Below are 111492 nucleotides of genomic sequence, written 5' to 3'. Positions count from 1 at the left end.
GCGGGCACGTTCACCCAGACGCTCCTGCGCACCGCCGTCGGGGTGCTGGAGATCCGCGACGCCGAGGACGACGGGCAGGACGGGGAGCCCATCGCCGCCAGGCATCTGCGCGAGCGCCCGGCGGTCGCCGAACCGCTGGCCCGGCTGTGGGCCGCGGTCCTGGTCAACCGGCCGCACCGCAAGGCCGCGATGGCCGCGTTCCACCAGGCCGTCTGCGCCTTCGACGAGCGGAGCGAGCGCGACTGCGAGCTGGTCGAACGGCTCTTCGCCGAGCTCGCCAGGGCGTTGTCGGTCCGGGAACGGCGGCTGTTCGTCCTGGATTTCCGTGACCACGTCATGGTCCGCGACAGCGAGCGGGAACGGCTGGCCGTCTTCCTGCGCCTGCTGCACCTTTTCTTCGATGTTCAGGGAGTGAGATGACCTACCCCGTAGTGGAGCAGCGGGAGCTCTACCCGGTCCCCAAGCCCGGCTTCCTCAGGACCGCCCGGCGTTCGATCATGGATCTGCCCACCCCGCTTCCGCACCAGGTGCTCGTGTTCAAGCATGGAGGCTCCTACCAGCGCGGTGACGAGCGGCTCCTGCGCGGCGACGAGCCCTTCGTCGTCGAGGCCAACAGCGTCAGCCTCGTGGACCTCGCCAAGGACCGCGCGGTCGTCGCGGAGATCGGCATCCGGTCGCAGGGCAAGAACGACTTCACCGTCCGTGTCACCTTCGCGTGCACGGTCGTCGATCCCGTCCAGGTCGTGCAGAGCGGGACGGTCCACGTGAGCGGCGCGCTGGCCAACTACCTCAAGAGCAACCAGCGGCTGCTCGGCCTCGGGCTCAAGCACTCGCTCAGCGAGGTCAGCGAGGTGCGGATCCTGGTGTTCGCCGAGGTGAAGTCGGCCACCACCTACTTCCCGCCGATCATCCCCGGCATGGTGGTCGCGTTGTCGAGCGTCGAGGTGCTGACCCCGAGTGCGGTCGCCGAGGCCGAGGCCACCCAGGAGGTGGAGCGGATCAGGGTGCTCGCCAGCCACGACACCCGCAAGGTGCTCCAGGACATCGAACTCGACGAGCAGGCGCACCTCCAGGTCAAGACGCACAACACCAACCGGTTCGAGCACATGCAGCAGGGCAGCGCCCGCGACCACCAGCTCCAGGACGCGGCCAAGATCACCAACTTCATGGAGCAGGGCGGTCGGGCGGCCGACGGGCTGTTCCTGAGCACGCCGAACCTGTCTCCCGAGACGGCCGCTCTATTCGTCCGCGACCGGGCGAACAGCGAGTGGACCGTCGAGCAGCAGGCCAGGCAGGCGATAACCGAGCTGGAGCGGATGCGCGAGCAGCGGGAGCACGAGCTGCGGATCGTCCAGGAGCGTGGCCGGAACGAGGCCATCCGCGCCGCCATCTCGCGGGGCTTGTTCGACCAGACCACCGGTGACGAGCTCCTCAAGACGCTGGAGGAGAACGGCCTGGAGCAGATCGAGCAGGCGCCGGTCGAACCGGCCCACGAGTCGCCCGTCGTCGCCATCGGGTCGGACAACGACCTCCTGATGGAGGAGGACCTGCGTGATTGACGCCCCGGCCCGCCCGATCAACGGCCATCACCGGGTCCCCGAGCGCCGCCGTGCGCGGGTGGTCCCGCTGGGCCGGCTCCTGCGCCGCCTGGTCGGCGTGGATGAGCGGCTGCTCAACGAGGTGCCGCAGGAGCGGGCCCGCTACACCAGCCTCGCCACGATCGTGGTGAGCACGGCGCTCATCGCGGCCTTCTCGCTGTGGAGCGCGGCCTCGCTTCTGCTGCCGGACGTGCCGTGGATCCTGCTCGCCCCGATCGCCCTGGTCTGGGCGGCCATCGTGGCCAACCTCGACCGCTTCCTCATCACCGGCATGCACGGTACGGCAAGCAGAGCCCGATGGGGTGGGTTCGGTGTGCGGCTGCTGATCGCCATCGTCCTGGGGTTGTTCATCGCCGAGCCGCTGACGCTCAAGATCTTCCAGTCGCGCCTCGACCAGGAGATCGCGGCCACCCGCACTGCCGCGCTCGACCACCGGGAGAGCGAGCTGCGCCGGTGCAACCCGCTGGAGGGTCCAGTGCCGGCCGGCTGTGAGGGTGACCTGCTCAACGGGTCGGAGAAGGTGGCTGCCGCCGACGGCACGGTCGGTGACAAGGAGAAGGACGTCGCCGCGCTCACCAGGAAGCTCACCCAGGACCGGCGCGACGTGGCTCGCCTGCGCCGGGACGCACAGCTCGAATGCAACGGCACCGGGGGTGACGGCAGGACCGGGAAGGTCGGCGTGGGACCGAGCTGCCGGCAACTGCGAACCGACCTGGGCAAGCTGGAACGCGCGGTCGACCTGCCCGCCCAGGAGCGCGCCCTGGCGGCGGCTCAGCGCGGCCTCGGCGAGGTCGCCACTGCCAAGGCTCAGGTGCGTACCGAGCGAGCAGCGGAGATCGAGCGTGGCATCGCCGCGAAACTGGCCGAGAAGCGGGCCGAGTCAACGACGATCGGGCTGGCCGAGCGGTGGGAGGCCCTGGGCCGGGTCTCTTCCGAGAGTGGCTTCGTGCTCTTCATGCACTGGCTGCTCCGGATCTTCCTGGTTCTCTTCGACTGCCTGCCGATCATCTCCAAGCTGCTGAACGGCACCACCCGCTACGACGAGCTCGTCACCCGCGAGTTGCAGAGCTCGCTGCGGCGGCACGACGCCGAACTGGCCTTCAACGACCGCAAGGTCGTCGGCGGCTACGAGAACCTGCTGTACGAGGAGGAACAGGCCATCCAGCGCCGCAAGCGCGATGCGGACCTGCGCCAGCGGATCGAGGTCGCCGACCAGGACCGCGAGGCCGAGCGGTTCGCCGCGGGCATCGTTCGGCGGCTGCGGGGAGAATCCGAGCCTCAACCGTAGCGGCGCCACCGCAGCACGTTCGGGTAGGGCAGGTCGAGGCCGGGGGTCTCGGCGGCGGCGGCCTCGGCCACCTCGGGGCTGAACTCGATGCGGAGCACGGCCTCCAGGTCGGCCCGGGTGGCGAAGCTCATCCGCAGGTCGAGCTCCTCGCGGTGCCAGCCCTGCCGGGCCCAGAAGGTCTCGACGCGTTCGGGGGAGTACTGCGGCACGGTCCGGCGGAACCAGCGGCCGAAGGAGCCGCGGGTGGCGTCGAGGTCGATGACGAAGGCGGCGCCGCCGGGCCGCAGCACGCGGGCGAGCTCGGCCAGGCCGGGCTCGCAGCCGGGGCCGAAGAAGTAGGCCCAGCGGGCGACGGCCACGTCCACGGAGCGGTCGGGCAGGGGGAGCGCCTGGGCGGTGGCGGTGTGCACGGTGACGCCGGGCAGGGCGGCGCAGCGGCGGCGGGCGGCGGCGGCCAGGTCGCCGTGCGGCTCGACGCCGATCACCGCACGGGCGTGGACGGCGTAGGCGGGCAGGTGGTAGCCGGTGCCGCAGCCGACGTCGAGGATGGTGGCGCCGTCCCAGCTCCGCAGCTCGCGCAGCCGCCGGTCGGCCACCCCGTCGGGATCGACCGCGCGGTTCTCCGTCTCGTAGACGCCCGGGGTGTTCCAGATGTTCGGACTGGGGATCGCCCCCTTCTGTATGCGTGGCATGGTTCAACGATAGGAGCGAGCGCGGCTTAGGCTGGCAACGTGGCAGACGTCATCCGCGTGCCCAATGCGAAGATCGCATTGTCCACGGCTTCGGTATATCCGGAACGCACTCCCGACGCGTTCGAGCTCGCCGGGCGCCTCGGCTACGACGGCGTCGAGATCATGGTCGGCGCAGACCCGGTGAGCCAGGACATCGACGTCATCGAACGGCTGTCGGACCACTACCAGGTGCCGGTGCTGGCCATCCACGCGCCGTGCCTGATCGTCACGCAGCGCGTGTGGGGTCGCGACCCCTGGGCGAAGCTCGTGCGCGCCCAGCAGGCCGCCGAGCGGCTCGGCGCCTCGACGGTCGTGGTGCACCCGCCGTTCCGGTGGCAGCGCGACTACGCGCGCGACTTCGAGACCGGTCTCGCCCGCATGCGCGACGAGACCGACGTCGTCTTCGCGGTCGAGAACATGTTCCCGCTCAAGGCCAGGGGCAAGCAGGTCGTCCCGTACTCGCCCGACTGGAACCCGATCGACTTCGACTTCCCGAACGTCACGCTCGACCTGTCGCACACCGCGGTGTCCGGCAGCGACGCGATGGAGATGGCGGTCAAGCTCGGCGACCGGCTCGCGCACCTGCACCTCGCTGACGGCAAGGGGGTCACGAACCTGGACGAGCACCTCGTCCCTGGCCGTGGCACCCAGCCGTGCGCGCAGGTCCTGGAGCGGCTGGCCAACACCGGCTTCACCGGCAACGTCGTCCTGGAGATCAACACCCGCAAGGCGGCCAGCCGTACCGAGCGGGTCGACGACCTCGCCGAGGCGCTGGCCTTCGCGCGGCTGCACCTCGCGACGGCCTCATGATCGAACGTGCGCTGGGCCGGGTCTTCGACCGGGTCGCCGACGCCTACGACGCGGCCCGGCCGGGCTATCCGGACGGGCTGTTCGAGGCGCTGACCGAGCTGTCGGGCGTGCGCCTGCCCGGCGCGCTCGTGGTGGACGTGGGCGCGGGCACGGGCATCTCGACCCGCGCCCTGCTGGCGCACGGCGCGCGCGTGGTCGCCCTCGACCCGGGCGCGGGCATGCTGGCCCGGCTGGTCGCGCGCACCGACGACACCGGTACGGCAGGCGCCGTGCTGGCCGACGGCAACGCGCTCCCGCTGCGGGACGGCGTGGCCGACCTGGTGTGTTACGCCCAGTCCTGGCACTGGCTCGACCCCGTCGCCTCGATCGCCGAGGCCCGGCGGGTGCTCCGCCGTACGGGCAGGGTGGCCGCCTGGTGGAACACGCACGACACCGCGCGGGCGGAGTGGCTGGCCGCCTACGAGGCGCGGCTGGCCGAGCTGGCGCCGGAGTACTGGGGCCCGGCGCACCCGGAGTGGCGGGTGCCGTCGATCGCGGCGGTGCTCGACGTCGAGGAGCGCTGGATCCCGTGGACCAGGCTGGTCGGCGTGGAGGAGTTCCTGCTCGACCTGCGCTCGCACTCCTACATGGCCGCGCTGGAGCCCGGCCGGGCCGACGAGCTGGTCGGGCGGCAGCGCGAGCTGCTGCGCGAGGCGGCGACCGACGGCATGTTGTCCGTCCCGGTGCGCGTCTACCTGGCGGTGGGCGCGTGAGCGAGGGCGCCGCCCGGCGGCCGGGGCGCCGGCCGGGTTCGGTGGACACGCGGGGCGAGATCCTGTCCGCGGCCCGCCGGGTGTTCGCGGAGAAGGGGTTCGACAAGGCCACCGTGCGCGGGATCGCCCGGGAGGCGGCGGTGGACCCGGCGCTGGTGCACCACTATTTCGCCTCGAAGGAGGGCATCTTCGCGGCGGCGATGCAGCTCCCGATCAGCCCGGAGGACGTGGTCCCGCACGTGCTGGAGGGGCCGCGGGAGGAGATGGGCGAGCGGCTGGTCCGGCTGATCCTCGGGATCACCTCCGACCCGGAGCGCCGCCAGTCGGTGATCGCGCTGCTGCGCTCGGCGGTTACCAACGACCAGGCCATGGGCATGATCAGGGAGTTCATGACGAACGCCCTGCTGTTCCGTGTCGCCGACACGCTCGGGGTGCCGCGGTTGCGGATGGAGGCGGCCTTCGCGCAGATGTTCGGTCTGGTGATGGGCCGCTATGTTCTGTGCCTGGAGCCGCTGGCGTCCGCGGACGTCGAGGAGCTCGTGGAACTGGTGGCTCCGACGATCCAACGCTACCTTGACCCATAGAGCAATGTTCTAGATGGTAAAGTTACCCGCCAGTAGGAATCCTGGCGGGTACGTGGATGACCGGCCGTCGTACGCTGGCAGCCAACGCAATTCTGTGGGAGGGGCCTCGTGCTCTGGGTAGCGATCGTCGCGCTCGTCATGACCGTCGCGGCGGTGGCCGTCGCCGGTCGCCGTGCGTTGTTCCTCTTCAAGCTGGCCACCTCCGGTCCACCCGCGCCCGAGCGCGTCGAGTACGCCAAGACGCACGTGCCCGAGGAGCTGAAGGCGCAGATCGTCGAGGTGTTCGGGCAGAAGAAGCTGCTCAAGTGGACCGCCTCCGGCGTCGCGCACTTCTTCGTGATGTGGGCCTTCTTCATCCTGCTGACCGTCTACATCGAGGCGTACGGCGGGATCATCCAGGGCGCGATCACCGGCCGGCCCAACTTCCACATCCCGCTGATCGGCCAGTGGTCGGTGCTGGGCTTCCTCCAGGACTTCATCGCGGTCGCCTGCCTCCTCGGCCTGGTCGCCTTCGCGATCATCCGGATCAAGAACTCGCCGAAGACCGAGGGCCGCAAGTCGCGCTTCTTCGGCTCGCACCTGGGCGGTGCCTGGCTCGTCCTGTTCATGATCTTCAACATCATCTGGACGCTCTTCCTGGCCCGCGGCGCCGCCGCGGCCAACGGCAACCTGCCCTACGACGGCGGCGCCTTCGTCTCCCTCGCGCTCGGCGAGGTGCTGCCGGCCAGCGCGCTGCTGGAGGAGATCGCCCTCCTGCTGCACATCGGCTTCATGCTGGTGTTCCTCATCATCGTGGTGAACTCCAAGCACCTGCACATCTTCACCGCGCCGCTCAACGTGCTCTTCGGCCGCCGCCCCGACGGGCTCGGCGCCGCCGAGGAGATGCGGATCGACGGCAAGCTGGTCGACTTCGAGGACGAGGACCTCGACCCGGAGAAGCTGGGCCGCGGCAAGATCCAGGACACCACCTGGAAGGGCTACCTCGACTTCTACTCCTGCACCGAGTGCGGACGTTGTCAGTCGCAGTGCCCCGCCTGGAACACCGACAAGCCGCTGTCGCCGAAGATGCTCATCCTCGACCAGCGCGACCACGCCTTCAAGATCGCCCCCTACCTGCTCCCCGGCGCCGACACCTCGCACGCCGGCCAGGACGTGCTGGCGCTGCTGGAGAAGCCGCTGGTCGGCGAGGACGGCGTCATCCACCCCGACGTGCTGTGGTCCTGCACCAACTGCGGTGCCTGCGTCGAGCAGTGCCCGGTGGACATCGAGCACATCGACCACATCCTCGACATGCGCCGCTACCAGGTCATGGTCGAATCGTCCTTCCCCTCCGAGGCGGGCGTGATGATCAAGAACCTGGAGAACAAGGCCAACCCGTGGGGCATGTCCGAGATGAAGCGGGCCGACTGGATCGAGGAGCTCGACTTCGAGGTCCCGCTGGTGGACGAGAAGCTGCCCGAGGACACCGAGTACCTCTTCTGGGTCGGCTGCGCCGGCGCCCTGGAGGACCGCGCGAAGAAGACCACCAAGGCCGTCGCAGAACTGCTGCACATCGCCGGCGTCAAGTACGCCGTGCTCGGCCCGATGGAGGCCTGCACCGGTGACCCGGCCCGCCGCCTGGGCATGGAGTTCATCTTCAACATGCTCGCCAAGCAGAACATCGAGACGCTGAACGAGGTCGGCGCGAAGAAGATCGTCGCGACCTGCCCGCACTGCTTCAACACCCTGGCCAACGAGTACCCGGCGCTGGGCGGCACCTACGAGGTGGTCCACCACACGCAGTTGCTGGCCAAGCTGGTCGACGAGGGCAAGCTGGTGCCGGTCACGCCGATCGAGGAGAAGATCACCTACCACGACCCGTGCTTCCTCGGCCGCCACAACAAGGTCTACAGCCAGCCCCGCGACATCATGTCGAAGGTGCCCGGCGTCCAGACCCAGGAGATGCACCGCCACAAGGACCGCGGCTTCTGCTGCGGCGCCGGCGGCGCGCGCATGTGGATGGAGGAGCGCATCGGCAAGCGCATCAACACCGAGCGCGTGGACGAGGCGCTGACCACGAATCCCGACACCGTCTCCACGGCCTGCCCGTTCTGTCTCGTGATGCTCGGTGACGCCATCAACGAGAAGAAGAACGGCGGCGAGGCCAAGGAGTCGCTGGAGGTCGTGGACGTGGCCCAGCTCCTCATCCGCTCTGTCAAGTCCTGACAAGGCCGCAGGTCAAGCCCGAAACGTGGCATCCACATAACGGGAAAATCACGGTAACCTCAACGTCGCACAGCTTTCATCGACGGGGAGGGGGCTGCGGATGCGCGTCGTCGTGACGGACGCGGAGGTCACCCTGGCCGACGTCCTCTCGCTGCGACTCGCCATCGACCAGCCCCTCCCCGCCGGAACCAGCCTGGTCCTGCGCCACCGCGCCAGCGGCGTCGAGCGCGAGATCCGGCTGGGACCGCTGGAGACGGCCAGCCTCGCGGTCTCCCTCGCGCCGCTCGGCCTGACCGCCGGGCGGTGGGACGCCTACCTGCGGCACGAGGACCGGCGCACCCGGATCAAGAGCGTCGACCCGGGCTTCTCGCTCGACCACCTCGACGCCTACGCGCTCTGCCGGCGCACGCTGGCCTACCGCTCCTACCGCACCCGCAACGGCTTCCTGGCGTTGAAGATCGACGACGCCTCGCCCGCCGCCGAGGTGCGGGCGGTCTGGTTCCGCGAGGGCCGCTTCGAGGTCACCGGGCTGCTCGCCTACACCGGCCTCGACGACGACGACGCCCGCCACGAGGCCAACCTGGCGCTGCACCGGCGGCAGGCCACCATCCGCACCGCCGCGACCGTGCAGGGCATCCGCTTCCACGCCGCCGTCTCCCTGGTCGACGTGGTCGCCGACGAGCACGGCGTCTGGGAGCCCACCCTGGAGGTCGAGGGGGTGCCCGGCGCGCTGCGGCTCAGCGCGCGCCTCGACGACATCGACGGCAAACGCCGCCGCGTGCACTACCCGGCCGCGCGGGTGGACGGGGTGCCGGTACGGCCCAGCTACACCGCCGACGACGAGCTGCGGATCGAGGTGGGCGGGTGAGGATCACCCTGGTGCTTCCCTCCGCGTACGGCATGCGAGGCGACGTGCGGGCCACGCTCAACCTCGCCGGGGCCCTGGCCGAACGGCACGACGTCGAGGTCATCAGCATCAGGCGGTCCAAGGACAAGCCGTTCTTCCCGGTGGCGGCGAACGTGGAGATGCGGACGCTCATCGACGCCCGGCCGGGTGTCCGGCACGTGTTGCCTCGCGGGCAGGTGCGGACGGAGGTGGCCCTGTGGCGGACGTTGCGGGCGCTCCGGAGTGACATTCTCATCACCACCCGGCCCGCCCTGTCTGTCCAGGCCGCCAGGTACGCGCCGCGTGAGACGCTCCGGATCGCCCGGGAGTGGGGGCGGCCTGCCGTACCGGCTCCGGTGGTGAAGCACTACCCGCGGCTCGACGCGGTCGTGACGGCCGGGGAGTCGGCGCGGGCGGAGTGGGGACGGCTGCTCGGGGAGGGCCCCGCCGTCCACGCCATCCGCGACGCGCTGCCGGTCGCGCCCTGGCCCCGCTCGCGGATGGACAACCGCATCGTCGCCGCCGGCGGGCGGTGGGTGCCGGTGAAGGCCTACGACCGGCTGATCCGCGCCTTCGCCGTCGTCGCCGACAAGCGGCCCGACTGGCGGTTGCGGCTGTACGGCTCGGGGCCGGAGGAGTCGCGGCTGCGGGCGCTGGTCGCCGAGCTCAACCTCCACAACCACGTGTACTTCATGGGCGTGACCTCCGACCTGGCCGGCGAGTTCGCCAAGGCCTCGATCGTGGCCAACACCTCCCGCTCCGAGGACCTGGGCATGACCCTCCTGGAGGCGATGAGCTGCGGGGTCCCGGTCGTCGCCTTCGACGGGGCCCGCGGGCCGGCCGAGTTCGTCGCCACCGGCTACAACGGGGTGCTCGTCCCCGAGGGCGGCAACGAGCCGGAACGGCTCGCGCTGGGGCTGCTGGCGATGATCGACGACGAGCGGCGCAGGCGGTCGCTGGCGGCGGGCGCGATGGAGACGGCCCAGGCCCACACCCCGGTGCAGGTGCGGGAGGAGTGGGAGAAACTCATCGCGGATCTACGCTGAAGTTGCCGGTACCTTGGAGTCATGCATGGGTACAGCGGAGACAAGCAGGCATACCTGACGCGGCTCAGGCGTATCGAGGGCCAGATCCGTGGCCTGCAGCGCATGGTGGAGGACGACTCCTACTGCATCGACGTGCTCACCCAGATCTCCGCTGCCACGCGGGCGCTCCAGGCGGTCGCGCTGGGGCTGCTGGAGGACCACATCTCCCACTGCGTCGCCGACGCCATCAACTCCGGCGGGCCCGAGGCGGACGCGAAGGTGAAGGAGGCCTCGGCGGCGATCGCCAGGCTGGTCCGGTCGTAGGACTGACTAGTTATTCGTGACCCGCTGAGAACCACTGTCCCGGACCCCTGCGGAGCCCGGGACTAGGTCATGTTGATTGGTTCTCATCGGCTTGCCGAAGTCCGCAATCCGAGCGCGTCGTCGAGCTCGTCCAAGGTCAGCCGCCGCTCGCTGATCGCTACGGCGGTGAGCACCTCGGCGTAGAGCGCAATCTCGTCCAACGCGACACGGTCATGGACCCGAGAGTCCAGGTCGTCGTGCCCCACCGCGTCGTCCTTCCTTCCGCAGCCCACACCCTCATCGAGGTTACGGCGGGGGGCCTTGCGGCGACATGGCCCATCGGAGTCATTCCTTTCTGCGCCGCGATACCCCCATCAGGATCATTTCCCGAATCTGAGATCACAATTCGGCGAATGCGCTATTGGTCTGCGTGATAGGGCGATATAGGCGGAGTAAGGGTGAAATAGCGGGATTAGTGGTTTACGTGGGGGTCGTCGCGCTCGTGGACGATCCGCTCGGCCATCGCCGCGGGGCCGGCGAACCGTCCCGGCTCCTCCTCCACCAGGCGGCACCAGGCCAGGGCCGTGGCGTAGGCCGCGCCCAGGATCGCCGCCGCCGTGGCCCGGTCCGGGGGCTCCAGGGCCTCGATCTCGGCCGGGGGTTTCCGGTACGGCGGAGCAGGCCGTACGGTCGCCCCGGTGCCGGACCTTTCGGCGACCCCGCTGCCGGACCTTTCGGTGGTCCCGGTGCCGGACGGCGAGGCGGCCCCGGTGCCGGACGGCGCGGCGGCGGCCCAGCTTCGGCCGGTCGCTCCGCTGTCCTCGGTTCGCGGATCCCACGCCCCGGTCCGCTCATCGGGCTCAGGCTGCCACGCCCCGGTTTGCGCGCCGGCCTGGGGGCCGGTGTGAGGGTGCCATGCGCCGGTCTGTTCGGCGGGCTCGGGATGCCAGGAGCCGGTCGTCGGGTCGCTGACCGGGGCGATCCTGGTGGGGGCGGCCGGGAACGAGGCCGAGCCCCACGCCTGCCCCGAGGGCGCGGGCTTGAGGTGCGCCCGCAGCCGGTGGTCGAGCCAGGCGGGCATCCGGGAGCCCGGATCCGGCAGGTCGGCCAGGAAAGCCGCGGTCAGAGGCAGCGGAGCCGGGGCGAAGGCCAGGGTTTCGGTCAGGTCGTAGAGCGCGTGCCGGAACGCCTCACCGGGGGCCCGCTCGCCCAGCAACGCCCGGTCGAACCGGGCCGGACACCGGGCCAGCCACGCCTGCAGTACCGCATGGTCACCCAGCAGCGCGGCCCGGTCGTCCAGGTCGGGCCGCCGCAGCAGCGGGTCGAGGATCGCCACGAGCGCGTCGGCCCGCGGCAGGAAGCGGGGATCGGCCGCGAGCGCGTGCGCGGTGTCGGCCATGAGCGCGACGAGCCGCAGCGCGGCCCGGTGCTGGTCGGCGCGGACCCGTTCGGCGAAGAGCGTGGCCAGCGAGAGCAGCGGCGTGGCCGGCAGCCACCGCACCCACTCGTCGCCGGGCAGCGGACGGCCGAGGTACTCGCCGAAGATGGTGATGAGCCGCTCGTTGCCGTCGAAGGCGGGCGCGTAGGCGCTCCACATGACGGCCCCCCAGATGGCCGCGACCGTGCCGGGCACGTCGGAGGCGAAGACGTCGGCGAACGCGGTGAGCGGGAAGGTCTCGCACGAGCGGCGGCCGTTGGCGCGCAGCAGGACCCGGATGTGCTCGGTCAGCGCTTCGGGCACGTCGGGCCCGATGAAGCCCTGCACCGAACCGGTGGCGGGCACGCAGTCGGGGCCGCTGGGGATGAGCGGGGGGATCACTGCGAGCGCGGGCTGCGGGACGCGGGTGGCCGGGCAGCCGCGCGGCGGCGGGGCGAGATGCCAGCGGCCGTCGGAAGGGTCCTGGACGTGCCAGCGGCCGTGCGCGCCGTACAGCCAGCGGGCGCCGTCGGGCGTGACCAGGATGCGGGCGGCCAGCGCCTGGGCCTTGGCGGGCACGGACAGCCCCGGCCAGCGCGGGTCGAGGACCATCGCGCGAGCCTCCGCCTCGGCCTCGGCGAAGGGGTCCCAGGCTGGTGCGTGCGGGTCCCTTTGGTCGGGCATGGCGGCAATGGTACGCGGGCGGCGCCTGCCGTACCCGAGGGTGGCGGGGAGCTACGGACGGGACCGCGGGTTACGGACCGGCCCATGGTGCGGGCAGAATGTCCGATATGCGGGTAACGGTGCTGGGAACGGTGGCCATTGTGGGAACGGTCGCCGCCTGCGGCGCCACGCCGGCGGCGCAGGTGACGCCCACGCCCTCCGCGTCGCCGAAGGCGCTGACGCTCGCCGCGGCCACGCCGCCGGACCCGGGCGGCGAGGTGGGATCGGCCTCCGGAGAGTTCGAGAGCCCGGCCGAGATGGCCGTCTGGAACCGGCTCAACCTGACCGAGGGCCACCTGAACCGGCTGTCCACCCTGGAGATCACCGGCGGCCAGCTGAAGCTGGTGCCGAAGACCTCGACCTGGTTCGACGGCTTCCGCGGCCCGCTGGTCTACCAGGAGTTGGCCGGCGACATCGTGCTGCACACGCGGGTCAAGGCGGAGGGGTCGAAGGGCGGGCGGCCCAAGCAGAAGTTCTCCCTCGGCGGCGCGATGCTCCGGGTGCCCGGCTCCGACGCCAAGCCGAACTGGCTGTCGGTGACCGTCGGCACCGGCGACACGCCGGGGCGGGTCGAGGTCAAGGAGACGCTCAACGGCAGCTCCAAGCCGCAGGAACTGCCGGTGAAGGACGGCTGGGTCGAACTCGTGCTGGCCCGCTCGGGGCCGGTCGTGGTCGCCTTCTACAAGGAGGAGGGCGGCGCCTGGAAGGTCGGCCGGCGCTGGCTCCGCCCCGACCTGGCCGAGGTCGAGGTGCTGCAGTGGGGCGTGACCGCCTACACCGACTGGGACAGCCTGGGCACGCTGAAGAAGGACGCCGCCAAGGCCAACACGACGGAGATCAAGGGCAGGCCGGACCTGAAGCTGAGCGTCGACTTCGTCCGGTTCCTGCGCCCGCGGCTGCCCGAGGGCGTGGACGCCATGAACCCCGCCGCGGTGCCGGACGACGTGCTGATCAAAGCGCTGACGCCTGCCGGTGCCTGAGCGCCTTGGCCATGTAGGTGTCGGGGGTCCGCGCGAAGATGGCGCGGTCCTCGTCGGTCAGCTCGCGCACGATCCGGCCCGGCGTGCCGGCGACGAGCACGCCCGCGGGGATTTTCTTTCCCGGTCCGACCAGGGCCCCAGCAGCGACAAGAGTGCCCGCGCCGATGCGCGCGCCGCCCAGCACGATTGCGCCTATGCCGATCAGGGCACCGGTCTCCACATGCGCGCCGTGAACCATGGCCTTGTGGCCGAGGCTGACCCGCGCCTCCAGGACGGCCGGCTGCCCGGCGTCGGCGTGCAGGCAGCAGAGGTCCTGGACGTTGCATTCCTCGCCGACGTCGATGCGTTCGTCGTCGCCCCGGAGAACGGAGCCGTACCAGATGCTTGCGTTACGCCCAATCCTGACATTCCCGACTACGGTAGAACCTGGGGCTATGAACGCCTCGGGGTGAATGTCGGGTACGGCGTCGCCGTCCAATGCTGCGATGTACACCTGGGACATCGTATTTCCTCCCCTGTCTGACCCGTTCCGGTTGCGGAGTCGGTCAGATGGCAGGAAAGTCGTATCCCAGACGTCACCTAGCCACAACCCCCAGTGATCCTCCCGCCTCACGCAATAGGTACTCTCCATGACGAACCAGCACGACATCCTTCCCGAACTCATGCAAGAGGACGCCTTCGAGGTCGCGATCCGCGGCTACAACCGTCGTCAGGTGCATGACCACATGCTTCGTACCCGCAACCAGATCAGGGACCTGGAGGAGCGGCTGGCCAGAGCGATCGACCAGGCCGAGCAGTCGCGCATCGAGCTCGCCGAGGCCCGGCGCCGCATGGTGGAGGCCCCCCAGAGCTACGACGACCTGAGCCCGCGCCTGGCGCAGATCCTCAAGCTCGGCGAGGAGGAGGCGGCGGCCAAGCGCGCCGACGCCGAGACGGAATCGGTCCGGCGCGTCGAGGCGGCCCAGGCCGAGGCCGAGCGGCTGGTCAGCTCCGCCCGCGAGACCGCGGACAAGATCCTCACCTCGGCGCAGGCCGAGGCCGAGCGCCGCGTCAGCGAGGCCACCGAGGCCGCCGAGCGCATGCTCGCCCAGGCCGGCGCCGACGCCGAAGAGACGCTCACCACCGCCAGGGCCGAGGCGGAGGAAGGGGTGCGCGAGGCTCGGGCCGAGTCCGAGCGCATGCTCACCTCGGCGCGGATGGAGGCCGAGCAGCTCGTGGAGAGCGCGCGCAACGAGGCGGACGCGGCGCTGGCCAGTGCGCGGGCGGAGGCGGACAGCACCCTCACCACGGCGCAGCAGCGGGCCAGCGCGCTGGACGAGCACACCGGGCGGCGGGTGGCTTACCTCACCGACACGCACGGGGAGGTTGTGCGGCGGTTGAGTGAGATCAGTGTGGTGCTGGCGGATCTCATGGACAAGGAGGCCATGGCCGGGGAGTTGATCCCTGGGCAGCCGCAGGTTGCGGCGGTTGAGGCGCCTGTGCAGGTGATCATCGCTGAGGTGGAGGACGAGGAGGACGAGGCTACTTTGGATCGGATTCCTCAGTAGTTTTCGCCGACGTTCCTTGGCCGTCGGACAGGGTCATGCCCCACCGCCCGATCTTCTCGCCGCATTGGTTGTGGTGGGCGGGCGGGGGTGGGGACGGCCTGCTTCCGGCCGCATCCACGCGACCGCTTCCCGGTCGTCGGCTCCCGGTCCGTTCCCCGCGGCCCGCTCGTTCCCCGTTCCCCGCTCCCGGCTCGTTCCCCGCGGCCCGCTCGCTTACAGTTCCCCGCTCCCGGCTCGTTCCCCGCGGCCCGCTCGCTCCCCGTTCCCGGCTCGGTCCTCGCGGCCCGCTCGCTCCCAGGTCCCCGCGACTCGATCCTCCGGCTGGCTCGCGTCGCGCGGACGCTCTCGCCCTCCTTCCTTTGGCCCGCCCCTTGCGGCGGGCTTCCTTAAGTCCCCACGGGTCCCCGGTCGGTGAGGCCCGGTCCCGGCAAGGTCACGGGTCCCGGGGAGCGGGTTTCTGCTGGTGGGTGGCAGGGGAGAGGGGGACAAGCGGAAGCACCCGCCCCCGATAGGGTCGGATGCTTCCGCGTGGGAGCCCGGTGCCGGAGCCGCCGAGACGCTGGACCCGGCACCGGGCGACTAGGGGCCTCGCCGTTGAGGCGTATGTGGAGCGGTCCATCAGGGGTCTGCGACCCCGGCCCGCCTTTCCTGGTCGACGAGTTGTTCGCGCAGCCCGTCGGGCTCGTCGGCGTCTATGGTCATGGCACATCCCGCCTCGCGCTGCACTGCGTTGAGCGGGTGGTGCCGGGTGGCCCACCAGCGGCCGGCGTCGCTCCGCCAGATGGTCCAGTGCGGGAACTCCCGGGCGATCTCGGCAAGATGCCTATCTAGGGACATCTCTCACCCTTCCCGGGCCAGCTTCGGGTCGTTCCCTGCCCTCTCTAGGAGACTGCACATCTCTAGAGAGGACAAGATCCGCCAAGGCTAGGTCAACCTACCGCTTGACAGTCAATCTTGATCTATGCGTCAAAGTCGTACTGGAGTACATAAGCCGCCGCATCCAACACCATCTCGTTGAGCTCGACGGGGATTCCTCGGACGGTGTAGGCGGTGCGGAGGACGACGATGACCGGCGTGCCGCCGGGCAGGTCGAGCAGGAGCGACTCGCGCGGCTGGGGCATGCGGGCACGCACCTCCTCGGTGAAGTGCGCGGGCGGCATGCCCAGGTCGCGGAGGCGCGCGTAGGCGCCACCGGGTCCGGTGTCGTCGAGCGTGATCGCAGACCCCTCCACCAGGTCGGCGGGATAGTAGGAAGTGGCGAGCTGGACAGGGCGCGCGTCGACGGAGTACCGCCGCCGCCTGACCCAGACCTCGCGGGTGTCGAGCAGGCTCGCCGTTTCGAGCGATGCGGGTTCGCGGATGACCTCCACCTCGTCCACGGTGAACGGGCGTCCTCTGGTGTCCGCGTCCCAGATGGACTGCCCCTGTCCCCACTGTTCGCGGGACAGGCGGCGGGAGCCGTGTCTACGGATGGGTTTGAACAGGCGCACATAGACCCCCGAGCCTCGTTTGGGTACCGCCAGCCCTTCGTTGATCAGGACGGAGAGCGCCTGCCGGGCCGTGGCGCGGGCGACTCCGTATTCGGACATGAGCGCGTTCTCGCCCGGCAACTTGTCCCCATCGCGTAGCTCGCCGGCCGAGATCCGGGCACGGAGCTGGTCGGCGATGCGACGGTAGATGGGAGGCTCGTGAGGTACCGGGGATTCAGACACGTTCGACCACCCTCTGTCACCAACCGGGTTTGGCGTCTCCAGAGAACTTGCCCCGTCTTGTCCACGATCGCACAGATACGCAGGTTGGTCGCGTGCTTCTTTTGAGTGGATCGTGCCCGTGTGGCGATCTACGGGGGTTGTTGCCGACCGTTACCTTGGAACGATCCCGGCCGCTATTGGCCGCGCCCACCAGCGGCGCGTAACCAGGGCAGCCAGTACGGCTCCCGCCGTATTGATCACCACGTCGTCGATCGACGACAGCCGGCCGAGCCGCAGGCCGTACTGAAGTGTCTCCAAAAGGGCCGACCCGAGGGCGGCCACGAGCGCGACGCGGGCGAGCGAAGCGAAGCGCGGGGAGCGCACGGGGAGCAGGGCGCCGAGCGCGGCCAGGACCAGCAGGTTGCCTCCGACCTGCACGAACACGGTCTGCCACGGAGCGGTGGCGAGCTGGGCGAGGTCGTGGAAGGGGATCAGGCTGAGGCCGCTCGGGCCGGCGGCAGGGGTGAGGATCATCCAGACCCAGGGCACGGTGCCGGCGACGATGCCGACGTCCGCGATCGCCGTCCGGGCCGGGGCGGGGTGTCCGCGGCCGCGCCGGACCCGCGCGATCACGATCATGGCGAGGACGGCCAGCGGAACCGCCAAAGCTCCCGCTGTCACGATATTTCCCCACCTGTGGAAGGTCTCGCTCACCGGACCATGGTGAGGGTACGGGAAGGTGGCTCGCCAGACAGGGTGAGCGAGGGCCTCGTGCAGGTTCCGTGCAGCCCCGGCGACTGCCGGGCGTCAGGTGAGGGAGGCGCGGAGGAAGTCGAGAGCGACCGGCCACACCCGGGCGGCGGCCTCCGGTTGGTGGAAGGCCGGGTCCTGGTGGTTGTGGAAGGCGTGCCCGGCCTCCTCGTCCACGTAGACCGTGACACCGGGCCGTCCCTCGGCCGCCTTCTCCGCCATCCGCACCCGCTCGCGCGGGATGTACGGATCGCTCCCCCCGAAGGCCAGGAAGACCGGGCAGCGGATCTGTTCGAGCAGGTCGAGCTGGTCGGGCACGAGCGAGCCGTAGAAGGCCAGCACGCTGTCCACGGCCACGGTGGCGGCCAGCGTGAAGGCCAGCGAGCCGCCCAGGCAGAAGCCGAGCGTCCCAGCCTTGCCCGTGGTCAGCGGCCGCAGGTGGGCCAGGGCGAGCGCGCAGTCGGTCACCCCTTTGGCGAAGTCGAACCGCGCGGACAGGGCCAGCGAGGCGGCGAGGTTGTCGGGCCCGGGCTCGGGGGCCCAGCCGGGCTGCAGCCGCCAGAACAGGTCGGGGACGGCGACCACGTACCCGCGGCCGGCCAGCTCGGCCGCCACGTCACGGAGGTAGGAGCTCACGCCGAAGATCTCGTGCGGGATGAGGACGCCGGGTCCCGTGCCGCGCTCCGGGAACCACAGGTGCACGTCGAAGGCGCCGTCTCGGGTGGTGACCTGGTCCGTGCGTGTCTGCATGGTGCCAGCATCCCCCGCCGCCCGGCCCGCTTCCAGCACGCGTTTCAGAGCGAGCGGGCCATCGCGCGGGAGACGCCGAGCGCGGCGGTCTTGACCGCGGGAGCCAGCCGGGTGGGGTGGAAGCGGGCCAGCGGCACCGAGACCGACAGCGCGGCCACGACCTCGCCGTCGGTGAAGATCGGCGCGGCGATGCAGGCGCCGCCGAGCTGCGACTCCTCCCGTTCGTAGGCCAGTCCGGCGGCCTGGATCTGCCCGATGGCCTCCTCCAGCCGCTTCGGGTCGACGATCGAGTGCGGGGTGAGCCCGCGCAGCGGCCGGGCCAGGACCTCCTCGATCAGCTCGGGCCCGGAGTAGGCGAGCAGCGCCTTGCCCACCCCGGTGCAGGTCAGCGGCAGCCGGCCGCCGACGCGGGAGGGCAGCGAGAAGGACTCCCGGCCGCGGATCTTCTCGACGTAGACGACGTCGAGCCCGTCGCGGACGCCGAGGTGGATGGTCTCGTGCGTGGCCTCGTACAGGTCGTGCATGAAGGGGAGGGCGGCGTGGCGCAGGTCCCGTTCGAGGGGGACGATGCTACCGAGCTCGAACAGCCGCCGGCCGAGGTAGTAGCCCTCCTCCCGGCGGGTGACGGCGCCGATCTCGATCAGTTCGGTGAGCAGCCGGAAGGTGGTGGTCTTGGGCAGGTGGCAACGTTCGGCGACGTCCATCAGGCGCAACGGCCCCCCGGTGGGGCGGAAGGCGTCGAGGATGAGCCAGGACTTCTCCAGCATGGACAGGTTCCGCGACATGGAACGCATTGTTGTCCATAACCGGGCAAAACCTCTATATCCATATGTATGAGGAGAGACGGTGTTTGAGCAGATAGCCCATTTCATTGGCGGTGAACTGGTCGCCGAGGGCACCCCCTTCCCCGCCTACGACCCGGTGACCGGAAAGCAGATCCGCGAGGTCCACGTGGCGGACCGCGACGTGGTCGACCGCGCGGTCCGCGCGGCCCGCGCGGCGGCTCCGGCCTGGGCGGCGCTGCCGATGGCCGAGCGGGCGGCGTGGATGCGCCGGCTGGCCGACGGCATCGAGGCGCGCTTCGACGACCTGGTCGACGTGGAGATCGCCGACACCGGCAAGCCGGTGGAGCAGACCAGGACGCTCGACATCCCCAGGGGTGCGGCCAACTTCCGGTCCTTCGCCGAGATCGCCGCCCAGCGGCCGTCGAACGCCTTCCACCTGCCCGGCGTGCTGAGCTACACCGTCCACCGTCCGCTCGGCGTGGTCGCCGTGGTCGTCCCGTGGAACCTGCCCTTCCTGCTCATGACCTGGAAGCTGGCCCCCGCGCTGGTCGCCGGGAACACCGTCGTGGTCAAGCCGTCGGAGAACACCCCCGGCAGCGCCGCGCTCCTCGCGGAGATCTGCCGCGAGATCGGCCTGCCGCCCGGTGTGGTCAACATCGTCTACGGGTACGGCGCGACCGGCGGCCACCTGGTCGAGCACCCCGGCATCGACGGGGTGACCTTCACCGGCTCCACCCGCACCGGCTCGACGATCATGCGCGCGGTGGCGGACCGGGTGAAGCCGGTCTCCTTCGAACTCGGCGGCAAGAACGCCGCGCTGGTCTTCGAGGACGCCGACCTGGACAAGGCGGTCGCCGGCACGCTGCGCTCGGTCTTCACCAACGGCGGCCAGGTCTGCCTGTGCACCGAGCGGGTCTACGTGCAGCGCTCGATCTTCGACGAGTTCGCGCGCCGGCTGGCCGCGGGCGCGGGCGAGGTCTACCGGCAGCCCATGATCTCCGCCGAGCACCGCGACAAGGTGCTGTCCTACTTCGACCTGGCGCGCGAGGAGGGCGGCGAGTTCCTGACCGGCGGCGGCGCGGTGGCCGGCGAGTCCGGCTACTACGTCGAGCCGACCATCGTCACCGGCCTGCCGGAGAGCTCCCGCTTCAACACCGAGGAGATCTTCGGCCCGGTCTGCCACCTGCGCCCGTTCGACCCCGAGGACGAGGCGGTCGAGCTGGCCAACAGCAGCCAGTACGGCCTGGCCGCCACGGTGTGGACGACCGGGCTCGGCCGCGCCCACCGGGTGGCCCAGCGCCTGGAGGCCGGCCTGGTCTGGGTGAACACCTGGTACTTGCGCGACCTGCGCACCCCCTTCGGGGGCGTGAAGCTCTCCGGCATCGGCCGCGAGGGCGGAACGCAGTCGCTCGACTTCTACTCCGAGCCCACCACGATCACCATGGAGCTGACATGACCGACACGTGGTCAGAGGCGGTCGACGCCCGCACGGTCGCGGCCGACCGGCTGCGGGAGGCGGCCCGCACCGGCAAGCCCTGCCCGCCGGTGCGTGACCTGATCGGCACGGCCGCCGAGGGGTACGCGGTCCAGGAGCTCAACTCGCGGCGCGCGCTGGAGGAGGGCCGGCGGCTGGTGGGCCGCAAGATCGGGCTGACCAACTTCGCGGTGCAGAAGCAGCTCGGGGTGGACTCGCCGGACTTCGGGCTGCTCTTCGCGGACATGGCCTACCTCGACGGGCTCGCCGTGCCGTACGAGCGGTTCCTGCAGCCGAAGGCGGAGGCCGAGGTGGCTCTGGTGCTCGGCCGGGACCTGGAGGGCGGCCCGTTCACCGTGGCCGACGTGATCGGGGCGGTCGACTTCGTGCTCCCGGCGATCGAGATCGTCGACTCGCGGATCGAGGGCTGGGACATCACCCTGGCCGACACCATCGCCGACAACGCCTCCAGCGGCGCGTTCGTGCTCGGCAACACCCCGGTCGAGCTGCGCGGGCTCGACCTGCGGCTGGCCGGGATGACCATGACCAGGAACGGCCTGGAGGTCTCCACCGGCGCGGGCGCTGCCTGCCTGGGGCACCCGCTGAACGCCGCGGTCTGGCTCGCCGACACCCTCGCGCGCAGCGAGTTCCCGCTGCGCAAGGGCGACATCGTGCTCACCGGCGCGCTCGGCCCGGTCGTGCCGGTCGAGCCCGGCGACGTGTTCGAGGCGGAGATCGACGGCCTGGGCTCGGTGCGGGCGGTGTTCTCCCGATGAAGATCGCGATCATCGGGTCGGGCAACATCGGCACCGACCTGATGTTCAAGGCGCTGCTGTCGAAGCGCGTCGAGGTCGTGGCCATGGCCGGCATCGACCCCGACTCCGACGGCCTGGCGCGAGCCCGCCGGCGCGGCCTGGCGACCACCCACCACGGCGTGGAGGGCCTGGTCGAGCTGGACGGCTTCGGCGAGATCGACGTCGTCCTCGACGCCACCTCCGCCGGCGCCCACCGGCACAACTGGGCGGTGCTCCAGCCGTACGGCAAGCGGGTCATCGACCTGACCCCGGCGGCGATCGGCCCCTACGTCGTCCCGCCGGTCAACCTCGGCGAGCACCTCGACGCCCCCAACCTGAACATGGTGACCTGCGGCGGCCAGGCGACCATCCCGATCGTCGCCGCGGTCGCCTCGGTGGCCCCGGTGCGGTACGCGGAGATCGTCGCCTCGATCGCCTCGAAGTCGGCCGGGCCCGGCACGCGGGCCAACATCGACGAGTTCACCGAGACCACCGCCCGGGCGATCGAGCGGGTGGGCGGCGCCGAGCGCGGCAAGGCGATCATCATCCTCAACCCGGCCGAGCCCCCGCTGATCATGCGGGACACCGTCTACTGCCTGGTCGAGGAGTGCGACGAGGGCGCGGTCAGCGCCGCCGTCGCGGAGATGGTGGCGAAGGTCCAGGAGTACGTGCCGGGCTACCGGCTCAAGCAGGACGTGCAGTTCGCCAGGATCGGCGACGACGAGCCGGTCTGGACGCTGGTCCCCGGCGCCAAGGGCGGGATGAAGGTGAGCGTGTTCCTGGAGGTGGAGGGCGCGGCCCACTACCTGCCCGCCTACGCCGGCAACCTCGACATCATGACCTCCGCCGCCCTGCGCACGGCTGAGAGGCTGGCATGACCACGATCTACGTCCAGGACGTCACGCTGCGGGACGGCATGCACGCCATCCGCCACCGCTACACCGTGGACCAGGCGGCCGAGATCGCCCGCGCGCTCGACGAGGCCGGCGTGGCCGCGATCGAGATCGCGCACGGCGACGGCCTGGCCGGCGGCAGCTTCAACTACGGGCCCGGCGCCCAGACCGACGACGAGTGGATCGAGGCGGTCGCCGGCGCGGTCAAGCGGGCCAAGCTGACGACGCTGCTGCTGCCCGGCATCGGCACCGTCGAGGACCTCAAGCGGGCTGGGGCGCTGGGCGTGCGGTCGGTGCGGATCGCCACCCACTGCACCGAGGCCGACATCTCCGCCCAGCACATCGCCACCGCCCGAGAGCTGGGCATGGACGTGGCGGGCTTCCTGATGATGTCGCACATGACCTCGCCGCAGGAGCTCGCCCGCCAGGCCAAGCTGATGGAGTCCTACGGCGCGCACTGCGTCTACGTCACCGACTCCGGCGGCCGGCTGACCATGGACGGCGTGCGCGATCGCATGCGCGCCTACCGGGACGTGCTGGAGCCGGAGACCGAGCTCGGCATCCACGCCCACCACAATTTGGCGCTCGGCGTGGCCAACTCGGTCGTCGCGGTCGAGAACGGCTGCGTGCGGGTGGACGCCTCGCTGGCCGGCATGGGCGCGGGTGCGGGCAACTGCCCGATCGAGGCGTTCGTGGCGGTGGCCGACCTGATGGGCTGGGAGCACGGCTGCGACCTGTACGCCCTGATGGACGCGGCCGACGACCTGATCAGGCCGCTGCAGGATCGGCCGGTCCGGGTGGACCGCGAGACGCTGACCCTGGGCTACGCGGGCGTGTACTCCAGCTTCCTGCGGCACGCCGAGTCCGCCTCGGCCCGTTACGGCGTCGACACCAGGGCGATCCTGGCCGAGGCCGGGCGGCGGCGTATGGTCGGCGGGCAGGAGGACATGATCGTGGACATCGCCCTGGACCTGAGCTCGGGGGAGCAGTCGTGACAAATCCTGAAACGTCGCTGGCCGAGCGGCTCGACGAGGCCACCCGCACCGCCAAGCCGATCGCCCAGCCCGAGCCCGGCTTCGACGCCTACGCCGTCCAGGACGAGCTGATCGGCCTGCGGCGCAAGCGCGGCGAGCGGCAGACCGGGGTGAAGCTCGGCTTCACCAGCGAGGCCAAGCGCGTCCAGATGGGCGTGCACGACCTCATCCTCGGCCGGCTCACCGACGCCATGGTGATCCCCGACGGCGGCACGGCCGACCTGTCGCGCTACATCCACCCGCGGGTCGAGCCCGAGGTCGTCTACCTGGTCGGCCGCCGGATCGAGTCGGTGGCCGACGCCCTGCTGCCCGGCGCGGTCGCCGCGGTGGCGGCCGGCATCGAGCTGATCGACTCGCGCTACGAGAACTTCCGCTTCTCGCTGGAGTCGGTCGTCGCGGACAACACCTCGGCGGCGGCCTACTGCGTCGGCGCCTGGCGGGCCTACGATCCCGCCCAGTGGAACCTCGGCGTGGTGTTCGCGCTGGACGGGCGGCCCGCGCACGCCGGGTCGACCGGCGCGATCCTCGGCGATCCGCGCCGGGCGATCGTCGAGGCGGCACGGCTGGCCGTACAGGCGGGGCAGGTCATCGAGGAGGGCTCGATCCTGCTGGCCGGCGCGGCCACGGCGGCCGAGCCGCTCAAGCCGGGCACGCACGTGCGGGCCGAAGTCCAGCACCTCGGCTCGGTGTCGCTGAGGGGGGCCTGATGCTGGCCGTACCCAGAGGGCGGTTCCCGCACGTGAAGCGGGCCGGCGACTTCCTGTTCGTCTCCGGCACCAGCTCGCGGCGGCCCGACAACAGCTTCGCCGGGGTCGAGGTGGACGAGCTCGGCACGACCGACCTGGACATCCGGGCGCAGACGCGGGCGGTGATCCAGAACATCGGCGAGATCCTCAAGACCGAGGGGGCCTCGCTCGGCGACCTGGTGCAGGCGACGACGTACCTGGTCAACATGAACGACTTCAAGGGCTACAACGAGGTCTGGGCGGAGTTCTTCGACGAGACCGGGCCGGCTCGCACGACGGTCGCGGTCCACCAGCTCCCGCACCCGCACCTGCTCATCGAGATCCAAGCCATCGCCTGGAGGCCGCAATGACGATCCCGCCGCTCGATTTCACCAAGTGGATCGACGAGCACGCCCACCTGCTCAAGCCGCCGGTGGCCAACAAGATCATCTTCGAGGGCGCCAACGACCTGATCGTCATGGTCGTCGGCGGGCCGAACGCGCGCACCGACTTCCACGTGGACCCCTACGAGGAGCTCTTCTACCAGGTCCGCGGCAACATGCACGTGAACGTCATGACCCCGGACGGGCCGGACACCGTACACATCCGCGAGGGCCAGATGTGGCTGCTCCCGCCCAACCTGCCGCACTCGCCGCAGCGCCCGGAGCCGGGCTCGATCGGCTTCCTGGTGGAGCGGGTCCGGCCGGAGGGCGTGCTGGAGAAGTTCCAGTGGTACTGCCCGGACTGCAACGCGCTGGTGCACGAGGTCGAGCTCCAGGTGCGGGACATCGTCCAGGACCTGCCGCCGGTCTTCGAGGCGTTCTACGCCGATGAGAAGGCCCGCACCTGCGGCGCCTGCGGAGCGGTGCACCCCGGCAAATGATCACCGACATCCACACCCACTACGTGCCCAAGGGCTGGCCCGACCTGGGCTGGCCCGGGGCGCCCCGGCTGCGCGTCGACTCCGAGCGCGAGGCCATGATCCTCGTCAACGACCGGGACTTCCGGAAGATCGGCCACGAGTGCTGGGAAGCCGAGGCCCGGCTGAGCCGGATGGACGCCGACGGCGTCGACCGCCAGGTCGTCTCGCCGACCCCCGTCTTCTTCGGCTACGACCGGTCCCCGGCCGAGGCGGCCCGGGTCGCGAAGGTCTTCAACGACCTGGCCCTGGAGATCTGCGCGCCCAGCGAGCGGCTCATCCCGTTCTGCCAGGTGCCGCTCCAGGACCCGGACCTGGCCTGCGAGGAGCTCGACCGCTGCCGCGAGCAGGGGCACCGGGGCGTGGAGATCGGCAACCACGTGGGCGACCGCGACCTCGATGACGAGGGCGTCGTCCAGTTCCTGCAGCACTGCGCCGAGACCGGCATGCCGGTCTTCGTCCACCCCTGGGACATGCCGACCGGTCCACGGGTCGCACGGTGGATGGCGCAGTGGCTGGTCGGCATGCCCGCCGAGACCCATCTGTCGATCATGGCGATGGTCCTCGGCGGGGTATTCGATCGGGTGCCGCCCTCGCTGCGCATCTGCTTCGCGCACGGGGGCGGTTCCTTCGCCTTCTGGCTCGGCCGTTTCGAGAACGCCTGGCACCGTCGCAACGACGTGATCGGCACCTCCGAGCACCCCCCGTCCCACTACCTCGACCGCTTCAGCGTCGACTCCGTGGTCTTCGACGAGCGCTCGTTGCGCCTGCTCGTCGACGTCCTGGGCGACGAGCACGTGCTGCTGGGCTCCGACTTCCCCTACCCGCTCGGCGAGACGCCAGTGGGACAAGTGGTGCGAAACGCGGGGTTCCTTTCCGGTACGGCACGCGCGAGGATCCTCGGAAACAACGCTGAAGTCTTTCTCGGAGAGCTCCCATGAGATATGCGGTCCTCGCTTTGCTGCTCCTGTCGGCCAGCGCCTGCGGCGGTGGCGCGATGCAGGGCGCGCAGGACGACTCCACGGTCAAGATCGGCGCGATCATCTCGCAGACCGGCGTCTACTCGGCCCTCGGTGACGACATGGAGGCCGCGATGCGCCTCTACCTCACCGAGAAGGGCGACAAGCTGGGCGGCAAGCGGGCCGAGCTGATCACCGCGGACGACGCGGGCAACCCCGAGACCGGCCAGCAGAAGGCCAAGCAGCTCACCCTTGAGAACAAGGTGGACGTGATCACCGGTCTGATCGCCTCGCCGGTCGCGGTGGCGGTGGCCAAGGAGGCCGCCGCCCAGAAGACCCCGGTGGTGATCGCCAACGCCGGCGCCGACGCGCTCGGCGGCCCGGGCGTCTTCCGCGTCTCCTACACGAACTACATGCACGGCTACGCGGCCGGCAAGTACGCCGCCGAGGCCTACGGCAAGGACGGCGCGGTGCTGATGGGCGCCGACTACTCCGCCGGCACCGAGACGCTCAAGGGCTTCGCCGACGGCTTCGCCAAGGCCGGCGGCGCCGCGCCGATCAAGCAGATCCTCACGCCCTTCGGCAAGACCCAGAACTTCCAGCCCTACCTCAGCCAGATCCCGGCCGAGGCGAAGTTCCTCTACGTCTTCTACGCCGGCGGCGAGGCGATCACCTTCGCCAAGAACTTCAAGCAGTTCGGCTACGACCAGAAGGTCAAGCTGCTGACCTGCCAGAACATCACCGACGAGGACGTGCTCCAGGCGATCGGCGCCGACGCCGAGGGCATCACCAGCGTCGGCCTGTACTCCCCGGCCCTGGACAACGCCGAGAACGCCGCCTTCGTCAGCAAGTGGAAGGCCAAGACCGGCAAGAACCCCTCGGTCGTGGCGCTGCAGAGCTGGGACGCCATGCAGCTCATCGACAAGGCCGTGGCGGCCGGCGGCGACCTGTCCGAGGCGCTGGCCAAGGTGGGCGACATCACCAGCCCGCGCGGCACCTTCAAGCTCGACGCCGACAAGCACAACCCGGTCCAGAACTGGTACGCCCGCACCTACGAGGGCGGCGCGAACAAGGTGATCGCCACCATCCCGCCGGACCCCGCCTCGTGAACCTGCTCGTCACCGCGTTCGACGGCATCGCCTTCGGCGCCCTGCTCTTCGTCCTCGCCGTCGGGCTGACGATGATCTTCGGCCTGCTCGACGTGCTCAACCTCGCGCACGGCGCGCTCTACATGGCCGGGGGCTACCTCGCCCTGCTGATCATCGGGGAGGCGCCGGTCTCCCTGGCCGTCTTCATCGGCGTCGCGCTGCTGGCCGTCGTCGCCGGGCTCGTGCTCGGCGGCGGGCTGTCGGCGGCGATCCGGCCGCTGCGCGGACGCGGCCACCTCGACCAGGCGCTGCTCACCATGGGCCTGGCCATCCTGCTCTCGGAGTTCCTGCTGCAGAGCGTCGACCGCGGCTTCCACAGCCTGGCCGCGCCGATCGGGCTCGACGGCAGCATCGCGGGCAGCTACCCGGCCTACCGGGTCGCCGTGATCGTCGCCGGGCTGGCCATCGCCGGCGCCACCTTCTGGGTCTTCGAGAAGACCCGCGCCGGGGCGCTGGTGCGGGCCGCGGTGGACGACCCCGAGATGCTCGCCGCCACCGGCGTCAACGTCAGGCGCGTCCGGCTCGGCGTGGTGCTCGCCGGATGCGCGCTGGCCGTCTTCGCCGGCGTGCTGGGCGGGCCGCTGCTCAACCTGCGCGCCGGGCTCGACACCGAGGTGCTCGTGCTGGCGCTCATCGTCATCGTGGTCGGCGGGCTGGCCTCCATCCGGGGCGCGGCGCTCGGCGCGCTGCTGATCGGGCAGGTGCAGACGCTCGGCGTCGCCCTGGTGCCGGAACTGGCCGCCTACCTGCTGTTCGCCGTCATGGCGGCCGTGCTGCTCTGGCGGCCGGCCGGGCTGTTCGGGAGGACGGCATGAACCCCAGGATCAAGGGCGTCGCCGTCGCCGCCGTGCTGGCGGTCATGGCGGTCATGCCGTACGTGCTGGACCCCTACCGGCTCGACCTGCTCAGCGGCGGGCTGGCCTACGGGCTGATGGCCGCCAGCCTGGCCTTCCTGGTCGGGCACGGCGGGCTGCCCTCGCTCGGGCACGCCGCCTTCCTCGGCGTCGGCGCCTACGCGGCCGGCCTGACCGCCAAGCACCTCACCGCCAACGCGCTCGGGCAACTGCTCGTCGCCATCGCCGCGGGCGTGGTGTTCGCGCTGCTCACCGGCTGGTTCGCGGTGCGCACCAAGGGGTTCTTCTTCCTGATGTTCACCCTGGCGATCGGCGAGATCGCGGTGCAGGCCGCGACCCGCTCCACCCGGGTGACCGGCGGCGACAACGGGCTGTCCGGCATCCCCAAGGCCGAGCTGTTCGGGCTCGACGCGGTCGTGCCGTACGTGGCCGCCTTCTACTGGTGGGCACTGGCCGTCGTGGCGCTCGGCTTCGGCGCGCTGGTGCTGCTGCGCAACAGCCCGCTCGGGCGGGCCGTCGCGGGCGCGCGCGAGAACGAGGCGCGGATGGCCGCGCTCGGCTACCACGTGACCGGCGTACGGCTGGCCGCCGTGGTGATCGCCGGCGCGGTGTGCGCCGCCGGGGGAGCGCTGGTGGAGCAGAAGGACACCTTCGTCGCCCCCACCCACCTGGAGATCGGCGTCTCGGTGCTGCTCCTGGTGATGGTGCTGCTCGGCGGGCGCGACTCGCTGGCCGGGCCGCTGGTCGCGGGCGTGGCGCTGATCGTGCTGCGCGCGGTGACCTCGACCGCGCTCGGCGACAAGTGGCTGCTGGTGGAGGGGGCGCTCTTCGTGATCTGCGTCTACCTGCTCCCCGGCGGCCTGCAAGGACTGTGGAGGCGCCGTGCTCAGGCTGCATGAGGTGACGATGCGCTTCGGCGCGCTCAACGCGGTGGACGGCGTCTCGCTCACCGTGGCCGAAGGCGAGCGCCGGGCGCTCATCGGGCCGAACGGCGCGGGCAAGTCGACGTTGTTCGCGACGATCGCCGGCTCGCTCCGGCCGACCGCCGGGACGATCGAGTTCGCCGGCCGGGACGTCACGAAGCTGCCGGAACACCGCCGGGCCCGGCTGGGCATCGCCAGGACCTTCCAGCACAGCAGCCTGTTCACCGGGCTGACCTGCGAGGAGAACGTGGCGCTCGCGGTGCGGTCACGGCAGGGCGTGGGCACCAGGATCTGGAGCTCGCCGGCCGCGAACCTGCGCACCAAGCAGGAGGCGGCGCGCTTCCTCGACCTCATGGAGCTGCGGGCCGGGACCCTCGCCGGCTCGCTCTCCCACGGCGAGGCCCGACGCCTGGAAGTGGCCATGTCCCTGGCCCGCGACCCCCGCCTGCTGCTGCTCGACGAGCCCGCCGCGGGCATGTCCGCCGCCGAGAGCGCCAAGTTCGCCGAACTGATCCAGGTGCTCGACACCACCCTGCTGATCGTGGAACACGACCTCGACGTGGTCTTCGCCGTCGCCTCGCACGTCACCGTGCTGGCCGCCGGCCAGGTGATCGCCGATGGCGCGCCCGCCGAGATCCGGGCCTCGGAAGAGGTCGAACGGGTCTACCTCGGCACGACGAAGGAGATCTGGTGCTGACCGTCGAAGGGCTCACCGCCGGGTACGGCGAGGCCCAGATCCTGCACGGGGCCTCGATGACCCTCGAACCGGGCAAGGCCGTCGCCGTCCTCGGCCGCAACGGCGTCGGCAAGACCACCTTCGTGCACACCCTGATGGGCCTGGTCAAGCCGCGTTCCGGCAGCATCACGCTGGACGGCGTCGAACTGGCCGGGCTCGACACTCGCCGCATCGCCCGGCACGGCGTGCGCATCGTGCCGCAGGGCCGCCGGGTCTTCCGCTCGCTCACCGTCGAGGAGACGCTGGCCATCTCCCGCAGCCCCGGCGACTGGACGGTCGAGCGGGTCTACGACCTGTTCCCGTCGCTGGCCGCCCGGCGCCGCCACCGGGGCGACCAGCTCTCCGGCGGCGAGCAGGAGATGCTCGCCATCGGCCGCGCCCTGCTCGGCAACCCGCGGCTGCTGCTGCTCGACGAGCCATCCGAAGGGCTCGCCCCCAAGGTCGTGGAGGAGCTCGGCGAGGTGCTGGCCGGGCTCGACGGGCTGTCGGTCGTCATCGTCGAGCAGAACCTCCACCTGGCGGTGGCGGTCGCCGACGAGGTGCGGTGCATGGTCAAGGGCAGCTTCGTCTACCACGCCACCACAGCCGGGTTCCGCAAGGACCCGGCGGCTGCGAAGGAGTATCTGGGTGTTGGATCGTGAGGCCTGCGCCGCGCTGGACGCGGCGGATCCGCTGCGCGACTTCCGCGAGGAGTTCGTGTTGCCCGAGGGGGTCGTCTACCTCGTGGGCAACTCGCTGGGGGCGCTGCCGCGCCGTACCGCCGAGCGGGTGGCCCGCACGGTCGAGCAGGAGTGGGGTGGGCAGCAGGTCGGCGGCTGGAACAGCGCCGGCTGGTACGCCCAGCCGTTGACCACCGGCGACCGGCTGGCCCCGCTGATCGGCGCCGGGCCGGGTCAGGTCGTGGTGGGCAACACCACCTCGATCGCGGTCTACCAGGCGGTCTCCGCTGCGCTGCGGCTGCGCCCGGACCGGCGGGTGATCGTGGTGGACCGTGCCATGTTCCCGACCGACAACTACATGGTCGAGGGCCTGGGCGAGCTGCGCGACTTCTCCGAGGGCCGCTTCGACGACGCCGCGGTGGTGCTGCTGTCGGAGGTGGACTACCGCACCGGCGCCCGCTACGACGTGCCCGAGGTCACCCGCCGGGTGCAGGAGGCGGGCGCGCTCATGGTGTGGGACGTCTGTCACAGCGTCGGCGCGCTCCAGGTAGATGTCTCGGCCGCCGACTTCGCGGTCGGCTGCACGTACAAGTACCTGAACGGCGGGCCGGGCGCCCCGGCCTTCCTCTACGTCAACCCGCGCCACCACGAGCGCGCCGAGAACGTGCTGTCCGGCTGGTACGCGCACGCCGAGCCGTTCGCCTTCGAGCCGCGCTTCCGCGCCGCCGAGGGCATCCGGCGCTTCACCGTCAGCACCCCGCACGTGTTGTCCTTCGCCGCGCTGGAGGCGGCGCTCGACATCTGGGAGCGGGTGGACCTGGCCCAGGTCAGAGCCAAGAGCATGGCCCTGACCTCGCTCTTCGTGGACCTGGTCGGCGACTCGCTGGAGCTCGCCTCGCCGCGTGAGGCCGAGCTGCGGGGCAGCCAGGTGAGCTTCTACCACCCGGACGGCTACCCGGTGATGCGGGCGCTCATCGACCACGGGGTGCACGGCGACTTCCGCGCGCCGGACATCCTGCGCTTCGGCTTCGCGCCGCTGTACACCCGCTACGTGGACGTCTACGACGCCGCGGCCACGCTGGCCGAGGTGCTGGACAAGGAGCTCTGGCGCGACAGCCGCTACGCCCAGCGCCTGGCGGTCACCTGAGCCGGGCGGCCGTCGTGGCCGCGTCCTTCAGGTGCCGGCGGAAGTCCTGGGGCCGGGGCTTGGCGGCGGCCTCGTCGGCGTGGGCGTAGACGAACACCGCGCGGTCGCGGCGGGCCACCACGGCCCGCTGCCCGTGCAGGCTGACCTGGGTGCCCTGGTAGCCCTGCGCGGCGATCTTGAGGCCCTCGTCGCCGACCTGGGCCGGGGTGGCCGTCCAGACCAGGTCGCGTCCCACGCCGCTGCCGTCGTCCACCCGGGCGCAGCGCCGTAGCGCCCGGCGCAGGTCGTCCATCGCGCGCTCGGCGGCCTTGGCGTTCCGGTAGAAGGCGACCTCCTCCAGTTGCGCCGCGGCCGGGCCGTGCAGGACGGCCTTGCGCACCGACGTCCGGCCCTTCGCCCCGAGGCGGGCGTCGGCGCACGGGTTGACCCACTGCGCGCCCCGCGCCTTCCGTGACACCTGCCACTTCTCCCCGCCGTCGAGCTTGATGACCGGCGCGGGCGCATCGGCCCGCTCGTAGATCAGGAACCCGTCCGGTACGGCTGCCGCCAGCGTCGCGGCGGTCAGGACGGTGGCGATCGTGAACCCCATGATGTGCTCCCCGTGGTGCCTGGGTGGTGCCTGGGTGGTGCTGTTCGTTGAGGTCTGACCCCTGGAGCACGGTCAAGGGTTGGCCAGTGTCTGGCACTCGTGGCCTTTCGGATAGCATGCTTCCTGCCCACAAGGCACCTTTTGTTGTTGTTTGCCCGCGTTCCGTGTGGCCTGCACACCCGCGGGTTCCTCGGAGCGCGCCCCCAGCTCTTCCGGGAGACCCCCGCGTGCTCGCTTCACCCGCCCACGTGGCGTTTCGTCGTGGACGTCCGTCATGCTGCTGACCTTCACGGTCACCGCCCTGGTCATGATCATGATCCCGGGGCCGGACGCCGCGCTCATGATGCGCACCTCGATCTCGCACGGCCGTGCCGCCGGACTGCTCACCATGCTGGGCGGCCTGCTCGGACTCGCCCTGCACGCCTCGGCCGCCGCCGTCGGCCTGTCCGCCCTCCTGGCCGCCTCGCCCACCGCCTTCGCCGTGTTGCGCTGGCTCGGCATCGCCTACCTGCTGTGGCTCGGCTTCCAGGGCCTGCGCTCGCGGGGCAAGCTCCCCGCCGAGGCCGCGCCGGACAGGCCGAGGACCGGCCGGCTGGGGTACGTCCGCAACGGGCTGCTGTCGAACCTGCTCAACCCCAAGGTGCTGCTCTTCTTCGTGACCTTCCTGCCGCAGTTCATGGAAGGTGCCTCGGCCGCCCTGCTCTCCGCGATCTTCGCGGGACTCTACGCGGGGTGGTTCGTGCTCTACATCCTGGTGGTGGACCGGCTGGGCGCGCTGCTGCGCACTCCGCGCTGGCAACGCCGGATCGAGCGGATCACCGGCGTGGTCCTGGTCGGCTTCGCCCTCCGCCTGGCCGTGCAGTAGCCGTTCGCCTCCGGGCGGTCAGGGCTGGGCGTCGAGCAGTTTGATCGCGCGTTTCGGGGCGACCTGGCGGTAGCTCTCCTCCACCCAGTCGAGCAGGATCTCGGTGTCGGGGAGCTTGCTCAGGAACGGGACGGTCACCCAGCCGGCCTTGCCCAGGCCGTAGCCGGTCGGGGCGGCGCCCTCCACGGTCAGCGCGTGGCCGTGGGACTCGCTGACCAGCTTGACGGTGAAGCTCGGCGCGTAGCGCTCGTCGGAGCCGTCCATCCCCAGGAAGACGAAGACCTTCTTGCCGACCTTGACGACGGTCTCGCCCCACGGATGATCTTCCCAGGCCTCCGGAAGGCCCAGGGCGAACTCGAGCAGTCGCTCTCTGGCGTCCATGGCTATGGAGGCTATCGAAGGGCACCGACTGTTTCCGGGGCCGACACTCGTCCAGAGTGGGTGGGTATGACGGTCGATGAGCTGATGGGGTTGCTGGCCGCGTGCGAGGACGCCTGGGACGCGCCCGACCGCAGCGGTGACCCGGTGCCTCTGCTGGATCACGGGCTTCAGGTGGCGGCCGTCCTGCGGGAGTGGGCGCCGGACGACCTCAAACTCCAGGTGGCCGGGCTGGTGCACGATCTCGGGCACCTGCTGTGTCCGGGGGACGAGGCGGGGCACGCCGCCGCCGGGGCGCGGGCTGTCGGGCCGTTGCTCGGGCGTCGGGTGGCTGCGCTGGTCGAGCTGCACGTGCCCGCCAAGCGGTACCTCGCGGCGGTCGAACCCGGGCGGGGGTTGTCGCCGGAGAGCGCGCGCACACTCGCCCTCCAGGGTGGGCCGATGTCACCCGCTGAGGCCGCCGCTTTCGCCGCCTCGCCGTACGGCACGGCCGCCGTCACCCTCCGCCGCGCCGACGACCTCGGCAAGGTCATCGGCCTCACCCGCCCCCCACTGGCCGAACTCACCACCTGGCGCCCCACGATCGCCCACCTGGCCGCACGCCCCCACTGATCCCCCAAGGTCCACCTGTGCCCCGACGGGCCTCCCACCGATCCACCAAGGTCCACCTGTGCCCCGACGGGCCTCCCACCGATCCACCAAGGTCCACCTGTGCCCCGGAAGGTCGGTGGGTGGGGCGCGGCCGGGTCACCTGGGTCGGCGAAACTCCGCCAGCCGAGCCTCGATCACCGAACGGATCCGCTCGCGAGCCTCCATCCGAGCCACCCCCGACATCAACAACGAGTCATACTCCGTATCCAAGTGCCGAACCGAAGCCACCACAGCCAGGGTGATCGCGTTCTCGTCCAGCGCCCGCCCGGCGGCGGTGCGCCCCACCCGCCCACTGCCCCGCTGAGCGGCGTGCCGGGCGATGTCGAGGGCTCGGTCCTCAGGACACCCCGGAAACAGCCGAGCGATCTCCCCGGCCATCCGCGCCTGGAACTCCTCGTCCTGCCCCGCCCGCCGCTCCCGGTCCCGGTCGCGGCGGCGGAGCCGTACCTCCTCATCAGCCAGGCACTGCTCCTCGGCCCGAGCCAGCGCACCCTCCTCGACCAGCACCCCGATCCGCCGGTAGAGCTTGCGCCGCCGGTCATACCGGACGACGACGGCCGACAGCCCGCTCTCCTTCTTGGCCCGCCGGCTGAGCGCCGCGTCCCCGGCGGGCAGCAGCACCAGGTGGTCGAGGTCGGCACAGGTGAGGCAGTGCGGCTGCTCGTCCTCCATGACCAGGTAGGGCCCGCTCTCCCGGCACGAGGCACAGGTGAACGGCTGGTCGGGGACGACCGCGACCAGGTCGGGGACCTTGCTGCGGCTGGCGGTGAGCCGTTTGACCTGCGCCTCGCCGAGGTCGGGGGAGAGCCAGTGCACCCGGAAGGGCGCCTGGTCGCCGGAGGCGGTGAAGCGCAGTTCGCGCCGGTCGCGGGCGCCGGACAGGTAGGGGAGCTCGACCGCCCGCAGTCCCTTGGCCTGGGCCCACTCGCGCAGCACCGCCAGCGTGGTCAGCAGCCGCTCCTCGTCCACGGCGGCGAGTTCGGCGAGGGTCGCGGCGCGTCCCTGCCGCCACTGGTCGAGGTGGCGGGTGTGCAGCCAGCGCAGCCCGGCCACGACGTCCACGAAGGCGACCTGCTTGCGGGTGGCGAGGACGATCTCGGCCGCCGAGGCGACGCGTCCGGTCAGATTGGGCCTGCTCACCACCCAAGCTTGCCGCAGCTTCACGCCCCCGCCCACCACAACCCCGATTCACTGCTCGCTCCTGAGGAGCCGGATGAACGCCTTGAGCCCGGTGATCACCTCGTGGTTGTCGGCCATGCCGTTGACCGTCTCGGCGAAGCGCTGGGAGATCCCGTTGACCTTGCGCTCGGCGTCGTGCACCCGGCCCTGGAGGATGGCCAGCTCGGTGCGGAGGTCGTCGTTCTCCCGGCGCAGCCGGTCGAGTTCGTGGCCGTGCTCCTCGACGGCCGCCCGCATGCTCAGCACGTCGTCGCGCGGGAAGGTGACCTCGCGGGTGAGCTCGCCGACCCGGCCGCGCAGGTGGCCGAAGTAGGCGACCGCCGGGCGGAACAGGGTGCTGAGCAGGTAGAACCCGGCGAAGTAGTAGCCCACCTCGCTGCCGGAGAAGAAGCTGATCACGGCGACGACCAGGGCGGACAGCACGTGCCCGCCGATGGCGAAGCGGAGCATCCGCGCGGCGATCCGCCGGGCCTCGGTCTCGTGCCGTTCGGGGACGGCGATGCCGCGCTCGCGGGACTCGCGCATCGCCCCGACGGCCCGGAGCGCGCCGAAGTAGAGGTTCCAGGGCACGATCAGCAAGGTGATCAGCCAGGCGAGGCTGAGGAAGCCGAGGGCGAGCGAGAGCAACGTGGCGAGCGGCACGTCGAGGAAGACCAGCAGCCAGATGGCGAACAGGGCGACGACTACCGTGACCGGAAATATCCAGACCTTCATGACGACGAGCGTTCGCCATGACCCCCGCCCCGCACGAGCGTCCCCGTACTCAGCCCGCCATGAGTAGCGCCCCCGGCTAGGGGTGGCGGCGGAACAACCGCCGGAACCAGGGGGTCCGGGCGGCCTCCGGCTCTTCGGCCCCGTCGAGCGCCGCCAGGGCCTCGGCGGCGGTGGGCCGCAGGCCGGGCGACTCGGCGAGCATGCCGAGCACCACCGGCGGCGGCTCCTCCAGGTAGCGCTGGGCGATCACCCCGGCGGAGTAGACGTCGCACGCCGCCGTCATCAGGTCGGGCCGGTCGCGCGCCTCGGGCGCCACGTACTGCACGTCGAGCACGTTGCCCAGCTCGTGCGCCACGGTGTAGGAGCGCGGACCCGGCTTGGCGTAGTCGAAGCCGGTCAGCAGCGCCCGCCCGGCGTCGGTGACCAGCACGCTGGCCGGGGTGAGCGCGCGGTGCACGACGTGGTGGGCGTGCGCGTGCGCCAGGCCGGCGAGCATGTCGCGCACCACCTCAAGGCCGACCCGGCGGCGCAGGTGCAGCGCCTCGCCGTGCACGTCGTCCAGCACGAGCACGAAGCGGCTCTCGTCGTCGATGGCGAAGAAGTCGCGCGGGCGCACCACGTTGGGGTGGGCCGGGAGGCCGGCCAGCGACTGGTAGGCGTTGGCGATGCGCTGCAGCTCGGCCGTGCGGGAGGCGCTGTCGGCCATCGGGTCGGCCTGGTAGACGCGCAGCAGCACGGTCTGGCTGCCCGGCAGGGTGGCGTTGAAGGCGCGGTACTCGGTGACCTTGGCGTCGCCGCCGAGCTCCTCCTCGACCTCCCAGTGGCCGAACCGGGGGGCCGCGGTGCTGCGCCGTACCATCGCGTTGAGCGCTTCGAGGATGTGCGTGCGGTACGGCGTGGCATCCGGGCTGCAGCCGCGCCGCACGCGCGTCACGTCGCTCAGCACGTCGATTAAGCCCGGCAGGTCGGTGACGTTGGCCCGGTCGCGCCCGTCGTGGTCGATCAGCCGGGCGTCGGGCGAGGTCAGCACGACCAGGCTGTCCACGTAGACCCGTTCGAGGTCGCGGTGCTTGGCGACGAGCAGGCCCTTGAGCGCGCGGGCGGTGCCGCGGAGCTTGGCGGCCGGCGAGCCGTAGGCGGGGCTGCGCGCGGGGAACCACCGCATGCCGGAGGCCTCGATGCGGCCGCGGGTGCCCTTCACGTCGACGACGACCAGCGAGTGCGCGGTCAGCACGAGCAGGTCGACCTCGAAGACGTCGTCGCCGCGTGGCACCTCGACGTTGTGCAGGAGCAACCAGTCGTCGGGCGCGTGGTCCCGCAGGTGGGCGATCACCTTGCGCTCGGCGTCGTTGACCGGCCGTCCGCCCCCGACGATCTGTGCCATGCGGATCATCTTCGCATGCTTTTGATTGACAACATGTTGTCGTTATGACAGTCTATTGTCATGAACACGATCTACCACGCGATTTATGACTCGATGGCCGACTGGGAGACCGGGCACACCACAGCCCACATCCGCAACGGCAACTTCCAGAAGGAGCCCGGCCGCTACGAGATCGTCCACGTCGGCCTGACCCCCGGACCGGTCGTCACCATGGGCGGCCTGCGCGTCACGCCCGACGTGACCGTCGCCGACCTGGTCCCGGAGGACGCGGCGCTGCTGATCCTGCCCGGGGCCGCGCTCTGGGACGAGAGCGCGGAGCTGCAGCCGTTCGCGCTGCTCGCCGGCGGCCTGCTGGCGGCCGGGACGCCGGTCGCCGCCATCTGCGGCGCCGTCGCCGGGCTCGCCCGCGAGGGGGTCCTCGACGGGCGCGACCACACCGCCGCCGCCCTGCCGTACCTGCAGGCCCAGGAGGGGTACGGCGGAGCCGCCCACTACATCGAGGCCGAAGCGGTCACCGGCGGCGAGCTGATCACCGCCGGCCCGACCGCCCCGGTCGACTTCGCCCGCGAGATCTTCGCCAAGCTCGACCTCTACACCCCCGAAGTGCTGGACGCCTGGTACCGCCTGTTCAAGAACAGCGACGCCAGCGCCTTCGAGGTGCTGATGGCGGCGTGAGCGACCAGGCGGACCTGCTGTCGGAGGCGGCGCTCACCGTCTACCGGCTCAACGGCCAGTTCCTCAACCTGGGTGACGCGCTGGCCAGGCCCGCCGAGCTGACCGTGGCCTGGTGGCAGGTGCTGAGCGCGGTCGAGGCCGAGCCCATGTCGGTGGCCGCCATCGCCCGGCTCAGAGGACTGACCCGGCAAGGCGTGCAGCGGACCGCCGACCTGCTGGTGGACAAGGGGCTGGCCGAGTACGCGGTCAATCCCGCCCATCGGCGGGCCAAACTGCTCCGGCCCACGCCGGAGGGGCTGGCGGCCATCGCGCAGATCGAGCCCGGCCTGACCGCCGCGGCCGAACGGGTGATGGCCGTTCTGGGGCCGGGCGGTCTGGAGGAGGTCATCGCGGCCCTCAAGCGGCTGTCGGCCACCCTCGACCGGCTCACTGGGTGAGGGCGCGCGCCAGCCGGTAGGAGTCGCCGTCCTGCCAGACCAGCCACTCGCCCGCGGCGTAGGCCCGGCCGGGCAGCTCGACGCTCCGGCCGGTGACCGGGTCGTGCACCACCGACTTCCAGCCGACCTCCAGCTCCAGCGCGGTGTAGGCGATCAGCCGGTCGCCCATGGTCAGCTTGGCCTGCGGCACGGTGGTCTGCTGGACGGTGACCGGAGTGGCGGTCGGCAGCTTCACCGGCACCGTCGTGGGCGTCCAGGTGTCGCGCGGGGCCGTGCGCAGCGTCCGGTCCACGACCCAGGCGAACGTGCTGCCGTTGGCCGCGGCCAGCCAGTCCTTGCCGGGATCGGCCATCGTCACCGGGGGGACGCCCTCGGGCAGGGGCCGTTCGGCGACCTCCCGGCCGGACTCCACGTCGACCTGGCGGACCACCCGGTCGTTCGACTCCTCGGCGACGAACAGGTCGGGGTAGGCGAAGGCGACCGCGTGCCCGGAGGAGAAGCGGCCCTGCCCGGACACCGTGGTGCCCTTCGCGCAGCCCTTGGCCGTCCACGGCTGCCGCATCGGGTCGTTGGCGGCCACCCAGCCGTGGCTCACCCAGAACGGTCCGGCCGGGTCGTAGCCCTGCGGGGACGGGTCGCTGGTCGCGCCGCTGGCGTCCTGGCAGGACAGCGGGTAGGCCGACGAGGCCCCGGCCCACAGGCGCAGGCCGCCTTCGCCCGTGCCCAGCACCTGGGCCGCGGCGTCCGTGACCGGCTGCAGCTCCTGGGTGTGGGGGCCGGCGGCCCAGACCTTCTTGTCCTGGTCGGTACGGCCGAGCACGCTGCCGTCCTCGCCGATGACCTCGGGGAAGAAGGTGGTGCCCTCGGGGGTGCGGGGCGGGAGGGCGATCGAGCCCGGCAGGTCCACGAGGTCGGCGATGCCCCCTGCGGAGGCGGCCACCGTGGTCCTTCCGGGGTCGGACGCCTGCCGTACGGTCAGGGGGATCGCCACCGCGAGGGCCAGCACGCAGGCGCCGGCGGCGACGGCGCGGCGGCGGCGCCTGCGGGTGACGACGCCCGCGTGCACGCGCCCGGCCAGACCGGCGGGCGGCCTCGCCTCGCCCGGCCCGGCCAGCACCTCGCCGAGCCGCGTCTCCAGGTCATCCATGGGGGCCTCCTGCTCTCTTGTCGTCTCGGGCGCTCGTGAAACGTGGGCTGCTCATGTGGGCTGGCGCTTCAGGTCGGCGCGGAGGCGGGCCAGGGCGCGGGAGGCCTGGCTCTTGACCGTCCCCCTGCTGCAGCCGAGCAGGTGGGCGATCTCCTCCTCGCTGCGTTCCTCCACGTACCGCAGGACCAGGACGGCCCGCATCCGCGGCGGCAACTCCGCGATCCGCGCCGCCAGCCCCGCGTCGGAGTCGACCCGGGCCAGCGCCCGGTCCTCCGCCGCCGACTCGGGCAGATCGGCGGTGGCCAGCTCACGCCGGCCGCGCCGCCAGCGGTTGGTCATGAGCCGCAGCATCGTGGTCCGGACGTAACCCTCCGGGTCGTCCTTGCGCAGGACGCGGTTCCAGCGCGTCCCGGTCCTGGTCAGCGCCTCCTGGACCAGGTCCTCGGCGTCGTGCCGGTCCCTGGTCAGGACCATGGCGTAGCCGAACAACGCGTCGAGCCGCGCCGCCACGAAAGCCTCGAAGGAGTCATCCACCTCCCCAAGGACACATCAGCTTCGTAAAAGGTTGCCAGCTTGCTTATAGTGACCACTTGCTCGCGCTTAGTGCATTCTGGGGGCATGGCACCTCTCCCTCCCCCGATCGGCGTGCTCATCGCCGAGGACATGCACCTCATCCGGGGCGCGCTCAAGGCGCTGCTCACCGCCGAGGCGGACATGCGCGTGGTCGACGAGGTCGACAACGGTGACGAGCTGGTCAAGGCGGCCTTACGGCACCGGCCGGACGTGGCGCTGGTCGACATCGGGCTGCCGGGCACCGACGGGCTGACCGCCGCCGCGGCGCTCCGGCGCGAGCTGCCCTCCTGCCGGACGGTCATCCTCACCGGGCTGGCCACCCCCACCGCCCTGCGCCGGGCGATGGCGGCCGACGCCCAGGGGTTCATCGTCAAGGACGCCAGACCCGGTGACCTGGCCTCCAGCATCCGCAAGGTGGTGCGGGGGGAGCGGGTGATCGATCCTGAGCTGGCGGTGTCGGCGTTGAAGGCGCCGGAGAACCCGCTGACCGCGCGGGAGCTCGACGTCCTCGGGGTGGTGGCCGAGGGCGCGACCGTGGACGACGTCGCCGACCGGTTGTGCCTGTCGGGCGGGACGGTGCGGAACTACATCTCGCGGATCCTGATGAAGGTCGGCGCCCGGACCCGGGTGGAGGCGGTGGAGATCGCCCGCGAGGCGGGGTGGCTCTGGCCGTCGACGGTCAGCCGCTTCGGCCTGCTCCGCTGGCGAGCCCGCCGCTGACCACCAGCGGGCTGGTCAGGTCGAGGCCGGTGTGGGTGGCGAGGAAGGCGAGCAGGTCGGCGGCCAGGCCGGCCCCCCTGCTCGCCGCCCCGCCGGCGTGGCCGGTTTCCCACTCGCGGCGCAGCAGCACCGGCCCCGGCCCCGCCGAGGCGTGCTGCAGGGCGGCGCACATCTTCCGCCCGTGCAGCGGGTCCACCCGCGTGTCCCCCTCGGCGACGGTGAGCAGCGTGGCCGGGTACGCCACCCCTTGCCGCACCCGGTGGTACGGCGAGAGCCCCAGCAGCCACCCGAGCTCGACCGGATCGTCGGCCGTGCCGTACTCCTCCCGCCACGCCGCCCCCATCCCGAACCGCTCGTACCGCACCAGGTCGAGCACGGCCGACGAGCACACCGCGGCCGCGAACAGCTCGGGCCGCCGGGTGATCGCCGCCCCGACCAGCAGCCCGCCGTTGGACTCCCCGCACGCCCCGAGCCGGTCCGGCGTGGTCCAGCCCCCCGCGACCAGGGCCTCGGCGGCGGCCACGAAGTCGGCGACCGAGTTGTGCTTGAGCTCGCGCCGCCCCGCCTGATGCCAGGCCGAGCCGCGCTCGCCGCCACCCCTGACCCCGGCCAGCGCGAAGACCCCGCCCGCCGCCACCCAGGCCAGGATGTAGCTGGAGTAGGCAGGCGTGAGCGGCACCCCGAACCCGCCGTAGCCGTACAGGATCGCCGGCCGCGGCCCCGAGTCCCCGCGCCGGGACAGCACCAGCAGCGGCACCCGGGTGCCGTCGGCCGACGGGTACTCCAGCCGCTCGGTCACCACCTCCCGCGCCGCGGCGCCCTGCGGCCCGGCCAGGCTGCCCTCCTCGTAGTGCAGCAGCGTGACCGGCGTGACGTGGTCGGTGTAGGTGAACCACGCCTCCCGCCCCCGCGTGCTGACCGCCCCGATCGACCCCGCGCCCGGCAGCGGCAGATGCCGCACCAGCTCGCCGGTGCCGAGGTCGTGCACGCTCAGCTCGGCGATGCCGTCCCGCAGCCGGGTGACCAGCAGTTCCCGCTCCAGCAGCGCGAACCCGGCCAGCACCGCGCCCTCCTGCTCGCCGACCAGCTCGCTCCACTGATCGGGCCGAGCCGGGTCGGCCACGCACAACCGCCCGAACGGCGCGTCCCGCTCGGTCAGCACGTACAACCGCCCGTCACGCCCCACCGCCGCCGCGGTCCGCTCCGTTCCCCCTTCCTGTACGGCAAGCGTTCGCGACCCCCACAGGTCCACCACCCGGACGTCCTGCCGCCCCTCGGACGAGGCCGAGACGACCAGCCAGCGCCCGTCCTCTCCCAGGGAGAGCCCGTAACCGGCCTCCTCGTCGGTGATGCGGATCTCGGTGCCGCCCAGCCGGCGCAACCACACCTGCCGCCCGCGCACGTAGTAGAAGGCCCGCCCGCCCGGCAGCCACGCGACAGGGGAGTAGCGGCACCCCTGCACCGGCCCGTCCACGACCTGCCCCGACTCGGTGTCGGCGACGTACAGCACCGAACGCTCGTCACCGCCGCGCGAGAGCTGGAAGGCGACCTGGCGGCCCTCCAGATCGGGCTGCCAGGCGTCCAGCACGGTCGCCCCGGTCGGGTCGAGCACGTTGGGGTCGATCAGCGCCACGCCGTCCCGGTACAGGACGGCATGCTCCTGGCCGGCGGCGCGGCGGAGCTCGAACCGGTGCTCCCCCCGCCACATCGGCGCGCTCACCTCGTCGGCCGCCAGCTCGTGCAGCAGGGCAAGGGCGGCGTCCCGGCCGGGCATCGCGGCGGCGCGGGCCTGCCAGAGCTCGTCCTGGGCGGCCAGCCAGGCGGCCGTGGCGGGGTCGGCGGGGTCCTCCAGCCAGCGGTAGGGGTCGGCCACCTCGTGACCGTGCAGCGATTCCACCAGCGGGAGCCGGTGGGCGGGCGGGTAGGTCATGAGATCTCCGCGGGTGTCCAGCGGCCGACGAGGTCCGCGTAGAGCGGCGAGCCGGCCAGCAACTCGGCATGGGTGCCCAGCGCCACGCCCGTGCCGTCCATGACCAGCACGCGCTGGGCGCGCAGCGCCGAGCTGAGCCGGTGGGCGATCACGATCAGCGTGCCGCCGCGGGCGGCGAAGGCCTCCTCGGCGCGGGCCTCGGCGGCGGGGTCGAGGTGGCAGGTCGCCTCGTCCAGGACGACGATCCGGGCGGGGGACAGGTAGGTGCGCACGAGCACCAGGAGCTGGCGTTCGGCGGGGGAGAGCCGGGCCGGGTCCACCTCGTCGCCCAGCCGGTCGAGCAGCTCCTCCGCGCCCAGCGCCCGTGCCGCCTCGCGCACCGGCCCGGTGCCGAAGTAGGCGAGGTTCTCGCGTAGCGACCCCTTGAAGACGTAGGCGTCCTGCGGGGCGAGCGTGCGCCAGGCCGGGTCGAGCAGGTCGGCCCGGGCGCCGCCGACGCGCACGTGCCCGGCGTCCGGCTTGAGCAGGCCGGTGACCAGGGAGGCCAGGGTGGACTTGCCGATGCCGCTGGGTCCCACCACCGCCAGGTGCTCGCCCTCGCGCAGGTCGAGGTCGAAGCCGTCGAGCACCGGCGCGGCGTGCGGCCCGTAGGCGAACCGCACGCCGCGCAGCCGTACGCTGCCGTCGCGGCCGGGTTCGGGCAGCACCGGCGGGGGCTCGGGCGGTGCGGCCTCCAGCACCCGGCTCAGGGCCACGCTCAGCCGGACCGCGCTCGCGCCCAGGTTCTCGACCAGGCTGCCGAGCGCGGGCACCAGCGACTGCGTGACGTAGGCCAGCGCGCCCAGCACCACGCCGGGCTCCAGCCGGGGCGCGGCCAGGAGCACCAGCACGACCGGGGCCCAGCCGCCGAGCGCCAGGGCGATCGTGCGAGCTCCGGTGGTGCGGGCCAGCCGGAAGCCCGCGCGGGCCTGGGCCCCGATGTGGGCGTCCAGGTCGGCCTCCACCCGGGACTCGGCTCCGGCGGCGGTGATGTCGCGCAGGCCCCCGACGACCGTGGTGACCGCCTCGGTGGTGCGCTCGTCGGCCAGCAGGTAGGCGCGGTGCCGCCTGGCCAGGGCGGGCAGCGAGGCGGCGAACAGGCCGAGGCCCAGCAGGAGCGGCGGCACGATCAGCACGAGCAGGCCGGGCGCCAGGGCGGCCAGACCGGCCAGTACGGCCAGCACGCCGAAGACGAAGGCGCGGATCACCGAGATCACCGCGGCCAGGGCGTCGCGGGCCAGCTCCACCTGGAGGTTCACCCGGGCTACCGCCGCCGTGCCGCCCGTGCGGAGTGCGCCTCGGACCAGCCTGTCCAACAGCCGTTCACGGAAGGGCTCGACGATGCCGGCGACGACGAGGACGACCTGGCGGGCGCCGAACGCGCCCACCACCCAGGCCAGCCCCAGCACCCCGAGCCAGGCCAGCCCGGTCCCCGGCCGTCCGGCCGCGAAGCCGTCGTCCACCGCCCGGGCCAGCGCCAGGCCCAGCCACAGACCGGGCAGCGCCTCCACCAGCGACCACCCGGCCAGCGCCCCCAACCGCCCTCGCACCGCCCCCCACACCAGCCCCCACCGCCCGGCGGGCGCACCCTCTGGAGGACAGGAGAGGATGGGCCGGCGGGGGGTCGGGGGTTCCTCCGGCGGCCGGCCGGGGATCGGGGGCTCGTCCTCCCGATGGCCGGGGGCGGTGGGGCGGCTCATCCGAAGACCGCCCGGTAGGCCGGGTCGTACCAGAGCGCCTCATGCCGGTCGTACCCCCGCACCCGGCCCCCCTCCAGCCACACCACCCAGTCCGCCGAAGCCGCCGTCGCCACCCGGTGGGTGACGACGACGCGAGTCCGCCGCTCGGAGGCCAGCGTCTCCGCCACCCGCCGCTCGGTGAGCAGGTCAAGACTGGAGGTGGCGTCATCGAGCACAAGCACCCGCCGAGCCTGCGCAAAGGCCCGAGCCAGCCCGAGCCGCTGCCGCTCACCCCCCGACAGGGGCACCTGAGCCAGAGGCGTCCGATACCCCTCGGGCAACCGCTCGACGAACCCGTCCGCACAGGCCTTGCGCGCCGCGGTGAAGGGCTCCCCACCCCCGAGCGCCACCGTGTCCAGCACCGTAGACCCGACCAGCGCAGGCCGCTCCCACGCGACCCCGATCCCCCGCCGCAACGCCTCCCGGCTCAGCCGCGGCAACGGCACCCCGTCGAGCCGTACCTCCCCGTGCTCCGGGTCGGCCAGCCGCCCCGCCAGCGCCGCCAGATGCGACTTGCCCGCCCCGGACCGCCCCACCACCGCGACCAGCTCACCGCCCGGAATGACCAGGTCAAGCCCGTCGGCCTCCCGGAACTCCAGGGTGCCGGGCCCGGTGGGCAGGGGACGCGTGCCGTACCGCAGGCTGGGCTCGGTGGACAGCGCCGCGACCCGCACCGCGGCGGCGCGCGCCCGCGCGAGCCCGGCCACCTGCCCGAGCCCCGACCCGAGCGCACTGCCCAGCACGACGTAACGGGCCGCGGCGTACAGCTCGCCGACGGACAGGTCGCCAGAGGCCAGCCGCAGCCCGCCCACGCAGAGCACGGCGATCTCCAGGAGCGGCACGACCAGCCCGGCCCGCATGCCCGCGTCGGCGTTGGCCCGCCAGAGGGCGAGGGCGTGCTCGCGCAACGCGGGCAGGACCCCCAGGACACGCTCGGTCTCCCGGTCGGCGGTCCGCGCGGCGGCGATGGTGCGCGCCCCGGCCAGCGCGTCGAGCAACCGTCCGGCCAGCTCGGCCTGCGCCTCCTGGTAGTCGCCGGAGACGCGGGCGGTCACGCGCAGCAGGGCGCGGAGCACCAGGGCGATCACGGCCAGCCCCGCCAGCAGGGCGAGGGCCAGCCAGAAGTCGATGAGGACGAGCATCACCAGCGCGCCCGCGGAGGGCACCAGCAGGCTCAGCCCGGTGATCACGGAGTCGGGGACCCGGCCGACCTCCTCGGCGTTCACGCCGATCCGGGTGACCAGGTCGCCTTCGGTGTGCCGCCGCGTCATGGCCGGCCCCACTTCGAGCACGTGCCGTACGGCTCGCCGCCGCACCCAGGCGGTGGCACGGGCGGCTCCGGCGCCGGAGGACCAGGCGGCCAGCGCGTCGCAGGAGACCAGGACGGCGGCAGTGGCGGCGGTGAGCGCGAGCCAGGAGGTGTCGCCGTCGACCGCCTCGCCGATCAGCGCGGGCAGGGCGAGCACCGCGGCGGCCGACAGCAGCGAGCTGAGGGCCAGGACGACCGTCCACGGTTGGCGGAGGGTCTGCCGCACCAGGGCGTCGGCCGCGCGCACGGGGGACCTCCTTCAGAACAAGACCGCTGCCCGGCGTGCCGGGCAGCGGTCTTCCAGCTCAGTGGCAGAGGGTCAGGCTCAGGTTGCTGGGCCGGTAGGAGTGGCAGAACAGCACGGTCAGCGTGCTGCCGCCACCGCCGCCGTGACCGCCGCCGGGAGCCTCCAGGGTCTGCAGGTCGAGAAGCACCATGACTTACTCCTTCTGTGTGTTCGGTGTACCGGTGGGTTCGAGGAAGGGCAGGTCGGCCCCGCTGAGTGCGAGCAACACTCCGGCGGTCCCCGTGGCCAGGTCCATGGAGAGCCGCATCAGTTGCGTGCCGGGGAAGGCCGTGCCCCCGGCGTACGGCAGTGCGTGCCAGTCGAGGCCACGCACCAGGTCTCCAGTGGGTCCGCCCAGCGTGTGCTGGGCGGCGAGCAACCCAGCGCGGCCGGTGAACAGGCCGGGCTGGACGAAGTAGCCGCCTCGGGTGACCAGGCGGGCGTCGGCGAGGGCGAGCTCGAACTCCTCGTCCGCGCGGTGGCGGAGGTAGCGCGCCAGGACGAGCGCGATGCCGATGGAGCCCTCGTCGAGGTAGGGCAGGGTGCGCCAGCCCTGGTTGACCTGGAGCGAGCCGTCCGGCCCGCGCACGCAGCGGCGCAGGTCCTGGCGCAGCGCGGTGGCGGCCAGGTCGAGCAGGCCGGCGTCGCCGCCGCGCTCGTAGGCGTGCAGGAAGAGCAGGGCCACGCCCGAGGAGCCGTAGAAGAGGCCCGCCCGGGGGTTCTCACCGCCGCTGATCTCGGGCACGTCGGCCGGGCCGCCCAGCCGCTCGGCGCAGAGCGCGACCACCGGGCCGGCGTCCAGGCCGAGGCGCAGCCGGGTCAGGCCGATGCCGGCCAGGCCGGAGAACAGGTCGAGGCTCTCCTCGCCGGTGACCGGCGGCAGCAGGTCGAGCGCCTCCTGCCGGTGGCCGAGCAGGTCGAGCACGTAGGCCACGCCGTGCGCGCCGTCGTAGAAGCCGGGCGGGAGGTCGTCCTCCCGTGCCCGCCTTCGCAGCCAGGTCACGTGCTCCTCGGAGCAGGTCAGCTTCGCGGCGTGCTGGGCGTAGAGCACGCCCGCCGCGCCGTACGCCAGGCCGATGCCCCCGCCCGGCTGGAACTGGGCGATGTCGCCGGGGAAGAGCCGGTCGCGGCGTTCGGGGGTGGCGCTGGCGCGCAGGGCCCGGTCGAGGTCGAGCGGGCGCGGGCCGGGCGCCAGGACGGCGACCGCCTCGGCGAGGAAGGCGGGCGGCACCGGGAAGGCGCCGGCGATCAGGTCGGCGAGGTGGTGGGCCTTGGCCCGGTCGAGCCCGAGCATGATCGTGGTCTGCGGGGCGAAGAGGTTGAACCGCAGGCAGGCCAGCGCGTAGCGGTCGATGTCGAGGCCGAGGGTGCCGCGCGGCGGGCAGTAGGCCGGGTTGGCCAGCGCCGGCGGCGCGTTCTCCGCGGCCAGGGAGGAGACCTCGTAGTCGATGAAGACCACGCGGCCCTCGGGGGTGATCAGGATGTTGTTGGGGTGCAGGTCGCCGAAGACGACGCCGCGCTCGTGCAGGGTGGACAGGGCCGCTTCGACGCGGGCCGCGAGGTCCAGCGCCCACCCGGTATAAGCCGAAATATCGTCCGAAGTGGTGTTGGTGCGGGCCAGCGGGAACCGCTGCACGATCTGCCGCTGCAGCGGGTTGCCGTCCACGAACTCCAGCACGATGAAGTCGTGCTCGCCGAGCGTGAAGTGCTCGATCAGCCGCGGCGCGGCGTCCAGGCCGGCCAGCCGCTCCAGGATCGCCCGCTCGTGCGCCAGCCTGGTCACCGCGTCGCGCTCGGCGGCGTCCAGCCCGGCGTGCGGGCGCGCCTCCTTGAGCACCACGCGCTCCCCGCTCCGCCGGTCGGTGGCCAGGTAGACCCCGCCGCCGTTGGAGAAGGCCAGCACGCTCTCGATCTCGTACGGCAGGGCCTCCGTGGTCACGGTGTTGCGCGCGGCCAGGTGCGGCTCCAGGAAGCCCGGCAGCTCGACCCACGGCGGTAAGGCGAACCCCGGCCCCCGGTCGTCGGGCACCAGCCGCCCCTGCGGGTCCTCGATCGCCATCACCTTGCGCCCGTTGGCGCCGGTCATCTCCCGCGGCAGGAAACCGCCGTAGCGCACGTAGAGCGGGCCGTCGCCGTAGCGCAGGTCGCTCAGCACGTATGGCCCCTCGACCCCGGCCAGCAGCGGCGACAGCTCGTCGAGCACCGCCTTGAGCTGGACGTCGTCCTTGGGGTAGACGGTGGCCAGCTTGCCGCTGGCGCCGCGGTCGGCCGCCTTGGAGTTGAGCATCGTCATGACCGGCCGGCTGCGCAGGAACTTGAACGGCACGCCCTGGCGCACGCAGTAGTCCCAGAGGATGCCCAGCGCGTGCTCGGCCTGGTCGGGACGGGCCGACAGGTGGATCTTCCAGCCCTGGCCCGGGGTCCGGTGGTCCTCGGGGGCGTAGTGCATCCAGGTGTCGGTCGGGTGATGCCGCCAGCCCGGAGGTGTCTCCCGGGAGCAAACCGGAAAATCCTCTTTTATCCCAGAAAACGTGTCATAAAAGATGGGATCGGCAAGGCAGTGAAGTTCGTATGGTTCAGACACCTTGCCTCCTCAATTAGTGCTTGCACGGGGAATACTTACGGATAACCCGAGCTGTTCCTAGTGACAAATTCCATCGGTCACTGGTGAGCAATGCACTACCGAACGTGACGGAACGCGTGCTCTGCGGGTACCTCGGCGGTGAGCCGGAAGGTCCCGCTGCCGGTCGTGGTGGCCATGACCCGGCCGCCGAGCTCCGCCGCCCGCAGGTGGAGGTTGTGCAGGCCGTGCCCGCCCCGGACGGCCGGCGAGGTGTCGGGGGCGCCGTCGTTGTCGACGGTCAGCCGGATCCACTCGTCGTCGGCGGTGACCTCGATCGAGCAGGCGGTGGCCTTGCTGTGCCGCAGCAGGTTGGTCACGCCCTCGCGCAAGATGGTGCCGAGCAGCGCGTTGACCTCGGGGGACAGGGCTTCCTGCGGCAGCCGTACGGTGCAGGCGGCACCCATGGCGCCGAGCACGAGGCCGGCACGGGAGGCCTCCCCGGCCAGCGAGACGCGGTGGTAGGCCGCGGTCAGGTCGCGCAGTTCCGCCGCGGCGGCCTGGACCGCCTCGACCAGCGCGGTGAGCTCGCGGTGCAGGTCGGCGTCGCCCTTGGCGCGCCGGCAGGCCAGCTCGCCGCGCAGGGCGGCGAGCAGGAGCCAGTGACCGACCAGGTCGTGGGCGTCGCGGGCGAAACCCTCGCGCGCCCGAGCGACGATCTTCGCGTTCTCGCGGGCATACCGGCCGCGAAGGAAGGGGATATGGCGGAGCATTGTCCTACCATCGCGGGAACAAAGCCGCTCCGCCGGTAATTCCGGCGAATATCGCTAAGTGCGGGCCGCCATCTCGTGGTGCCGGATCACTTCCTGAATGATGAAGTTGAGAAACTTCTTCGCGAACTCCGGGTCGAGCTTGGCCTCCTTGGCCAGGCCCTGCAGCCGCTCGATCTGGTCGGCCTCGCGGGCCGGGTCGGCGGCGGGCAGGCCGTACTCGGCCTTGAGATGGCCGACCTTGCGCGTGCACTTGAACCGCTCGGCCAGCAGGTGGACCAGCGCCGCGTCGATGTTGTCGATGCTCTCTCTGAGTTCTTGCAGGTCCGCCAGGTAGTCGTGGTCCAAGGCCGCTCCTTTTGTCCGTGAGCCCCCTCAAGGATAGGGATCACGGACGCCTGAGGTAACGGCCGGTCAGGCTCTCGGCCGAGGCCGCGATCTGCGCCGGAGTGCCGGTGGCCACGATCCGGCCGCCCGCCGGGCCGCCGCCCGGGCCCATGTCGATCACATGGTCGGCGTTGGCGATCAGGTCGAGGTCGTGGTCGATGGCCACGATCGTGGCGCCCGCGGCCAGCAGCCGGTCGAGCACGCCGAGCAGCGTGGCCACGTCCCGCGGGTGCAGGCCGATGGTCGGCTCGTCGAAGACGTACAGGGTGTGCGCCTGGCGCGAGTTCAGGCCGCCGGCCAGCCGCATGCGCTGCGCCTCGCCGCCGGACAGGGTCGGCGTCGGCTCGCCCAGCCGCAGGTAGCCCAGGCCCACCTCGGCCAGCGACTGCAGGCTGGGGGAGGGGAAGCGCTCGACGGCCTCGGCGACGGTCAGGCACAGCACCTCGGCGATGGTGAGCCCGTCGACGGTGATCTCCAGGGTCTCCGGGTTGTAGCGCGCCCCGTCGCAGGCCGGGCACCTGAGCGTCATGTCCGGAAGGTACTGCACGTCCAGCGCGATCTCCCCGAGCCCCTCGCAGGTGGGGCACTGGCCCGGCCGCAGGTTGTAGGAGAAGCGCCCGGCGTCCCAGCCGCGCTCCCGCGCCTGCGGCGTGGCGGCGAAGCGGTCGCGGATGCCGTCGAAGGCGCCGGAGTAGGTGGCCGGGGTGGAGCGCGAGTTGCGGCCGATCGGGGTGGCGTCGACCTCGACGACCCGGCGGATGCCGGCCCGTTTGAGCCGCGTCACCTGGGGTGGGTGCTTGCCGGTCAGGGCGGGCACCAGGCTGTCGAGGATCAGCGTCGTCTTGCCCGAGCCGGAGACGCCGGTGACGAGCGTGAGGCGGCCCACCGGGATGCGGGCGCTCACCTGGCGCAGGGTGTAGAGCTCGCCGACGCTCACCTCGACGTGCGGGGCGTCCGGGTCGACGGGGAGCGCCTGCCGTACCAGCACGGGGGCCTGGCCGGACAGGTACGGGCCGGTCACCGAGGCCGGGTCGGCCTCCAGGTCGGCGGCGGTGCCCTGGACCACCACCGTGCCGCCCGCGCGGCCCGCGCCCGGGCCCATCTCGATGAGCTGGTCGGCGTCGCGCAGCAGGGCCACGTCGTGGTCCACCATGACCACCGAGTTGCCGTTGTCCACCAGCGCGCGGACCACCTCGCGCAGGCCGTCCACGTTGGCCGGGTGCAGCCCGACCGAGGGCTCGTCGAGCACGTAGAGCATGCCGGTGGAGCGGCTCTGCAGGGTCGAGGTGAGCTGGATGCGCTGGCGCTCGCCGGTGGACAGCGTGCCGCCCGCGCGGTCCAGGGTCAGGTAGTCGAGGCCGAGCCGGACCAGCGGCTCGACCGCCTGGTCCAGCTCGGCGGTGAGCCGCGCGGCGAGGGGCGCCAGCTCCGCCGGCAGCGGTCCGGGCAGCGCGGCACGGAGCTCGCCGAGGGTCAGCTCGCTGGTCTCGGCGATGGTCCGGCCGTCGACCAGGCTGGTCAGCGCCTCCGGACGCAGCCGGGTGCCGTGGCAGGCCGGGCAGGTGCGCACGGTCAGGAACTTGCGCAGCCGCTCCCGCCCGGTCTCCCCGGCCGTCTCCAGCGAGTTGGTGATCGCCAGCCGGGCGTTCTCGTAGAGGGCGTTCAGCTCGGCCGACCGCCCGGTCTTGGTGACCGGCACGATCCGCCGGCGGACGGCGGGGCCGTTCATCACGATCTCCCGCTCGTGCTCCGACAACCGCTCGAACGGCACGTCGGTGCGCACCCCGAGCGCGGCCACCACCTGCGGCATCAGCCCGCGCATGCCCACCCGCCACGACCGCACCGCGCCCTCGTCGATGCTCAGGGACGGATCGGGCACCAGCGCCTCGTCGTCGACCTCCTCGATCTCCCCGAGCCCGCCGCAGACCGGGCAGGCGCCGAGGCTGTTGAAGGCGAACGACTCGGCGCTGGGCACCTTGAAGTGCACCCCGCACACCGGGCAGTCGGTCTCCTCCGCGCGGCTCCAGGCCAGTGAGGGCGGCAGCCGGTGGCCGTTGGGGCAGACGTGCGAGCCCAGCCGCGAGTAGATCAGCCGGACCACGTTCAGCACCTCGGTCATCGTGCCGACCGTGCTGCGCCGCCCCGGCGCCGGCGGCCGCTGCTTGAGGGCCAGCGCGGCCGGCAGGAAGTCGATCCGGTCCACGTCCGGGCGGGCCGCCTGGCTGATCCGCCGCCGGGTGTAGGTCGCCAGGCCGTCGAGGAAGCGGTGGTAGCCCTCGGCGTAGAGCACGTTCATGGCCAGCGAGGACTTCCCCGAGCCGGACAGCCCGGTCAGCGCCACCCACGACCACAGCGGGACGTCCACGTCGAGGTCCCGGAGATTGTTCGCGCGGGCGCCGATCACTTTGATCGCGTGCGGGAGCGGATTCACCTGGCGAACCATGCCCGCCGGCCGCCGGATCGCATCCTCAGGGCGGTCAAAGATCGGCGGATGCTTCCGTCATCTCCCGAAGGCGTGCTTTCTGCCGGGACGCTCGGCCGCCGGCGAAAGGATTGAGCAGGTTTTTGTGCCGGACATACAACAGGCCGGTCTTGAGTATGCACGCCACTCGGCAGGATTCATCGGGCGGGCGTGGCGATCAACGTATTGCACCCCGCCGGCCACCTCTTATGCCCCTCAGGGGCCGCCGGCTCATCGAGCAGCGACTTTATCCGCTGATTGGCGGCGGCTCCTTGGACGGAAGGGTATCGACAGTGTCTTCACTACTGCATTCATTGCGTCGTGTCTTCTTGGTCAATATGGCCGCGGCGACGCTGGTCGCCGCGGTAGGCGTACCCGGAGCCCTCGCGGGCGGTCCCGCCGCGAAGGCCGGGAAAGGCCCCACCTGGACCATGGTCAATTCGGCTGAGCGCGCCACCGGCACCACTCCCTCGGGAATCACGGTGACCGTCGGCAAGAAGCTCGCCCCGGGCACCCGCGTGGCCAAGGCCGAAGTGTTGCGCGCCGATCACAACGCCCCGGCCGACGAATATCTGGTCCCGGTCAACGCCAAAGCGGTCGCCGGATTCAGCGACCTTTACGAAGGTTTCAAGGTACGGCCGAACGGCTGGAGCGACGTCGCCACGCTGACCTTCACCTTCTCCCGCCCGGTGCGCAACCCCCGCCTGCACGTGGCGGGCACGGGCGGCGCCGTCGGCGACCGCGCGGGCAACCGCGAGGAGTACTGGAGCGGCCTCCGGCTGACCGCGGCCAGCCCGGCCCGTCCCGCCTTCACCAAGGTGGCGGGCTTCCCCGGCTTCACGGTCGGCGAGAAGGACATCGTCCCGACGTCCGTCGCGGGCACGCGGGAGACCACCTGCGGCGTGGTGTACATGTGCGGCACCGCGCAGATCGGCGGCCTGGTCAGCAGCTTCACGGTGGACCTGCGCGCGCGCAACGTGCGGCGCGGCCAGCCGGCCGGTGACCCGCTCATGTGGGGCGTCTTCCGCGTCACCTTCGACGAGGACGTCTCCGACGCCCCCGCCGGGTACGGCGCGGCCACCCACGTCATCTCCGACCAGGCCATCGGCGGCGACGTCAGCGCGGACCTCGGCAGCCGGGTCAGCCCCGCGCCGCGCAGCCTCAACGGCACCGACGCCGACGACGCCGCCCTCGTGCTGCCCGCCGGTGGCTTCGAGGCCCGGCCCGGCCGGCCGATCCAGCTCGCCGTGCCGGTGCGGGCCGCCTCGTCGGCCACCCTGGCCGGCTGGCTCGACCTGGACGGCGACGGCCGCTTCCAGCCCTCCGAGCGGGCCGCAGCCACCGTGGCTCCCGGCGCCACCCGGGCGCTGCTGAGCTGGACGCCGCCCCGCACCGTCCGGTCCGGCGCCACCTGGCTGCGGCTGCGGCTGGCCGGTGACGCCGCCGACGTGGTCAACCCGACCGGCTGGGCCGACTCGGGCGAGGTCGAGGACCACCGCGTCGCGCTGCAGGTGCCCGGTGTGCGGCTGGCGCACTCCGCGACGCCGCGCAAGGCGCGCAAGGGCGAGGCCGTCACGCTGGTCACCACCGTCACCAACACCGGTCGTACGGCGATGCCGTACCGGCTGACCATGGACGCGGCCGGCCTGGTCGACGACGCGCGCTACCGGGCCTTCAGCCCGCTGCCCACCAGCCGCGCCGGCTCGAAGCTGACCTGGTCCGGCACCCTGGCGCCCGGCCAGACGCAGCAGATCCGGGTGCGCGCCATGGTCAAGCGCGGCGAGGCCGGTGACGGCAGGCTGCGCACGTCCTGGACCGGCGACAACGTCGTCGCCTGCGTCGCTTCCGGTCCCGGTTGCGGTCTCGCCGTCCCGGTGCGCTCGCGCCGCTCGGCCTGACCTGACCCAGCCCGGCACGGCCCCCTTCCGGGGCTGTGCCGGGCCTTCGCATGTGAGCCGGTTCGGAAAGAGCCTTCGCTTTGCGAGCCGGTTCGAGAAGAAACGAGGTTCTTCATGACCTGGATGGCACTCGCCCTCCTGCTCGGGCTGGTCACCGTACCGGCCGACGGCCCGGGGGACGGGCCGGGAGCCGGTTCGCGCGACCGGGCCCGGACGACCTACGTGGTCGCCCTGCGCCGCGCGCCGGACGGCGACGCCGGCCGCGTCGGTGATCAGGCCGCACGGCTGGCCAGAAAGTACGGCGGGCGCATCCACCACGTCTACGCCGCCGCCCTGCGGGGCTTCTCGGCCACGATGACCCCGGCCCAGGCCCGGCGGCTGGCGGCCGACCGGAGGGTGGCGAGGGTCGAGCCCAACCGGGTCTTCACCGCCCGGACCGCGGTGAGCCGGGCGGGCTCGGTGGCCCCGGTCACCTCCTGGGGCCTCGACCGGGTCAACCAGCGCGGGTTGCCGCTCGACGGGCTCGCGCTGCGCGGCGGCAGCGCCGCCGGGGTGACCGCCTACGTCATCGACAGCGGCCTGCGCACGACGCACACCGAGTTCGGCGGCCGGGCCAAGCACGGCTTCGACGCCATCGAGTCCGACTCCGTCGCCCAGGACTGCTTCGGCCACGGCACCCACGTGGCCGCCACCCTGGGCGGCGCCACGTACGGGGTGGCCAAGGACGTGGGGCTGGTGGCCGTCCGGGTGCTCGACTGCGACGGCACCGGCACCACCGCCGACATGGTGGCCGGGATCGACTGGGTGACCAGGAACGCCACCCGGCCGGCCGTGGTCAACATGAGCCTGCAGAGCGGCCGCAGCCGGGTGATCGACCGGGCCGTGCGCAGCTCGATCGCGTCGGGCTTGCCGTACGTGGTGGCCGCGGGGAACGGCGGTCAGGACGCCTGCCGGGTCTCCCCGGCCTGGGTGCGTGAGGCGATCACCGTCGGGGCGAGCACCAGGACCGACACCAGGGGCGCGTTCTCCAACCGGGGCCGCTGCCTGGACCTGTTCGCGCCGGGCGCGGAGATCCCGTCGGCCTGGAACAACGACGACAACGGGATCCGCACGGCCAGCGGCACGTCCATGGCGAGCCCGCACGTGGCCGGCGCGGTGGCGCTTCTGCTGGGCGCCCAGCCGCAGGCGACGCCGGCCCAGCTCCACCGGAGCCTGCTGAGCGCCGCCACGATTTCGGACTTTGATGGCGGTTCGCCGGGTCGGCTGCTCTATATCGCAGATTCTGATGACAGGCGATAAATGCCCGATATGCCCAGAGAATGTGACGGCATTTCTTTGGGCAACCACAGAAAGTCCGATGGGCGAATAAATGCCGCTCGCGCATCGTCAGGGAATCCAGAACGGTCTTTGACTTTAGCCAGGGTTAATCCGGTGGAATTAGTCGCGGCGGCACGGCAGAGTAGTAGCAGGTGGTGCAGCGGCCGAATTCCCGGGGGCCCTCGCCGCCAACCCAATCGTTCACTGGAGGAAGTTAAAATGCTTCGTCGCATTGTCATCGGTGCGCTCGCCGCTGGGGCCTTCCTGGCCGTCTCGTCCACCGCTGCGTCCGCGGCCACCTGGAGTGGCGGCGACAACGAGGACAACGTCGGTAACTACAAGAGCCCGGCGTCGATCGTGGTTCCGATCGCCAACCACGCCGTGAACGGCAACGAGGTCGACGTGCTGACCCTCGCCCACCTCGAGCGGATCAACGCGAACGTGCTCACCAACGACACCGCCATCGTCGACGCCGAGAACGTGGACGGCTGAGGCTCTCAGATCCACCGGCCTCGTACGAGGTGACCGGCTCCGGGACGGCGTGCGTCGTGCCGCCGGCCCGGAGCCGAGAACAGCGGCCGGATTCGCTCCGGCCCGCCCGCCCGAATACGCCATGACGGGCGAACGAGTAAGCAGCACTTTTCTTCGGTAAACCGAAGAAGGATCATGGCTAATAGCGCCTGCGGCACTGTGCCAAGGAAACCAGAACGGACCTTGACGCTAGTGTGGCCGATTTCGATGGAATTGGCCCGCGTGGCGCGGCAGAGTAGTCCTGCGTGGCGTGGCAGCCGAATACACGGCGCTGCGCCCCAATCCAATCGTTCACTGGAGGAAGTTAAAAATGCTTCGTCGCATTGTCATCGGTGCGCTCGCCGCTGGGGCCTTCCTGGCCGCCTCGTCCACCGCTGCGTCCGCGGCCACCTGGGGTGGCAGCGACCACGAGGACAACGTGGGCAACGCGCACAGCCCGGCGTCGATCGTGGTTCCGGTTCTGAACCACGCGCTCAACGGCAACGAGATCGACGTTCTGACGATCGCCCACCTCGAGCGCATCAACCTGAACCTGCTGACCAACAACACCGCCATCACCGACGTCGAGAACGTGGACGGCTGAGACCAGTCCAGCGCTTCTCACGTCTGTGCTCCGCCGGTCGGCTGACCGGCGGAAGAAGACGATCTGACAGGTGAGTGGCAGACGGGCACTCTCCCTCACCTTCGTCAGACTTTGCCCCTGAATCGGGTCTCAACTACCGAGACTCCGAATCAGGGGCAGTTTCATGTCCCCACCCGGTTCGCGGCGCACCCCGGTCCCGGTCAGCCGCTTTCCGCGCCACAGCGGGGCCTTTCTGGGCCGCCACTCGGTGGCCGCCGGGCGCACGATCCCGGCCAGGTCCTTGCGGTCGATGCGCTCGACCCGCACGACGGTGCCGGTGAACGGCGCCACCACCATCCGGTCGGCGTCCACGGCCACGCCGACGTGATCAGGACCCTCCCGCCTGGCGTTGGTCTCGAAGAAGACCAGGTCGCCCGGCTGCAGGCGGCTCCGCGCCACCCTGGCGCCCGCCCGCCACTGCTGATAGGTGGTCGAGCCGATCCGCACGCCGGCCTGGGCCCACGCGTACTCGGTCAGCCCGGCGCAGTCGAACCCCTTGGTACGAGCCCCGCGCCCCATGCCGAACGACGGCCCGGTGGCTCCGCCGCCGCCCCACGAATACGGCGTGCCGATCATCCTGACCGCGGCCTGGGCCGCGATCTCCCCGCGGGCGAGCGCCGCCGCCTGTGACCGGGCCGCGGCCTGGGACTGGGCGGGAAACGAAAGCGGGGCCGTGCAGACAAGCAGCAGGGCCCCGCTGGTGATGAACATTCGTTTCATGGCACGCAAAGTGCCCGCTACCGTCTTCTGACAGCCCCAACGGGGATCTATGTCTCACCCGGGGCCGGGCCAAGCCCCGCCGGGGCTCAGGGCCGGGGGACGGTCGCGTCCAGGTCGCTCAGCGAGGCCAGCGCGACCCCGTGCGCCGTGGGGCTCTTGGGCCGCATCACCACCGAGCCGTCGGTCACCGGCGGGAAGACGCTCAGCGTGGGCAGCCGGCCCTCGACCGGGGAGGTCGCGACCACGTCCGGGCCGTGCACCTCGGTCCCGGCGTTCCCGATGGTGTCGGCCGCGCACGGCAGGGCGGGGAAGAGCAACCCGGCGCCCAGCACGAGCGCCACCAGGCGGACGGCCCTGGCGGCGCGGAAGGGGGAGCGGTTCCGGTTCAGCGGCATGACGGTTCTCCTGTTCTTGGACGAGGCGCGGTGGCGAGAGGACGGACGTGGTCACCCCGCAACCCCGTGACCCGCTCGACCAGCGCGGGCGCGAGGGTGGCGGCGGCGAACCTGGTCCCGTGGACGAACCGCATCAGCGGCCCGAAGGTGGGTGCGGCGGCCAGGCCGACGAAGAACAGCCCGGTCGCGGACGACTCGAAGCGGCGGCTCAGCAGCGGCGCGAACCGCTCCTGCAGGATCGAGGCGCGCAGCGCGGGCGCGAACAGGTCGAGCCGGCGCAGGTCGACCGCGTAACCGGTGGCCGCGATGACCCGGTCGGCGTGCACGCGGACCTGGCCGCCGCCCGAGCGTTCCTGCAGCGTCAGCTCGACGCCGTCGCCGGCCCGCCGGGCCTCACGCAGCCGCGCGCCGAGCGTCGTGGTGATCCCGGTGAAGCGCTCCTTGAGCCACCACGACCCGGCCGGCCCGAGCGTGGTCCGCACGATGCGCCGCCGCATCGCGGCGGGCAGGAACGGCACCACCGAGGGCCGCTCCGACCACACCCAGGACCGCAGGCCGGAGCCGAGGCCCGACTGGGGAGCCAGCACGCGGGACACCAGCGAGCGCTTGCCCACCGGGTCGGCGTTCCAGATCAGCTCGGGGCCGCGGGCGATCAGGTGCGGCTCGGCGCCGGCCTCGCGCAGCAGGCAGGCGGTCTCGATCGCCGACTGCCCGGCGCCGACGACCGCCACCCGCTGCCCGGCGTACTCGCTCAGGTCGTGCACCTGGCTGCTGTGCGTCAGCAGCGGCTCGGGCAGCGGCGCCAGCGCCTTCGGTGTGCGCGCGAAGGGCAGGAAGCCGACGGCCATGACGACCGTGCGGGCCCTGACCTGCTCGCCCGAGGTCAGCGTCAGCAGGAACTCACCGTCCTGCCGGTCGACCAGGCTCACGTCCACCGGCGTGATCCGGTCGCCCACGGCCTTCTCACCGAACCAGCGGCCGTAGTCGACGAACCGTTCGACCGGAGTTGGCTGGTAGGTGGCGTACGGGAAGTCATGGGCCTCGCAGTACGTCCCCAGGGTGTACTCCCCGGCCGGGTCGGCGAGGTGGGAGGCGAACGGCTCGGACTTCAGCAACATGCCCACCGGCATGTGCCGGGCCCAGGCGTACATCGGCCTGCCGAAGACCTGGGTGTCGAGCCCGGCCTCGATCGAGTAGGCCGCCGCGGACAGCCCGTACGGGCCCGCTCCGACGACGGCTACGTCGACTGTTGTCATTGCCATGGCATCCTCTCAATCGTGCGGCCGGCGGGGCGGCTGCTTTCTGCGGCCCTTGAGCGCGCGGAGAAAGGTGTGCTTCACCATTCCGACGAAGGGCTCGAAATCATCGCTCGCGTACCAGGCGAGTTCGTCGGCCTGGCGGAGCGAGGCGAGCCAGCCGCGGCCCTTTCCGGAATTCGTGCCGCGCGCGCGCATCAATTTCCGCAGCAGGTCGTAGTTCTCGACCAGATAGGTGCGGTCGTAGTGCGGTGCACCCACGTCGAGCGGCTCGCCGGCCAGGTCGAGGTAGGCGGCGCGGATCACGTCCATCCCGCCGGTGTCGCCGAACAGCCGGAACTGCGCGCCCACCCGCGGATTGAAGTCCAGCAGGTAGTGCCGCCCGTCCCGGGGGTCGTAGCGGAAGTCCAGGTCGAGCACGCCCGAGTAGCCCAGCGCCTTGGCCAGCGTCCGGGCGGTCTCGTCGATCTCGGGGTTGGGCAGCCAGCGGCCCAGCGTGGTGATCCCCGCGGTGGGCGGGTAGGCGCGTTCCTTGCGGCCGGTCCCGGAGAAGACGCAGGAGCCGTCGCGGAAGTAGCCGTGGAAGAACCAGTCCGCGTCCGGCCGCGGCGCGAGATGGCGCTGCAGCAGCAGCTCGCCCGGCTCCAGCGCGGCGAGGTCGGCGACGGCGGCCAGGTCGGCGGGGGTGCGGACGACCATCGTGCTGCGGAAGCCGTGCTCGCCGGTGGACAGCCAGGGCCGCGCCCACTTGGCCATCAGCGGGTAGCCGAACGGCGCGGCCGACACGTCCGCCGCGTTCTCGATGACCCGGATCTCCGGATGGGGGATGCCGTGCTCCGCGCAGGTGGCGGCCAGGGTGTGCTTGTCGGCCACCCGGGCGGGCACGTCGGCCGCCGGGGCCGACACCAGGAAATTCGGCGCGAGAATGGCGGAATGGCGGGCGATATAAATGGCGGTGATATCGTCCATCGGCAGCAGTACGGCGGGCCTGCCCATTCTTTTCGCCGTGCTGCGCAGCGTCGCGAGAAAGCTCTCCTCGGGGGTGGGCGCGCTCGCCCACAGCGTACGGCTGGCCAGGTAGCGCGACTGTGCCACGGGTCCGTGCGGCGCGGCCAGCACGGCGTGCACCGCGACGTCCATCCGGCCCAGCGTGCGAATGGCCGCGAGCGTTCCGTGGTGAAATGGATTGCTGTCCATGCGGACCAGCAATGCAGGTGCCCGGGGGTCGCTATTGCGGGGCGCGTGATTCACCGGTCATTCATATCATGTCATCAATGAAATTCTTTCCATGGCTTCGCTATTTCTCTTCCCTGTTTCCCCAACACTCCGCGCGGGTATGGGTTCAACTAGTTGGCAATGCTATCAAGTCGGGCATCCTGCGCATTATTCAGAAAAGCCGCTGGGCAGATTTTTATGTTGTTCTGAAGCCGAAAGCGGGAAGGGGAGTCCACAGTGATGCACTGTCACGCAGGAATGTGAGTCAGCTGGATGAGTAGGCAAAAGTTCTCCGGACTTCGAGTCCGGGGCGCGCTGGGGGCAGCCTTTCTCCTGGTCGCCGTCGTGGCCGTTCGGCCCTATGCGGAGGCCGAGCCTGCGCTGCGCAACAACGTCCAACCGAAGGCGGCGCTCGGCGTCTTCACCGGATCCGATGCCCGGGGGACCTCGCGTCTGCCGGAGTTCGAGCGCTGGCTCGGGCGGGAGGTCACCGTCGGCCGCACCTACATCCCGGGCGAGAACTGGGCGGCCTTCCTCGGCCCCGACTTCATCCTCAAGCCGTGGACGAAGTGGCGGGCCGAGAAACCCGGCCGCATCCTGGCCATCAACGTGCCCATGGTCGCGCCCAACGAGGGCGCCCTCGACGACACCACCGTCTCGGTCCTGCTCAGCGCGGGCGCCAACGGCGCCTTCGACCTCACCTACCGCCAGCTCGCCGCCCGCCTGGTCGCCCAGGACGCGGAAGACTCGATCATCGTCCTCGGCTGGGAGATGAACGGCACCACCTACTCCAGCCGCTGCGGGCCCAACCCGACCGCCTGGAAGCAGTACTGGCGGCGCATCGTGGCCGCGATGAAGTCGGTGCCGGGACAGAACTTCCGCTTCGACTTCACCGCCAACCGCGGGCGCGACGCCATCCCATGGACCGAGTGCTACCCGGGTGACGACGTCGTCGACATCATCGGACTCGACAGCTACGACCAGCCGCCCTCGCAGAGCTTCCAGGAGTACATCGACCAGCCGTACGGCCTGCGCCATCACGCCCAGTTCGCGGCGGCGCACGGCAAGCCGATGTCCTTCCCGGAGTGGGGGCTGTTCCGCTACGGCGACCGGCCCACGTACGTGAAGCAGATGCTGGAGTGGATCGAGAAGAACAACGTCGTCTACCACTCGCTGTCGGACTACTGCCCGCACGGCGTCTGGCTCTGCTCGGACAACCCGCGCTCCTCGGACGGCTACCGCAAGGTGCTGCGGCAGATGTTGCCGCCCATCCCGACGCCCAGCCCGTCGCTGACCGGCAAGCCCGGCCCGACCTCGACGCCCAGCCCGTCACTGACCGGCAAGCCCGGCCCGACCTCGACGCCGGCCGGCCCGAGCGTCCCGTTGCCCACCGGCGTCCTGCCGACGGACCTGCCGACCCATCTGCCGACCGATCTGCCCACCGGCCTGCCGACGGACCTGCCGACCAAGCTGCCCACCGATCTGCCGACGGGGCTGCCCACCGGCGTGCCCACCGCGCTGCCGGTCACCCTGCCGCCGACGAGGCAGGCGGCCGCGGCCTCGCCCGAGCCGACGACCACCCCGGCCAAGTCCGGGGCGCCGCGCGCCACTCCGACCGCGTCACCGACCGCCACCCCGACCGCGTCACCGACCGGCACGTCGAGCGCGTCGCCGCGGCCCGCGACGCCGTCACCGACCGCCACACCCACCTCGACGGCGACACCGACGTCAACGGCGACGCCGACGTCGTCACCGTCAGCGTCTCCGTCGCCGTCCGGCACGCCGGCCACCGCCGCCGCGGCGCTCCCGCTGCGGGATGGACAGTCACCCACCCCGAGCCCGGTCGCGGTCGAGGTTCAGGTGAGCAGCGGCCTGGTCACCTGGGTGATCACCCTGTGCCAGAGCCTGCTGAGCCTCGTCGCCGGCCCGCCGGTCCCGGCCGACCCGGCCGCCGACCTGCCGATCGGTGACGAGCTGCCGAGCCCGGCGATCAACAACCCGCCGCTCCCGTAGCGGCGACGTCGAGGGTGAGACGCGCGAGGCGATCCATGGTCGCCCGCGCGTCGAACTCCTTGCTACGCGCCGCGGCCACCTGACCCTCCTCCCACGCCAGGGCCGGTACGGCCAGCCGTACGGCGAGCTCGCGGCCCAGCGCCACGTGATCGCCGGGGGCGACCAGGGTGCCGGCGGTCGCGGGCACGACCTCGTCGAGGCCGGGGATGGCGAAGCCGACCACCGGCCGGCCGCTGGCCATGGCTTCGAGCGCGGTCAGCGGCAGCCCCTCCCAGCGTGACGGCATGACCGCCACGTCACAGGCGGCGTACCACGGCCGCACGTCGGCCGAGGCCCCGGCGAACAGCACGCGGGGCGGCGCGACCGCCTCCAGCGCGGCCCGCAGCTCGCCCTCGCCGACCAGCACCAGCAACGCGTCCGGGCAGGCGTCCAGCACCTGGGGCCAGGCGCGCAGCAGCAGGTCCTGCCCCTTCTGCTCGGTGATCCGGCCCACGCACAACGCGACGCGCGCCCCTTCGGGCAGGCCGAGCTCGCTCCTGGCCCGCAGCCGCGGCTCCTCCCCGGCGGGGGTGAAGCGGTCGAGGTCGACGCCGTTGCGCACCACGACGAGGCCGGTGTCCAGGCCCTGCTCGGCGCCCGCGACCGCTTCGCCGTCCCCCACGCACAGCGTCGCGGCGGCCCAGCGGGCGGCGGCGCGTTCCCAGGCGACGGCGGCGCGCGTCATCGCGCCCCGGCAGGCCAGCCACGACCAGCCGTGCGGCTGGAAGAGGGTGGGCCGGCGGCCCCTGAGGACGAGCCGGCCGACCAGCCCGGCCTTGGCGGAGTGCAGGTGCACCACGTCGGGGTCCACCTCGGCGACGATGCGGCGCAGGGCCAGCGCCTCGGGCAGGCAGCTCGGCCCGGGGGAGCGGGCGGCCTCCCAGGCGACGTGGGCGACGCCGTGCTCCCGCAGGCCGGCGGCCAGCGGGCCGTGCGCGGGGGCGGCCACGGTCACCCGCCAGCCGCGCCGCGACTGGTCGGCCGCGGCGGCGCCCACGTAGACCGCGACACCCGCCTCGACGGGCTGGCTGACGTGCAGGACGGACAACGGAGGGTGGGTCATGGCACGGCTTTCACTGGTCCGAGGGGGTCATGGCACGGCCTTCACTGCTCGGCCGGGGCGGGCGGCTGCCCGGCGAGGGCGGGGAAGCGGGCCTTGATCGTCCGGGCGGCGTGCGCCCGCAGCCTCACCGCCGCGGCGTAGGCGCTCGCCGCCGGCGTCCTGGCGAACAGCAGGCGCTGGTTGTCGACGGCGACCGCGCCCCACTTGGCCTTGTGCGGCTCGCCGCCGCGCAACATGCTCACCTCGCGCAGCCCGCGCTCGTGCGCCTGGCCCAGCTCGTGCTGGACGATCATGGCGAAGGTGTCCACCTGGGTGCGCAGCCAGGGGTCGGTGCCGTAGAGGTAGCCGCCGGCGAAGTCGGTGCCGACGATGGAGAGGTTCGCCGCGACCAGCCGCTCACCCACCCTGAACTCGGTCAGCGCGGCCTGCCCCGCGCCCACGAGCCGGACCGCGGAGTGCACCAGGTGCTCGCGGAAACGCGGCCGCAGGTGCTCGGGGTTGATCCCGCGTCCCGACCACTGCAGGTTGTGCAGCCGCAGCAGCTCGTCCATGGCCGCGGGCACCTGCTCGGGCCGGACCGCGGTCGCCCGCACGCCCAGGTCGTCGATCTTGCGCAGGTGCCGGCGCAGCTTGCCCGCCGACCGGCCGCTCATCGCCGCCACCTGGTCCTTGAGCGGTACGGCAGGCATCGACAGGCAGCACGAGGCGGTCATCCGCCAGCCGTTCCGTGGCCAGCAGGCGTGCAACCGCTCCACCGTGGCGCCGGGCCGTACCTCGGGGAAGTCCATGGCGTCCCACCCGGGCACCCGCAGCAGCTCCTCGGCGGCGGCCGGCAGGAGCGTGCCGGACTCCTCGTCGTCCACGAGCACGTCGGTGAAGTCCGACAACGACTGGCCCAGCGGGCTCAGCACCCGGCAGCCCCAGCGCCAGGTGCGCACGAGCGGCAGCGCGGCCAGCAGTTGCTCCTGCCGGCGCAGCACCAGGACGCGCAGGCCGTGCCGCCGGCCGTACTGCTGCCACCAGGAGGCGAGCCAGGCGTGCGACTGGAACGGGGTGGCCGCGTTGCAGCGGGCGTAGAGGTCGTCCCAGGCGGGCCCGAGCGAGCGGAACTCGGCCGGGTCGGCGAGGAGGGTCGGGTACCAGCCGAGCGTGCTGCCGCGGCGGATGTCGGGCCTCATGCCTCGACCGGCCGCTTCTCCGAGCGCTCACGCGCGCGGGCGGCGGGCTCGTCGTGCGACTTGCGCCGCGACGGCGGGGCGACGAGGTAGAACAGCCCGCCGACCAGGAGCCCGGCGGCGCCGCCCACCGCGACGTTGATCAGCCGGTCCGGCCCTGAGGGTTCCTCGGGCGGCGCGGCCTGCGACAGGCTCGCGATGCGGACGCCGGTGTCGGCGGCGTGCAGCCCGGCGTAGGTGATCAGCGCCTGGGCCAGCGCGTTGGCCTGGAGGGAGGCCTGCGTGGGCTGGGGCGCGGTGGCGGTCAGGCTGATCAGCGGGGCGTCGGGCGAGGCCGAGACCCGCACCGACCGCTGGAGCTGGCCCACCGTCCGGGCGGGCAGGCCGGGCCGCAACGCGGTGGTCATGATGCCGGGCTGGGTGGCGATGCGGGTGAAGGCCTGGGCGAAGTTGGTGGTCTGCTCGATGTTGGAGCCGCTGCCGGCGACCACCACCACGTAGGCCTGGGCGGTGTAGACGCGCTCGGTGAGCGCGGTGTACAGCAGGCCCAGGCAGACGCCCATGATGACGGCGCAGCCTTGCGGCCACCACCGCCCGATGGCGGCCGATACCTTTCGGGTCAATCTCATCGTCGCTCTCCCAAAGCCGTCGTCGATCGGTGTCTCTGCTGGTGCAGGCGCAGGTACAGCTCTTCTATGCGGGTGACGTGGCGGTCGATGGCGTAGTGCTCGACCGCGTGCGGGGCGGGCAGCCGCGGCGTGCCCGAGGCGGCCAGTTCGCCGATGGCCTCGCGGTAGGCGGCGGGGTCGGCCGGCAGCCGGCGGGCGCCCGGCGCCGAACCGGGGGGCAGCTCGGCCAGGGCCGGGCACGCGCCGTGGAGCACGGGCAGCCCGGCGGCCAGGGCCTCGACGACGGCCAGGCCGAAGGTCTCCTCCTCCGAGGGGGCGGCGAAGACGTCCATGGCCGACAGGAGCGCGGGCACCTGGCTGGACTGGCCGGTGAGGATCATGCGGTGCGCGATGCCGAGCTCGCGGGCCCGCGCGACCAGCTTGGCCCGCTCCGGCCCGTCGCCGACCAGCAGCAGCACGGTGTCGGGCAGCGGGGCGACCGCCTCGAGCAGCACGTCGAAGCGCTTGCCGGGCTCCAGCCGGCCCACGCCGCCGACCACGGTGAGGTGCGGCGGGATGGTCAGCCGGCTGCGCGTGGTGGTCCGCGCGGCCGGGTCGAAGCGGAAGGCCCGCGGGTCGATGCCGTTGGGGATCACCTCGATCCGGTCGGCCGGCACGCCCCAGCGTTCGAGCCGCCGCGCGGCGGCCGAGGAGACCGCGACCGTCACGTGCCCGAGCCGTTCCCCGGCGCGGGCCAGGGTGCGGACCGAGCGGGTGATGGGCCGGCCCTCCAGGTGGTGGTCGCCGATGGAGTGCTCGGTGGCCACGATGGCGCTGACCCCGGCCAGCCGGGCGACCAACCGCCCGTACAGCCCGGCGCGGAACAGGTGGGCGTGGACCACGTCGTAGCCGCCCTCGCGGACCAGCCGCCACAGCGGGTTCAGCACCCGCAGGTCGCGGTTGCCGGACATGCCGAGGTGGTGGACCGGCACGCCCAGCTCGCGGATGGCCTGACTGATCAGCCCCGGCCTGGTCAGCGCGGCCACCTCGGCGGTGACGCGGTGGTGGGCGACCAGGTCGTGGAGCTGGCGTTCCGCGCCACCGGCCTCCAGGCCGGTGATGACGTGCAAGACCTTCATCGGCCCCACTTCCACTGGTGCAGGAGCCGCTTGGCGGTCACCCGGAGCCAGCGGTCGCGCTCGCCGATGTGCGTGCGCGGCAGGCAGTGGGGATCGGCGGCCGGCGGCTTGATCCCGCAGGCGTAGCCGTAGCCGGCGGCCCGCACGGCCTCGACCGCGTCGGCGTCGGCGTGCCCGTAGGGATAGGCCAGGCCGGTGACCTCCTCGCCGAGGATGGCCTCCAGCTCGGCCCGGCTCGCCTTGACCTCGTGGTGCAGCTCGGGCGCCGGGGCGCCGGCCAGCGAGCGGTGCGTGCGGGTGTGCGAGCCGACCTCCATGCCGTGCGCGGCGACCTCGCGCAACTGCGCGGCGGTCATCAGCGGCTTGCGCGGGCCCAGCGGGTCCCAGTCGTTGTCGCCGCCGAGCCGTCCGGTGACCGCGAACACGGTGGCGGTGAAGCCGTGCCTGAGCAGGATGGGTACGGCATGCACCGCGAAGTCGGCATAGCCGTCGTCGAAGGTGAGCCCGACCAGCCGCCCCGCCTGCCCGGCCCGCTGGGCGCGGAGCAGCTCGCGCATGCTCACGCCGCGCAGGCCGCGCCGTACGAGCCACGTCATCTGGGCGGCGAACCGCTGCGGCTTGACCGTGATGAGGTACGGATCCTCGTCGAACTGGTCGACCGAGTGGTACATCAGCACTTGCTGCCGGGTGGGACTGACCATCACGCTCCCCCTTCGCGTAGCCTCAGCGCCGAACTGAGATCCCGTCTTGAACCGGCGAGCAGCGCCGCGAGCACGAAGACCGCCGTGGTGAAGAGCGCCTCGACCGGGACGAGGACGATCAGCGGCAGGTCCGGCGCGAACGGGCGCAGCGACAAGGACAGGCCGGCGGCGAGCGCGCCGGCCATGAGGAACCGCAGGCTGGACCACGCCAGCGCGCCCATGGGCAGCACCAGCAGCGGCTTCCTGAGCCCGCCCAGCAGCAGGCCCGCGGTCAGCGTGATGCCCGCGGCGTTCGCCAGCGCGACCCCGCCGACGCCGAGCGGCCCGGCCAGCAGCGGGGCGGCGACGCCGGTCACGACCAGGCCGGCCACCATCGCCAGCGCGGGGTACCAGCCGGGGCGCGGTGCGCAGAAGAAGATCCGGCACACCACGCCGACCACGGCCTGCCCGAGCAGCCCCAGGCAGTACAGCCGCATGCTCCACGCGGTCGCCTCGGTGTCGGCGGCGGTGAACGCGCCGTGCTCCAGCAGCAGCCGCACCACGTCGGGCGCGTGCGCGACGAGGATGGCGGTGGACAGCACCACGATCACCGTGGCCACCCGCAGGTCGGCCAGCACCCGCCGGGCGGCGGCCTCGTCGTCCCGCGCGGCGATGCTGCGCGCCAGCGCGGGGAAGGTGACGGTGGCCACGATGAGCGAGGCGATCATCGGCACCTGCGCGATCTTCTGCGCGTAGTTGAGGTGGGAGATCGAGCCCGGCGGCAGCGAGGAGGCGACGAACCGCTCCACGAAGACCTGCGCCTGCCGGATGAGGGTGAAGGCGGCGATCGGCACGAAGACCGCCCACGACAACGAGGAGGCGGCCGCCCGCACCGGCCGGCCGATGTGCCGGAACAGGGCCGGGAGCTGGATCAGCGCCATGAACACCCCGCCCACCGCCACGCCGCAGGCCACCGAGAAGATGCCCCAGCCGGCATGGCCGAGGCCGATGGCGGCGATGATGGCCGCGTTGTAGGCCAGGTAGATCGCGGCCGGCGGGCCGAAGATCTTCTGCGTGCGCAGCGCCGCGCTGCAGTAGCCGGCCACCCCGAAGCCCAGCACGGTGATCGCGGTGATCTGCATGCAGCGCACGGCCAGGTCGTGCTCGCGGATCCCCGGAGCCAGGCCGGGCGCGATCCAGGGAGCCGCCAGCGCGGTGATCGCGGTCAGCGCCATCAGCGCGAGCACGGCCTTCGGCAGCGCCGACCAGACCGCGTCACGCAGCGACGTGCCTCGTTCGACCTCGCGGCTGAAGTGCGGGATGAGCAGGAACGACAGCGCGCCCTCGATCAGCAGGGGCGCGGCGGTCTCCGGGATGGTCCAGGCCACCATGAAGGCGTCGGTCCCGGCGCTGGCGCCGAAGACCCCGGCGACCAGCAGGTCGCGGATGAAGCCCGAGGCCGAGCCGGCGATCGTCAGCACCATGGTCACCCCGGTGGCGCGGGCGACCACCCCCCGCTCGCGTCGGGGGGCCGATCTGCGGGAGTTGAGCAGGGTCATACCGTGGTCGCCCCACAGGTTGGTCGGGCGGCGCCGGATCTCGGGCCTTCGGAGCCGGTGGCCCAGGAGACGAGCAGGCCCAGCATGATCGACATGATCACCGTGGGGGCGCCGCCGATGTCGGCGTAGACGAAGTCGGTGAGCTGCCAGACCAGGAAGCCGGCCGCGCACAGGGCCGCCGCCCGGGAGGGGCCGGAGCGGGTGCGGATGCCCCGCCGTACCGACCAGATGATCAGGGCCGCCCAGAACAGCACGAAGGCCGACAGGCCGAGGAGGCCCTGCTCGCTCAGGACGAGCAGGTACATGTTGTGCGGGGAACGCAGCTCCTGGCGGTGGAAGCCGTTGACCGGGTCGGCGGTGTCGCTGCTGGCCGAGACGTGCAGCGGCGCGTAGGTGTCACGGAACTCGGCGAAGCCGCGCGGCCCGACGCCCAGGGCGGGCCGGTCGGCCCACATCGTGACCGCCGTCTCCCAGAGGCCGTAGCGGTCGTTGACCGACTGGTCGGGCTGGGAGGAGACGTCGGCGATGGAGGCGGCGCGCTGCTTGAGCGTCGTCGAGCCCCAGCCGGTGGCGAACATCAGGAGCACGACCAGCGCCCCGGCCGAGACCAGGGCCAGCACCTTGCGCCAGCCGGAGAGCACGACCATCACCGCGCCGGCCACGAAGCAGGCCAGCCACGCGCCCCGGCTGAGCGACAGCACGAGCGCGGCGACCAGCAGGACCGAGGCGAGCACCGCGAGGATCCGGCCCCGCCCGCGCATCGAAAGCGCGATGGCCAGGGCGATGATCAGGCCGTAGCTGACGACGGTGGCCATGCCCATGACGTCGACCGCGCCGAAGGTGCCGACCGCCCGGATGTCCTGCCCGCCGTAGGAGGCGCCGGTGCCGGTCGCGGCCTGCCAGCAACCGAGTACGGCCTGCACCAGGGCGGCGGCGAGCACGGAGCCGGCCACCAGCCACCGGTCGGTGCGATCACGCACCACCACGGCCACGGCGAGCGGGATGACCACGAAGATCTGCAGGAAGCGGACGAACCCCGGCAGGGCGGCGAAGACCTCGGGCGAGGCGATCGTCGCGGCGGCGACCGCCACGGCCGGCAGCGCCAGGAGCAACACCCGGCGCGGCAGCCGGCGCCGCTCGCGCAGCGCGACGACCGCCGCGCCCAGGGCCAGGCCGCCCGAGGCCAGGTCGGCGGGGGTGACGGTGAACGCGGCGTCGAGCTCGGCGCGTTGCTGGGGGGCGCACACGGCGGCGATGGCCAGCACGGCCAGCAGGCTGGGCCGCGCCCAGCGGGCACGTGGCGGCGCCGGGGCGGCCCGGCGTGGCTCGGCGTCGAGCACTACGCGCCGCCCAGCCGCAGGACGCAGCCGACGGTCCGGAGCGCGATCCGCAGGTCGAGGCCGAAGGACCAGGCCTCGATGTAGTAGTTGTCCAGGCGGGCGCGCTCCTCGATGGAGGTGTCGCCGCGCAGGCCGTGCACCTGCGCCCAGCCGGTGATGCCGACCGGGACGCGGTGGCGGCGGTCGTAGTGCTCGACCTGGCGGGAGAACTGCTCGACGAAGAAGGGCCGCTCGGGACGCGGGCCGACCAGGCTCATCTGCCCGATGACGACGTTCCAGAGCTGCGGCAGCTCGTCGAGCGAGGTCTTGCGCAGGAAGCCGGCGATCGGACCGCTGATCCGGTTCTCGCCGACGGTCCAGCGGGTGGCCGAGTCGTGCGGGCTGCACGGCTTGAGCGTGCGGATCTTCAGCATGTCGAAGGGCCGGCCGTTCATGCCGACGCGCCGCTGGCGGAAGAGCACGCCGGGGCCGCCCTCGATGCGCGCGGCCAGCAGGCAGAGCAGCAGCACGGGGGACAGGGCCAGCAGCGCGAGCGACGCGATCGCCGAGTCCATCACCCGCTTGACCAGCCATAGCGGGCGCTGCTGGGCGCGGGGGCGCATCGGGACCAGCGGGAAGCTGTGCAGGTGCCGGTCGGGGACGACGAAGTCGTGGGCGAGGTCGTCGGGTGCGGGCGCGAACAGCACGTCGCAGCCGGTCTGGCTGATCTGCTGGAGCAACGTGCGGGAGATCGGCGGCCGGCCGGCCACGATCACCGTGCGGACGGCCGAGCGCCGGAGCATCGGGACGCACGTGTCGAAGGTGGCCAGTAGCGGCAGGTCGTGGTCGTCCTCGCAGCCGGGCAGGCCGTCGCCGATCAGCCCGACCGGCTCGACCCGGTACTCCGGGTGCTGGAGCAGGGCCTTGGCCAGCCGCGCGCCGTGCTGTCCCGAGGACAGCACCACCGCCTGGCGCGGCGCCCGGCACCGCGCCACCAGCCGTCCGGCCACCTGCCACACCGCGGTCAGCAGCCAGCCGAGCGCGGCGTACGCGGCTCCGGCCGCCAGCCATGTCACCGAGGGCGGCGGCGGGGCCGCGGCGAACCACCAGGCCTCCAGCATGAAGGTCACCAGTCCCGCCACCGGCGCGACCGCGGCCCGCCGCCCGAGTACGGCCCGCAACCCCCAGGCCAGCACCACCGCCGCGACGAGGTTGGTCACCGTCCAGCCGGACAGCGCCGCGGCGGCCGGCAGGCACAGGGCCTCCCGGCCCAGCCCGGCGAGCGCGGTGGCCGGACCGCGCAGCGACAACGGCCGTCGCCCCGGCCCGGGCGCGGGGGAGTGCTGCACAGGGGCCGTCGTCGCGCGTTCGGCTGTCGGTTCGCTCGTCCCAACAGCTACGGCCATCTGTTGCCTCCAAGATCGCGGTCGCACACGGCGCTGCCGGAATCGGGTCTCGGCAGGGTGGGAGTCGTGGGTGGGTGCTGGTGCTCGGCGGGGTGCGATGGAGCGCAAGAATGGTGTTCATTCCGCCCCAGAACGTGGAGATGGTATCGGCGCGAGTAGCGCTTTCCGCTGGTGGACGACTCGTGCGGCGGCCAGGCATGGGCAAATCTTTCGGCAGCGCCCCGATCTTTGAATTAGGCGTGCCTTGCTGAATACCGCCCGTGCGTTGTGTTGCCGCGAACCCGGACAAGTCTCCGGTACCCGGCAGGCCCGCTCTATTGGTAGCCATCGCGACATGCCGCACCCGGATGACCGGCTGATACGTGCTTCGCCGATGAATGTCCGCATTATGCCGCGTAGGAGGTCCGTGCGGGCGACGCAATCTTCGTGTGCTATTAACCGGTCGTCGATGGCAAAGCCTGGGTCCCCTTAATCTAAGAGCGATGGTTGGCTGCGAACGGGCAGTGATACAACCTTTCTCAGTAGCTCGGCTGCGATAGCGCTTTGTGTGGTGTCCACGGCGCGCGTATCGCGGCTTTCGGAGTAATCGGCGCGCAGGTCATGCGAATTCGCGCCGCGTCCGATCACAGGCCCGAAAGGCAATCATGAATCGTGTAATCAAAAGCACTGCCATGGCAATGGCGTGCCTGGGAATGGCTGCTGCCCTGGCCGGTCCGGCCATGGCCGCCCCGGCCGGGTCCGACCCGCTCGGCGGCCTCCTCGGCAGCGCCACCAAGCAGGGCGGCGGCGGTGGCGGTGGCCAGAGCCCGCTGCAGGCGCTCACCGGCCCGCTGCAGTCGCTGACCTCCGGCGGTCAGAGCCCGCTGAGCAGCGTCACCCGCCCGCTCCAGGGCGCCGGTCCGCTCCAGGGCGCCGGCCGCCCGGTCCAGGCGCCCGCCGCGGTCGAGGCGCCCGCCGAGATCATGCCGCAGAGCGCGCCCGTCGCCGACCCGCCCCTCACCCAGGCGGTCCAGTTCGCCGGCCTGACCCCCGGCGGCACCCCCGTCGCGGCGCTGACCGGCGCGGCCTCCGCCCCGCTGGCCTTCACCAAGATGAACAGCAAGCGCGTCATGACGGTGGAGTACCAGCCGAGCGAGTTCCCGAGCGTCGTCGGTGAGGTCGCCAACCGCTCCGACCGCGTCCTGCACGGCCCGGGCCTGGGACAGGTCACCGAGTCCGTCCTGCCGCGCGTCATCGACCGGACGGCCGTCGAGACCGAGCCCATGTCCGCTTCGGTCTCCCAGGCAGCGAGCGGTGTCGACACCGAGGACCTGCTGGTCGGCCCGACAGAGGCGGTTCGCCACACCCTGCCGGAAGAGGTCGCCGCCGAGCTGGACCCCGTGCTGGGCGCCCCGTTGACGCAGCAGCACGCCGCTCGGGCGGGTGACGTCCCCCTCGACGGGATCGCCCCGCTCGTCGAAGGCCCTCTCTCCTCCGCGCCGGCTCTGCCCGGCACCGGGGGCGCCCCCGCCGTTCTGCAGGACACCCTGGAGAACGCCGGTGGGACCTCCCAGGCCCTGACGAAGCTCACGCCGAGCCTCTAGCCCGGCCCCGGCCTGAGCGCGACCGCTTTGGTCGCGCGGGCCTCCGCAAGTCTCGTGGACGGAGCTGGCTGGCTCCGGTCTCTGAGTCCTGACGCCCGGTACTCCGGCGGGGCCTCGGCCCCAGTGCCCCCGGTACGACCGTGGCGCTCGCCACCCGAAGCTTCCTGAACCCCCGTCCGGCGAACGGTGCCTTCGCCGGGTGTGGACCTCGGGAACGGGACGGCTTTCAGGAAGATCCGCCGGTCGACGGGCCGGCGGCGGATGATCACGCAGACCACCGGGCGCAGTGATGGTGCCCGCTTCACCGTCGCCCGGGGTCTCGTGTCCGTCCAGGTACAGGAAGATCGTCCATTTCGTGGGATCTCGTATACCGCTCCACAGGTGAGAAGGCGCTCGGCCGGCGGGTATTGCCGATCAAGGGCCGATGCCCCTGAGTGCGGGCGATCCACCGGGAGCGGACGGCATGCGATTCACCTTCAACGGCACCATCCTGGCCATGACGCTTCTGGCCGTGACCTGGCTGCACCCGCCCGGCGTCCTGGCCGCCGGCGAGACCGACCCGGCGGAACGCCTGTCCTCAGCCGGTCAGAGCTTCTCGGTCGATCTGACCTCCGCCGGTGAGAGCCAGCACAACATCGACCACACCACGCGCGGCCTGCGCCTGCCCGCCCTGCCCGTTGACCTCGCCGGGGAAGAGGGCGCCCGCCACGGCTTCTACGTGAGCGCGGCCTTCGGGACCACCGCCCCCACCCACCGGGTCCGTCCGGTCCTGTCGGCGCAGATCCCGCCCGGCAGCGACGTCCTGGTCGAGATCCGTGGCCAGACCGCCACGAACCGCTGGACCGAGTGGCGTGAGTTCGCCCGCGACGCCCCCGAGGTCGTCCTGCCGAGGTCCGTCGTGCGGCTCCAGGCGCGCATCACCCTGGAGCGCCACACCGCGTCCGGCCCCGGCCCCGAGGTGCACAGCCTGCGCCTCCTCGTCGACCCCGCCCGCACCGGACCCACTCCTGGGCCCAGTGCTGTACCCACCCCCACGGCCACCCCCACGGCCACCCCCACGGCCACCCCCACGGCCACCCCCACGCCCCAAGTCGCCCCCGACCTGCCGCTGACCAGCCGGGTCTACGCCACCCGCATCGGCCAGATCGGCGACAAGACCGCCAACGGCCACACCATCCGCAGCACCGACCGTTTCGCCGCCCTCCCGTCGCGCCGCGCGCTCAACGCCGGAATTCGCGACAAGGCGTACGAGGTCAAGATCTGCTACGCCGCGACCAGCCGTTGCGCCACCGCGCCCATTTGGGATGTCGGCCCGTGGAATATCCGCGACGATTATTGGAACGGTCCCCATGTCCGCGAGATGTGGCGCGATCTTCCGCAAGGAAAACCGCAAGCTCAGGCCGCCTATTTGGACGGCTACAACCAGCGCCGCGACGACCGCTCCCGCCAGGTGCGCAACCCGGCCGGCATCGACCTCGCCGACCGCCTCTTCCTGGACGACCTGGGGATGACCACCAACGACTGGGTCATGGTCACCTACCTCTGGACGGGCGACGACGAAGCGCTCGTCTAACCGCCCTGTACGGCCAGCACTCCCCAAAGAGATCGCAAAGCCGGCCGTCCGCCCCCGCCGGACGTTCTAGCGTTGCTGCGTGGCCCCCCAGCCATACCTGGACGGCCTGTTGCCGCCAGAAGGGAGCCCGGTGCCGCGCCGGGCTCCCTCTTCTTTTGCCCAGGGCCCGCCGCGCCGGCAGAGGTGTCGGCGAGGTGGCTCCCAGGTGTCGTAATCGCGACATGTCAGACAAATGGCAGGTCTGAGCGCTGGCGGCTCGCCCGTCCCATCGCTCACCCTCGTGTCCACAGGTTGTTGATGCGAGAGGTCTGCCCCCCATGCACTGGTCCGCACATGTGGCGGCGGTGGGAGTTTCCACCGCCGCCCTGCTGAGTCCCGCGCCGGTCGCGGTGGCCGAGGCGGCGCAAGCCGCACCCTTCGACGTGCACCGCGTGACGCTGGTCACCGGCGACGTGGTGACCGTACGGCAGGCGGACCAGGGCCGGCGAGCGGTGGAGGTGCGACCGGGCCCGGGCCGCGAGCGGATGGGCTTCCACACCACCGAGGAGGACGGGGAGCTCCGCGTCGTACCGGTGGACATGGTCCCGCACCTGGCCGCCAAGCGCCTGGACCCGGCCCTGTTCGCGGTCAGCGACCTGATCGAGCAGGGCTACGACGACGCGAAGACCAGCAAGCTGCCGCTGCTGCTGCTCAACGAGAGCAAGGGCGAGAGCTTCGCCGCCGCCTCGGGCACGCCGCTGCCGAGCATCGGCGGGCGCGCGGTCCAGGCCGACAAGGCCACGATCGGCAAGCTGTGGAACCCCTCCGCCCTCAGCCAGGGCGCGGCCAGGATCTGGCTCGACGCCAAGGTCAAGGTCGCACTCGACCACAGCGTCCCCCAGGTGGGCGCGCCCGAGGCGTGGCGGGCGGGCTTCGACGGCAAGGGCGTGAAGGTCGCCGTCCTGGACACCGGCGTGGACGCCACCCACCCGGACCTCGCCGGGCGGGTCAAGCAGGCGGAGGTGTTCACCGGCGAGCCCAGCGCGGCCGACGGCAACGGGCACGGCACGCACGTCGCCGCCACGATCGCGGGCGGCGACGGTAAGAAGGGCGTCGCACCGGGCGCCGAACTGATCATCGGCAAGGTGCTCGGCGACGACGGCTCGGGCAGCACCTCCGGCGTCATCCAGGGCATGGAGTGGGCCGCCGCCTCGGGCGCCTCGGTGATCAACATGAGCCTGGGCGGCGAGGCCACCGACGGCACCGACCCGCTCAGCCAGGCGGTCGACTCCCTGACCGAGAGCACGGGCGCGCTGTTCGTGGTCGCCGCAGGCAACGACGGCCAGTCCTACTCGGTGGGCAGCCCCGGCGCGGCCACCTCCGCGCTGACGGTCGGCGCGGTGGACCGCAACGACGCCGTCGCCGACTTCTCCAGCCGCGGCCCGCGCCTCGACGACGCCCCCAAGCCGGACCTCACCGCGCCGGGCGTCGCGATCGTGGCGGCCCGCGCGGCGGGGACGTCGATGGGCCAGCCGGTGGACGAGCGCTACACCGCCGCGTCCGGCACCTCGATGGCCACCCCGCACGTGGCGGGCGCCGCCGCGATCCTCAAGCAGCGCCACCCCGACTGGCGGGCCGACCAGATCAAGAACGCGCTGATCGGTTCCGCCCGGATCGTGGACGGCCAGCTCGTCGACGACGCCGGCGCGGGCCGGCTCGACGTGGCCCGCGCGCTGCGCCAGGGCGTGACCGCGACCGGTTCGGTCAACCTCGGCAAGCACGAGAAGGGCGGCTCGACCGCCGCCGAGGGCACGATCGCCTACCGCAACGGCACCGACGCCCCGATCACCCTCGCGCTGTCCAGCACCCTGCAGGGCGTGGCGCTCAGCGCGCCGAGCGTCACCGTCCCGGCCGGCGGCACCGCCGAGGTGCAGGTCCGGGCCGACCTGGCCGCCCTGCCCTACGGCCGGTACGGCGGGCACGTCGTGGCCACCGCGGGCGCCGAGACCGTGCACACCACGATCGCGCTCACCTGGACCGGCCCCCAGCACACCGTCCGCTTCACCGCAGTCGACGCGGCGGGCAACCCGACCGGCGCGGACACCATCTCGATGTTCGGCGCCACCCGCCTGGACGACCTGCTCACCTGGCTGCCGCAGGACGGTCTGACCGTGGAGGTCGCCGAGGGCACCTACATGACCCAGGTGCTCAACCTGGCCGGCGGCTGGGGCCGCATGCACCCGCGGGACGGCCTGGTCGTCATCCCGGAGCTGAAGGTCGATCGCGACATGGAGGTGCTGATCGACTTCCGCAAGACCACCCCGGTCACGGTCAAGGTGAGCGAGCCGGCCGAGCAGGTCGGCATCTTCACCTACTTCACCCACCGGGCCTACGGCTCGCGCAAGATCTCCCAGGGCGTCATGAACTTCGACGTCATCGAGGGCCTCAACGTCTCGCCCACGCAGCCGGTCGCCGAGGGCAGCTTCGAGTTCGCCTCCCGCTGGCAGCTCGTCAAGCCCAAGATCACCGCGAAGCTGGCGGGGGAGACCTACCCGATGGGCCTGTGGGGCGGCTCGCCCGCGGTCGACGGCCGGCACCTGTGGCGGCTCGTCGAGGGCACCAGCGGCGTACGGGGCAAGACCGCGATCCTCGACGCAGCCACCATGAACTGGGAGGATCCCGCGGGCGAGGCGGCCAAGGCGGGCGCGACCTCGGCGATCATCGTGCTGACCCCGGACAGCGCGTTCTCCCGCGGCTGGAACCCGGCCAACATCCACCAGCCCATCCCGCTCCTGGTCATGGCGAACGACCACGGGCAGCGGCTGCTGGAGCGGGTCAGGAAGGGCCGGGCCCTGCTCGACGTCACCGGCACGATGGCTTCGCCGTACCTCTACGACGTGTGGCAGGTCTCCAGCGGCCGGGTGCCGGAGCGGATCGTGCACGAGGTCAGCCACCGCAACACCGCGCGGGTCGACACCAGGTACCACGACGCGGGCGGCTTCGGCTGGGCCAAGGAGCAGCGTTTCGGCTGGCGGCCGTGGCAGGCGTTCTCGCTGGGCAACACGATGGAGACGCAGCGGGTCGTCAAGGCGCCCTCCAGCCGCACCGAGTACGTCAGTGCGGACGGCTCCGTCTGGCAGCACCTGGTCAACCACCAGTACACCTGGGACGACATGAACCGGCTGCGCGACGGCCTGACCGAGGCGCCGCGCAGCTACCAGCCGGGCGAGCGGGTCAGCGAGGGCTGGCACGGCCCGGTCGTCCGGCCGGCGATCCCCGCCTGGCTGGCGCAGCCCACCCGCAAGGACGACACCTTCGACATCCGCGTCCCCGAGTTCGTGGACGCCTCCGGCCACGTCTCCCGGGCGGGCGTCGACAACGACACCGTCTCGGCCCGGTTCCTGCGGAACGGGGTGCTCGTCGAGGAGCGCGACGCCGCCTGGGGCGCCTTCCCGGCGGTCGCCGAGGAGGCGGAGTACCGCCTGGAGCTGTCCACCAAGCGCACCTCGGAGGAGTGGACGACCGCGGTGGCGACCGAGACCGCCTGGACCTTCCGCTCCAAGCGGGGCCAGGAGGCGGTGCCGCTGCTGCAGCTCGACTACGACGTCCGGCCGGGCCTGCTCGGCCTCGCCGTCCGGCACCTGCCGGGCGTCAGCGTCAAGGACCTGCGGCTGGAGGTGTCCTACGACGCCGGCGCGACCTGGCGCCGGCAGCCGGTGCACCGGCTCGGCGACGGCCGCTACACCGCGATCGTGCTGCGCTCCGGCCCGTCGCTGCGGGTCAGCGCCACCGACTCGGCCGGCAACCGGGTCACCCAGACGGTGATCAGGGCGTACTGATCGTCACAGCCAGTTCTCGCGCGCGGCGTGCCAGGCCAGTTGCATCCTGGTCTGGGCGCCCGCCTGTTCCATCAGGTGGGTGATGCGGCGCTGGACGGTCCGTTGCGACACCTTGAGCTGGGTCGCGATGGACTTGTCCGGCACCCCCGCGACCAGCAGCGACAGCAGGTAGAGGTGGTCGGCGTCGAGCGGGCTGTCCGGCCGGGTGAGGCTGACCGGGGTGGCCCGCTCCCACAGGCTCTCGAACAGCGCCTTGAGCGCGTCGAGCAGGCTGCTGGGCCGGATGAGCGCGGCGGTGAGCTGGGTCAGTCCGCCGGTGTGCTGGACCAGCGGGAGCACGCCGAGCTCGCCGTCCGCGATGATCATGCGGACCGGCAGCTCGGCCGCCGCCCGGGCCTGCTCACCGAGCTTGATGCCCTCGGCCAGGTTGACCAGCATGCCCGGCTCCTCCAGCAGCGCCCGCTCGTACAGCACGCGGTAGCCGACCCCGCGGCGCAGCGCGGCGAGCTCCTCGGTGTTCTCCTCCGAGGTCATCGCCACGTGCCCGGCCCGGCAGAGGCTGACCACCTCGTGCCGGGCGTTGTCCTGGAGCAGCCGCAGTTGCTCGCGCAGCGCGGTCCTGCTGGTGATCACCTCGATGAGCTGGGTCGCCTCGCGCCGCCGCGAGTGCGCCAGGTACTCGGCGGTGAGCTGCTCGACCGCCTGCCGGGCCCGGTCGACCTCCTCCTGCCGGCGGTGCAACCGGGCCGCCAGCGCCACGTCCGGCGCGACGGCCACGAACCGCTCCTCACCCGGTACGGCTCGCGCCAGCCCCTTGGCCAGCAGGGCGGCCAGCGCGTGCCGGGCGCTCTCGCTCTCGATGCCGAGGACCTCCGCCAGTTCGGCCGGCTCGACCCCGGCGCTCCTGATCAGGAGCCGGTAGGCGGCCTCCTCCTCGGCGGTCAGTCCTGCGGCGCTGAGCAAGGTCGTGCTTTGGGGTAGTTTGCCCGGTAAGTCGAGATCACCGGGCCATTCTAGAGACCGCCGCCGCGGCCGCGGGGAACGGCACCGGCGAGGAGGCCCCCGTCACCAGCCGCTTCGGCTGTCCGGTGCCGTCGGCGGGCACCGACCAGACGTCGCCGGCCCTGCCGTACAGGACGGTCTTGGTGTCCAGCCACGCCGCCTGGTCGTCCACGTTGGCCGGCTCGCCCAGCGGGGTCTGCCGCATGGTGGCCAGGTCGAGGACGTGCAGCCGCCAGTCGCCGCCGGGCATGCGCTTCTTGAAGGCCAGCCGGGTGCCGTCCGGCGACAGCGACGGGCACTCGACGTTCTGCGCCAGCGTCTTGGCCCGCCAGTTCGCGTAGTCGCCCTCCACCAGGTAGGTGCGGCCCTTGGTGGAGACGGTGGCGTAGAAGCGGTTGTCGTCGGCGGCGAAGCTGACGCCCCAGTAGTTGACGTCGACCGAGTAGTACCGCTTGCCGTCCAGGAAGAGCGGGATCTCCTCCATGTTCGTGACCAGGTAGCCGGTCTTGGTGTCGAGGATCCCGGTCCAGGTGGAGAAGCCGCCGCTGTTGTAGGAGTCGCCGGTGACGAAGACGGTCCAGGAGATCATCCGGCCGCTGGCCGAGACGCGGGCCCGGCTGGGGATGCCGGCGATCCGCACCCGCCGCACCTCGCGCATGTTCCGGTCGAGGACGAGCGCGAAGGTCTTCGGCACCGCGCCCGGCTCGACGACCAGGCAGACGCCGGTGTCGGCGGCCCGGTAGAAGCGCTCGCAGCGGCGGTCCGTGCCGGTGATCAGCCCGGAGGCCGCGTCGCGCACCAGGAGGCCCTCCGGCGCCCCCGCCACCGGCCCGGAACGCCACCACGCGTACCCGGTCACCCCCAGGCCGAGCAGCAGCGCCGCCAGGCTGACGATCAGCACCCGTTTCATCCCAGCACCGTCCAAGCCAGACCGAAGAGGATCGAGGAGAGCATGCGCGCCACGGCCTGCCCGGTCTGGACCCACGCCAGCCCGCTGGCCCGCGTCGCGTCCGGCAGCAGCGGGCCGACCGCCGCCATCAGCACGCCGTCGGTGGCCGCGTAGAACAGCCCGAGCAGCACCAGCACCGCCAGCGGCGAGGCGTTGACCGCCAGCAGCACGTACAACAGGGCCAGCAGGCCGTGCCCGGCCAGGAAGACCCGCATCCGGCCGAACCGGTCGGCCAGCCGCCCGACCGGCACCGCCAGCAGCAGGTAGGCCAGGGCCGTGCCGAGCGGCAGCAGCGGGAAGAAGGCGGGCTCGACCCGGTCCTGGAGCAGCAGGTAAATGAAGGAGTCGCTGAGCGTGACCAGCCCGAACAGGCAGGCCAGCAGCAGGATGCGCCGGAAGCGGCGGTCGGTGGGCAGGCGCAGCGAGGGCCGCGGCGCCGGGGGCGGGGTGACCGTGGCCAGAGTGGCGACCGGCCCGGCGGGCACCGGGACCGGGACCCGCGCCGGAACCGCGTCGCGCACGTAGAGGACCAGCAGCACGACGCCGAGCGCGCCGAGCGCGAAGCTGGCCACGAAGACCAGGTCGTAGGCGCCGCCCAGGGCCAGGAGCCCGAAGGCGGCCAGCGGTCCGAGGAAGGCGCCGACGGTGTCCATGGCCCGGTGCACGCCGAAGGCCTGACCCTGCTGCCCCGGCTCGGCGCTGAGCGAGATCAGCGCGTCGCGCGGGGCGGTGCGCAGGCCCTTGCCCGCCCGGTCCACGGCGACCGCCGCGCCCAGGGCGGGCACCGAGGCGCCCGCCGCGAGCAGGCCGAGCCGTGACAGCGCCGACAGGCCGTAGCCGAGCCCGGCCACGAGCTTGCGCCGCTGCCAGCGGTCGGCCGCGTACCCCGAGGCCAGCCGTACCAGCGCGGTGACCCCGAAGTAGAGCCCGTCCACCAGCCCGAAGGCCAGCGGGCTGAGCCCCACCACGAGCACCAGGTAGTACGGCAGGACCGCGGTGACCATCTCGGAGGAGATGTCGGTGACCAGGCTCACCGCTCCCAGCGCGACCACGTTTCCGGGGACGGCCAGGAGCAGTCTGAGCCTGGTCAGTTTCGCGGTGGCGACGTACATCAGTGGCAGGAGTAGGTCGGGCTGGAGTCCTTGACCGAGCCGTCCAGGCCGATGAGCTGCGTCTGGAAGGAGTCGGTCCCGAGCGTCAGCTTGACCACGCCGTAGGTGTCGGTCAGCCGCTTGAGGCTGTTGGGCTGGACGTTCTCGATGGCGTACGGCGAGGCGCCGCCGGTGCCGCCGATGATCGACACGATGCCCTGGCTGTCGGAGCCGCCGTTGGCGTTCTGCGGGCCGAACCGCTCGTAGTGGTGGTCGTGCCCGCCCAGCACCAGGTCGGCGCGGGCGTCGTAGAGCGCCTGGAAGGTGGCCCTGGCGACCGGCTGGTTGCCGTGCTCGCCGGAGCTGTAGAGCGGGTGGTGCCAGTAGGCGGCGATGCACTTCTTGGTGTTCGCGGCCAGGTCGGCCTTCAGCCAGTTGAGCTGCGTGCTGCCGAAGTCGTTGGAGTCGAGCGCGACGAAGTGCCAGTTGCCGTGGTCGTAGCTGTAGTACGGCTTGCCGTTGGGGTAGGCGATGGCGCCGAAGTAGGACTTGTAGCCGGCCAGCGAGCCCGCGGGGTCGTAGGTCTCGTGGTTGCCGGGGGTGGGCCGGGTCTTGTTCTTGAACCTGCCCCACGTCTTGTCGTAGTAGTTGCGGAAGTCGGAGATCAGGGCGTCGTCGTACTGGTTGTCGCCCATGGTGATCACGAACTCGGGGTTCATCGACTCCACGAGGGTGGCGGTCTTCGGGTGGATGCAGGAGCTGGAGCTCGCGGTGCACTGCTGGGCGATGTCACCGGCCGCGGCCACGACGAAGCTGCTGCCGCCGCCGGTGTCGGGGGCGATGTCCAGCTTGTCGATGTTGGGTCCGCCGACCGAGCTGGTGGCGGTGGCCCGGATGGTGTTGGCGCCGGCGTTGAGCGTGACCGTGGCGCTCTGGACGGTCCAGTTGGTCCAGGCCCCGGTCGGCGGGAAGGTCAGGCTGGCGGCGTTGGAACCGTTGACCGTGACGGCGACCGGCCGGTTGCCGGTGGTGGAGTTGTTGGCGTAGCGGAAGTCGAGCCGGTGGGCCCCGGCCGCGGCCGCGGTCACCGTCCACTCGATGTAGCCGCCGGTGGTGTTGACGTAGTCGACGAAGCCGGTGCCGGTGTAGCCGGCGTGCTTGGTGTCGATGATCGCCTGGGAGATCGTGGCGTTCTCGGCCTGGTAGCTCGGGTCGGGGGTGGTGCCGCCCTCGCCGTAGACCTCCATCTCGTACAGGGAGTAGCCGTAGGAGGTGCCGCGGGCCGTGCCGTACATGCGGACGTAGCGGCCGGCGCCGCTGACGGTCACCTCGTCCACGCCGCCGTCGCCGGTGCTGGTGGAGTAGGCGTCGGTCCAGGAGGAGCCGTCGGCGGAGAGCTGGATCTTGTACGTCTTGCCGTACGCGGCCTCCCAGTTGAGCCGGACGCGGGTGATCTGGCGGCTGGCGCCCAGATCGACCTGGATCCACTGCGGGTCGCTGCCCTCCAGCGAGGCCCAGCGGCTGGAGGTGTCGCCGTCGAAGGCTTCGCCGGCTTCGAAGCCGGAGGCTTCGATCGAGGAGGCGGTCGCGGGCTTGCCCTGCGAGAGCAGGGTCTCCGCGGCGACGCCGTTGAGGCTGGGGAAGAGCAGGAACAGGGGTAACAGGAATCGTGTCATGAAGGTTCCCGGGGGTGCAGGCGGCGTGGACCTGAGGGCCGGGGCAGCTCGACAAGCTGAGCACGTCACGTCCGGAGGGACGCCGCGCCAAGCCCTTCACTGGGCATCATGCAAGCCCTGCCGGGGGGTGTCAAGAAAGTTAGGAAACGTTCCTAACCTCTTAAGCCGGCGGCAACCGCGCTCTGGCCAGGCGAAAGATTGGGCCTTGTATGGTTCGGTAAGGCCGCTTACTCTCCGCTGAGAGTTAGGAATGTTTCTTAACTAACCGGGAGTGTCCTCGTGAAACTCTTCATGGCCGTCGCCCTGGCGTTACCCCTGCTGGCCCCGGCCTCGGCCGACCCGCTGGTGTCGCGAGGCAAACCCGCGGCCGCCTCCTCCATCGAGGCCAGCGGCTTCGAGGCGGGCAAGGCGGTCGACGGCAGCACCACGACCCGCTGGGCCTCGCTCGAAGGCGTGGACCCGCAGTGGGTGCGCGTCGACCTCGGCTCGGCCCACACCATCAGCCGCGTCCGCCTCAACTGGGAGGCCGCGTACGGCAAGACCTACAAGATCCAGACGTCCAACGACGCGGCCACCTGGTCCGACGTCTACTCCACCAGCAGCGGCGACGGCGGCGTGGACGACCTGACCCTTTCCGGCGCCGGCCGCTACATCCGCATGTACGGCACGCAGCGCGGCACCCCCTACGGCTACTCCCTGTGGGAGTTCGACGTGTACGGCGCCCCCGCCGGCGGCGGCGACACCTCGCCCCCCACCGCCCCGGGCAACCTCCGCGCCACCGGCACCACCTCCTCGACGGTGAGCCTGGCCTGGGACGCCTCCTCCGACAACGTCGGCGTGAGCGGCTACACCGTCTTCCGCGGCGGCACCGAGGTCGCCACCGTCACCGGCACCAGCCACACCGACACCGGCCTGACCGCCTCGACCGCCTACGCCTACACCGTCCGCGCGAGGGACGCCGCGGGCAACCTCTCGCCGGTCAGCAACGGCGTCACCGCCACCACCCAGGCCGGCACCGGCGGGGTCGCGGTGCCCTTCGGCAGCCACACCCGGCCCTACGTGGCGGGCATGCTGAAGCCGACCGGCGGCCAGTCCGCCCTCGACGCCCAGGTGGTCGACTACTACAAGCGGTGGAAGGCCGCCTTCGTCCGGCAGAACTGCGGCAACGGCTGGTACCAGGTCTACTCCCCGGACGCCGACCACGACTACGTCGCCGAGGCCCAGGGCTACGGCATGGTGATCGTCGCGACCATGGCCGGAGCCGACCCGGACGCCAAGAAGATCTTCGACGGCCTGGTCAAGTGGAAGCTCGACCACCCCTCCTCGATCAACCCCGACCTGCTGGCCGCCGAGCAGAACAGCTCCTGCGTCAGCGTCAACGGCACCGACGCGGCCACCGACGGCGACATGGACGTGGCCTACGGCCTGCTCCTGGCCGACCAGCAGTGGGGCAGCTCCGGCGCCTACAACTACAAGCAGCTCGCGATCCGGCACATCAACGCCATCAAGAAGGACGAGGTCAACCCCTCGACCAACCTGATGAAGATGGGCGACTGGAGCACCCCGGGCGGCGAGCACTACTACATCAGCCGCACCTCCGACTGGATGGCCTCGCACTTCCGCGCCTTCAGGAAGGCCACTGGCGACTCCGCCTGGGACACCATCCGCAACGCCCACCAGAACCTGATCACCACGCTGCAGAACAACTTCGCCTCCAGCACCGGCCTGCTGCCCGACTTCGTCATCAACACCAACTCCACCCCGAAGCCGGCCGCCGGCGAGGTGCTGGAGTCGCCGAACGACGGCAACTACTACTGGAACGCCTGCCGGGTGCCGTGGCGGATCGGCGACGACGCGGTCACCAGCGGGGACGCCAAGTCCCTCGCCCAGGCCCGCAAGCTGAACACCTGGATCAAGAGCAAGACCGGCGGCGATCCCGGCAAGATCGCCATCGGGTACAAGCTGAACGGCACGCAGCTCGCCGGCGGCAGCTCGCCGGCCTACTTCGCGCCCTTCGCGGTCGCGGCGATGACCGACTCCGGCAGCCAGGCCTGGCTCGACGCGCTCTGGAACCGGATGGTCGCCACGCCCATCGACAGCAGCAGCTACTTCGCGGCCAGCATCCAGCTCCAGGTCATGATCACCGTCACGCACAACCACTGGGTGCCGTAGCTTGCCCTAGCTCCGTTGAACGGAGTACGTTGATCGCCATGCCGAGACGATCAACGGAAGTCAGCGAGCCGATGTACTTCGTGCTCGCCGCGCTCCTCGACGGCCCCCTGCACGGCAACGCGATCGCAGGACAGGTCATCGCCCTGTCCTGCGATCGCGTCCGTCCGTCGATCAGCACCCTTTACGGCATCCTCGAACGCCTCACCGCCCAGGGCCTGCTCAGCATCGACCGCGAGGAGGTCGTGAGCGGCCGCAACCGGCGCTACTTCCGGATCACCGACCACGGCCGGGCGATCACCGCCGCCGAGGCCGAGCGCATGCACCAGGCCGCCGGCGTGGTCAGGGGCCGCCTCGACCCGGGCCGCACGTGACCACCGCCGAGCGCTGGTACCGCCGGCCGCTGAGCGCCTCCCGGGCCAGTTCCTGGCAGGCCTCCAGGGTGTGCCCGGCCAGCGCCTCGCGCACCGCCGGGAGCGCGACGGCCGACATGGACAGGCTGGTGACTCCGAGGCCGGCGAGGATCGGCGCCAGGCGGGGGTCGCCCGCCGCCTCGCCGCACACCCCTACCGGCTTGCCTGCCGTACGGCCGGCGGACGCGCACAGCTCGACGAGCCGCAGCAACGCGGGCTGGGCCGGGTCGAGCAGGTCGGCCAGGCCGGGGTGCTGGCGGTCGGCGGCGAAGGTGTACTGGCCCAGGTCGTTGGTGCCGATGCTGAGGAAGTCCACCTCGGCCAGGATCTCGGCGGCCAGCAGGGCGGCGGCCGGCACCTCGATCATCACCCCGACGCGGGCGATCCCGGCGGCGCGGGCGCGCTCGGCGAAGGCGGCGGCCTCGGCCGCGGTGGCGACCATGGGGGCCATCACCGACGGCTCGGTTCCGGTCGCCCGCGCGGCCTCGGCCAGGGCGGCGAGCTGAGTGTCCAGCACCTCGGGCCGGAGCCTGTCCACGCGCAGCCCGCGGATGCCCAGCGCCGGGTTGGGCTCGTCGGGGAGGTCGAGGAAGGGGAGGGGTTTGTCGGTGCCGGCGTCCAGGGTTCTGACGACCACGTCCGGGCAGGCGCGGAAGACGGCGGCGTAGGCGGCCACCTGCTCGTCGAAGCCCGGCGTGGACCGGCGGCCGAGATAGAGCAGCTCCGTCCGGAACAACCCCACCCCTTCGGCCCCGGCCCCGAGGTCTTCGACCTCCAGGTCCGCCGCTGAGCCGATGTTGAGGAGGAGCTTGACCGGGTGCCCGTCGGCGGTCCGGCCCGGGCCGCGGCTGCCGGACAGCCGGGTCCGCTCGGCGGCGGCCTCCGCCTGGATCCGGGCCACCTCACCCGGCTCCAGACCCGCCACGACCTCGCCGCTGCCCCCGTCCACAGCCACCAGCGCCCCCTCCGCCAGCCCCAGCGCCCCCTCGCAGGCCACCACCGCAGGCAGCCCCCGTCCACGGGCCAGGATCGCGGTGTGACTGGTGGGCCCGCCCTTCTCGGTGACCAGCGCGAGCACGTCCCCGCTCAGCCCGGCGGTGTCGGCGGGGGAGAGGTCCTCGGCCACCAGCACGAACGGGTGCCCGGGATCCGGCACCCCCGGCATCGGCAGCCCGAGCACCGCGGCCACCGCCCGGTTCCGCAGGTCGTCCAGGTCGGCGGCCCGCTCGGCGAAGTACCCTCCAGCGGCCACGAGCGCCTCGCGGTGCGTCGCGAAGGCGGCGTCGAGCGCGTGCGCCGGGTCGAGCCCTTCCTTCACCAGGTCCTCGGCCGCCTCCCGCAGCATCGGGTCGGCGGCCATCATGGCCTGCGCCTCCAGGATCTCCCCAGCCGCACCCCCCGCCCGCGCGGCCCGCGCCTCCAGCTCATCCGCCACCGCGGCCAGCCCCTCACCCACGGTCCTCTCCGAATGGGCCGTCCCCGGCGGCGGCAGGACCGGCGGCGCCGCCATCCGGACCACCGGCCCGGCCGCCCGCCCCGGACTCACGCCGAGCCCCCGCAGCCCCCGATCCACAGCGCCCGCGACGTCAGTCATCGGAGGCGTCCAGATCCCGTCCCAGCAAGGCGGCCAGCGCGTCCAGCGCCGCCTCCCCCTCGGGCCCGTCCGCCGCCCACAAGGTCACCTCGGTCCCCTGCCGCGCCCCGAGCGACAACACCCCGAGCATGCTGGCGGCCGGCACCTGCTTGCCCGCCCCCACGCTGATCTTCACCGCCACCCCGAGCCGCTGCGCCTCCTGGACGAACAGCTTGGCCGGCCGCGCGTGCAGCCCCGACCGCGACCCGACGGCCACCGTACGCTCCGCCATCTCCGCCTCCTACGGCTCGATCGTGACCTTGATGGCCTCGCCCCGGCTGACCAGGTCGATCCCGTCCAGCACCCGGTCCAGCGGGAGCCGGTGCGTGATGAGATCGGCCACCGGCACCTGTCCCGAGGCGATCAGCTCCAGCGCCTGCGCGTTGTGCGCGGGGCTCGACCCGTTGGCCCCGACGATGGTCAGCTCGCGGTAGTGCACGAGGTTGGAGTCGCAGGCGATGATCGGGTCGTCCTTGGGCAGCCCGCCGAAGAAGCTGATCCGCCCCTGCCTCGCCGCCATCCGGATCGCCTGCTCCTGCGCCTGGCCCGAGGCGGCGGCCGTGATGACCACGTCGGCGCCGCGCGAGCCGGTGAGCTTGAGCACCTGCTCGACCGCCGAGTCGTCGATCACCGCGTCGGGCTGGACCAGGTCGGCGGCCATCGCCAGCCGTTCCTGGTTGACGTCCACGAGGAAGACCCGGTTCGCGCCGCGGGCCCGCGCCAGCCGTACGTGAAGGCAGCCGATCGGGCCCGCGCCCATGATCACCACGTCGTCGCCCTCGCCGACCCTGGCCAGTTCCTGGCCGTTCAGGACGCAGGCGAGCGGTTCGGCGACCGACGCCTCGGCGTAGGAGACGCCGTCGGGGATGCGGTTGACGCCGCCGACCGCGACGACCTTGTCGGGGATCGCCATGTACTCGGCGAAGCCGCCGTCGTAGTCGTAGCCCATCGACTCCTGGTTCGGGCAGACGGTGAGCCGGCCGCGCCGGCAGTCCGGGCAGGTGCCGCAGGGGATGGCGGCGATCACCTGGACGCGTTCGCCGCTGCCGACCACCTCGCCGGCGATCTCGTGACCCAGCACGCGCGGCGGGCGGAGCCGGTGGTGGCCGTGGCGGAGGATCTTGGCGTCGGTGCCGCAGGTCGAGCAGTTGCGCACCCGGATGACCAGGTCGCCCTGCGGCCGCGGCGCCTCCTCCAGCCGGATGTCGCCGGGGGCGTGGAAGCGGGCGACCTTCACGTGAGCTCCTTCAGGACGGTGTCGACATCGGTGGCCTCGCGCAACGTGCGGGCGCGTTCGGGATCGAGCAGGACCTCGGCGAGTTCGGCGAGCAGCGCCACGTGCCCGTCGCCGCGGGCGGCGATGCCGACGCACAGGGTGACCCGCTCGCCGTCCCAGTCGATCCCGGCGGGGAAGCGCAGCACGCAGAGGGCGTCGCGCAGCACGTGCTCCTTGGAGACGCCGTGCGGGATCGCCACCTGCTCGCCGACGTAGGTCGAGATCGAGCGCTCGCGCTCGATCATCGCCTGGACGTACGGCGGAGCCACCGCGCCGATCTCCACCAGCACCTCGCCGCAGCGCACGATCGCCTCGTCCCGCGTGGCCGCGCTCTCGTTCAGCAGGACGGCACGCGGCTCCAGAACCTCACGCACCGACGGTCCCGCCGTTCTTGATCGCGTCGATGACCTTGGCGACGGCCGGGTCGCCGAGGAAGATCTGGAACGGGACGACCACCTTGCCCGGCGCGGCGGCCCGAGCCCGGGCGGCGAGCCCCGCGTGGGTGAGCACCACGTCGGCGTCGGCGGGGATGGCGTTGACCGGGGTGTGCTCCACCTCGACGCCGGTGCCCTTGAGCTGCTTGCGGACCGTCCCGGCCAGCATCACGCTGCTGCCCATGCCCGCGTCGCAGGCGATGACGACCTTGCGGATGTCCTTGCTGTCGATGCCGCTCACGCGGAGGCCTCCTCTGCCTGCTGCTGCTCCTGCAGCTTCTTCTCGCCTCGGCCGAAGCCGAGCAGGATCGCCGCCACCACGAAGGTCACCGCGGTGGACAGCAGGATCCCCAGGCCCACCCCGAGCCAGCCGCCGCGCGGCGTGACCGCCAGATAGGCGAAGATGCTTCCCGGCGACGGCGGCGCGACCAGGCCCGCTCCGGTGATCATGAAGATGAAGACGCCGGTCGCGCCGCCCGCGATGACGGCGAGGATCAGGCGCGGCTTCATCAGCACGTACGGGAAGTAGATCTCGTGGATGCCGCCGAAGAAGTGGATGATGATCGCGGCGGGGGTGCTGGGGCGCATCGCCAGCGGCCCGAAGACCATGAAGGCCAGCAGCAGCCCGAGGCCCGGCCCGGGGTTCGACTCCAGCATGAACAGGATCGACTTGCCGGTCCTGGCCGCCTCGGCGACGCCCAGCGGTCCCAGCACGCCGTGGTTGATCGCGTTGTTGAGGAAGAGCACCTTCGCCGGCTCGATCAGCAGCGAGGCCGCGGGCAGGACGCCGTTGTCGATCAGCCAGCCCACCGCGCTGCCGGCGGAGTCGGTGACCGCCTTGACCACCGGGCCGATGCCCCAGGCGCCCAGCAGGGCCATGCCGCCGCCCACGATGCCGGCGGTGAAGTTGTCCACCAGCATCTCGAAGCCGGGCTTGACGCGGTTCTCGGTCGCTCCGTCGACCAGCTTGAGGACGTAGGCGGCGAGCGGACCGATGATCATCGCGCCCAGGAACATGGGGATGGTGGCGCCGACGACCAGGCCGATCGTGGCCACCGCACCGGCGACCGCGCCGCGCTGGCCGTGCACCATCCGGCCGCCGGTGTAGCCGATGAGGATGGGCAGGAGGGTCGAGATGATCGGGCCGACGAGCTTGGCGAAGTCCTCGTTCGGCAGCCAGCCGGTGGGGATGAACAGTGCGGTGATCAGGCCGAACGCGATGAACGCGCCGATGTTCGGCATGATCATCCCGGCTAAGTAGCCGCCGATGCGCTGGATGGTGGCCTTGGCGCCGGTGCCGGTGACCGGCGGGGTGTAGGTGTCCGCCATGGTTACTCTCCCAGGGGGATGGAGGGATCTACGGGGCGAAGCCGGACTCGGTCGCGGCGGATGTCGGCTGGGCGCGGCATGCGGCTCCCGGGCAGCCCCACGGCCGCCGCGGCCCAGGCCAGCCCTTCACGCAGCCCGTCTTCGAGTGCCTGCGGCCGTGTCCCACCTGAGGGGGACCGGCCGGGTGTCGAGGTGGTGGCGGACAGGGCGGCCAGGAAGCCGGCCAGCAGCGCGTCTCCCGCGCCGACGGTGCTGCGGGGCTCGTCCACCCGGCACTCGCCGTACCAGACCCCCTGCTCGGCCACCAGCAGCGCGCCCCCCGCCCCCAGGCTGGCCAGGACCGTGCGCGCCCCGGCCGCCCGCAGCTTCTCGGCCGCCTCGACCGCGTCGCCCAGGCAGTCCACCGGCCCCCCGGTCGCCTCCGCCAGCTCGTCCCGGTTGGGCTTCACCAGCGCGGGCCCCGCCGGCAGTACGGCCAGCAGCGCGGGCCCGCTGGTGTCCACGGCCACCTGGATCCCCGCCCCGCTGAACCGCCGGCACAACCGCGCGTACACGTCGTGCGGCACCTCGGGCGGCAGGCTCCCGGAGGCGACCACCCAATCTGCCGAGTGCGCGGCGGCCAGCACCGCCTCGGCGATGGTGTCCAGCTCCGCGGCCGACAACGGCGTCCCCGGCTCATTGATCTTGGTGACCGTGCCGTCCGGCTCGGCCAGCGTCACGTTCGACCGGGTCCGGCCCCGGACCGGCACGGTCACCATCTCCAGCTCCGCGTCGGCCAGCAGGTGCACGAGCTGCCGCCCCTCGTCCCCGCCGAAGGGCACCACCGCGCACGACACCACCCCGTTGGCCAGCAGCGCCCGCGAGACGTTCACCCCTTTGCCGCCCGGGTCCAGCCGCGCCGCCCCGGCCCGGATCACCGCGCCGCGCTCCAGCTCGGCCACCTCGATCGTGCGGTCGAGGCTCGGGTTCAAGGTCAGGGTCAGGATCATGCCCGGACCACTTCCAGCCCCGCCCCCGCCAGCTCGGCGGCGACCGAGGCGTCCAGGCCGGTGTCGGTGATCACCAGGTCGATCTCCTGCACGGAGGCGAACCTGGCCAGGTAGGTGTTCCCGAACTTGGTGTGATCGGCCAGCAGCACGCTCCGCTCGGCCGCGGCCACCATCGCCCGCTTGATCGCCGCCTCCGCCGGGTCCGGCGTCGTCAGGCCGTTGGCCACCGAGCACCCGTTGGTCGCCATGAACGCCACGTCCACGTGCAGGTCGGCGAGCGGTCGCAGGGCCCAGTCGTCCACCGTCGCCAGCGTCCGCCCGCGCACCCGGCCGCCCAGCATGATCACGGTCAGGTTGCCCCGCGTCGCGAGCACCGAGGCCAGGGGAGGGGAGTTCACCACCACCGTCAGCTCCCGGTCCACCGGCAGCACCTGCGCCAGCCGGCCCGTCGTGGAACCCGCATCGATGATCACCGAGCCGTCGTCCGGGAGTTCGGCGAGGGCGGCCTTGGCGATCCGCTCCTTCTCCGCGGTCATCACCTCGTCGCGGGCCGCCAGCCCCGGCTCGAACCCCAGCCGCTCCACCGGGATCGCGCCCCCGTGCACCCGCCGGACCACACCCGCCCGCTCCAGCGCCGTCAGGTCGCGGCGGACTGTCTCGGTGGTGACGTCGAAGATCTCCGCCAGGGCCACTACGTCCACGCGTCCGGCTTCGCGAGCTCTGCGCAGGATCTCCTGCTGGCGCTCCTCGGCGTACATCGTGTTGGTTCACCGCCGTTTCGATGTGGTTTTGATTGTTTTTATCTCCGGATGTGTGACCGGTCAAGACCTGGCTCACGCGGGGGAGATGGCGGTGTGCGCGGTGAGCGCGTGGAGACCCAGGGGGCACGTCACCCTGGAAGTCCTGGAGGTCCGGAAAAACAAAAACGCCCCGAAGCGGCATTCGCTACGGGGCTTCTTGCTGGTAACTGGTGGTCAGGGGCGGGGTCGAACCGCCGACCTTCCGCTTTTCAGGCGGACGCTCGTACCGACTGAGCTACCTGACCTTGAGCGGTCCTGACGGGACTTGAACCCGCGACCTCCACCTTGACAGGGTGGCGAGCACTCCAAACTGCTCTACAGGACCTTGCTTTTGTTTCGCTTGGCGTTTCCGCCTCGCTTAGCTTACCAGGTTTTCGGAGGCCTTCGACCTGCCGTTTTCCCGGTAAACCCGGTGCCCCCAACGGGATTCGAACCCGTGCCGCCGCCTTGAAAGGGCGGTGTCCTAGGCCGCTAGACGATGGGGGCTCAGGATTCACATCCTGTTCCCGACGCCTTCCGTCGGAGACCTCTGAAGCATAGGGGACGATTGCCCCTCATGCCAAAGCGGTGACGCCGGCGTCGTAGTACCGGTGATCGTTCCCGTTGGCGACGGGGCGTTCGTCGGTGCTGGAGAAATCATACGTCCAGGGTCCGGCTCCACGTGACGCCGGATGTGGATGGACTGCTCGCCGAGGCCCCCGAGGGTCACATCGTCCCAGGCCTGGAGGCGGTGCGTGCGTTTGTCGAAATACAGAACAGACGCCTGGACGGGGGTCGGTTCGGCGTGTTCGAGGGCGCGCAGGCCGGCTCCGCCGGTGGATCCCTGGACGAGAACCCGGGTGCCGGAAGCGAAGACCGTGGTCGAGCGGCGGTGGGCGTGGCCGGCGAGGATCATCGGGGTGGACCCGGAGAAACCCTTACCGATGGTCGGGTCGTGGACCGCCACGAGGTCAGGGCCGGGCTGCGGCAGCCGTACGGCATGCTCACGGCCGAACTGCTCCAAACGGGCGGGATCGTTGTCGGCGGCGACGGACTTGTCCGGGGTGAAGCGCGGGTCGCCGAGGCCGTAGATGCGCAGGCCGGCGACGGTGGCCTCGGCGTTGTCGAGCACGATGGCGTTCTTGTGACGGGCGACCGCGCGCTGGGTGATCTTGGAGTCGTGGTTGCCGCGGATGAAGACGTACGGCACGCCGAGCTTGCCGATGTCGTCGGTGATGTAGTTCTCCGCCTTCGTGCCGTGGTCGGACAGGTCGCCGGTGTCGACGATCAGGTCGATCTTGAACTGGTCCTTGAGCGAGCGGGTGACGTCCCACGCGATCGGGTTGATGTGGATGTCCGAAACGTGGAGCACCCGCACCGAACCCGGGTCGGCGTCGTAGACGGGCAGGCCGGAGACGGTGTCGTAGAGCTTGGAGACGTTGGTGACCAGCTTGGTGAGCTGCCCGCGGTACGACTCGAAGCGGGTCATGATGGACTCGGCGCTGCCGATCAGCGACGGCGCGGCGGCGATGAGGCCGGTGTAGCGCGGCTCCATGAGCGACTGCGGCCGGAAGGTGACCGCCGCCGCGGCCCCGGTCGCGGCCAGGCCGACGGCGGCCGCGGTGATGCCGACGAAGGCGAAGACGGGCCGCCGGAAGACCAGCAGCACGGCGACCAGCGCGCCCGCGGTGGCACACAGGATCGAGCGGATGACCAGCGTCTCGATGCCGTCCCTGAGGTCGCGTTCGATGATCCCGGGCAGCCGGTCGGTCAGCCGCGGGTCCTCCAGGAGGGCCTTGGCCTGCTCCTGGTCGATGTTCTCGAGGGTGACGCGCAGGCGCAGGGGCGCGGTGTGGGTGCGGAAGCTGAGGGTGCCGAGGGGGCTGGCGTCGACGACGGTCTCGCCCCGCCAGGCCGGGCGGAGGGACATACCGGTGTCGACGGGGCCTACGGGGGCGTGCACGGTGCCGCTGAGGAAGATGCCGAGCCACGCCCCGGCGGCCGCGATGAGCAGGACTGCGGCGAGCCGGAGAACTCTCATGGCCTAATATCAAGCGTGATCGAGGTATCGCGGGAAAAGTTCGAAGAGCTCGTCGCCGAGGCGTTGGACACGATTCCTGGCGAACTCACAGCGATGATGAGCAATGTGTTCGTCGTGGTCGTGGATGATCCACCCGAGCCCGATCTGCTCGGTCTGTACACCGGTGTCCCCCTGACCGAACGTGGCGACTGGTACTCAGGGGTCTTGCCCGACCGCATCGAGATCTACCGCAATCCGATATGCCAGATCTGCGATACCGAAGACGATGTGGTGGAAGAAGTGCAGATCACCGTCGTGCACGAGATCGCCCACCATTTCGGGATTGATGACGATCGGCTACACGAACTCGGCTGGTGACCCGACATATCGTCATCGGTGATTACAGTTTGCAAGGCCTTGGATGCTATCGGTTGCGACGTGCCACTCCATCAGGCACCTTGGGTGACATACCGAACACTCTGAGCAGTCACGGCGGGGACTATGGGGCGGCACCGACGTGCTCCCGAACGACAGGCCACCTACGGCGAAGTGATCGCCGTCCGGGAGTTCCGCGCGCTCTGGTACGGCCAGGGCCTTTCCCTCCTGGGCGACCAGCTCGCGCAGGTGGCGCTCGCGGTCCTGGTTTATGAACGGACCAGATCACCGCTGGCCACGGCGGCCGTCTACGCGCTGACCTACCTGCCGCCGATTCTGGGCGGCCCGTTCCTGGCCGGTCTCGCCGACCGATTCGCGCGCCGCCGGGTCATGGTGGTCTGCGACCTGCTCCGCGGGCTTCTCGTCGCGCTGATGGCGGTGCCGGGACTCCCGCTGCCCGTCATGTGTGTCCTGGTCTTCCTGGTCGTGCTGCTCAGCGCGCCCTTCTCGGCCGCCCGCGCGGCACTGCTGCCGGAGATCCTCGACGGCGATCGCTACGTGGTCGGATCCGCGCTGCAGAACATCACCAACCAGGCCGTCCAGATGCTCGGCTTCGCCGCGGGCGGCGCGCTCATCGCCACGCTCGGCCCGTACCGGGCCCTCGCCCTCGACGCGGCCACGTTCCTGTTTTCGGCCCTCATCCTGCTGTCCGGGGTACGGCGACGCCCGGCGGCCGAGGCAGGCCGGGAAAAGCGCTCGATGTGGCGAATGACCAAGGCTGGGGCGGGGCTGGTTTTCGGCGACCGGAAACTGCGGACGCTCGTCCTGTTCGCCTGGTTGTGCGGCTTCTACGTGTTGCCGGAAGGGATCGCCGTGCCGTACGCGATGTCCCTCGACAGCGAGAACGCTCCGGTGATCACGGGCCTGCTGATGGCGGCCATGCCGGCGGGGACGGTGCTGGGGGCGTTCCTGTTCGGACGGTTCGTCACACCGTCCGGGCGGCTGCGCTCCATGGGCTGGATGGCGATGCTGAGCTGCGGCCCGCTGATCGGCTGCGCGATGCGGCCACCGCTGGAGATCGTGCTGGTGCTGTGGGTCCTGTCGGGCATCGGCGGGGCCTACCAGCTCGCGGCGAACGCGGCTTTCGTCCAGGCTGTTCCGGCCGAGCGCCGGGGCCAGGCCTTCGGGCTCGTGCAGTCGGGGCTGATGGCGGTGCAGGGGATCGGCATCCTGCTGGGGGGCCTGGCAGCCGAGCGACTCGGCCCCGAGCCGGTCGTCGCACTCGCCGGGGTCAGCGGGCTGACCGCGGCTGCCGTGCTCGCCATGCTCTGGGCCGAGTCTCGTGGAGACCTTGCCACGCCGGTCCGCGCTGAGGCGGCTGCCTGAGGCTCAGTGCTGCGGCTTGTCCTCCCGGGTGTCCTGGGTGACCGGGGTGTCCTGGGCCGGGATGGTCTCCTCGGGCTTGGTGACGTGGGTCACCGGCTCCTGCACGGTCGTCTCGGCCGGGGCGGCGGCAGGGGCGCTCTGGGGAGCCTGGGGCGGGTACGGGGCGCTCTGCGGCGCCTGCGGCGGGTACGGGTACTCCGTACGCCCGGGGTACTCGGTCGAGGCGGCGTCATGCCACGGGTTCCCCTGCTGGGTGTCCGAAGCGGTCGAAGCCTTGTGCTGCTGCTTGCTGATCAGATCCTGCACGATCGACGGCCGCCCCTCATCGGGCAGCAACAACCACCCGATCGCGTAGGCGGCGATTCCGGCCCCACCGAAAAGGGTGAGGATGGCGAGGGCGATGCGGATGATGTTGGGATCCACGCCGATGTACTGGCCCACTCCCGAGCACACACCGGCGATCATCCGCCCCTGCTGGGTCCTGCGAAGCTGCTTGGTCTCGTTCATGTCTTCAGACTGCCCTCCGTCCCGGTGTTCGCACATCGGGATTCCCCCTGGTAGAACCCTGGTAGCCCCCTATGCCCTCGGCTGAGAGGATTCCGGACATGGATGACTTGCTGCGCATCGACGACCGGCTCGACAGCGACCAGCGGCTGATCCGCGACACGGTCAGATCCTTCGTCTCCGACCGGATCCTCCCCTTCGTCGGCGACTGGTTCGAGGACGCCACCTTCCCCGCCCGCGACCTCGCCCCCGCCCTCGGCGAGCTCGGCCTGCTCGGCATGCACCTCACCGGGTACGGCTGCGCCGGAACCGATGCCACGTCGTACGGCGTCGCCTGCCGCGAACTCGAAGCCGGCGACTCCGGACTGCGGTCGTTCGTGTCGGTTCAGGGTTCCCTCGCGATGTTCCCGATCTGGAAGTACGGGTCGGAGGAGCAGAAGGAGGAGTGGCTGCCCCGGATGGCCGCCGGCACCGCCATCGGCTGTTTCGGCCTGACCGAACCCGACCACGGCTCGGACCCGGCCAGCATGCGCACCTACGCCAAGCGCGACGGCTCCGACTGGGTCCTCAACGGCAGCAAGATGTGGATCACCAACGGCTCCATCGCCGACGTCGCCGTCGTCTGGGCCCAGACCGACGAGGGCGTCCGCGGCTTCGTCGTGCCCACCGACACTCCCGGCTTCTCCGCTCCCGAGATCCACAAGAAGCTCTCCCTGCGGGCCTCGGTCACCTCCTCGCTCTACTTCGACGACGTCCGCCTGCCCGGCTCCGCCGTACTCCCGGGGGTCACCGGCCTTCGCGGGCCGCTCTCCTGCCTGTCCGAGGCCCGTTTCGGCATCCTCTGGGGCGTCGTCGGCGCCGCCCGTGCCTGTCTGGAGTCCGCGGTCGAGTACTCCAAGACGCGTATCCAGTTCGACCGGCCCATCGGCGGCTTCCAGCTCACCCAGGAGAAGCTCGCCTGGATGTACGTCGCCACCGCCCAGTCCTCCCTCACCGCCTACCACCTGGGCGCGTTGAAGGACGCCGGCACGCTCGAGCCGCGCCAGATCAGCTTCGGGAAGCTCGCCAACGTCCGTGCCGCCATCGACGTCGCCCGTCAGGCCCGCTCCATCCTGGGCGGCAACGGCATCACCCTGGAGTACCCGGTCATCCGGCACATGAACAACCTGGAGAGCGTCCTGACCTACGAGGGCACCCAGGAGATCCACACCCTCGTCCTCGGCGAGGCGCTCACCGGCCTGGCCGCGTATCGTTAGACGTCAGGGTGCTGTGCGTTATCGTGATCGGACCGCGCCGCGAATCGCGTCGCGAGCCGGGCACTACGCTCGGTACCCTGCATCTTGCGAGGGGCGTTAGCTCAATTGGCAGAGCTGCGGACTTTTAATCCGTAGGTTCCGGGTTCGAGCCCCGGGCGCCCTACCACTGCACACCCCATCTGATCTGGGGTTTCTCGGCTCTGAGCTCGCCTCTGTGAGGCGAAATTGGTCGAGTCCATGCTCGTCACATGCTCTTCGGCATGGGTTCGGCGCGGCAGCGGGCATGCGCGCGGGGCGGAATGTCTCGCTTTGCGCGGGCAGCTATCGAGCCGCCCGCGCTTCGTGGCGTCGGCGGTTGTCGGCGTGAACGCAGAATCCGCCGCACCGTCGCCGCGCTGACCTGCACACCGAGCCGCACCAGTTCGCCGTGGACTCTCCGGTACCCCCACCTCGGATTCTCCTGGGCCAGACGAAGGACCAGTGCCCTGACCTCTTTGCTGGCTCCGGGACGTCCGGTGCGGTGGGGGTAGGTCCAGGAGCGTCTGATCAAACGACGATGCCAGGCCAACAACGTGCCGGGGGTGACAAGCCGATGAGATCGCAGCACCGACGGCAGGAAGCGGGCCAAGGCCGCGAGAAGCGCGCGATCGACCCAGTCCGGCTTCGGCCGGACGACCCGACGCTTCAACACGGCCACCTCATGGCGGAGCACCATGATCTCGACATCCTTGGAAGCCTGACCACGACCCAGCAACACCAGCCAGCCAAACACCCGGATCAAGGTCAGATACAGCAGACGAACTGACACAGATCGCGATCTTGCCTCCGCGGCTCCTGGAGGTCAGAACCGCAGATCAAGCACTACGCGATGAGTTCTGAAGCAGTACAGGCCATCAACTGGTGTGATCCCGACCATGCAAGTTGGCGCAACCTCCTCAACGAACGTGGCGGAATTCAGGTCACCACCAGACATGTGATCGGCGAATCCGCCAAACCGATCAATCAGAGACCTAAAGATCGTGAGCCATCGAGGTGCAACTGGGATCTACCTGCAGGAATCGCCTCGTCGAGGAATGGTCCAGAAAACGATCACGAAGGCTTACGCCGTGGATTCAGGCTGAGACGTTTCGGATATATCCGACCCCTCCCATCGGCCGACAAGATCCTTACAAACTACATGGATCCTACCGCCCGTGAACGCAATTTCATGGCTGCACCCATCGACCACTGGAAGTATTTCATCCAGCAAAACCCGGTCCAGCCCTGACGAATATCCCTCTTCTCCCTCCGAATCTACTTGGATCGAAATAGACAAGATTCCCGCATATTCGAGCACCAGTCGACTCGTGTGCATCCACGGATTCGGCGTAAGGATCATTTGCCCCGAAAGCTGGCCTTCAGTCTGAAGACTAAGCTTTGCAATTTTAAGATTCTTTATGCATTGCGGATCGCCGAATCTATAGTGAGCATCATGCAGCGCGAAATCACGGGCACCGGCAGGCAGGTTCTTGGCTAGCTCGGGGAGTCTGTCGAGATACGGACTGGGATCGACTCGATAAGATACGAGATCGTCGTCGTCCAGGTAGTCGACTATGACGAATTTCAATTCCATCCTTAACAAACGTCAACATCCGATTCCGAATCGATGATTAAGCTTCTCGACTTGCTTATTTAGCTGCTCCAACACACTCTTGGGAAGAGTTGGGGGCTCAGTAAAGCCATGCTTCCAGATTCATCCAATCGGACCCGTGGCGCCGATTTCCTTGCCCTTGTAGTAGACATGCATTTCCCGTGACGCCTGACCGCCTTCACCGTTGGACTGATCAACCTCGCCGTGATACTTATCGCCAAGCGGCACCTTGTTTCGAGGAGGTTTAACAACAGTAACGTGGTGAACCAGAACATTTGTGCCCGCAACCGCCACATAGTAGGTATGCGTATCGGCGACAGGGAGATTGTAGACACGCTGACCGTGAACCCTCTCCTTTCTAATCGCAATAATCTCCACCCCCTTGTTGACGCCTGACCGTAGGTCGTCACCAACGCGGAGCTCCCTAGCCGCTCTCCACGCCGCAGGCGAACGCACCCAGAAGGGGTGCTCATCTGTGGCGATGATCTCTTCAACCCCGCCATTTGCCTTGACGGTGAGGTGGACAAGGTCCTTAGACCCCGGTCCGCTAATCAAAGCTACGACAGGCTTGGATTCTGTCTTACCTGACTGGGGGCCGGTAGCCAGCACCTCATCGTCTAGCTCAATATCCTCAATAGGCTTGGCGGCCCCATCGGCAAGGAGAAGCGTAGTCTCGGCGACAAAACTCTGCTTATATCGGGCGCAGGCCCGCACAGCGTCATCATATGCCCTTCTGGTCTGCTCTACCTTGTCCTTGGACTTCACTCATTGTTTTGCCATGTCCACGATCCCATCGACAGCACGGAACAGTGCAGGTGCCGATTATTCATCCGTCCAGGTCAAGCTGCATGCGCGTATTCCCTGAGGATGCCGCCGAGTCGATCATGTCGGCGGATATCGAGGCTCGTGATCTCGACCGGGGTAGTGCTCGGTTCGGGCAGGGGCCGGAGCGGCGCTGCCTGTCTGAGGGCCCGGTGCGGTCGATGTCCGTTGTAGAACGTTTCGCACCCTCGCAGTGCGTGAAGTAGATGAGGTTGGTTCCAGATCAGGGTGCGGTCCAGCAGTTCGCGGCGGCAGGTCTGGATTTGGCGCTCCGTGATCGAGTTTCATGCGCGGGATGCGGATACCTGTGGTGACGACCCGTATGCCGGCGTCGGTCAGCACGGCATCGAAGGCCGCGGTGAACTTGGCGTCGCGGTCGCGGATGAGGAACCTAGCGCAGGTGCCCGCCTCGTTCAGGTCCATGAGGAGGTTGCGGCCGAGTTGGGTGACCCATGGACCGGTGGGATGGGCGCTGGCGCCGAGGATGCGGATGCGGCGGGTGGCATGCTCGATGACGGCGAAGACGTGGAGTCGCGCCCCGGCCAGGGTGCGGACCTCGAAGAAGTCACACGCCAAGAGTGCGTCGGCTTGGTCGCACAGGAAGTCGGCCCAGCCGGTGTTGGAGCGTTGTGGGGAGGGAGCGATACCGTGCTCTTTCAAGATCCCCCACACAGTGGAAGCGGCGATCCTGATACCGAGTGCGGCTAGTTCGCCGTGGATACGCCGGTAGCCCCAGGAGGAGTTCTCCCGTGCGAGCCGCAGCACCAGGGCGCGGATGGATCGGATGGTACGCGGGCGCCCCGGCCGCCGAGGTGTGCTGGCCGCCGCGTGTCAGCACTGAGCAGGTCGCGATGCCAGCGCACGAGAGTGTCCGGGTGGACCAGCAGTACCAGCTGCCGCAGCTTGTCCATCGGCAGATGGTGGAGCAGGCCCGAAAGCAGGAACCGGTCCTCCGGAGTGAACCCGGGTTTGGGCACCTGCCGCTGCAGGGCCGTCAGCTGATGCCGGAGCGCCAGGATCTCGATCTCCTTGTCGCGATCGGCCATCGGCAGGAGCCACATGAACGAGAAGGTGTTCGTGACGGCGGGGTAGGCCAGGCGCAGCAGCACGAGAGCTCATCATGCCGTTCGGTACATCTCCCACCCCCTCGATTTGAGGGGTATGAGCGCCCATCGAGCCTGTGACCTGCACGGATGGGTTTTCGGCACCCGCACCGTTGGTGGTTGAGGTGGACGCCTGATCATCCCGCCCGCCCCGCTTCCCCCTTACTACTCCACGTGCGAGCCGTCGGGACGCATGATTTCGTGTCTGCTGAGTGGGCGAATGTCAGACCAACCGCCATCGTCCACCTCAACGGCAAGTCGAAGAGAGCCGTCTCCATCGGGGAGGACGTGGGACTTCACACTGTACGTTCGACCGTCCGCGGCCACTACCCGTCGAAGCTCAGATTCACCGTCGGCCTCCATCGCAGCGAGCTTTGCGTAGGTGGCTCGTTGCATCCACTCGGCCATGCGCTCGTCGGCGATTCGTGCCGCGATTTCCTTGTTAAGCCCCACGTCAACTCCTGATCGTCGTGCCATTAACCCCGATGGCGAGTGGTCAGCCACGGTCACTCATGACCGGCCCGAGGGTACTGCTGACCAGCGCATCCAAAGCTCCAGAGCCGGCGATCCCAGTAATTCCTGAGCCGACAGCGCTGGATCGCGCGAGGTTAGACTCCGAAGGTGTCAGACCTGCCTGCGAGGATCACCTCGGTTTGATCCTGGTGGAAGGCGGATTGATGAGCAGCGCAACGGCAGCGACTTACGAATGGCTCTATCAGGAGTTCACCACAGATACCACTTGGCTCTGCGTCAACTTCGTACGGGATCTATCCCCCGAGGCGGCCCTGCGACGAATCAGCGTCACCCCGGGCACCTTGGACCACACCGGGTTCGGCATCGAGGCCTATGCCGCTCGCGGTGGAACCGTCCTGATCGAATACGGCTGGGGAGGGATCGTTTATTACCGGTCCGACTTGCTGTCCGAAGGAACAACCTCGGCTGCAGTGTTCGCGAACATCAATAACGAGGACTTCGCCTATTACGTCGACGGGCAACTGATCACGACGTTCGGGCTTCACAGCTACGGCTACCGGCGCGGAGCCAGCCCCGATCAGCTCCAGTCCGACCTCGGCGATCTCGGTATGCGTCTCGACGACGAAGAGCCCTACTTCGTCGACAATCCCGTCTCCAGTGCTCTCGCCCTTGCCGAGCGGGTCAGCGGTGTGCATCCGTCCCGTGCTCACTACGCCCGAGATGCCCTCTTTGGAGCAGTCGGCCACCTGGACCCCTACCGGTGATGGGACGGCATCCCGGAAGGTCCGGAACATGCACGGAATGGTCTCAGCCTGCCTTGCTCGACACCTTGGAAGAGGGCAGGTCACGTCGCCGGGCGACTAACAGGCCGATCCGTAGGTTCCGGGTTCGAGCCCCGGGCGTCCCACCCCCCAACCCGCGACGTCGTCGACCTGCCGCCGAGTGCCTGCTCGTGACGGAGTGATCTGGTCGGTCCGAGCTCGGCCACCCGCGGACCGGCGCCTACCGATCACCACGGTAGGTTCTGGCGTCATCCTTACGGGATTGACGACAACAGCGCCAAGGTGGCCGATGGCGTGCCGTACAGACAAGGAAACCGTATGACCACCACCGCGCTCATCGTCGGCGATCTGCAGGCGGGCATCGTGGACAACTTCCCCTTCGCCGCCGATGTGCTTCCCGTCATGGAGAGGGTTGTCCCTGCGGCCAGAGCTTCCGGGATTCCGGTGATCTTCATACGTTTCGGGCTGCGAGCCTCAGGCCTTGATGTGGGAGCGGGAAACCAGTTGATCAGAGGCCTGCACGGGGCGGGGACGCTGTTTCACGAAGAATCCCCCGAGACACGCGTGCACCCGCGCATCGAGCCGTTGCCGGGCGAGGCCGTTGTTCTCAAGCGCCGCGCCAGCGCGTTCGCGGCAACCGACCTCGATCGGCTCCTGCGCGCCCAGCGCATCGACTCGATCGTGTTGACCGGTGTCGCGACCGGGGCGATGGTCGCCGCTACGCTCTACGACGCCGCCGACCGCGACTACCAGGTGACCGTGCTCGGCGACGCCTGCGCGGACGGGGAACCGGACGTGCACGACTTCCTGATCAACCGCGTCTTCCCGGCCAGAGGTGCTGACGTCCTCACGAGCCACGAGTGGATCGCCCGCCTGTGACCAGCCGCGTGTGTTGACGGTCTGGGCCATGCCCGGAATGAGGCGACGCAGTTGACCGCTCAGCCTTCGCGCGAGGGTGGGTAGGCAGTGCTAGCGCCTCGTGGGCCAACCCGATTGAGGCGCAGTTCGGGCGGCTGCGCATCTTCGTGATGAGCAACTTCCCAACATCCCGAGGTGCTGGCGGCCAACGCCGTGAACGCGCCCGAGTCCGAAGCAGGAAACAGGGCTGTTGGGGACGGCTCGCCTGCCGAGCCGCGTGATCACTTCACCCGGCGGACTTTCGTGGATACCGCACTAGATCAGTCTTCGCACGCCGACCACGGACCTCTTCGTCCTACATGCAGCCGATCACCAAACCTCTACCGGCTGGCCGAGATGAGGTCCTGGATGGCGACGACGGCGGCGCCGCGGGCCCAGTCCGGGAAGGTGGTCTCGCGGACCGTCAGTCTGGCGCGGGCGGCCGAGCCCACCGCCTGCCGGGCGAAAGCCGTACGGATGGACGGCTCCATCAGGTCGCGGGCGGCGCTCAGGCCCTCGCCGGTGACCACGATCTGCTCGGGCCCCAAGAGGTTGGCGACGGTGGAGATGCCCACGCCGACGGCGCTGCCCGCCTTCGCGAAGACGGCCTGGACGGCGGGGTCGCCGGATCTGGCCAGGTCGAGCGCCTGCTCCAGCGTGAGGTGCGGCAGGCCGGAGCGGTCACGAGCGGCGGCGAGGATGGCGTCGGTGGAGGCGACCGTCTCCAGGCAGCCGGAGCCTCCGCAGTAGCAGGGTTGGCCGTCGAGTTCGACGGTCGTGTGGCCGAGTTCGCCCGCCACGCCGTACGCCCCGCTCAGCAGGCCGCCGTCGAGGATGAGGCCACAGCCGATGCCGCTGCCGACGGTGATCAGGACGAGCGAGGTGGCGCCGATGCCCACGCCGAACCAGTGTTCCGAGGCCGTCAGCGCCTTGACGTCGTTCTCCACGCTGGGCTTGGGCAGGTGCGTGGTCGTGGCGACGAGATCGGCCAGGGGCACGTCGTGCCAGCCGAAGGTGGGCTCGTGACGTACCACCCCCGCCCGGCGGTCCACGTCGCCGGAAATGGCCAGGCCCAGCCGGGTGATGTCGCCGCCCAGTTTGTCCAGCATCAGGTGGATGCCGGCGATCACCTCGGGCACCGAGCAGGAGGCGAGCTCCACGCGCTCCTCGGCCTGGATCTGGGCGGTGAGGTCCGTGGCCACCCCGATCAGCACGCTGGGTTTGATCTTGATGCCCACGATCCGCTCGCGGCTCGCGCAGACGGCCAGGGGGCTGGCCGGACGGCCGGCGCCGGGTCCGGTGCGCTCCTTGTCGGGGAGTTCCTCCAGGTACCCCGCGTCGATCAGCGGACGCGCCACCTTGGTGACCATCGTCATGGACAGACCCAGTTGCCGCGCGATGTGTCGACGGCTGACCGGCCCCTGTGTGAGGACGGCGTAGAACACCGCGACCCCTGCCGGTGACAGCGAGCTGTCCAGATTCATGGGCCGAAGATAACGCAAATAATTAGACAACAGAAGGATTGAATTCCGCGAACCGGACTTCTAGGCTGCGGGAACCCCGGTCCTCTCCTCGGAGGAGATATGCACAACTCCCCACACCTGACCCGGCGCCATGCGCTGGGCCTGCTCGGAGCGACGTTGCTCACCGGTTGCGCGATGGGCGGGGGCGGCAGCGGCGCACCGGCCAGCAAGGCCCCGACCGGCAAGGTCTCGGCCGGCAACCCCTTCGGCGTGCCGGACAGCGGCAAGGTGGAGCTCGCCTACTTCAAGGGCGGCACCCCGAACTATCTCGCCGAGACCGTCGAGCCTCTGCTCCAGAAGAGATTCCCGAACATCAAGATCCAGCGGACCATGTCCGAGCGCTTGTCGCAGACCCTGCAGCCGCGTTTCGTCGGCGGCAGCCCGCCGGACTTCGTCGACAACGCCGGCGCCGACGCGCTCAACTTCGGCGCCCTCATCCAGGACGGCCAGGTCCTCGACCTGACCGCCTTCTACGACGCGCCCTCCATCGACGATCCCAGCAAGAAGATCAAGGACTCGCTCCTGCCCGGTGCCTACGAGAGCACGCTCGTGGACGGCGTGCCGTACACGGTCTCGTTCGTGGCCCGCTCCTTCGGCCTCTGGTACAACGCGAAGCTCGGGCTGGAGGCCCCCACGACGTGGGAGGCCTTCATCAAGGTGTGCGAGGAGCTCAAGAAGTCCGGCATCACCCCCTTCGGCTACGCCGGCAAGAACGCGGCCGACTACCAGGCCGAGGCCATCCTCACCAGCGCCGTGAAGATCGGCGGGCTGGAGCTCGTGCGCGCCATCGACAACCTCGAGGACGGCGCCTGGCAGGCGGAGGCGGTCAAGCAGGCCGCCGAGGCGTGGGCCGAGATCGGCGCGCGGTTCTCGGACAAGAGCTTCGAGGGGCTCATCCACACCGAGGTGCAGCTGCGGCAGAACCAGGGCAAGGTCGCCTTCTACCCCTCCGGTGACTGGCTGGAGAGCGAGCAGCAGAAGACCACGCCCAAGGACTTCGAGTACACGATGATGCCGACCCCCAGCATCACCTCCTCCGACAAGCTCCCCGCCGCGGCGGTCTACGCCCTGCTGGGCAGCAGCATGTTCGCGACGGCCAAGGGGCAGAACCCGGCCGTCGCGCAGGAGTTCATGCGCCTCATGGTGTCCAAGGCGGGCGCTCGCGCCTACACCCAGGCCAGCGGCTGGCTCACCACCGTGCCCGGCGCCGCGGACGGCCTGGAGCTGTCGCCCGGCACGCTGGTCAGCCAGCGGGCCCTGGCCGCCGCAGGAGAAGCCAAGGCGCTGATCACCTGGAAGTGGAACGGCTGGTACCAGCCGCTGCTGACCGAGATCAGGGACGCGACCAACGCCCTCATGTACGGCAGAGCCACGGCGGCGGAGTTCACCGAGCGCATGCAGAAGAAGGCCGACGAGGTCAAGGCCGACCCCGCCGTCAAGAAGTACCAGCGCTGATCATGCGACATGGCAGATTCCTGTTCATCGCCGGCTTCCTGGCCGCGCCCGTAATCCTCTACGCGGTTCTCGTCATCGGGCCGTACCTGCAGGCCTTCCAGATCGCGCTGACCAACTGGCGCGGGGTGTCGGCCCAGGCCGACTTCGTGGGGCTCGACAACTTCGTCCGGATCTTCCAGGACGGCCTGTTCTGGAAAGCCCTGCGCAACCACGGGCAGATGCTGCTGGCCGTACCGCTGATCACGATCGCGATGGCGCTGGCCTTCGCCTTCCTCCTCAACGTGGCGGGGCGGCGCACGAAGGGGCTGCGGGGCTCGGGGATCTACCGTGTGGTCTTCTTCTTCCCCCAGGTGTTGTCGCTCGCGGCGGTCGGCGTGCTGTTCCAGCTCGTCTATCGCCCCGACGAGTCGGGCATTCTCAACGGGCTGGTCACCGGGCTCGGCTTCGAGCCGGTGGGCTTCCTCACCGATCCGGGGCTCGCCCTCTGGGCGATCATCGGGGTGATGGTCTGGGCCGGGGTCGGCTTCTACATGGTGCTGTTCTCGGCCGGCATGGCGGCGATCCCGACCGAGATCTACGAGGCGGCCGAGCTCGACGGCGCGGGACGCTTCCGCGTCTTCTTCAGCATCACCCTGCCGCTGCTGCGCAACACCGTGCAGGTGGCCTGGGTCTATCTCGGCATCGCGGTGCTGGACGGCTTCGCCCTGGTCCAGGTGCTGTCGGTCAACAACGGCGGGCCCGACGGCGCCACCTCGGTCCTCGGCCTGCAGGTCTGGCAGCACGCCTTCGGCAACTCCACCTTCGGCTACGCGTCGGCGATGGGGGTGGTGCTGTTCTTCGTCATCATGTCGATCACCGCCGTGACGATGCGTGTCACCCGGCGAGAGCCGCTGGAGTACTGATGGGCGCACGAGCCTTCAACGCCATCGCTCACCTCATGCTCGCGGTGTGGGCGCTGGTGGTCATCGTCCCGCTGGGCCTCACCTTCCTGGGCTCGGTGAAGGACACCACCGAACTGTTCGACGACCCGTTCACGCTGCCTTCGACGCTGCGCTGGGACAACTGGGTCAGGGCCTGGGAGACCGCCAACGTCGGGCAGTTCATGATCAACAGTGTGATCGTGGTCTTCTTCGGTGTGGCCGGCACCATGCTGCTGGGCTCGATGGCCGCCTATGTGCTGGCGCGCTACGACTTCCGCGGCAACCGGTTCATCTACTACATGTTCGTCTCGGGCCTCACCTTCCCGGTGTTCCTGGCGCTGGTGCCGCTGTTCTTCGTGGTGAAGAACCTCGGGCTGCTGGGCACCCACACCGGCCTGGTGCTGGTGCACATCGCCTACTCCCTGCCCTTCACGATCTTCTTCCTGGCCGCCTTCTTCAAGACGCTGCCGACCAGCGTGGCGGAGGCGGCCTTCATGGACGGCTGCTCGCACGCCAGGACCTTCTTCCAGGTCATGCTGCCCATGGCCAGGCCGGCCGTGGTGAGCGTGACCATCTTCAACATCCTCGGCCAGTGGAACCAGTACCTGCTGCCGCTGACGCTGCTGCCCGGCGACGCCGAGGACAAGTGGGTGCTCACCCAGGGCATCGCCAGCATCTCCACCGCCGCCGGGAACCAGGCCGACTGGGGCGCGCTGTTCGCCGCGCTGACCATCACGATCCTGCCGATGCTGGTCGTTTACGTGATCTTCCAGCGGCAGATCCAGGCAGGACTCACCCAAGGCGCTCTGAAGTAACCCTTCTCCGTTGGAGTGACACTCATGAACGGCAAGCCTCTCCTGACCCTTGTGGCGGCGGCGACCCTCGTGGCGTCGGCCCCGGCCACCGCGCGGGCGTCATCCCCTGAACCCGTCGTGGTCGCCCCCGGCGTGACACTGACGCAGCTCTCGCTTGGCGCCAAGGACGCCGACGACTTCTGGACCGTCCACGTGTACCTGCCCGCCACCATCGACGGCCCGCTCGCCCGGGCCGGGACGGCGCTCGGCTCCCGGGAGATCGCCGACCGGGTCACCACGGCACTGCGCGAGAAGGGTTTCGAGCCGCGAGTCGAAGAGGTCGCCCTGCCCGCCTTCGCCGACCGTCCGGGAGGCACGCTCGGCTGGATCGTCCGCGTCGGACGGTACGCCACCGCCGCCGAGGCCGCCACCGGCCTGGCGAAGGTACGGGCGGCCGGCTTCGCGGGCGGCACCCGCTACACCGCCCAGGACGGGACCGACGCCGGCGCGCCGCAGAAGGTACACGTGCTCCGGGTCGACTTCCGCGAGTTCCGCGGCACGGTCGGCACCGACTTCGGGCCCACCCTGAACGGGATGGAGACGCTCACCAGCCTCATGTCCTCGACCGGCGCGGTAGCGGGCATCAACGCGCAATGGTTCCTGAACGGCTCGCCCACCGGCCTGTACGTCAAGGACGGCAAGGTCATCGGCTCGGCCACGCAGGGACGCGGCGGCATCAAGATCACACACGGCGGGCGGCGGGTGGACGTCGACTCCTACACCGCCCACCTGACGCTGCGCGCCGGCGGTGAGACCGTGGAGCTCGACGCCGTCAACCGGATCCCCGGCGAGGTCTGGAACTGCGGCGGCGTGGGCGGCGACCAGCCGACCGAGAAGGCCCAGCACGACTTCAAGTGCACCGACGACAGCGAGCTCGTCCGCTTCACCCCCGAGTGGGGGACCCCGCCGTCGGGTGCGGGCGCCGAGGCCGTGCTGGACGCTCGCGGGAAGGTGCTCGCCCTGAACTCGACGCGCGGTGCGGCCGTGCCGCCGGGTGGCTCGACCATCCAGGCGATCGGCGACAGCGCGAGCTGGCTGCTGGCGAACGCCAGGCCGGGTCACCGTCTGACCGTCACCGAGCGGGTCGAGGACGGCCGCGGGCGTCGCGTCCCGCTCACCCAGGACACCACGATCCTCCAGGTCGGGCCCACGCTCGTCCGTGACGGGCAGGTGTCGGTCAACGCTGACGCCGACGGGATCCTCCGGGACGGCACGGACCAGACGTTCACTTACAACTGGACCGTGCGTGCCAACCCCCGGTCGATGATCGGCGTGGACCGGGAGGGGCGGCTCATCCTTGCCGTCGTGGACGGGCGGCAGGACGGATACAGCGAGGGGCTCGGCATCGCGCAGACGGCGGAACTGATGCGGCGGCTTGGGGCCGTGCAGGCCTTGAACCTTGATGGCGGCGGGTCCAGCGTTATGGCCACTGCCCAGGGGGGCATTGTCAACCGTCCGTCGGACGCCACGGGGCAGCGCAGCTTGGGCAACGTGTTCCTTGTCCGGGCGGAGGGGTGAGAGAGGGATTCGGTTAGTACTGCGTAGCTGGATCGGTACGAGCCGGAGGCGTGGTCGCCGTCTGACGTGATGTCTGCGTGGTCGGGCTTGGTGGCTGTGTCGCTGTTGAATGCCTTGATCGTCTTTGGTTGCGTGGTTGAACAGATGGCGATCTCGTTCACTTATAAGGCGATCAGGCGGCACAGTGGATGGGGGTGGTTCGGCGGCTTCGTTCGGTTGTCCACAGGTCATGCCCCTCTTGGGGCGTGATGGCGGCGGATTGGGAGAAATGCCATCGGCGATAGCAGGCGTGATAGGCCGGAACTGGTATTGGTTCAGTTCCGGCTTCCTGCTTGGCCGCCTCGAAGCATTCCTCGATGGTGTGAGTGCCGATCAAGCTGCGTACGCGTACTCTCTGAGATGCCGTCGAGTCGATCGCGTCAGCGGATGTCAGCCCTGGGTATTTCGCTGGTAGGCAGCCGAAGGCCGCTCAGCGGTGCATCGGCTTGCGATGGCAAAAAGCGCGACCAGGTAACCCTGGTCATGAGCGCCATTGACCCCCATGTTGCTCGGCGGTTGCTCTTCGGCAACCGATACGACATGGCACCGAACAGCATTCCTAGACATTGACATGGCTCGGCATTAGGACGACGGACTTACAATCTGTAGGCTCCGGTTTGAGTGCCGGGCGACCTACCGCTCTTGACCTTGGAAGTCCCCTTCCGATCTGAGCACGTGCAGCGTCGGCGATCGGGCGCTGCTGTGGGGCTCCATGAATCAGATGAGAGTTCGGCGCAGGGTGTCGAATCAGAAGGCGGTCCAGTAGACGAGGGCCGTGCCGATTGCGGACCGCGGTGCCCGTTGTGCGGGCTGGGTGATTGCCTACGTGCCCTCCTCCGTCGAGCCTTGCCACTGGGCTGCCATGGCTGCGGTGATGACAGCACTGACGGCAACCTAAAGACATCTCGACTCGTGCGCGCCACCGTCCACACGCACCTAGCCATGGTCTCGACCGTCCGTGCAGGTGGCTGTTCCCTCTGAAGGCGGGCAGGCGTGAGATGGCAGGCTTCGACGTCAGGGGTTTGGCGGTCCTGTGGCTCGAGTCCCCGCCATTTAGCGACCGGGCGGGTGGCCGCTCCCTGAGCCATGCGCAGCAGTCCCAACGCCGACGCGCACGGCCTCCCGTTCCCAGCCACTGCCACTTGACCCGGAAGAGGGCCGCTGCCAACAGGCTTTCAACAGTGGCGAGGATCTCTCGGCACTTCGAGATCGCTACGTATGGAGCCTTTGAACATCAACTGCCGCTGCCTGCGCAAAGTCGAGAAGGGCTCGGCGGGCCTTCTGCCCTCGGTCAGTACGATCTTGTTCATCTGTGGCGTCGTGGATCTCCTCGGTCAGCCTAAGCGCCAACGATGCCAGGCCATCGAGTTCCTGATTGGCTGTGACGAGTTGCAGCCTGAAGAGCGCTGCTGTCGCGTTGGCACGCTGGCGGTAGGACTCATCTCGTGCGGAAGCGTACGCAGTGCTCAGGGAATCTTCCCGTTCCCTATGCCATCGGTCGTTTTGGCTCTTCCGGAAGTCCGTAAGCGCGCCGGCAAAGGTGCTGTAGGCGGTCAGGCGTTCTTGCCACAGTCGCTCTTCCCGTGCTGACTGGCGCGCTTGCTTGGCAGTCCGCATCTGGAAGACGTACGTGGCGATGGCTCCCAGCAGTGTTCCCAGAATTGCTACAAGACTTGTTACCACGCTCTCCATCTGACCAGTGGATCACGCGCACGTGTCGCCGTCTTGCGCTATCGCGTTCTGATGCAACCGCCGCACGCGGTGATCTTGCTGACGCTGCCGCCTTTGAGGTGTAGTTCCGGGTTCGAGTCCGGCGCCTCACCGCTCCGCTCCATATCCCATCTGTCCTGGGACCTCTCGGTTCGTGTGGCCTTAGAGCGCCTAACAGAATGATCTCTGCTGTGTTTGGATCTCTCGCTGTGACCGGGTGAGAGGAGCGCGGGTGTCAAAGCTGAAGCCGTGGGGGGTTGGCGACGAGCTGTGGCGGTGATCGAGCCGTTGTTGCCGCAGCGTCAGCGGCGGTTCCGGCATCCGGGGGCGTAAGTGGCTGGATGACCGGCTGGCGCTACAGGGCATCTTGTTCGTGCTGCACACCGGGATCGCCTGGGAGCACCTGCCGCAAGAGCTCGGCTACGGCTCGGGCATGACCTGCTGGTGGCGGTTGGCCGAGTGGAATAAGGCCGGCGTGTGGCAGCGGCTGCACGAGGTGCTACTCGATCGGCTACGCGCCGCCGACGCGCTCGACCTCTCCCGCGCCGTGGTGGACTCCTCGCAGATCAGAGCTTTAAGACGACGTCTCATTTGGTGATTCGGCGGTAGCAGATGAGGGCTGCGGCCAGGGCGACGAAGGATGCGAAGTGGTCGGCTCGGCGTTCGTAGCGG

Annotated in this window: 108 protein-coding genes, 4 tRNA genes and 1 pseudogene (1 of these 113 only partly in view); 54 read left to right on the top strand and 59 right to left on the bottom strand. The window is 70.9% G+C overall.

Annotated features, from left to right (window positions below; genetic code table 11):
- The 3 genes in view from AB0I67_RS28415 to AB0I67_RS28405 are tightly spaced (each overlapping or abutting the next) and all read left to right on the top strand, a layout consistent with a single transcriptional unit that may run on beyond the window.
- A protein-coding gene (locus AB0I67_RS28415; protein ID WP_357929238.1) for a hypothetical protein crosses the window boundary here: on the top strand, positions 1-420 show its 3' end. Its footprint begins 1596 nt before the window's first position; 420 of the gene's 2016 nt are visible here — the last part of the coding sequence; the start codon falls outside the window, past its left edge; it ends in the stop codon at positions 418-420.
- On the top strand, positions 417-1559 hold the full coding sequence (locus tag AB0I67_RS28410; protein WP_357929235.1) for a hypothetical protein: 1143 nt from the start codon (positions 417-419) through the stop codon (positions 1557-1559). The genes AB0I67_RS28415 and AB0I67_RS28410 overlap by 4 nt, the downstream gene beginning before the upstream one ends.
- Complete coding sequence (locus tag AB0I67_RS28405; protein ID WP_357929233.1) at positions 1552-2886, top strand: DUF4407 domain-containing protein; 1335 nt, start codon at positions 1552-1554, stop codon at positions 2884-2886. The genes AB0I67_RS28410 and AB0I67_RS28405 overlap by 8 nt, the downstream gene beginning before the upstream one ends.
- On the opposite strand, the gene AB0I67_RS28400 is transcribed toward AB0I67_RS28405, so the two are convergent.
- Positions 2877-3578, bottom strand: a complete 702-nt coding sequence (locus AB0I67_RS28400; protein WP_357929231.1) for a class I SAM-dependent methyltransferase — start codon at positions 3576-3578, stop codon at positions 2877-2879. The genes AB0I67_RS28405 and AB0I67_RS28400 overlap by 10 nt on opposite strands.
- A gap of 39 nt (positions 3579-3617) precedes the next feature.
- Between AB0I67_RS28400 and AB0I67_RS28395 the strand changes: the two genes are divergently transcribed.
- The 7 genes from AB0I67_RS28395 (at position 3618) to AB0I67_RS28365 (ending at position 10203) form a co-directional block, all read left to right on the top strand.
- Positions 3618-4427, top strand: coding sequence for a sugar phosphate isomerase/epimerase (locus tag AB0I67_RS28395; RefSeq protein ID WP_357929228.1), 810 nt, complete (start codon positions 3618-3620; stop codon positions 4425-4427).
- Complete coding sequence (locus tag AB0I67_RS28390; protein WP_357929225.1) at positions 4424-5179, top strand: class I SAM-dependent methyltransferase; 756 nt, start codon at positions 4424-4426, stop codon at positions 5177-5179. The genes AB0I67_RS28395 and AB0I67_RS28390 overlap by 4 nt, the downstream gene beginning before the upstream one ends.
- Complete coding sequence (locus AB0I67_RS28385) at positions 5176-5763, top strand: TetR family transcriptional regulator (RefSeq protein WP_357929222.1); 588 nt, start codon at positions 5176-5178, stop codon at positions 5761-5763. Before AB0I67_RS28390 ends, AB0I67_RS28385 begins: the two co-directional genes overlap by 4 nt.
- A 108-nt stretch (positions 5764-5871) precedes the next feature.
- Entirely contained in the window at positions 5872-7968 is a 2097-nt protein-coding gene (locus tag AB0I67_RS28380) for a (Fe-S)-binding protein (protein WP_357929220.1), read from the top strand.
- A 100-nt stretch (positions 7969-8068) separates the two neighbouring features.
- Positions 8069-8836 carry a hypothetical protein gene (locus tag AB0I67_RS28375; RefSeq protein ID WP_357929217.1) on the top strand — a complete coding sequence of 256 codons (768 nt, stop codon included), beginning with the start codon at positions 8069-8071 and terminating at the stop codon, positions 8834-8836.
- Entirely contained in the window at positions 8833-9900 is a 1068-nt protein-coding gene (locus AB0I67_RS28370; RefSeq protein WP_357929214.1) for a glycosyltransferase, read from the top strand. Before AB0I67_RS28375 ends, AB0I67_RS28370 begins: the two co-directional genes overlap by 4 nt.
- Positions 9901-9921: 21 nt before the next feature.
- Entirely contained in the window at positions 9922-10203 is a 282-nt protein-coding gene (locus AB0I67_RS28365; RefSeq protein WP_181610929.1) for a metal-sensitive transcriptional regulator, read from the top strand.
- 83 nt (positions 10204-10286) lie between these two features.
- On the opposite strand, the gene AB0I67_RS28360 is transcribed toward AB0I67_RS28365, so the two are convergent.
- Complete coding sequence (locus AB0I67_RS28360; RefSeq protein WP_175589978.1) at positions 10287-10448, bottom strand: hypothetical protein; 162 nt, start codon at positions 10446-10448, stop codon at positions 10287-10289.
- A 206-nt stretch (positions 10449-10654) separates the two neighbouring features.
- Complete coding sequence (locus AB0I67_RS28355) at positions 10655-12283, bottom strand: hypothetical protein (protein ID WP_357929210.1); 1629 nt, start codon at positions 12281-12283, stop codon at positions 10655-10657.
- Between the two features lie 131 nt (positions 12284-12414).
- Here AB0I67_RS28355 and AB0I67_RS28350 point away from each other — a divergent pair, with 131 nt between their 5' ends.
- Positions 12415-13302: a hypothetical protein gene (locus AB0I67_RS28350; protein ID WP_357929207.1), complete on the top strand. Its 888-nt coding sequence runs from the start codon at positions 12415-12417 to the stop codon at positions 13300-13302.
- Here AB0I67_RS28350 and AB0I67_RS28345 read toward each other — a convergent pair.
- Entirely contained in the window at positions 13274-13804 is a 531-nt protein-coding gene (locus AB0I67_RS28345) for a gamma carbonic anhydrase family protein (RefSeq protein WP_357929205.1), read from the bottom strand. The two genes, AB0I67_RS28350 and AB0I67_RS28345, sit on opposite strands and share 29 nt — an antisense overlap.
- A 127-nt stretch (positions 13805-13931) precedes the next feature.
- Here AB0I67_RS28345 and AB0I67_RS28340 point away from each other — a divergent pair, with 127 nt between their 5' ends.
- Positions 13932-14849, top strand: coding sequence for a hypothetical protein (locus tag AB0I67_RS28340; RefSeq protein ID WP_357929203.1), 918 nt, complete (start codon positions 13932-13934; stop codon positions 14847-14849).
- Between the two features lie 618 nt (positions 14850-15467).
- On the opposite strand, the gene AB0I67_RS28335 is transcribed toward AB0I67_RS28340, so the two are convergent.
- The 5 genes from AB0I67_RS28335 to AB0I67_RS28315 all read right to left on the bottom strand — a co-directional run bounded on the left by AB0I67_RS28335 (position 15468) and on the right by AB0I67_RS28315 (position 18825).
- Positions 15468-15686: a hypothetical protein gene (locus tag AB0I67_RS28335; protein ID WP_357929200.1), complete on the bottom strand. Its 219-nt coding sequence runs from the start codon at positions 15684-15686 to the stop codon at positions 15468-15470.
- A 122-nt stretch (positions 15687-15808) separates the two neighbouring features.
- Positions 15809-16561: a GntR family transcriptional regulator gene (locus tag AB0I67_RS28330; RefSeq protein WP_357929197.1), complete on the bottom strand. Its 753-nt coding sequence runs from the start codon at positions 16559-16561 to the stop codon at positions 15809-15811.
- A gap of 150 nt (positions 16562-16711) precedes the next feature.
- On the bottom strand, positions 16712-17254 hold the full coding sequence (locus AB0I67_RS28325) for a VanZ family protein (protein ID WP_357929194.1): 543 nt from the start codon (positions 17252-17254) through the stop codon (positions 16712-16714).
- 93 nt (positions 17255-17347) lie between these two features.
- On the bottom strand, positions 17348-18040 hold the full coding sequence (locus AB0I67_RS28320; RefSeq protein ID WP_357929192.1) for a dienelactone hydrolase family protein: 693 nt from the start codon (positions 18038-18040) through the stop codon (positions 17348-17350).
- Between the two features lie 44 nt (positions 18041-18084).
- Positions 18085-18825 carry an IclR family transcriptional regulator gene (locus AB0I67_RS28315; protein ID WP_357929189.1) on the bottom strand — a complete coding sequence of 247 codons (741 nt, stop codon included), beginning with the start codon at positions 18823-18825 and terminating at the stop codon, positions 18085-18087.
- Positions 18826-18886: 61 nt separating this feature from the next.
- Between AB0I67_RS28315 and AB0I67_RS28310 the strand changes: the two genes are divergently transcribed.
- Genes AB0I67_RS28310 through AB0I67_RS28245 form a run of 14 tightly spaced genes read left to right on the top strand, consistent with a single transcriptional unit; the run spans position 18887 to position 31090 of the window.
- Entirely contained in the window at positions 18887-20281 is a 1395-nt protein-coding gene (locus AB0I67_RS28310) for an aldehyde dehydrogenase family protein (protein ID WP_357929187.1), read from the top strand.
- On the top strand, positions 20278-21075 hold the full coding sequence (locus tag AB0I67_RS28305; RefSeq protein ID WP_357929184.1) for a fumarylacetoacetate hydrolase family protein: 798 nt from the start codon (positions 20278-20280) through the stop codon (positions 21073-21075). Before AB0I67_RS28310 ends, AB0I67_RS28305 begins: the two co-directional genes overlap by 4 nt.
- The gene (locus tag AB0I67_RS28300) at positions 21072-21971 is read left to right on the top strand and encodes an acetaldehyde dehydrogenase (acetylating) (RefSeq protein ID WP_357929182.1); all 900 of its coding nucleotides are present in this window, start codon (positions 21072-21074) and stop codon (positions 21969-21971) included. Before AB0I67_RS28305 ends, AB0I67_RS28300 begins: the two co-directional genes overlap by 4 nt.
- The gene (dmpG, locus tag AB0I67_RS28295) at positions 21968-22981 is read left to right on the top strand and encodes a 4-hydroxy-2-oxovalerate aldolase (RefSeq protein ID WP_357929180.1); all 1014 of its coding nucleotides are present in this window, start codon (positions 21968-21970) and stop codon (positions 22979-22981) included. The genes AB0I67_RS28300 and dmpG overlap by 4 nt, the downstream gene beginning before the upstream one ends.
- The gene (locus tag AB0I67_RS28290; RefSeq protein WP_357929177.1) at positions 22978-23727 is read left to right on the top strand and encodes a fumarylacetoacetate hydrolase family protein; all 750 of its coding nucleotides are present in this window, start codon (positions 22978-22980) and stop codon (positions 23725-23727) included. The genes dmpG and AB0I67_RS28290 overlap by 4 nt, the downstream gene beginning before the upstream one ends.
- The gene (locus AB0I67_RS28285) at positions 23727-24116 is read left to right on the top strand and encodes a RidA family protein (protein ID WP_357929175.1); all 390 of its coding nucleotides are present in this window, start codon (positions 23727-23729) and stop codon (positions 24114-24116) included. The genes AB0I67_RS28290 and AB0I67_RS28285 overlap by 1 nt, the downstream gene beginning before the upstream one ends.
- A complete protein-coding gene (locus tag AB0I67_RS28280; protein ID WP_357929172.1) occupies positions 24113-24628 on the top strand; it encodes a 3-hydroxyanthranilate 3,4-dioxygenase in 516 nt (171 codons plus the stop codon). Before AB0I67_RS28285 ends, AB0I67_RS28280 begins: the two co-directional genes overlap by 4 nt.
- Positions 24625-25605: an amidohydrolase family protein gene (locus tag AB0I67_RS28275; protein WP_357929170.1), complete on the top strand. Its 981-nt coding sequence runs from the start codon at positions 24625-24627 to the stop codon at positions 25603-25605. Before AB0I67_RS28280 ends, AB0I67_RS28275 begins: the two co-directional genes overlap by 4 nt.
- Complete coding sequence (locus AB0I67_RS28270) at positions 25602-26732, top strand: ABC transporter substrate-binding protein (protein WP_357929167.1); 1131 nt, start codon at positions 25602-25604, stop codon at positions 26730-26732. Before AB0I67_RS28275 ends, AB0I67_RS28270 begins: the two co-directional genes overlap by 4 nt.
- Positions 26729-27586: a branched-chain amino acid ABC transporter permease gene (locus AB0I67_RS28265; protein WP_357929165.1), complete on the top strand. Its 858-nt coding sequence runs from the start codon at positions 26729-26731 to the stop codon at positions 27584-27586. The genes AB0I67_RS28270 and AB0I67_RS28265 overlap by 4 nt, the downstream gene beginning before the upstream one ends.
- Entirely contained in the window at positions 27583-28524 is a 942-nt protein-coding gene (locus AB0I67_RS28260; protein WP_357929163.1) for a branched-chain amino acid ABC transporter permease, read from the top strand. Before AB0I67_RS28265 ends, AB0I67_RS28260 begins: the two co-directional genes overlap by 4 nt.
- Entirely contained in the window at positions 28508-29245 is a 738-nt protein-coding gene (locus tag AB0I67_RS28255) for an ABC transporter ATP-binding protein (protein ID WP_357929161.1), read from the top strand. Before AB0I67_RS28260 ends, AB0I67_RS28255 begins: the two co-directional genes overlap by 17 nt.
- A complete protein-coding gene (locus tag AB0I67_RS28250) occupies positions 29239-29925 on the top strand; it encodes an ABC transporter ATP-binding protein (protein WP_357929158.1) in 687 nt (228 codons plus the stop codon). The genes AB0I67_RS28255 and AB0I67_RS28250 overlap by 7 nt, the downstream gene beginning before the upstream one ends.
- Positions 29912-31090: an aminotransferase class V-fold PLP-dependent enzyme gene (locus AB0I67_RS28245; RefSeq protein WP_357929156.1), complete on the top strand. Its 1179-nt coding sequence runs from the start codon at positions 29912-29914 to the stop codon at positions 31088-31090. The genes AB0I67_RS28250 and AB0I67_RS28245 overlap by 14 nt, the downstream gene beginning before the upstream one ends.
- Here the strand turns inward: AB0I67_RS28245 and AB0I67_RS28240 are convergent.
- Entirely contained in the window at positions 31083-31679 is a 597-nt protein-coding gene (locus AB0I67_RS28240; RefSeq protein ID WP_357929153.1) for a hypothetical protein, read from the bottom strand. The two genes, AB0I67_RS28245 and AB0I67_RS28240, sit on opposite strands and share 8 nt — an antisense overlap.
- A 274-nt stretch (positions 31680-31953) precedes the next feature.
- Between AB0I67_RS28240 and AB0I67_RS28235 the strand changes: the two genes are divergently transcribed.
- Positions 31954-32544, top strand: coding sequence for a LysE family translocator (locus AB0I67_RS28235; protein ID WP_357929151.1), 591 nt, complete (start codon positions 31954-31956; stop codon positions 32542-32544).
- A gap of 18 nt (positions 32545-32562) precedes the next feature.
- On the opposite strand, the gene AB0I67_RS28230 is transcribed toward AB0I67_RS28235, so the two are convergent.
- Entirely contained in the window at positions 32563-32925 is a 363-nt protein-coding gene (locus AB0I67_RS28230) for an MmcQ/YjbR family DNA-binding protein (protein WP_357929148.1), read from the bottom strand.
- Positions 32926-32991: 66 nt separating this feature from the next.
- Between AB0I67_RS28230 and AB0I67_RS28225 the strand changes: the two genes are divergently transcribed.
- The gene (locus tag AB0I67_RS28225) at positions 32992-33534 is read left to right on the top strand and encodes an HD domain-containing protein (protein ID WP_357929145.1); all 543 of its coding nucleotides are present in this window, start codon (positions 32992-32994) and stop codon (positions 33532-33534) included.
- 135 nt (positions 33535-33669) lie between these two features.
- Here the strand turns inward: AB0I67_RS28225 and AB0I67_RS28220 are convergent, their stop codons facing one another.
- The 3 genes from AB0I67_RS28220 to AB0I67_RS28210 form a co-directional block, all read right to left on the bottom strand.
- A complete protein-coding gene (locus AB0I67_RS28220; protein WP_357929142.1) occupies positions 33670-34713 on the bottom strand; it encodes a DUF2293 domain-containing protein in 1044 nt (347 codons plus the stop codon).
- A gap of 48 nt (positions 34714-34761) precedes the next feature.
- On the bottom strand, positions 34762-35466 hold the full coding sequence (locus AB0I67_RS28215) for a hypothetical protein (protein WP_357929140.1): 705 nt from the start codon (positions 35464-35466) through the stop codon (positions 34762-34764).
- A gap of 76 nt (positions 35467-35542) precedes the next feature.
- Positions 35543-36850: an NERD domain-containing protein gene (locus AB0I67_RS28210; protein WP_357929137.1), complete on the bottom strand. Its 1308-nt coding sequence runs from the start codon at positions 36848-36850 to the stop codon at positions 35543-35545.
- 60 nt (positions 36851-36910) lie between these two features.
- On the opposite strand from AB0I67_RS28210, the gene AB0I67_RS28205 reads away from it, so the two are divergent.
- Together AB0I67_RS28205 and AB0I67_RS28200 are read left to right on the top strand one after the other, a co-directional pair.
- Positions 36911-37525 carry a DJ-1/PfpI family protein gene (locus AB0I67_RS28205; protein WP_357929135.1) on the top strand — a complete coding sequence of 205 codons (615 nt, stop codon included), beginning with the start codon at positions 36911-36913 and terminating at the stop codon, positions 37523-37525.
- Positions 37522-37962: a MarR family winged helix-turn-helix transcriptional regulator gene (locus tag AB0I67_RS28200; RefSeq protein ID WP_357929132.1), complete on the top strand. Its 441-nt coding sequence runs from the start codon at positions 37522-37524 to the stop codon at positions 37960-37962. Before AB0I67_RS28205 ends, AB0I67_RS28200 begins: the two co-directional genes overlap by 4 nt.
- On the opposite strand, the gene AB0I67_RS28195 is transcribed toward AB0I67_RS28200, so the two are convergent.
- A complete protein-coding gene (locus AB0I67_RS28195; RefSeq protein WP_357929130.1) occupies positions 37952-39109 on the bottom strand; it encodes a hypothetical protein in 1158 nt (385 codons plus the stop codon). The genes AB0I67_RS28200 and AB0I67_RS28195 overlap by 11 nt on opposite strands.
- 51 nt (positions 39110-39160) lie before the next feature.
- Entirely contained in the window at positions 39161-39643 is a 483-nt protein-coding gene (locus AB0I67_RS28190; protein ID WP_357929127.1) for a SigE family RNA polymerase sigma factor, read from the bottom strand.
- A gap of 84 nt (positions 39644-39727) precedes the next feature.
- Here AB0I67_RS28190 and AB0I67_RS28185 point away from each other — a divergent pair, with 84 nt between their 5' ends.
- Positions 39728-40402, top strand: coding sequence for a response regulator transcription factor (locus tag AB0I67_RS28185; protein WP_357929124.1), 675 nt, complete (start codon positions 39728-39730; stop codon positions 40400-40402).
- Here the strand turns inward: AB0I67_RS28185 and AB0I67_RS28180 are convergent.
- The 8 genes from AB0I67_RS28180 to AB0I67_RS28145 form a co-directional block, all read right to left on the bottom strand.
- Positions 40362-42332 carry a prolyl oligopeptidase family serine peptidase gene (locus AB0I67_RS28180; protein WP_357929122.1) on the bottom strand — a complete coding sequence of 657 codons (1971 nt, stop codon included), beginning with the start codon at positions 42330-42332 and terminating at the stop codon, positions 40362-40364. The two genes, AB0I67_RS28185 and AB0I67_RS28180, sit on opposite strands and share 41 nt — an antisense overlap.
- Positions 42329-43921, bottom strand: coding sequence for an ABC transporter ATP-binding protein (locus AB0I67_RS28175; protein ID WP_357929119.1), 1593 nt, complete (start codon positions 43919-43921; stop codon positions 42329-42331). Before AB0I67_RS28175 ends, AB0I67_RS28180 begins: the two co-directional genes overlap by 4 nt.
- Positions 43922-44067: 146 nt before the next feature.
- Complete coding sequence (locus AB0I67_RS28170) at positions 44068-45666, bottom strand: ABC transporter ATP-binding protein (protein WP_357929116.1); 1599 nt, start codon at positions 45664-45666, stop codon at positions 44068-44070.
- Positions 45667-45724: 58 nt separating this feature from the next.
- Positions 45725-45856, bottom strand: a complete 132-nt coding sequence (locus AB0I67_RS28165; protein WP_357929113.1) for a SapB/AmfS family lanthipeptide — start codon at positions 45854-45856, stop codon at positions 45725-45727.
- A 3-nt stretch (positions 45857-45859) separates the two neighbouring features.
- The gene (gene lanKC / locus AB0I67_RS28160; protein WP_357929111.1) at positions 45860-48289 is read right to left on the bottom strand and encodes a class III lanthionine synthetase LanKC; all 2430 of its coding nucleotides are present in this window, start codon (positions 48287-48289) and stop codon (positions 45860-45862) included.
- A gap of 95 nt (positions 48290-48384) precedes the next feature.
- The gene (locus AB0I67_RS28155; RefSeq protein WP_357929108.1) at positions 48385-49038 is read right to left on the bottom strand and encodes a histidine kinase; all 654 of its coding nucleotides are present in this window, start codon (positions 49036-49038) and stop codon (positions 48385-48387) included.
- A 54-nt stretch (positions 49039-49092) separates the two neighbouring features.
- Positions 49093-49383 (bottom strand): chorismate mutase, encoded by a 291-nt coding sequence (locus AB0I67_RS28150; RefSeq protein ID WP_357929106.1) that lies wholly within the window; start codon positions 49381-49383, stop codon positions 49093-49095.
- A 40-nt stretch (positions 49384-49423) separates the two neighbouring features.
- Positions 49424-51853: an excinuclease ABC subunit UvrA gene (locus AB0I67_RS28145; RefSeq protein ID WP_357929104.1), complete on the bottom strand. Its 2430-nt coding sequence runs from the start codon at positions 51851-51853 to the stop codon at positions 49424-49426.
- 368 nt (positions 51854-52221) lie between these two features.
- Between AB0I67_RS28145 and AB0I67_RS28140 the strand changes: the two genes are divergently transcribed.
- The 4 genes from AB0I67_RS28140 to AB0I67_RS28125 all read left to right on the top strand — a co-directional run bounded on the left by AB0I67_RS28140 (position 52222) and on the right by AB0I67_RS28125 (position 56212).
- Positions 52222-53781: a GEVED domain-containing protein gene (locus AB0I67_RS28140; protein WP_357929102.1), complete on the top strand. Its 1560-nt coding sequence runs from the start codon at positions 52222-52224 to the stop codon at positions 53779-53781.
- A 114-nt stretch (positions 53782-53895) separates the two neighbouring features.
- On the top strand, positions 53896-55080 hold the full coding sequence (locus tag AB0I67_RS28135) for a S8 family serine peptidase (RefSeq protein WP_357929100.1): 1185 nt from the start codon (positions 53896-53898) through the stop codon (positions 55078-55080).
- Between the two features lie 237 nt (positions 55081-55317).
- Positions 55318-55590: a hypothetical protein gene (locus tag AB0I67_RS28130; RefSeq protein WP_357929097.1), complete on the top strand. Its 273-nt coding sequence runs from the start codon at positions 55318-55320 to the stop codon at positions 55588-55590.
- Between the two features lie 289 nt (positions 55591-55879).
- A complete protein-coding gene (locus tag AB0I67_RS28125) occupies positions 55880-56212 on the top strand; it encodes a hypothetical protein (RefSeq protein ID WP_357929094.1) in 333 nt (110 codons plus the stop codon).
- A gap of 129 nt (positions 56213-56341) precedes the next feature.
- On the opposite strand, the gene AB0I67_RS28120 is transcribed toward AB0I67_RS28125, so the two are convergent.
- From AB0I67_RS28120 to AB0I67_RS28105, 4 genes are all read right to left on the bottom strand, one after another.
- Positions 56342-56971: an NlpC/P60 family protein gene (locus AB0I67_RS28120; RefSeq protein ID WP_357929091.1), complete on the bottom strand. Its 630-nt coding sequence runs from the start codon at positions 56969-56971 to the stop codon at positions 56342-56344.
- 86 nt (positions 56972-57057) lie between these two features.
- Complete coding sequence (locus AB0I67_RS28115) at positions 57058-57366, bottom strand: hypothetical protein (RefSeq protein WP_357929088.1); 309 nt, start codon at positions 57364-57366, stop codon at positions 57058-57060.
- Positions 57357-58622, bottom strand: coding sequence for an NAD(P)-binding domain-containing protein (locus AB0I67_RS28110; RefSeq protein WP_357929086.1), 1266 nt, complete (start codon positions 58620-58622; stop codon positions 57357-57359). The genes AB0I67_RS28115 and AB0I67_RS28110 overlap by 10 nt, the downstream gene beginning before the upstream one ends.
- Positions 58623-58637: 15 nt before the next feature.
- Complete coding sequence (locus AB0I67_RS28105; protein WP_357929083.1) at positions 58638-59762, bottom strand: ATP-grasp domain-containing protein; 1125 nt, start codon at positions 59760-59762, stop codon at positions 58638-58640.
- Between the two features lie 348 nt (positions 59763-60110).
- Here AB0I67_RS28105 and AB0I67_RS28100 point away from each other — a divergent pair, with 348 nt between their 5' ends.
- Positions 60111-61850, top strand: a complete 1740-nt coding sequence (locus AB0I67_RS28100) for a glycosyl hydrolase (RefSeq protein WP_357929080.1) — start codon at positions 60111-60113, stop codon at positions 61848-61850.
- Here the strand turns inward: AB0I67_RS28100 and AB0I67_RS28095 are convergent.
- The 8 genes from AB0I67_RS28095 to AB0I67_RS28060 are packed head-to-tail and all read right to left on the bottom strand — an operon-like array spanning position 61828 to position 70781.
- On the bottom strand, positions 61828-62952 hold the full coding sequence (locus tag AB0I67_RS28095; RefSeq protein WP_357929078.1) for a glycosyltransferase: 1125 nt from the start codon (positions 62950-62952) through the stop codon (positions 61828-61830). The two genes, AB0I67_RS28100 and AB0I67_RS28095, sit on opposite strands and share 23 nt — an antisense overlap.
- 41 nt (positions 62953-62993) lie before the next feature.
- Positions 62994-64130: a GNAT family N-acetyltransferase gene (locus AB0I67_RS28090; RefSeq protein WP_357929075.1), complete on the bottom strand. Its 1137-nt coding sequence runs from the start codon at positions 64128-64130 to the stop codon at positions 62994-62996.
- The gene (locus tag AB0I67_RS28085; RefSeq protein ID WP_357929073.1) at positions 64127-64756 is read right to left on the bottom strand and encodes a hypothetical protein; all 630 of its coding nucleotides are present in this window, start codon (positions 64754-64756) and stop codon (positions 64127-64129) included. Before AB0I67_RS28085 ends, AB0I67_RS28090 begins: the two co-directional genes overlap by 4 nt.
- On the bottom strand, positions 64753-65874 hold the full coding sequence (locus AB0I67_RS28080) for a glycosyltransferase (protein ID WP_357929072.1): 1122 nt from the start codon (positions 65872-65874) through the stop codon (positions 64753-64755). Before AB0I67_RS28080 ends, AB0I67_RS28085 begins: the two co-directional genes overlap by 4 nt.
- The gene (locus AB0I67_RS28075) at positions 65871-66575 is read right to left on the bottom strand and encodes a polysaccharide deacetylase family protein (RefSeq protein ID WP_357929069.1); all 705 of its coding nucleotides are present in this window, start codon (positions 66573-66575) and stop codon (positions 65871-65873) included. The genes AB0I67_RS28080 and AB0I67_RS28075 overlap by 4 nt, the downstream gene beginning before the upstream one ends.
- Positions 66575-68113, bottom strand: a complete 1539-nt coding sequence (locus tag AB0I67_RS28070; protein ID WP_357929066.1) for a lipid II flippase MurJ — start codon at positions 68111-68113, stop codon at positions 66575-66577. Before AB0I67_RS28070 ends, AB0I67_RS28075 begins: the two co-directional genes overlap by 1 nt.
- Entirely contained in the window at positions 68110-69453 is a 1344-nt protein-coding gene (locus tag AB0I67_RS28065) for an O-antigen ligase family protein (protein ID WP_357929063.1), read from the bottom strand. The genes AB0I67_RS28070 and AB0I67_RS28065 overlap by 4 nt, the downstream gene beginning before the upstream one ends.
- Positions 69453-70781, bottom strand: a complete 1329-nt coding sequence (locus AB0I67_RS28060; RefSeq protein ID WP_357929061.1) for an exopolysaccharide biosynthesis polyprenyl glycosylphosphotransferase — start codon at positions 70779-70781, stop codon at positions 69453-69455. Before AB0I67_RS28060 ends, AB0I67_RS28065 begins: the two co-directional genes overlap by 1 nt.
- 749 nt (positions 70782-71530) lie before the next feature.
- Between AB0I67_RS28060 and AB0I67_RS28055 the strand changes: the two genes are divergently transcribed.
- The 3 genes from AB0I67_RS28055 (at position 71531) to AB0I67_RS28045 (ending at position 77812) form a co-directional block, all read left to right on the top strand.
- Positions 71531-72421 carry a hypothetical protein gene (locus tag AB0I67_RS28055; RefSeq protein ID WP_357929058.1) on the top strand — a complete coding sequence of 297 codons (891 nt, stop codon included), beginning with the start codon at positions 71531-71533 and terminating at the stop codon, positions 72419-72421.
- Positions 72422-72884: 463 nt separating this feature from the next.
- A complete protein-coding gene (locus tag AB0I67_RS28050; RefSeq protein ID WP_357929055.1) occupies positions 72885-73994 on the top strand; it encodes a hypothetical protein in 1110 nt (369 codons plus the stop codon).
- A 317-nt stretch (positions 73995-74311) separates the two neighbouring features.
- Positions 74312-77812, top strand: coding sequence for a S8 family peptidase (locus tag AB0I67_RS28045; protein ID WP_357929052.1), 3501 nt, complete (start codon positions 74312-74314; stop codon positions 77810-77812).
- Between the two features lie 3 nt (positions 77813-77815).
- Here the strand turns inward: AB0I67_RS28045 and AB0I67_RS28040 are convergent, their stop codons facing one another.
- From AB0I67_RS28040 to AB0I67_RS28025, 4 genes are read right to left on the bottom strand one after another with little or no spacing between them, the layout of a single operon-like run.
- On the bottom strand, positions 77816-78775 hold the full coding sequence (locus tag AB0I67_RS28040; RefSeq protein WP_357929049.1) for a helix-turn-helix domain-containing protein: 960 nt from the start codon (positions 78773-78775) through the stop codon (positions 77816-77818).
- Between the two features lie 37 nt (positions 78776-78812).
- On the bottom strand, positions 78813-79724 hold the full coding sequence (locus AB0I67_RS28035; RefSeq protein WP_357929046.1) for a hypothetical protein: 912 nt from the start codon (positions 79722-79724) through the stop codon (positions 78813-78815).
- On the bottom strand, positions 79721-80875 hold the full coding sequence (locus AB0I67_RS28030) for an MFS transporter (protein WP_357929043.1): 1155 nt from the start codon (positions 80873-80875) through the stop codon (positions 79721-79723). Before AB0I67_RS28030 ends, AB0I67_RS28035 begins: the two co-directional genes overlap by 4 nt.
- Positions 80875-82530: a discoidin domain-containing protein gene (locus tag AB0I67_RS28025; RefSeq protein ID WP_357929041.1), complete on the bottom strand. Its 1656-nt coding sequence runs from the start codon at positions 82528-82530 to the stop codon at positions 80875-80877. Before AB0I67_RS28025 ends, AB0I67_RS28030 begins: the two co-directional genes overlap by 1 nt.
- Before the next feature lie 279 nt (positions 82531-82809).
- Between AB0I67_RS28025 and AB0I67_RS28020 the strand changes: the two genes are divergently transcribed.
- Both AB0I67_RS28020 and AB0I67_RS28015 read left to right on the top strand, forming a co-directional pair.
- Positions 82810-84702, top strand: a complete 1893-nt coding sequence (locus AB0I67_RS28020) for a glycosyl hydrolase family 8 (RefSeq protein WP_357929038.1) — start codon at positions 82810-82812, stop codon at positions 84700-84702.
- A gap of 38 nt (positions 84703-84740) precedes the next feature.
- Entirely contained in the window at positions 84741-85073 is a 333-nt protein-coding gene (locus AB0I67_RS28015; RefSeq protein ID WP_357929036.1) for a PadR family transcriptional regulator, read from the top strand.
- On the opposite strand, the gene ptsP is transcribed toward AB0I67_RS28015, so the two are convergent.
- The 12 genes from ptsP to AB0I67_RS27955 all read right to left on the bottom strand — a co-directional run bounded on the left by ptsP (position 85042) and on the right by AB0I67_RS27955 (position 93593).
- Complete coding sequence (gene ptsP / locus AB0I67_RS28010) at positions 85042-86706, bottom strand: phosphoenolpyruvate--protein phosphotransferase (protein ID WP_357929033.1); 1665 nt, start codon at positions 86704-86706, stop codon at positions 85042-85044. The two genes, AB0I67_RS28015 and ptsP, sit on opposite strands and share 32 nt — an antisense overlap.
- The gene (locus AB0I67_RS28005) at positions 86699-86977 is read right to left on the bottom strand and encodes an HPr family phosphocarrier protein (protein WP_357929031.1); all 279 of its coding nucleotides are present in this window, start codon (positions 86975-86977) and stop codon (positions 86699-86701) included. The genes ptsP and AB0I67_RS28005 overlap by 8 nt, the downstream gene beginning before the upstream one ends.
- Positions 86978-86986: 9 nt before the next feature.
- Complete coding sequence (locus AB0I67_RS28000) at positions 86987-87982, bottom strand: zinc-dependent dehydrogenase (RefSeq protein WP_357929028.1); 996 nt, start codon at positions 87980-87982, stop codon at positions 86987-86989.
- Complete coding sequence (locus AB0I67_RS27995; RefSeq protein ID WP_357929025.1) at positions 87979-88395, bottom strand: PTS sugar transporter subunit IIA; 417 nt, start codon at positions 88393-88395, stop codon at positions 87979-87981. Before AB0I67_RS27995 ends, AB0I67_RS28000 begins: the two co-directional genes overlap by 4 nt.
- Positions 88388-88696 (bottom strand): PTS lactose transporter subunit IIB, encoded by a 309-nt coding sequence (locus tag AB0I67_RS27990; RefSeq protein WP_357929021.1) that lies wholly within the window; start codon positions 88694-88696, stop codon positions 88388-88390. Before AB0I67_RS27990 ends, AB0I67_RS27995 begins: the two co-directional genes overlap by 8 nt.
- Entirely contained in the window at positions 88693-89784 is a 1092-nt protein-coding gene (locus AB0I67_RS27985; protein WP_357929018.1) for a PTS mannitol transporter subunit IICB, read from the bottom strand. The genes AB0I67_RS27990 and AB0I67_RS27985 overlap by 4 nt, the downstream gene beginning before the upstream one ends.
- A gap of 2 nt (positions 89785-89786) precedes the next feature.
- On the bottom strand, positions 89787-90773 hold the full coding sequence (gene pfkB, locus AB0I67_RS27980; RefSeq protein WP_357929016.1) for a 1-phosphofructokinase: 987 nt from the start codon (positions 90771-90773) through the stop codon (positions 89787-89789).
- Positions 90770-91531: a DeoR/GlpR family DNA-binding transcription regulator gene (locus AB0I67_RS27975; RefSeq protein ID WP_357929013.1), complete on the bottom strand. Its 762-nt coding sequence runs from the start codon at positions 91529-91531 to the stop codon at positions 90770-90772. Before AB0I67_RS27975 ends, pfkB begins: the two co-directional genes overlap by 4 nt.
- A 210-nt stretch (positions 91532-91741) precedes the next feature.
- Positions 91742-91818: transfer RNA gene (locus tag AB0I67_RS27970), tRNA-Phe, on the bottom strand.
- A gap of 5 nt (positions 91819-91823) precedes the next feature.
- A tRNA-Asp gene (locus tag AB0I67_RS27965) sits at positions 91824-91898 on the bottom strand.
- Between the two features lie 88 nt (positions 91899-91986).
- A tRNA-Glu gene (locus tag AB0I67_RS27960) sits at positions 91987-92059 on the bottom strand.
- 7 nt (positions 92060-92066) lie between these two features.
- Complete coding sequence (locus AB0I67_RS27955) at positions 92067-93593, bottom strand: metallophosphoesterase (protein ID WP_357929011.1); 1527 nt, start codon at positions 93591-93593, stop codon at positions 92067-92069.
- Positions 93594-93608: 15 nt separating this feature from the next.
- Here AB0I67_RS27955 and AB0I67_RS27950 point away from each other — a divergent pair, with 15 nt between their 5' ends.
- Positions 93609-93950, top strand: coding sequence for a metallopeptidase family protein (locus tag AB0I67_RS27950; protein WP_357929008.1), 342 nt, complete (start codon positions 93609-93611; stop codon positions 93948-93950).
- 123 nt (positions 93951-94073) lie between these two features.
- Entirely contained in the window at positions 94074-95333 is a 1260-nt protein-coding gene (locus AB0I67_RS27945; protein ID WP_357929006.1) for an MFS transporter, read from the top strand.
- A gap of 3 nt (positions 95334-95336) precedes the next feature.
- On the opposite strand, the gene AB0I67_RS27940 is transcribed toward AB0I67_RS27945, so the two are convergent.
- Entirely contained in the window at positions 95337-95840 is a 504-nt protein-coding gene (locus AB0I67_RS27940; RefSeq protein ID WP_357929004.1) for a PspC domain-containing protein, read from the bottom strand.
- Between the two features lie 98 nt (positions 95841-95938).
- Between AB0I67_RS27940 and AB0I67_RS27935 the strand changes: the two genes are divergently transcribed.
- Together AB0I67_RS27935 and AB0I67_RS27930 are read left to right on the top strand one after the other, a co-directional pair.
- Entirely contained in the window at positions 95939-97093 is a 1155-nt protein-coding gene (locus AB0I67_RS27935; protein WP_357929001.1) for an acyl-CoA dehydrogenase family protein, read from the top strand.
- A gap of 90 nt (positions 97094-97183) precedes the next feature.
- Positions 97184-97259: transfer RNA gene (locus AB0I67_RS27930), tRNA-Lys, on the top strand.
- A 78-nt stretch (positions 97260-97337) separates the two neighbouring features.
- Here AB0I67_RS27930 and AB0I67_RS27925 read toward each other — a convergent pair.
- Positions 97338-97901, bottom strand: a complete 564-nt coding sequence (locus AB0I67_RS27925; RefSeq protein WP_357928998.1) for a helix-turn-helix domain-containing protein — start codon at positions 97899-97901, stop codon at positions 97338-97340.
- Positions 97902-97961: 60 nt separating this feature from the next.
- On the opposite strand from AB0I67_RS27925, the gene AB0I67_RS27920 reads away from it, so the two are divergent.
- Positions 97962-98360: a hypothetical protein gene (locus tag AB0I67_RS27920; protein ID WP_357928995.1), complete on the top strand. Its 399-nt coding sequence runs from the start codon at positions 97962-97964 to the stop codon at positions 98358-98360.
- Between the two features lie 465 nt (positions 98361-98825).
- On the opposite strand, the gene AB0I67_RS27915 is transcribed toward AB0I67_RS27920, so the two are convergent.
- Positions 98826-99488 carry a polymorphic toxin-type HINT domain-containing protein gene (locus tag AB0I67_RS27915; RefSeq protein ID WP_357928992.1) on the bottom strand — a complete coding sequence of 221 codons (663 nt, stop codon included), beginning with the start codon at positions 99486-99488 and terminating at the stop codon, positions 98826-98828.
- Between the two features lie 74 nt (positions 99489-99562).
- Positions 99563-99769, bottom strand: coding sequence for a hypothetical protein (locus tag AB0I67_RS27910; protein ID WP_357929473.1), 207 nt, complete (start codon positions 99767-99769; stop codon positions 99563-99565).
- Between the two features lie 49 nt (positions 99770-99818).
- Between AB0I67_RS27910 and AB0I67_RS27905 the strand changes: the two genes are divergently transcribed.
- On the top strand, positions 99819-100253 hold the full coding sequence (locus AB0I67_RS27905; RefSeq protein WP_357928989.1) for a hypothetical protein: 435 nt from the start codon (positions 99819-99821) through the stop codon (positions 100251-100253).
- Here AB0I67_RS27905 and AB0I67_RS27900 read toward each other — a convergent pair.
- Positions 100250-100654 (bottom strand): hypothetical protein, encoded by a 405-nt coding sequence (locus AB0I67_RS27900; RefSeq protein WP_357928987.1) that lies wholly within the window; start codon positions 100652-100654, stop codon positions 100250-100252. The two genes, AB0I67_RS27905 and AB0I67_RS27900, sit on opposite strands and share 4 nt — an antisense overlap.
- A 656-nt stretch (positions 100655-101310) precedes the next feature.
- On the opposite strand from AB0I67_RS27900, the gene AB0I67_RS27895 reads away from it, so the two are divergent.
- The gene (locus AB0I67_RS27895) at positions 101311-101886 is read left to right on the top strand and encodes a DUF6461 domain-containing protein (protein WP_357929471.1); all 576 of its coding nucleotides are present in this window, start codon (positions 101311-101313) and stop codon (positions 101884-101886) included.
- Positions 101887-102222: 336 nt separating this feature from the next.
- The gene (locus AB0I67_RS27890; RefSeq protein WP_357928985.1) at positions 102223-102783 is read left to right on the top strand and encodes a cysteine hydrolase; all 561 of its coding nucleotides are present in this window, start codon (positions 102223-102225) and stop codon (positions 102781-102783) included.
- 359 nt (positions 102784-103142) lie between these two features.
- On the opposite strand, the gene AB0I67_RS27885 is transcribed toward AB0I67_RS27890, so the two are convergent.
- On the bottom strand, positions 103143-104285 hold the full coding sequence (locus tag AB0I67_RS27885) for an ROK family transcriptional regulator (protein WP_357928983.1): 1143 nt from the start codon (positions 104283-104285) through the stop codon (positions 103143-103145).
- 99 nt (positions 104286-104384) lie between these two features.
- Here AB0I67_RS27885 and ngcE point away from each other — a divergent pair, with 99 nt between their 5' ends.
- Genes ngcE through AB0I67_RS27865 form a run of 4 tightly spaced genes read left to right on the top strand, consistent with a single transcriptional unit; the run spans position 104385 to position 109071 of the window.
- Positions 104385-105779: an N-acetylglucosamine/diacetylchitobiose ABC transporter substrate-binding protein gene (ngcE, locus tag AB0I67_RS27880; protein ID WP_357928980.1), complete on the top strand. Its 1395-nt coding sequence runs from the start codon at positions 104385-104387 to the stop codon at positions 105777-105779.
- A gap of 2 nt (positions 105780-105781) precedes the next feature.
- Entirely contained in the window at positions 105782-106681 is a 900-nt protein-coding gene (locus AB0I67_RS27875) for a sugar ABC transporter permease (RefSeq protein ID WP_357928978.1), read from the top strand.
- Positions 106681-107514 carry a carbohydrate ABC transporter permease gene (locus AB0I67_RS27870; RefSeq protein WP_357928975.1) on the top strand — a complete coding sequence of 278 codons (834 nt, stop codon included), beginning with the start codon at positions 106681-106683 and terminating at the stop codon, positions 107512-107514. Before AB0I67_RS27875 ends, AB0I67_RS27870 begins: the two co-directional genes overlap by 1 nt.
- A gap of 24 nt (positions 107515-107538) precedes the next feature.
- The gene (locus AB0I67_RS27865) at positions 107539-109071 is read left to right on the top strand and encodes a phosphodiester glycosidase family protein (protein ID WP_357928972.1); all 1533 of its coding nucleotides are present in this window, start codon (positions 107539-107541) and stop codon (positions 109069-109071) included.
- A gap of 1251 nt (positions 109072-110322) precedes the next feature.
- On the opposite strand, the gene AB0I67_RS27860 is transcribed toward AB0I67_RS27865, so the two are convergent.
- On the bottom strand, positions 110323-110802 hold the full coding sequence (locus AB0I67_RS27860; RefSeq protein ID WP_357928970.1) for a hypothetical protein: 480 nt from the start codon (positions 110800-110802) through the stop codon (positions 110323-110325).
- A 259-nt stretch (positions 110803-111061) separates the two neighbouring features.
- Between AB0I67_RS27860 and AB0I67_RS27855 the strand changes: the two are divergent.
- Positions 111062-111397, top strand: a pseudogene (locus AB0I67_RS27855) (transposase); the annotation flags it as partial.
- Between the last annotated feature and the right edge of the window lie 95 nt (positions 111398-111492).

This window comes from Nonomuraea sp. NPDC050310 (assembly GCF_040655795.1).
In the GTDB taxonomy this organism is placed as follows: Bacteria; Actinomycetota; Actinomycetes; order Streptosporangiales; family Streptosporangiaceae; genus Nonomuraea.
The sequence above is the reverse complement of the archived record's forward strand: the minus strand, read 5'-3'. Positions and strand labels throughout refer to the sequence as shown.

Coding starts and splice junctions, on each gene's coding strand:
- AB0I67_RS28410 (WP_357929235.1), top strand. CDS start 417: ATGACCTACCCCGTAGTGGAGCAGCGGGAGCTCTACCCGGTCCCCAAG.
- AB0I67_RS28400 (WP_357929231.1), bottom strand. CDS start 3,578: ATGCCACGCATACAGAAGGGGGCGATCCCCAGTCCGAACATCTGGAAC.
- AB0I67_RS28390 (WP_357929225.1), top strand. CDS start 4,424: ATGATCGAACGTGCGCTGGGCCGGGTCTTCGACCGGGTCGCCGACGCC.
- AB0I67_RS28375 (WP_357929217.1), top strand. CDS start 8,069: ATGCGCGTCGTCGTGACGGACGCGGAGGTCACCCTGGCCGACGTCCTC.
- AB0I67_RS28365 (WP_181610929.1), top strand. CDS start 9,922: ATGCATGGGTACAGCGGAGACAAGCAGGCATACCTGACGCGGCTCAGG.
- AB0I67_RS28355 (WP_357929210.1), bottom strand. CDS start 12,283: ATGCCCGACCAAAGGGACCCGCACGCACCAGCCTGGGACCCCTTCGCC.
- AB0I67_RS28345 (WP_357929205.1), bottom strand. CDS start 13,804: ATGTCCCAGGTGTACATCGCAGCATTGGACGGCGACGCCGTACCCGAC.
- AB0I67_RS28340 (WP_357929203.1), top strand. CDS start 13,932: ATGACGAACCAGCACGACATCCTTCCCGAACTCATGCAAGAGGACGCC.
- AB0I67_RS28335 (WP_357929200.1), bottom strand. CDS start 15,686: ATGTCCCTAGATAGGCATCTTGCCGAGATCGCCCGGGAGTTCCCGCAC.
- AB0I67_RS28320 (WP_357929192.1), bottom strand. CDS start 18,040: ATGCAGACACGCACGGACCAGGTCACCACCCGAGACGGCGCCTTCGAC.
- AB0I67_RS28315 (WP_357929189.1), bottom strand. CDS start 18,825: ATGTCGCGGAACCTGTCCATGCTGGAGAAGTCCTGGCTCATCCTCGAC.
- AB0I67_RS28305 (WP_357929184.1), top strand. CDS start 20,278: ATGACCGACACGTGGTCAGAGGCGGTCGACGCCCGCACGGTCGCGGCC.
- AB0I67_RS28300 (WP_357929182.1), top strand. CDS start 21,072: ATGAAGATCGCGATCATCGGGTCGGGCAACATCGGCACCGACCTGATG.
- dmpG (WP_357929180.1), top strand. CDS start 21,968: ATGACCACGATCTACGTCCAGGACGTCACGCTGCGGGACGGCATGCAC.
- AB0I67_RS28285 (WP_357929175.1), top strand. CDS start 23,727: ATGCTGGCCGTACCCAGAGGGCGGTTCCCGCACGTGAAGCGGGCCGGC.
- AB0I67_RS28280 (WP_357929172.1), top strand. CDS start 24,113: ATGACGATCCCGCCGCTCGATTTCACCAAGTGGATCGACGAGCACGCC.
- AB0I67_RS28275 (WP_357929170.1), top strand. CDS start 24,625: ATGATCACCGACATCCACACCCACTACGTGCCCAAGGGCTGGCCCGAC.
- AB0I67_RS28270 (WP_357929167.1), top strand. CDS start 25,602: ATGAGATATGCGGTCCTCGCTTTGCTGCTCCTGTCGGCCAGCGCCTGC.
- AB0I67_RS28260 (WP_357929163.1), top strand. CDS start 27,583: ATGAACCCCAGGATCAAGGGCGTCGCCGTCGCCGCCGTGCTGGCGGTC.
- AB0I67_RS28240 (WP_357929153.1), bottom strand. CDS start 31,679: ATGGGGTTCACGATCGCCACCGTCCTGACCGCCGCGACGCTGGCGGCA.
- AB0I67_RS28235 (WP_357929151.1), top strand. CDS start 31,954: ATGCTGCTGACCTTCACGGTCACCGCCCTGGTCATGATCATGATCCCG.
- AB0I67_RS28230 (WP_357929148.1), bottom strand. CDS start 32,925: ATGGACGCCAGAGAGCGACTGCTCGAGTTCGCCCTGGGCCTTCCGGAG.
- AB0I67_RS28225 (WP_357929145.1), top strand. CDS start 32,992: ATGACGGTCGATGAGCTGATGGGGTTGCTGGCCGCGTGCGAGGACGCC.
- AB0I67_RS28215 (WP_357929140.1), bottom strand. CDS start 35,466: ATGAAGGTCTGGATATTTCCGGTCACGGTAGTCGTCGCCCTGTTCGCC.
- AB0I67_RS28210 (WP_357929137.1), bottom strand. CDS start 36,850: ATGGCACAGATCGTCGGGGGCGGACGGCCGGTCAACGACGCCGAGCGC.
- AB0I67_RS28205 (WP_357929135.1), top strand. CDS start 36,911: ATGAACACGATCTACCACGCGATTTATGACTCGATGGCCGACTGGGAG.
- AB0I67_RS28195 (WP_357929130.1), bottom strand. CDS start 39,109: ATGGATGACCTGGAGACGCGGCTCGGCGAGGTGCTGGCCGGGCCGGGC.
- AB0I67_RS28185 (WP_357929124.1), top strand. CDS start 39,728: ATGGCACCTCTCCCTCCCCCGATCGGCGTGCTCATCGCCGAGGACATG.
- AB0I67_RS28180 (WP_357929122.1), bottom strand. CDS start 42,332: ATGACCTACCCGCCCGCCCACCGGCTCCCGCTGGTGGAATCGCTGCAC.
- AB0I67_RS28165 (WP_357929113.1), bottom strand. CDS start 45,856: ATGGTGCTTCTCGACCTGCAGACCCTGGAGGCTCCCGGCGGCGGTCAC.
- AB0I67_RS28155 (WP_357929108.1), bottom strand. CDS start 49,038: ATGCTCCGCCATATCCCCTTCCTTCGCGGCCGGTATGCCCGCGAGAAC.
- AB0I67_RS28140 (WP_357929102.1), top strand. CDS start 52,222: ATGGCCGCGGCGACGCTGGTCGCCGCGGTAGGCGTACCCGGAGCCCTC.
- AB0I67_RS28135 (WP_357929100.1), top strand. CDS start 53,896: ATGACCTGGATGGCACTCGCCCTCCTGCTCGGGCTGGTCACCGTACCG.
- AB0I67_RS28130 (WP_357929097.1), top strand. CDS start 55,318: ATGCTTCGTCGCATTGTCATCGGTGCGCTCGCCGCTGGGGCCTTCCTG.
- AB0I67_RS28120 (WP_357929091.1), bottom strand. CDS start 56,971: ATGAAACGAATGTTCATCACCAGCGGGGCCCTGCTGCTTGTCTGCACG.
- AB0I67_RS28115 (WP_357929088.1), bottom strand. CDS start 57,366: ATGCCGCTGAACCGGAACCGCTCCCCCTTCCGCGCCGCCAGGGCCGTC.
- AB0I67_RS28110 (WP_357929086.1), bottom strand. CDS start 58,622: ATGACAACAGTCGACGTAGCCGTCGTCGGAGCGGGCCCGTACGGGCTG.
- AB0I67_RS28105 (WP_357929083.1), bottom strand. CDS start 59,762: ATGGACGTCGCGGTGCACGCCGTGCTGGCCGCGCCGCACGGACCCGTG.
- AB0I67_RS28100 (WP_357929080.1), top strand. CDS start 60,111: ATGAGTAGGCAAAAGTTCTCCGGACTTCGAGTCCGGGGCGCGCTGGGG.
- AB0I67_RS28095 (WP_357929078.1), bottom strand. CDS start 62,952: ATGACCCACCCTCCGTTGTCCGTCCTGCACGTCAGCCAGCCCGTCGAG.
- AB0I67_RS28090 (WP_357929075.1), bottom strand. CDS start 64,130: ATGAGGCCCGACATCCGCCGCGGCAGCACGCTCGGCTGGTACCCGACC.
- AB0I67_RS28085 (WP_357929073.1), bottom strand. CDS start 64,756: ATGAGATTGACCCGAAAGGTATCGGCCGCCATCGGGCGGTGGTGGCCG.
- AB0I67_RS28080 (WP_357929072.1), bottom strand. CDS start 65,874: ATGAAGGTCTTGCACGTCATCACCGGCCTGGAGGCCGGTGGCGCGGAA.
- AB0I67_RS28075 (WP_357929069.1), bottom strand. CDS start 66,575: ATGGTCAGTCCCACCCGGCAGCAAGTGCTGATGTACCACTCGGTCGAC.
- AB0I67_RS28070 (WP_357929066.1), bottom strand. CDS start 68,113: ATGACCCTGCTCAACTCCCGCAGATCGGCCCCCCGACGCGAGCGGGGG.
- AB0I67_RS28055 (WP_357929058.1), top strand. CDS start 71,531: ATGGCTGCTGCCCTGGCCGGTCCGGCCATGGCCGCCCCGGCCGGGTCC.
- AB0I67_RS28050 (WP_357929055.1), top strand. CDS start 72,885: ATGCGATTCACCTTCAACGGCACCATCCTGGCCATGACGCTTCTGGCC.
- AB0I67_RS28045 (WP_357929052.1), top strand. CDS start 74,312: ATGCACTGGTCCGCACATGTGGCGGCGGTGGGAGTTTCCACCGCCGCC.
- AB0I67_RS28035 (WP_357929046.1), bottom strand. CDS start 79,724: ATGAAACGGGTGCTGATCGTCAGCCTGGCGGCGCTGCTGCTCGGCCTG.
- AB0I67_RS28030 (WP_357929043.1), bottom strand. CDS start 80,875: ATGTACGTCGCCACCGCGAAACTGACCAGGCTCAGACTGCTCCTGGCC.
- AB0I67_RS28025 (WP_357929041.1), bottom strand. CDS start 82,530: ATGACACGATTCCTGTTACCCCTGTTCCTGCTCTTCCCCAGCCTCAAC.
- AB0I67_RS28015 (WP_357929036.1), top strand. CDS start 84,741: ATGCCGAGACGATCAACGGAAGTCAGCGAGCCGATGTACTTCGTGCTC.
- ptsP (WP_357929033.1), bottom strand. CDS start 86,706: ATGACTGACGTCGCGGGCGCTGTGGATCGGGGGCTGCGGGGGCTCGGC.
- AB0I67_RS28005 (WP_357929031.1), bottom strand. CDS start 86,977: ATGGCGGAGCGTACGGTGGCCGTCGGGTCGCGGTCGGGGCTGCACGCG.
- AB0I67_RS27985 (WP_357929018.1), bottom strand. CDS start 89,784: ATGGCGGACACCTACACCCCGCCGGTCACCGGCACCGGCGCCAAGGCC.
- pfkB (WP_357929016.1), bottom strand. CDS start 90,773: ATGATCCTGACCCTGACCTTGAACCCGAGCCTCGACCGCACGATCGAG.
- AB0I67_RS27975 (WP_357929013.1), bottom strand. CDS start 91,531: ATGTACGCCGAGGAGCGCCAGCAGGAGATCCTGCGCAGAGCTCGCGAA.
- AB0I67_RS27955 (WP_357929011.1), bottom strand. CDS start 93,593: ATGAGAGTTCTCCGGCTCGCCGCAGTCCTGCTCATCGCGGCCGCCGGG.
- AB0I67_RS27945 (WP_357929006.1), top strand. CDS start 94,074: ATGGGGCGGCACCGACGTGCTCCCGAACGACAGGCCACCTACGGCGAA.
- AB0I67_RS27940 (WP_357929004.1), bottom strand. CDS start 95,840: ATGAACGAGACCAAGCAGCTTCGCAGGACCCAGCAGGGGCGGATGATC.
- AB0I67_RS27935 (WP_357929001.1), top strand. CDS start 95,939: ATGGATGACTTGCTGCGCATCGACGACCGGCTCGACAGCGACCAGCGG.
- AB0I67_RS27920 (WP_357928995.1), top strand. CDS start 97,962: ATGAGTTCTGAAGCAGTACAGGCCATCAACTGGTGTGATCCCGACCAT.
- AB0I67_RS27890 (WP_357928985.1), top strand. CDS start 102,223: ATGACCACCACCGCGCTCATCGTCGGCGATCTGCAGGCGGGCATCGTG.
- AB0I67_RS27885 (WP_357928983.1), bottom strand. CDS start 104,285: ATGAATCTGGACAGCTCGCTGTCACCGGCAGGGGTCGCGGTGTTCTAC.
- ngcE (WP_357928980.1), top strand. CDS start 104,385: ATGCACAACTCCCCACACCTGACCCGGCGCCATGCGCTGGGCCTGCTC.
- AB0I67_RS27875 (WP_357928978.1), top strand. CDS start 105,782: ATGCGACATGGCAGATTCCTGTTCATCGCCGGCTTCCTGGCCGCGCCC.
- AB0I67_RS27870 (WP_357928975.1), top strand. CDS start 106,681: ATGGGCGCACGAGCCTTCAACGCCATCGCTCACCTCATGCTCGCGGTG.
- AB0I67_RS27865 (WP_357928972.1), top strand. CDS start 107,539: ATGAACGGCAAGCCTCTCCTGACCCTTGTGGCGGCGGCGACCCTCGTG.
- AB0I67_RS27860 (WP_357928970.1), bottom strand. CDS start 110,802: ATGGAGAGCGTGGTAACAAGTCTTGTAGCAATTCTGGGAACACTGCTG.